The organism is Terriglobia bacterium, from assembly GCA_020073495.1.
In the GTDB taxonomy this organism is placed as follows: Bacteria; Acidobacteriota; Terriglobia; order Terriglobales; family Acidobacteriaceae; genus JAIQFD01.
The window spans coordinates 1-115,343 of the sequence record JAIQFD010000005.1; the positions used below are offsets into that span (position 1 = coordinate 1).

Genomic DNA, 115,343 nt, shown 5'->3' on the forward strand with positions numbered 1-115,343 from the left:
TCGTCGTCGGCACCCGCGCCGGTCACGATGATGCGCAGGTCGGGGCGGATGGCTTTGAGGCTGGCCATCGTGTCGAACAGGTTATGCCCGGCACGGCTTCCCAGCAGGACCAGGTCGATGTTCTCGCGTCCGGTCAGCTCAGCGATGGAGGCCGACACCAGCTCGAATTCCGGCTCGGAATCGAACAGGGCGCGGAAGCCGACGAAGCGCAACGGATCACTTTCCACGACGGCGATGCGGATGGCGGGGTTCTTTGCAGTAGCCGGGTTCATAAGCACGTCCTGAGATTTGCGCGTACCATATCGTTCTTTCGACCCCGCGCCAAGTGGCCAATCGCGTTATTGTCTCTCGTCAGCGTAAGTGGGACAGTTTGAGACTCCGGTGCTCTCGGCACCAGGTTTGTCTAGTTACATACAGATTTGCTCTCGCAAGTTGACTCGAAGTGCTCGCAGGTTATCGAGAAAACGGGGACTTGTATTGCTGACACAAGCGCCAAGCCTTAAGCGAAGAAGCTGCTTCGATGGTCTTCCTTACAGACCGTGAGTGACCACCTACCTCGTAAGGTCACCGATTCACTATGGACCTGGACGTAAGCCTTGTGTGCGATCGACTACGCACCCGTTGCCAGGAAACCGCCAGTATTGGGCGGACCTCGGTTTCGTTACCAGATTCGCGCTGCCCGTTTTGATGCTGTTTCAGCGCTGCAGTGCCCGTCGGCGCTTGGCGGTGGGGTTGTGGGAACAGGCCCGTTGCTTTTGCGGGAGCTCAGTGCCTGGAAGAAACCGTCGCATCACAGGGATGCGAATGTCATCAGTTCACGCCTTGGTGGATCGTTCAGGAAGGCCATCTTGTGGCTCGAGTGAGGTGTTACTCGGCTGGCGGCGGTTGCGTTGATGCCGAGTTGTCCGGCACCACCGGGTGCTTGTAGCGGCACGATTTCCAAAGCACTGTAGCACCGCGAGTATGGGAATCGTTCCGACGTACGAGACCGCAGCTTTTGATGATGCCCAGATCCCGGGCTTCGACCATGATCGGGCCGATAGCGCGGAGGTCGTGGGTCTTCGTCCGGGGGTACCTAGCGAGCTTTTGCAGCACGGTCCCAGTGGTGAAATGTTTTTGGTGCCGAGCGAGTCTCTTGACTACGGCAAGTGCAAGTTTCTTCCAGCGAGGGTTAGCATTGGCGCTAACGCGGTTAAGGTGAGGGGAGGCAAGACTTGCTGTGGACATGTTAGATGGTCTCCTGTACGCAATCGAAGATTGCGGTGATCGAGGCAGCTTTTGGCCTCTCCCCCTTTCTAGTATAGGAATTCTCGACATCACAGGTGCCCGGCAGGTGAGATTCATACTGGCCACCCGTGAAACCCAACCCTCTTCGCAGTGTCCCGAAAGGTGCGGGTTCTTAGGCCCGAGTACCGCCACGCCGCCCGCTGTCATGATCGCCCGGTAACAGTTACTGGTGAGAAGAGGATTTGTCGCCAGTTATCGGCGAACATCGATTGCCGAATTATGCGACCTAGGGTTTCCTCAAGCGCAGCAGTTTCTCGCTGACATGCCCCGGCTGGTGTGTTAGAAGGGCACCGACCCCAAGAGCAATCTCGCGTGGCAAGGAGCTGTGTATGCGGAGAATCGCGTGCGGCGTCGCTTTGCTGTTCACATTCGTTGCATCAGTTTGTGCCCAGGACAAGCCTCGCGTGTTCATAACCGACAGCCAATCTTGGGAAATGTCCGGGCACGCCGGTGGATCTGGAGGTGCCTTCGGTGCTGAGACGCATGGCGGAGCCAGGCCACAAACAGCCGAGATCATCAAGACGTTTGGAGAGCGCTGCCCACAGGTCACGATTAACAACATCCAAGCGAAGGTGGATTACATCGTCCTCCTCGATCACGAAGGTGGCAAAGGGCTGCTGAGGCACAAGAACAAGGTCGCTGTCTTTGCAAAGCAAAGTGGCGACTCGGTCATGAGCAAATCGACAGTGTCCCTTGGCGGATCTGTCCAGGAAGCGTGCGGAGCAATTCAAAAGCACTGGAATGAAAACGGTGCCGCAATGCGGGCCGCTGCGGCTGCGGAGGTCGCGCCGCAGCCGAAACCAACTCCTTCCGTCGCGCCGGAACTCGCCAAGTCCGCTTCCCCAAAATTGTTTCTAGCATCGACGCCGGAAGGCGCCGATATCGAGATCGACGGAAACTTCATGGGTAGCACGCCTTCCGCGATTGAACTCGCTTCCGGTGACCACCTGATCTCCATCAAGAAATCTGGCTACAAAACGTGGGAACGGAAGTTGAAGCTAACGGGCGGCGAAATCAAGGTCAACGCCGAACTAGAAAAGAGCGCAGATACTCCCAAAGCCCCGTAGAACTGTTCCGTCGGGCGGGCGCGGGGCGTGCTCGAAAGGCGAATAAAAAGCGCACACTTGTGCTAAGGCGATTTCTCAACAACCATGGGGCGCGTTCGGCGACATGCCAGGACGCGGTCGTGGAACTTGGCGCCCGAGGCTGTGGGGCGTGGTTGCGTCGATCGGGATTTCGCGCTCGGCAGGCAGGTATTCAACGGTACGGTGGCGCTGAGAGATGTCTGGGCGATGGCTGAGAACGGCCGTAAGGCCCGCTAGCAAACGCTCTCGGGGAAAAAACTAGGCCCGAGCCTGAGACTCGGGCCTGTTCCCGCGGAACGAAATGATTAAGCTTTGCGGCGGATCTTGCGCGCGATCCCCAGCAGGCCGGTGCCCAGCAGAACCATCGAAGCCGGTTCCGGAACGCCAGGAGTCGGAGTCTCGGAGCCCAAGGTGATGTTGTCGAAGCCGATCTGGTTGGCCGTGCCAGTGAATATCACGGACTGCGCTGTGCCGGCAAAGGTCACACCCACCGGGAACCAGGGGCAGAACGCGCCGTAGGTGCATTCCGGGGCGCCGCCCGAGGGGGTCACCGGCAGGAACAGCGAGGCCAGCAGAGAGCCGGTGCCATCCGGGCCCGACCACACCTCCACGGTGCCCGCATTGTTGACCGCCGAGTAGAAGAACGAGAAACCGGTGGTAAAACCGGCTGCCACGTTCATGACGTCGCCCGGGCCGGTGAGGAAGAACGCGATGGTGGGCATCGTCGGAGAGCCGGAGAAGTTCCCATTGCCCCCGTTCGCGCCGGAGATGAGCGACAACGCGTCGGGACCAAAGGAGATCCCGAAGTTCGGGCCCGGCCCACTACCCAAATCACCCGTGCCACCGTTGTAAAAGTTGAGGATGTGCTCGCTATCCTTCAGCCCTTCGAAGGTCAGCGTGATGACATTGGCCGATGCCATCGCGCACAGAAGCAGAACAACAAGGGACGCTGTTAACAGTCGACGCATACACACTCCCCACGGTTCAAAGTTGAACACGATGTTGTGTGCACGCAAACGGCCAAAGTGCATCTCATTGAAAAACAATGACTTCCTACCGGTAGCTCGATTGAAAAGCTGCAACTTCTTGCACATTGGCAGAAGAGAATGTGCACTTCTTTTTCGGCGGCGGTTGGTCCGGACCAACCGAGGTGGCTTGCCCAGACGACCCGTGCTCGCCTGGCATGGTCCTAAGCTGCGTTCCACAAGAACATTCTGAAATCGTCCTCTAGGCCCGCCTGTCCGGACGATAACTGTTGATAACAGACCTTAGCACACGATTATTTACTTGACTCAAGATTCGCCTTCTGGTACATTCTCCTCATGGTTGGCTACCGTACTGGTTTCCGCCGTTCCTTTTCAGCGTTGAGCGTCGCGAGATGCTTCTTCGCGTGCTTCAGCACCTTGGGATGGAACACGTGCACCGCTAGTTCTTCGGTAGTCATCTTGCTCGGGTGTTTCTTCTTCTTCGCCATGAGGTAATCCTATGCAGCCGACCAATCTTGTATCCGTAGTGGAGCAATACGCAACTGACGACCGCTGCCGTGAGACGTTGACTCATCTGCGCTGGCCCAAGGGCGTTGAATGTCCACGCTGCCACAACAAGGGCATCTCTCGCGCTTATGACCGCAATGTGTTCGACTGCAATTCATGCCGCCACCAGTTCTCCGTGACGGCTGGCACGATGTTCCACGACTCGCACCTTCCGCTCACGAAATGGTTTCTGGTTACGTATCTGATGTGCGAATCGCGCAAGGGAATTAGCGCGAATCAGATCAAGAGAATGCTTGGTATTTCGTACAAGACTGCATGGTATCTCTGCCACAGAATCCGCGCAGCGATGGCTGCTGTGCCGCCCCAACCGCTGCTGCATGGCACCGTAGAAGTGGGTGAGACTTACGTTGGTGGCCGTGAGCGCGGCATGGGCAGCAAACGGAACAAGGAAATCGTAATCGGAATCCGTCAGCGCGGCGGAGAGTTGCGTTTCTTCCATGCCGAGGATGCCAAGAGCGGCACCCTGGCGAAGTACATCAGAGAGAACATCAGCACTGACGCGGTTGACGTGGTTATGACCGATGAGCTTCCCGCATATCCCAAGGCGATGATTGCCGCTGGAGTTCACGGCGATAAGCACAAGACGATCCGCCACAGAGACAGGGTGTACGTTCGCGGCGACATTCACACGAACACCGTGGAATCCGCGTTCTCGCTTCTCAAGCGCGGCATCATGGGAACGTGGCATCGTGTTAGCGCGAAGCATCTTGAAGCCTACCTAAACGAGATGTGCTTCCGGTTCAACAATCGCAAGAACCCGTTCCTGTTTCGTGACACTCTCAAGCGGATGCTCAATTCCGAGAACCTCGAATTCAAGGAACTCATTGCGGCTTAGAACCCCATTTTCTTTTCTAGCCCCGCAAATAGGCCGGTAGTCCACGCCACATATTCATCGGGGTCAAAATCATCAGTTTTGGTGCGAGTTATCTCGGCATTCATCGTCACCACGATTGTATAACTCTGAACCGTGGCGCCAGTCTGCGTCTGGAACTTCGCGGGCGGCATTCCGCGCCCAGATGCCCCGGATGGCTGGATTGACAGCTCCAAGGTGTAATGCGACGGGCTCTCCAGCCTCACGATGCAGGTAAACAACTTGCCCTCTTTGGGGTCCGCTCCTATTTCAAGCAAACTTATGGTCGTGCCCACAGGTACGGTAAAAGGAGTACGCTCGAACATCGATCTGGCACTCGGCGTCAAGAATTCATTGCCAGCCAACATCTCAAGCAACTTTCGAGGAGGATAGTTAGTGCTATCGGGAGGGGGGATTGCTTTCCTATTGAGCGGGGTAGCACCCTCTCCAAGCGTCACTTTCATGCCGCCGCTGCTGCCAAGATGTAGTAATTGAATCTGTTGCAAGACATAGAACTGTATCAGCCGCGTCACAAAATTGAAGCGTTCACCCTCTGTACCGATTTTTCGTGGCTCGTGAACGGGCCACTTCGCCTCAACAGCATTGTCTGGAACACCCGAAATGCCTATCAGGTCAAAATAAAAATCCCGATGGGGATCGTCAAAGTTCTCATCCTGTGGCACCGGCATTTTAGGCGCTGCGGTATTAATCGGAACTAGAGTAGTGAAGGTGTCGGTTTTCTTAATGGCACGAATAACATTCACTTCCACTTTGGCCCGAGTGGGGATGTTTTCCTGGCGCTCCTTCTCAACATCCTTTGACCGTGGAAGGTGCTTTGCTAATTCTTCTGCAATCTCTGAAGCCGTCGGTTGGTGTGGTTGTGTGGTGGTCGTGGCCGACTCTGCTGGGGCTTCTCTTGGTCTTGGCGCGGAGCCTTTCTTTATAAGTAATAGCCACAGAGCAAGACCAACTATGGCAGGTATCAAGACAAAGGCGGCTACAGACATCTTGAGGTTCCCCCTCGCCCACGTCCCTAGCGTGTCCCAATTGTGGAGAACGGCTAGCAACAGGCCGCCGAATACAAATGTGAAGACCGCAGCCTCAAAGCTAAAAATGTGTTCCAGAATGATAGCGAGGGCGGTCAAGACGACACCCTCGACAAGCCAGCGCACGAACTTCTCGGCGGCTGCCATTCCTCACTTATACTATACCTTGTGTGAAGGTAACAATCCTGCCTTAGCACGGTAATTATCCCTTGTGAACAAGTATAGAATAGAGAGGCCGTGACAGGGATGTGCGGTGACTCGGAAAAAGCGCAAGATATTGTGGTAGGCGAAACCTTTCGCCACAATTACGACCCCCATTTGCGCTTGTGTTCTCAGCGAGAATCGGTTATGTAGAAAGAGTGAAGCCCGCTCTGGTAAAGCGGGCTTCGGGACTTCGATCTTTTGACGGGTTGTGCGGTTTGGGAACCTACTCAGTCCCCATCCTAAGCACTTCTGAATTTCCCGTCAACTGAAAAGTCGAGGGAGATTCCTGTCTCCAATGGGAGGCGGGTCGTTTCTCCCGGCCTCGGTCTGATACACCGTGGCCGGGAGGTCACCATCAACCTTTCACTCTAGCCGGAAAGGAGGCACCGTAGGTGGCGAAAAAAGTTATATACCGCCGCTCGGATACCGGTCAAATTACGACCGAACGATATGCGGACAAACACCCAAAGACAACGGAACGCGAAGTAGTCTACGTTCCCAACAAAAACAAATAACCGTACCCTCCCCCGCCGCACAGAACATCGTGCGGCGGGATCTAAGTCAGGCAAAGGAACACTTATGAAGACATGCTGCTTTTGCCAGCGGCCAGCCGATTCCAAGGAACACATTTGGAGTAACTGGATTCTTAAGCTGCTGCCAGATGCCCAAGATGGCGTATTCACTAAGAGGTTTGCTGACGGAACCTCAAAGTCTTGGCACAAGAAGAAACCAGAATTGAAGGCCGGTGTCGTTTGCGAACGAGCCTGTAATAACGGATGGATGAGCACGCGGCTCGAACAGCCTATGAAGGCAGCTACCGAAGACATCATTCTGAATAACAAACAGAAGACATTTTTCCCGGAAGATTGCGCTGTAATTGCGGCGTGGGCATTCAAGACAACCGTGCTCGCCAATCATATTGAACTTAAGGGGGAACCATACTTTCCAGTAAATCAGCGTCATGCGTTTGCCCACCACCTAACGATTCCGCCAGGTACACAGGTATGGATTGGGCGACGTAATGCCGGCCACCTGACAGCAAATTGGCGGTCAATTCACCGCATACAGCAACCACCAACGCCGCTCAATCCCCACCTAGTTAAAGTCCCGGTGTCACCGTACCGCTTCGAGCATTACACGTGTACGTTTACCATCGGTTATCTTCTTTTGCAGGTCGTGACCGCACGCTGGACAGAACGGAAGGTCCGCGAGCGTCTCGACTTTCCGCCCATCCTTCAGGCGGAGGTCATCGACGACTACGCTATTCCGATATGGCCCAAGAGGGTCTCGTTTGGCTGGCCCCCTCCTGCCGCTGTCGGAAACGCGATGTTCGACCGCTTTTGGGATAGATTTGACACGATTAACCTTCCCGGTTGGATGCGGTGAGGTTTGACGTTGCAATTTTGCGCGTGGCACGGCATTATCCCTTCTAGAAGGAATGTGCCGAATCGCCCCGGTCAGTCCGCCAAGAGTGTCGAGGGGATCGGAAGGAACTAAATGTCTAGGCCCATGAGCAAAGCCAGCAGCGAGATTTCAAAGCCGATTACGAGGTCGGCATTTCACTCGCTGCTGCGGAAGGCAGCGTCACCCCAAAAGCCTGTGTCGCGTCTTCCGATGAAATCTGCCTCAAAAGAGAAGTAAACATCGGCTGATCGTTTTCCCGCCTGTTGTACCTGAAAGCGTATTCGTCCAAGTAGCTCTGCAAATACTTTTGGCTCACTTGATGATACACGCCTCCAATCCCTCTCTTTACGAGGCTCCAGAATCCTTCAATCGTATTCGTGTGCACGTTGCCGCGAACATACACGCCAGCGGAGTGTTTGATTCTCCGATGCTTGTACCCGCGCTCCGTGATGCTGCGGATGCCTTCGTATGCTGTCAATTCGTCAGTGAAAATCACGGACGCTGGCAGCACATACTTACGGATGTTCGCCAGTAGCGTATTGCCGCGAGTATCGGGCACCGCGAGAGCAACAATCTTCCCGCCGCGCTGGACAATTCCTTGTACTGGCGTTTTCTTCTTATCTCCGCGCATCGGGCGACCACGCCCATACTTGCGACTACCGCCCATGAAGGTTTCGTCGGATTCCACTGAGGAGCCCTCCAATCTGGTTCCAGGCTCACTCATTAGCTGGCGAATCTGTTTGAACATCCGCCATGCCGTTTTGTAGGTCACGCCGACTTCGCGCTGTACCTGTTTCGCGGAAATGCCGCAGCGAGTGGAGCTAATCAGGAACATGGCGTGGAACCAGAGCCGAAGCGGAGTAGTGCTTTTCTCGAAGATCGTATCGGCCAGCGGGTAGATGTGCTTGCCGCAGTAATCGCAAGCCACAGCAGTGCGGCCAGTAACGCGGTGATGTTTCCGCATCTTCCGCTTGCACTCATCGCTATCGCACCGCGCCATTCCCTTAGGCCAACGCTGCTCAAACACAAATTCAAAGCACGCATCGTCATCCGGGAATTCGCGGTCGAAATCAATCTTCGTGTATTTCCGTTCCGGCGGGATTGCTTGGTTGTATTTCTTCGGTTTCATGGCGCTACCTCAGCAAGAAATAGATCGCAAGACCAAGAGCCACGGCTATCAGAAGCCACCCAATGATTACCCGCGCCTTGTTCTCAGCCTTAAATAGCTCGTCCGACCACTTCATGCTCAAATCTTCGCATAAGGCTTACTTGTTGTCAAGGGATAATTACCCTTAGCACAAGTGTGCGCTTTTCCTTCGCCTCGTCGACCCCAAAGGTCGTGCCGAAAACCTTTGATTTGGACTCGGGAAGACTGTGGGGACTTTTGTGGGGACCCCGCGTACATTTCAGATCATCTAGCTACATCAGGGGAGAACTTGGCACAGGTCGCCAACTGACGGTGCAGAAAGGGGTTGCAGGGTTTTCTGCCGTCGATCCATACACTTCCAGAACTCTTCCGAAAAGGCTTGCTAAACCGTTGTACGGGCTAACACCTGTACCGGGGGTTCGAATCCCCCTCTCTCCGCCAGAGTTCTAGTCAGCATCCAATTCCAATGAGAGTGATGTCGGAGAAGGAAGGGCGGAGCCAGAGGTGTGGGCAACGCGGACAAAATAGGAAGGGCTGCGACATTGGTTATGCTCTAGCCGCCGACTCTTGCGAGAGAGCCAACAGCGTGGAGGCATGTACCATCGCAGCCCCTGATGTGATTGCCGCTTTCGCGGTCTCGAACCCCAGCGGCCCCTCGCGAGGACTGCCGGATTTTTCGGGTCCGATCACCGAACGGGTCGCCCCGCCCGGCGAATCACTCGGTTTACTTCGGACTGACCAAGTTTCCCTGACCAACCCTTTCAACCGTCGACGCACACGAATGTAGATGCTTTGCGAATGCGAGTCAATGCCCGATTGTGGTGCAATGAAGTGGAAAACGACTCTCTAAAGTGGAAAAGCCGGTGATTCTTGCACGCGAAGAACCGCGGCGAAGGCATGCACGCTGTCCAGTGCAATCCGCGACAATGCCCTCCCAATGCGGGTTTCAAGGGAAAATTGTTGGGTTCCACGGGCCGATTTCCACGTCCGGGTGGAAAACAGCGCGTGCGACCAAATCAACCGAGCGGGCGACTTGGAAGTGAGATACGCCCGCGCGCGATAGACTACTGTGAGATGGAGCGGGACTGCGGTGTCCGCGAGGTGAAGACGCGTTGAGCGAAAAGGGCGGCCAAGGCGTGAACTGGATGGACGTGGTCTGGCTGCTGTTCCTGGCCGGTCTCGCGGCCCTGCCGCCGGTGTCGGAGATCCACAAGCAGCTCACGCTGGTGGCCATCGGCGTAGTGCAGTTGGTGGAGAGCCGGGTGATCGTCCGGCTCCCGCGCAAGGGGCGCCACTACGTCGTACTCCTGAAAATTCTCCTGGCAACGCTGCTGATCGCCCACACCGGCGGGCCAGAGATCAACAGCAGCTACTACCCGATCTACTACCTGCCCATCGTCACCGCTGCCGTGTACTTCGGCCCCCGCTTAACGCTTTTCTGGACGTCTGTGGCATCCGCGATGTACTGCTCGTTCCTGTATCCGGCGCTCGAAGAATATGAGCTGACGCCGGACGGCATCGCGGAACTCGCCATCCGCATCCTGTTCTTCTTCCTGGCGGCGCTGGTCGTGAACCGCTTTGTCATGGAAAACCGCCGGCAGACGGAGCAGCTGGCGGAGACGAATCGCCGGCTCCAACTGGCCCAGGCCGAGGCACAGCGCGCGGAGCGGCTGGCCGCGCTGGGCCAGCTTTCCGCCGGGCTGGCCCACGAAATCCGCAACCCGCTGGGCGTCATCAAGGGATCGGCGGAGATGTTGAACCAGAAGCTGCAAAGCTCGAACCCGCTGGCCAGCGAGCTGGCGGGTTACATTTCCATCGAGGTGAACCGCCTGAGCGTGCTGGTGAGCCGGTTTCTGGATTTCGCGCGGCCGCTGCGCACCGAGACCCGGCCGCAGGCGATCCCGGAACTCCTCGATCGTGCGCTGAAGTCGGTGGCGGAGCAGTGGCGGGGCGGCGCAGTGAAAGTGGTGAGCGCCTACCAACACGACCTTCCTCTCGTACCCGTGGACGGAGACCTGTGTGAGCAGGCCTTCGTGAATCTCGTACAGAACTCCTACGAGGCGATGGGCAGCGAGGGTGGGACGCTGCGAGTGGAGGCATCGAGGGCGTTTTCGAATGGCCGCGGCGGAGTCGAGATCCGGCTCAAGGACACGGGCCCCGGAATCCCGCCGGAGCTCCGCGAACAGGTCTTCAATCCTTTCGTGACCACGAAGAAAACCGGGGTTGGGCTGGGGCTCTCGATCGTCTCCAATATCGTGGACGAGCACCGCGGTTCGCTTCGACTGGAGAGCGCAGCGGATGAAGGCGCTTGTTTCGTGGTCTTTCTTCCCATGGAAGAAGGAGCCGTGCAGCAGGAAGGAGCGCCGGCCTCGGGATGACCGCCAAAGCGAACATTTTGATCGTCGAGGACGAAGCGAAGATGCGGCGTCTGCTGGAGCTGAGCCTCGGGGAGGATGGGTTCGGGACGATGTCCGCTGCCGACGCCGAAGCTGGCTTGAAGCTGCTGAAGAGTGCGCCCGTGGACCTGGTGGTCACGGACGTCAAGCTGCCCGGCATGGACGGGATGGAATTCCTGCAGGCGGTCAAGCGCTTCAGTGCCGCCCTGCCAGTGGTGGTCATGACCGCGTTCGGCACGGTGGAAACGGCCGTGGAGGCGATGAAAGCCGGAGCCAGCAACTACCTGCTCAAGCCGTTCTCGCTCGACGAGATGCGCATGGTGGTGCGCAAAGAGCTGGACGTCCGCCGTCTGCGGGACGAGAACGTTTCGCTGCGGGAGGCGTTACACAAACGCTTCGAGCACCCCAACATCGTGGCGCGCAGCGCCAGGATGCAGGAGGTGCTGGCCACGGTCGAGCGTGTCGCGCCCACGAACTCCACCGTCCTGCTGGGAGGCGAGAGCGGTGTGGGCAAAGACCTGATCGCGCGCGCCATCCACGAGAAGTCGCGGCGCGCGTCGGGGCCGTTCGTCAAGATCAACAGCACCGCGATTCCGGAAAACCTGCTGGAGAGCGAGCTGTTCGGCTACGAAAAAGGAGCGTTCACCGGCGCGGTGGCCAGCAAGCCAGGCAAGTTCGAACTGGCGGACAAGGGGACGCTTTTCCTCGACGAGATCGGCGACGTGCCAGCCGCGACACAGGTGAAACTTTTGCGCGTGCTTCAGGAACGCGAGTTCGAGCGCCTGGGCGGAACGCGCACGCTGAAGGTGGACGTCAGGCTGGTGGCGGCGACCAATCGCGACCTGCGCGCGGCGCTCGAGCAAGGCACCTTCCGCGAAGATCTCTACTACCGCCTGAATGTCGTGCCCCTCGACATCCCGCCGCTGCGGGAGCACAAAGAAGATATCCCAGAGTTGGTGAACCTGTTCCTGGCGCGCGGGTCGGCGGAATCGGGGAAGGAGTTCACCGGCGTCAGCCCGGATGCGCTGAAGCTTCTTATGAGTCACCATTGGCCGGGGAATATCCGAGAGCTTCAGAACATCATGGAGCGCGCGTCGGCCCTGGCGAAGGGACCGGTGCTGGAAGCGTCCGATATCCAATTCGATGTCCAGCGCGGGAGGCCGGCGAATTCCGGAGCGGCAGTCCTGCCCGAGGGCATGACGCTCGAGCAGTGGGAAGACGAGATGATCCGCGAGGCACTGCGGCGGGCCAATGGCAACAAGAGCCAGGCAGCGCGGATGCTGGGTCTATCGCGCAACGCGCTGCGCTATCGCCTCTCGAAGATCGGGATCGAAGACGAGGAAAAAGAAAGTTAGGCCACGTGGCTGAAAACCACCGCCCCTGGTCGAGGCCAGCCACTAACAGATCCTGCCTGCACTTCATCGGCCGGGGGGCCACCGGCGCCGCAAAGCGGGACGTTACCCCCGGGCATGGTCTTCCGGCATTTTGAGAAGTGCACCAATCTGGTGCATCCTTCACTTCCTAGTCTGAACTGGAGGGCGCCAGCCGTGGCCTCGGTTCCTCAATCCGACCCGGCCAAAAAGACGTACGTGAAGCGCTTCCCCAAGCGCTCGGCGGACCTGCGGTTTGCCGTCCTGCGGGGCAATACCCGGGTGGCTCGAGGGCGCTGCACCAGCCTGAACGATACCGGGTTCGGCGCGGTGATCGCGGGCGCACTGCCGCTGGGGGAAACGCTCTCCATCGAGTTCATCCTGACCCCGACCAACACCCCGGTGCGCCTGATGGCCAGCGTGCGGCACCGCCAGGGCTTCCTGCACACCTTCGATTTCGTCGCACCCGGCGAAGCCCAGCGTCGCATGATCGCCGACTTCTGGTGTGAGCAGCTCGGCCAAAAGCTCTAGGCCCGACTCCACCAATCCGGAATCCCAGCACTAAGGTTGGCAGCGTCGCAGCACCTCGTCCGGCGAAAGCCCCAAAGCGCGAAGCGCGCGCAGGCTGAGCGGGTCGTGGCGCTTGGCCAGACGGACACCCCGCTCGTCCTTGACCAGGTCACAGTGGTAGTAGGCGGGAACGGTTAGCTCAAGCGCACGGGCAAGAAGGAGCTGGCGGGCCGTGGACTTCAGCAGGTCGGCGCCGCGAACCACTTCGGTGATGCGCATGGCGTCGTCGTCCGCCACGACCGCGAGCTGGTACGCGGGGACGTCGTCACGACGCCAGACCACGAAGTCTCCAAAATCCTTTCCGGCGACGAATCGCTGCGGGCCCTGGCGCAGGTCGGAGAACGAGACCGCTTCGCCGTCTGGGACCCGGAAGCGCCAGTTCACGCCCGTAGGCGAGGAGTGATTTTTCGCCTCGGGCGCGTGCTGGCGGCAGCGCCCCGGGTACAAAGGTTCGTCATCGTCGTGGTGCGGTGCGCTGGCGGCCTGGGCCAGGTCCTTGCGCGAGCAGCTACAGGGATAGATGAAGCCGTGGTCGCGCAGCCTGCGCCACGCCGCCAGATGGTGATCGCGGCGTTGACTCTGCACGTAGGGCGCAAAAGGGCCGCCGGCGTCCGGGCCTTCCTGCCATTCGATCCCCAGCCAGCGGAGGTCTTCCACCATCGCACGGACGAATTCCGGCTTGCAGCGCTGCGGGTCGAGGTCCTCGTTCCGGAACACCAGCGTGCCGTGGAGCTGGCGCGCTCGCTGGAAAGCCGTCCAGAAGGTGCAGGCGTGGCCGATGTGCAGTAACCCGGTGGGCGAAGGAGCGATGCGTCCGCGATAGGGCATCGAAGAGATGGATTTAACCACAGACGAGCGGCCGGATTTGCGATTTGTGATTGCTCGGAAGCCCGTCAGCCACCGGATTGCTTATTACCTGCGAAATCACAAATCGCCAATCACAAATCCGCGTTCTGTGATGGCAGTCACAATACGCCGTGCAATGGTCACACCCCGAATTGCGGTGGTTTGGTAGAGTAAGACCCGAATGTCCGCGCCCAACTCACGCTTCGTCCGGGCCTGCAAGCGGCAGCCGGTGGACGTCACCCCGCAGTGGTTCATGCGCCAGGCGGGGCGCTACATGGCCGAGTACCGCGCCATCCGCAAGCACCACTCGCTGGTCGAGATCTGCAAGCAGCCGGAGCTGGCCGCCCAGGTCACCATCGAGGCCGCCGAGATCCTGGGCGTGGACGCCGCTATCATGTTCGCAGACCTCCTGTTGCCGCTCGAGGTGATGGGCCTGCCGTTCCATTTCGCCGCCGGCGAAGGTCCCGTGATCGAGAAGCCCGTGCGCCAGGCCGCCGACGTGCGCGCGCTGCGCACCGACCGCTGGCAGGAACTAGGCTACGTGGCGGAGGGCATCAAGTCCGTGGTCAAGCATTTCGGCGAAAAGCTGCCGCTGATCGGCTTCTGCGGCGCCCCCTTCACCCTGGCCAGTTACATGATCGAGGGCGGCGGCTCGCGCAACTACGTGCACACAAAAAAGATGATGTACACCCAGCCGCGCGCCTGGGCCGAGCTGATGGAGAAGCTGGTCGCCGTGCTCGGCGCCTATTCCAAGGAGCAGGTGAAGGCCGGCGCCGACGCCTTCCAGGTGTTCGACTCATGGGTCGGGTGCCTGAGCGTCGAAGACTACCGCGAATACGTGCTGCCTTACGCCAGCCACCTGGTTCGGGAGCTGAAGACCACGGGTGCGCCCATCATCTATTTCGGCACCGACAGCGCAACGTTGCTGCCAGCCATGGCGGAAACCGGCGCCGAGGTCATCGGTGTGGACTGGCGCATCCCGCTGGACGAGGCCTGGAAGAGCATCGAGTACAAGGCGGCGGTGCAGGGAAACCTCGACCCGGTGCTGCTTTTCGCCGACCAGAAAACCCTCCGCCGCCGTGCCCACGAGGTGCTGCGGCGCGCCGGCGGGCGTCCGGGACACATCTTCAACCTGGGGCACGGCATCCTGCAGGAGACGCCGGTGGAAAACGTGAAGGCGCTGGTGGAGTTCGTGCGCGAGTTTTCCATGACGGAAGTAGTCCACTAGGGATCGTCGACATCGCCGGGAACGCCAGGACTGGCAAAGTGAATTGAACAATAAATCCAAACTCGCAATCCTGCTGCTGGCGCACGGCAGCCCCGAATCGCCGGAGGACGTTCCCGAATTCCTCAAGCGGATCACCGGCGGGCGGCCCATGCCGGACAACGTCGTCACCGAGGTCAAGCACCGCTACGGCCTCATCGGACGCTCGCCTCTGACCGAGATCACCTTGCGGCAGGGCGAGGCAGTGCAGAAGCTCACGGGGCTTCCTACGTACGTCGGCATGCGCAACTGGAAGCCGTTCGTCGGGGACGTGGTGGCGGAGATGGCGCGTGCGGGTGTGGGAAAGGCAATCACCATTTGCCTGGCGCCGCAGAACTCGCGCACCAGCGTGGGGCTTTACCGGCAGTCGCTGGGCGCGCCGCCCTTCGCGGTGGATTTCGTCGAGAACTGGCACGACCACCCGCTGCTGATCCAGGCCTTCGCGGAGAAGCTGGAGGCGGGCTGGAAGAAGGCCTGCGCCGAGGCAGGAGCGCGCGTGCCCATCATCTTTACGGCGCACTCGGTGCCAGTCCGCACGATCGAAGAGGGCGACCCCTACGAGGCGCAGGCGAAGGAGACGGCGGCGATGGTCGCCATGCAGGCGCCGTCCATCCGCATCGACGACTGGCGCTTCGCCTTCCAAAGCCAGGGCATGAGCGGAGGCGAATGGCTCGGCCCGACGGTCGAGAGCACCATCGACAAACTGCACGACGAAGGGCACCGCGCAGTTTTCCTCCAGCCCATCGGCTTTGTCTGCGACCACGTCGAAGTGCTGTACGACATCGACATCGCGTTCCGGGATCACGCAGCGAAGAGAGGCATGCGCCTGTGGCGGGCGGAATCGCTGAACGATTCGCCGACCTTCGCCGCGGCGGTCGCCGACGTGGTGCGGTCGCGGATGGCGAACGAAGAGCCGAAGCACGGGCCGCTGGTGCAGTTGCAGTGAGTCCATGAAACGCGTTGCCATCGTCGGCGGTGGGATCAGCGGGCTGGCGGCGGCGTTCTACCTGGAGCGCGAGCGGCGGCGCGGCGCCGAGGTCGAGTACACGCTCTTCGAGAGCGCTCCACGGCTGGGCGGCGTCATGTGGTCGGACCGCGTCGAGGGCTGCCTGATCGAGGCCGGGCCCGATTCCTTCCTCACCGAGAAACCGTGGGCGAACACGCTCTGCCGCGACCTCGGCATCGAGGACCAGCTGGTTGGCTCCAACGACGACGCGCGCAAGACCTTCATCCTGCTGAAGGGCCGGCTGGTGCAGATGCCCGACGGCCTGATGTTCATGGTCCCCACCAAGCTCCTGCCCACGCTGTTCACGCCGCTCTTCTCCTGGGCCGCCAAAATGCGCATGGCCGGCGAACTGCTTACCCGCCCGCGCGCCATGGAGGGCGACGAGTCGGCGGCCGATTTCGTGGCGCGCCACTTTGGCGAAGAAGTTGTGGACCGGCTCGCGGACCCGCTGTTGTCGGGCGTCTATGGCGGCGACGCTGGATCCCTCAGCGTGAAGGCCGTGCTGCCCCGCTTCGTCGAGATGGAAGCCAAGTACGGCAGCCTGAGCCGCGGCATGTTGAAGGCGCGCAGCCGGATGAAAGCCGCGATGGCGCAGGCGCCGCCCTCCGAGCGCCGCGGCAAACCGCTGTTCACCTCCATGAAAGACGGCATGCAGCAGCTCGTGGATGCCGTCGTAGCGCAGCTCGATCCGCGGGCGCTGCGCCTCTCCACCGCGGTGCGCGGACTGCAATTTCGCGACGACCAGTGGCTGGTGCTGAACCAGGGCAGCGGCCCGGAGCCATTCGACCATGTCATCGTGGCCACGCCCGGGTACGCCGCAGGCGCTCTGTTACAGGAGGTCAGCCCCCGCCTGGCAAACGTCCTCAACGAGATCCCGTACAGCTCTTCGGTCACAGTGGCACTGGGCTACAACGCCAACCAGTTCAAGCGCGAGCCCGAGGGCTTTGGCTTCCTGGTCCCCTGGAGCGAGAAGAAGCGCATGCGCGCCTGTACCTACGTCCACAACAAATTCCCACACCGCGCACCGCCGGAGAAGCGTCTGCTGCGCGTCTTCCTGGGCGGGACCCGCGACAAGGAAGTGCTCGCGCTGAGCGACCTGGAGATTCTCAGCACTGTCCGCCGCGAGCTGAAAGAGATCACGGGCCTCGATGCCGAGCCGCGCTTCACTCGCGTCTATCGTTGGAACCGCGCCATGGCGCAGTATTCGGTCGGACACTTGGAACGAGTGGCGGAGATCGAACGCCTGCGCCGCGAGCTGCGTGGCCTAAGCCTGGCGGGAAACGCCTTCAAGGGCATCGGCGTGCCCGATTGCGTCCGCACCGGCATGGACGCCGCGGGCGAAGCTCTGGGCGTTTCCCTGACTGCAGAGGCTCCCGCTTCCCGCTAGGAGCCTGATTCTGCGTGCCAGTCCAGCAGCTGCATCAGGTATAGTGGGCGGCGCCAGACCGCGTGAGGACTTTATGAAAAGAACTTTACCTTGTTTTCTCGCTTGTCTAGTCGTCATCGTCTTGTCCCTGCCCGCCTGGGGCGGCGACAAGGAGAAGGACGATGAGACCATCAAGAACGCCACTGCGGTGTTGCAGGAAATGCTCAACAGCAATGCCGTGCCCGCGAGCTTGCTGGCGAAGGCCGACTGCGTCATCGTTCTGCCCAACGTCAAGAAGTTCGGGATCGGCATCGGCGGCAGCGGCGGACGCGGCCCGATGAGCTGCCGCACGGGAAAGAAGTTCGACGGCAAGTGGTCGGCCCCGGCGATGTTCAAGATCGGGGGCGTCAGCGCGGGACTCCAACTGGGCGGCTCGTCCAGCGATTTCGTTCTCTTAGTGATGTCGGAGAAGGGCGTGAACGCCATCCTGGATCACAAGACCAAGCTGGGCAGCGACGCCACCGCCGCGGCCGGACCCAGCGGCGCCACCGCATCGTCTGTGGCAAATGCCGATGTGCTGACCTACGGACGAGCTAAAGGGCTGTTCGCCGGCGTGTCGTTGGGCGGCGCCTCGTTGGAGGCGGACAACGACGCCAACAAGCGGATGTACGGGAAACAGCTGGGCGCGCGCGACATCGTGCTCGGCAACGCCGTTCAAACGCCGGCTGCCGATCAGGGATTGATCACGCTGCTCGACAGCAAGGCCGGAAAGCGCAGTAACTGAGAAGCCGCACCGCGAACCCGGGCCCAGCCGTGGCTGTGACGGCGCAGGTCCGCAACGTGTGCCTCTGGAAGGCCGGGACCGCCCGCACCTGGGGTGGAGCGGCTTTGCGGGCGGGAGCCTGCCGACGAGACCCTGACGCTGAACTTAGAGCAGCGGAAAGATCTCAGAGGACAGGCCGTTCCTGACCTGAACCGCAAGCGCAATCGTACTTACTCTGCCTTAGTCGTCAGCGGCTTGCCCTTCTCGGCAACGAATACGACTGCCAGCTTCGCCGTGACGTTGCCCTTGTTGATCGCCTGATGGACTTGGCCGGGAGCGACATAGAAAATGTCACCGGCCTTCAGAGTCGCATCGGGCTTGCCCGCGAGCTCGAGCAGGATCGTGCCTTCCTGCACGAATACGTACACTTCCGCCGGGTGAGTATGTTTCCCCTCGGCAGAGCCAGGGGGCAGTTCGACCGAAGCCATGACCGCCTCGTACCCCGGGGTCTTCATGTCCTGCTTCAATAGAATATTTCTCTTCACGGTGGGAGCTTGTGGCGCGTTCTGGGCCTGGATCGCGAATGTTCCCACCAGGACCGCGACGACAAATGCTGCGGCGAATGCTGCTCTCGGCTTTCTCATGGTTGCTTCCTTGTCTGGATGATCGTGATGCGGAGTCAGGAACGATATGCTCTGGTTCTGTGACTGTCAATGATTTCGCCGCGGCAGCGGAAGGCTGACCCGAATACTGTCGGGAAGGCTGGATCGGAACTTGGGCTGCTTTGCGGACGTCAAGAGCGATGGAGAAGGGCTTGAAAAAAAGCTGGTCGGCCCTAGAGGACGATTTTCGAACTTGGGTAGCTGACGCGGCCTAAAGTCAGCAACGGTGGGTGTCCTGGCCTATTGCATGTGCTTACCCAGTGCTTCGGTGTCAGGTACAATCCGGCATGGATTTGCGAACGCGATGCCTAATGAGTGTCAAGCCCTCTTTTCGTGCCATGCGGACCGCTTGGATCGTGGTCGTCGCTCTCGCGTTTGGTGTCGGCCGCGCGGACGCCACGCTTCAACTCGACACTAAGCACATCCAACGTGCCGTCGGTTTCTTCTATGGGTCGGACGCAAGCGGCCACCCCAACCCTACGGCTGAACTGGGAACGGGTTTTCTCCTGCACATACCTAGTGCTCAAAAAATGGGTGCATTTCATGTGGTTTTGGTGACTGCCCGACATGTTGTCGATCCTGTTTGGGCCTGCGATGGACCTGTAAATCCCGATTTTCTGTTTTTTAGAGTGAACCGGCGAGTTCCGGTTAATGGGATTTCGGTTGAATACATTAAGATTCAACTCACAAATGAAGGACGTCGACTGTGGTCGCATCATTCCGACGATGCGGTAGACGTGGCAGTGATACAGGTGACGACCGAGCAGTTTCAACCACAGACAAACGACGTCGAACCGATAAGATTTCGAGATTTGGCGACACAAGAAGAGCTGGATTCACTGGAAATTGGGGACGCTGTCGTCTCCGCCGGTCTAGTCCCGCAACTATTTGCTAGATCCGCAAAGAACGTAGCCTTTTTCAAGTTTGGGAACATTTCAGCGATTGGAGAAGAGGAGGTGCAGCGTCCGTGCCGATTGGGCCGGGGCAGTCGACAGGCGCGCTTGTGGTTCCTTTCAGGTATCTTCATACCTGGCAATAGCGGTTCTCCCATATTCCTCAACCCGGGACTGGCTGGCGTCTCATTTTCTAATGCTAGACCAATGGTAATCGGACTTATTTCCGGATCTGTCGAGGGGGCTGCAATCGGAGCCGTCACCTCGTCACAAAGAATATTTGAAGCAGTCGAGTCTGCGCATGTCTCTGATGTGGATTTGTCGCGTGGCCGATGACACGTTTCCGAATCATGAATGCAGGTAAGTGGTCGGCCCTAGAGGACGATTTTAGAACTTTCTTCGGTGCGGCAGCTTAGACCCGTTCCCAGACGAGCAACAAGGAATGGCGTGATCATCGATGGTTTGGGTAAGAAAACTCTAACAGGTGATCCGGGGAAGTATGGAACAGTTCCCGATCAAGGATCGATCCACTTTGTTACAAGGAACGCTCACTCGGTCCCGTGCGCCCCCGACGCGATTTCCACATCCCAATAGCCACCGCGACAAAAGTGAGGAGCAAACATATGATCCATGCGCTTCCAATGCCGTACCTATCCAGCATTGGTCTGACGCTGAAGTCGTAAAGATATAGCGTGATTAGTAGCAAAGTGTAGGCTACAGCAACTAGAACACCGTTCCTGCTTTCGTGCGTTCTCCTGCTTGGCGGAATCCACCGCGTGAAAAGATAGGAACCGCTCACTAACGCAAAGAGAATCAGCCACCACAGCCAAGTCTTTCCCACCAGGACCAACTTTGGACCAAGATAGTCGGCAAGGAGGAAGTATGCTGCTATGAACACAAAATCCACGAGTGCAATTAGGAACTTCATTCGGGAACTCCCGGAACAAGATTCTGCATCACGCACTGTTGAACATCCTGCATGTACTGTGGGCGGGTGGCCCAGACAACGCCAGAATGTTACACCTCTCCATGATGGGGGTGCCCCACCCAACGCGGTGTTCGTTGGGTGGGCGTGATTGTACCTTTGCGCGACCGCGGTTGATTTACAAAGAAATGAATGGTCGGGACGGCCGGATTTGAACCGGCGACCCCCTGCACCCCAAGCAGGTGCGCTACCAGGCTGCGCTACGTCCCGACAGAAGAGGGAGGAAAGACCGCCGGTGTTGCGGTCTGGGGTAACTCTTATTCTACCAGCTACAACGCGGCTCCGCCGGGGGAGCGGAAGCCCTCGATGGCCTCGTCGTCGATGCCGAGCTTCTTGCGGCCTTCGGCGCTGATGCGGCTGGGATGCCAGGGCGGGTCCCACACCACGCGCACGTCGGCCTTCTCCACGCCGGGCATATTGAGCAGGCTCGTGCGCACGTCGCGGCTGATCTCGGAATGCGAGGGGCAGCCCTGCGCGGTCAGAGTCATTTCCACCGTGACCTCGCGGCCCTCGAAGACCTCGACGTTGTACACCAGGCCGAGGTCCACGATGTTCAGCGGGATCTCCGGGTCGTAGCAGAAGCGGAGCCGCTCCATGACGTCTTCTTTGGTCGGCATAGACGTACGATTTTACAACGCATGGGGTGGAAGAGCAGCCCTCCGGGTCCGCGGGCGATGACCTTCCTGCAGGAGTGGGGTGCTATCGCGGCGCGGGAAGCAAACTCAAGTGACGTTACGCCGGCGCGGGCATCGCCGAATTTCGGATTTGACCTTTTCCACGGGATAGTGAAAACTGCCCGTGGTTTGCCCCCGCGACACCAACGACATCCATGACGCCACCCGTTGCTCCCAAATCCAAGCCCGTCCCCAAAGTGGCGCTGATCGGGATCGAGCGACCGGCGGCAGAATTGCTGCGTTCCACCTTCCTACAGTTCAAGATCGAATCGCACGTGCTTACGACCGATCCCGCCGAAGCCATGCACAAGAAGAAATATGAGGGCTGCGTGGTGCGTCTGGATGACCAAGCGGGGCCGGTGCTGGAGGCGGTGCGGACTTCGGCGCGCAATCGCCAGATCACCATCCTGGGCCTCTGCCACAACCACGAGGAAGCGATCCGCTATTCGAAGTTCGGCATCAACGCCGTGCTCAAGCTCCCCCTCGACCGCCAGGAAACCATGAAGGCGGTCCGTTCCACGCACCTGCTGATCCTGCACGAACTGCGGCGGTACGTGCGCCTGCCCATCGTGCTCGAGGTCGTGATGGAAACCTCGACCGGGGTGAAGATCAATGGCATGACGCGGGACATCAGCTACGGCGGCATGTCGGTGAAGGTGCCGACCAAGGTCGGCCCCGACACCGCGATGGAGATCAGGTTCACGCTGCCCAGCGGCGACGCCGTGAAGATGCCCGCCAACGTGCTGTGGTTCCATCCCCCGGAACTGGTCGGCCTCCGCTTCGAGTCCACCGACGAGCCGCGCCAGATGGTGCGCCGCTGGATCGACGCATACCTGGAAATCGCCTGAACAAAGCAGTTAGCATGCAGCGCCCAGCCGCATGCGTTGTCTGGCTGACTGCTGAGTGCTTCTTCAGTGCCTCGCCGACAGGATGCCGAGGATCTCCTTGAGCCCGGCGCGCAGTTGCTTGAGCGAGCCGTGATCGGAGGGGAGGAGAAAGGGGAGCGCGGCCTGCGGTTTGGGCGAGCGCGATTCCCGGGTCATGAACTGCCGCGCGCCTGCGATGGTGAATCCCTGGTCGTAGAGGAGCTGCTTGATGCGCAGCACGCTCTCCACGTCGCGGCGCCGGTACATGCGCTGCCCGGTGCTCGACTTGGTGGGCTTCAGTTGCGGGAACTCCGTCTCCCAGAAGCGCAGCACGTACGCCGGGAGCCGGCTCAGACGCGCCACCTCGCCGATCCGGAAATAGAGCTTGTCGGGGATGACGACTTCGGCGGCTTTCTTCTTTGCGCGGGACTTGGTAGCGGTTGCCATACGAAAGCGACGACGAGGCGTAGCGGGATAGTAGTGCCAGACGCGCGCACGCGCAAGAGAGAAGTCACGGCGAAGGTCGGAGGAGACAAGGGAAAAAGTCGGATGTCGGTAAAGTGAATGAGGGAAAGCGGGATCGGTCAGCGAGTTCCCGCGCGGGGAGCGGATCCTCGTAGCTTCAATAAACCCGCTGAGTACTGAGTACCGAGTGCTGAGTACTGCAATGAAAACGGCCGCCTGGTCGGCGGCCGCGTGGAATTCTCAACAGGCTCCCTGGAACCGCGAGGTCTCGCCTCGCGTCAGTGTTTCTTTTTCTTTGCTTTCTTCTTTTTCACCATTCTCGGCATTCCTCCGTTGGGACGATCTCCCTGGATTTTCCTGCGGGGCCGCGCCTCGATACCCAATATCTAGTAGGTACGAGGACTTCTATCCAAGATATTGCGGCGCAATTGCAATCGTGTCAACAGAAAACTTCGCCCCCGCGTTGTGGGAGACGAGTCGGGTAGACTCACGTTCGTGACAGACGACATCGGAGCACGCTACCTAGACGAAGCGCGGCGCAGCCTGCGCGGAAACAAGCGCCTGGCGGAGGGCGCGCTGGCGCAGATCAGCGATGAAGAGTTCTTCCGCGCGCCGGACCAGGAGTCGAACAGCATCGCGGTGATCGTGAAGCATATCGCCGGGAATGCGCGCGCGCGCTTCACCGATTTCCTGAGCACGGACGGCGAAAAGCCGTGGCGACACCGCGACACCGAGTTCGAGATCGACAAGGACGATACCCGCGCCAGCCTGATGGAGTTCTGGGAGGCGGGCTACAAGATCGCCTTCGACACCATCGCCTCGCTCAAGCCCGAGGACCTGAAACGTACGGTGACCATCCGCGGCGCCGAACATTCGGTCCTCCAGGCCATCCACCGCGCGACGGCGCACTACGCCTACCACATCGGGCAGATCGTCTTTCTGGCCAAGCACTGGCGTGGCAGGGAGTGGAAGACGCTCAGCATCCCGCGCGGTAAGTCGGACGAGGCGGGGCAGGAGATGGAGCAAAAGCTGCGCGAGCGGGCCAAGTGAGGCAAGGCTTGTGGCGAGTGCTAAAATCAGGAGTTTGGCACTCATAACGCGCACTTATAGGTGACCGATGGCTGGAACGATGATGGCGGTGGTGAAGCCGAAGCCCGCCCCGGGGACAGAGATCCGCGAGGTCAAGATCCCGAAATTCGGCCGCACCGACGTGCTGGTGAAGGTGAAAGTAGCGTCCGTCTGCGGCACCGACCTCCACATCTATAACTGGGACCGCTGGGCGCAGCACCGCATCCATCCGCCGCTCATCCCCGGCCACGAGTTCTGTGGCGAAGTGTTTGCCTACGGCGACGAGGTCACGGCCGTGAAGGAAGGCGACTTCGTCTCGGCCGAGATGCACGTGGCCTGCGGCAAGTGCTTGCAGTGCCGCACTGGCGAGGCGCACATCTGCCAGCACGTGAAGATCATCGGCGTCGACGCCGACGGCGCGTTCGCCGAGTACGTCTGCATCCCCGAATCGAACATCTGGAAGCTCGGTCCCGAGATTCCGCAGGAGTACGCTTCGATCCTCGACCCGCTGGGCAACGCGGTGCACACCGTGCTAGCGGGCGAGATCGCGGCCAAGACGGTGGCCATCACCGGCTGCGGGCCGATCGGGCTGTTCGCCATCGCGGTGGCGCGTGCCTGCGGCGCAACGAAAGTATTCGCCATCGAGGTCAACGAGTACCGCCGCAAGGTGGCGAAGAAGATGCACGCCGACTTCGTGCTCGATCCATCCTCTCAGGACGTGCGCAAGATCGTGCACGATGAGACCGACGGCGTGGGCGTGGACGTGGTTTGCGAGATGGCCGGGCACCCGGACGCGATCCGAACAGGATTCGACATCGTGCGTCGCGGCGGTCGTATTTCCCTCCTGGGCCTGACCTCCAAGCCGATCTCGCTGAACTTTTCCGAAGACATCATCTTCAAGGGCATCACCATCCAGGGCATCAACGGCCGGCGCATGTATCAGACGTGGTACCAGATGACCGCGCTACTCAAGGCCGGCAAGCTCGACCTGCATCCGGTCATCACCGACCGCCTCGCCATGAAGGATTTCTCCAAGGGCATGGACCGGCTGAAGACCGGCGAGGCCAGCAAGATCCTGCTGTACCCGAACGGCGTGAAGAGCTGACGAGAAAAAATCAGGCCCGCCGCTGGGCGGGCCTGTCGTTTGTTGGGCAGGTTCATGCCGCGAACTTCGCCATCAGTTCTTTCTTCCCCATTCCCAGGATCCCGTACTTGTTCCCGACCTTCTTGAACGCCTCGATGGCAGCGTCGAGGTGATGCCTCTCGTGCGCGGCGGAGAGTTGGGTGCGGATGCGCGCCTGTTCCCTGGGCACGACCGGGAAGAAGAACCCGACCGCGTAGATCCCCTCGGCAAACAGGTCGCGGGCGAAGTCCTGGGCCAGCTTGGCGTCGTAGAGCATGACGGGCACGATCGGGCTTTCGCCTAGCTTGATGTCGAAGCCCGCATCCTTGAGCAGGCCGCGCCAGTACTTGGCGTTCCACTCCAGCTTGTCGCGCCGCTCGGTGTTGCGGCTGATCAGCTCCATGACTTTCAGCGCCCCCGCCACGATCACCGGCGCGACGGCATTGGAGAAAAGGTAGGGACGCGCGCGCTGGCGGCACATCTCGACCAGCTCGCGTCGCCCGCTGACCACGCCGCCGGAGGCGCCGCCCAGCGCCTTGCCCAGCGTGGTGGTGATGACGTCGATCTTCCCGAAAACGCCGCAGTGCTCGTGCGTTCCCCGCCCGGTCTTGCCGATGAATCCGGTGGCGTGAGAGTCATCCACGAACACCATGGCGCTGTATTTCTCAGCCAGCGCGACCATCTGGTCGAGCTTGGCCAGATCGCCGTCCATGGAGAAGACACCGTCGGTGACGATCATGCGGAAGCGCTTGTCCTGGTGCTCCTGAAGCTTTTCCTCCAGGTGGCCCATATCCGAATGCTTGTACGTGTCCTGGGTCGCCTTGCAGAGGCGCATGCCGTCCACCACGGAGGCGTGCACCAGCCGGTCGGCGATCATGACGTCCTGCTCCCCCAGGCAGGCCTCGAAGAAGCCGGCGTTCGCGTCCATGCAGGAGGGGAACAGGAGGGTGTCTTCGGTGCCAAGAAATTCCGTCAAGCGCTTCTCCAGTTCGCGATGGATGTCCTGCGTGCCGCAGATGAAGCGCACCGACGACATGCCATAGCCGCGAGAATCCAGCCCAGCATGCGCCGCGGCGATGACCTCGGGATGGCTGGACAGGCCCAGGTAGTTGTTGGCGCAGATGTTGATCACCTTCTTGGTCTGCGCGCCGACGGGGAATTCCACCTCGATCTCCGACGACTGAGGCGAGTGGATGAAGCGTTCTTCTTTGAAAAGACCGGCGGTTCTGATCCCGCTGATCTCGGATAAGTATGAATTGCGGACTACGTCGCTATATGCCATGACTCCCCCCGACTATGAATTTGTTATCAAATGGGGCGCCCTCGATCGTAGGCGTGCCGCGCTGTCTCATGCGGCGGCGCCCTTTGCCTTTTGAAACCGTTGCACCAGAGCGACGATGCTGCGCACCGTGTCGAAGGCTTGCGGCGTGGCATCGGCGTCCGGGATCTGGATCGCGCACTTCTTTTCCAGGAAACGCTTGAGCGAGACCATGGAGAAGGAATCCACGATCCCGCCGGAGATCAGCGGCGTGGTCTCGGTGATCTGCCGGTCGTCGCCTTCCTCCAGGTATTCCCGGATCACGTAATTGCGAACCATCTCACTGAGTTCGTCCATTGGCGGCCTCGTTGTTCAATCGTTCATGATGGTAGAAAGATCTCCTACCGGCTCGTTGAATTCCTTGCAGCGCAGGATGCGGCGCACGATCTTGCCGCTGCGGGTCTTGGGCAGGGAGTCCACGAACTCGATCTCCTGCGGCATGGCCAGCGGCGACAGCCGCTTGCGGATGTGGTTCATGATCTCGAGCTCGAGGTCGTCCGAGGGTTCGTAGCCCTTCTTCAGCGCGACGAAGGCCTTCACCACTTCCATGTTCACCGGGTCGGGTTTGGCGACCGCCGCGGATTCCGCCACGGCCGGGCATTCCAGCAGGGCCGACTCGATCTCGAACGGCCCGACCAGGTGTCCGCCGGTGTTGATGACGTCGTCGTCGCGCCCCATGAACCAGAAGTAGCCATCGGAGTCGATCGAGGCGCGGTCGCCGCACAGATACCAGCCGTTCTTGAACTTGGCCTGGTAGCCCGCCTCGTTGTTCCGGTAACCGCGGATCTGAGACGGCCAGCCCGGCCGGAGCGCGATCACGCCCGCGATCCTGGGTTGATTGATGGGCTCGTGGGTCGTCGTGTTCAGCACCGTGGCGGTGATCCCAGGGAAAGGCTTGCCCATGGAGCCCGGCTTGATCGGCATCCCGGGAAAATTGGTGATGACGATGCATCCGGTCTCGGTCTGCCAGAAGCTGTCGTGGAAGGGCTTGCCGAAGACCTCCTGCGACCAGGTCACCGCCTCCGGGTTGAGCGGCTCGCCCACGCTGGCCAGATGACGCAAGCTGGACAAGTCGTGCCGCCGCGGGAGTTCCTTGCCTTCCTTCATGAGCAGGCGGATGGCGGTGGGCGCCGAATACCACACGGTCACACGATGCCGGGCGAGGAACGCGTACCAGGCCTCTGGGCTGAAGCCGGAGTCCAGCACGACCTGGGTCGTCCCGTTCGCCCACGGCCCGATGATGCCGTACGAAGTTCCCGTCACCCAACCCGGATCGGCGTTGCACCAGTAGATGTCGTTGGGACGAAGATCGAGCACCCACTTGGCGGTCAGGTACTGCGAGATGATCGAATAGTGGACGTGCTGCGCGCCCTTGGGCTGCCCCGTCGTTCCCGAGGTGTAATGCAGGATGGAAGGCGACTCCGCCGTCGTCGGATAGACGTCGAACTGCTCGACGCGCGGCGCCTGCTCCATGTGGAAGGCGATCTCGCGCTCCTGCAGCGGCGATTCCCCTGCATCCACCACGATGATGTGACGCAACTGCGGAAGCTTGTCGCGGATCTTGCGCACCTTGGGGACGTGCTTCCTCTGCGTGATGATCGCCGAAGTCTGGGCGTCGGAGAGCCGGACGAACAGCGATTCGTCACCGAAGGCGGAGAACAGAGGCTGCGCTACCGCCCCCGTCTTCAGGATGCCGAGCAGCCCGATGTACAACTCGGGCACCCGGTCCATGAACAGGCAGACCCGTTCTTCCGGCTGGATCCCCAGCTCGCGCAGGAAATGCGCAATGGTGTTGGACAGGATGCGAACGTCGTCGTAGGTGAACCGCTTCTGGTGGCCCTGGAAGTCTTCCCAGATCAGCGCCAGCTTGTTTCCTAGGCCCACGTGGCAGATGCGATCACTGCACATCCATCCGATATTGATCGGCTCGCCCGGCGTATAGCCCAGTTCCCGCTCGGCGATCGACCAATCGAAGTTCGCAGTCAGTTCCTCGTAGCTGAGGTCCCGACAGGCAAGAGCGCTGCTCATAAGGCTCGTCCGATCCTGGTGCGGTGCGTCTTCAGGTTTCCAGGATGACCATCGCACCCGTAAGGTCTCTGCTGACCGTGGTTGACAGCCTGATGCGCCTCACCCCCAGTTGTTCGGATTGGTTTTTGAGCCGGCTGTGGAGAGCGATGCTGCTGGACTCGAGCCCGACTTCCACTTCCCGGAATACGGCCAGGTCCCTGGCCGGGACGCCCAGGGCCTTCAGGGTCGCCTCTTTGGCGGCGAAGCAGGCGGCGTAACGCAGCGCGGGCTTGCGCGTGGAGGTGCAATAGCGGATCTCCTCCGGGCTGAACACGCCGTCGCCCATCCGCCACTCGCCGCGCGCCAGTTCCCGCTCTACGCGGCGGTTTTCCACCAGATCGATCCCGATACCGAGAATCACGGCAATGCCTGTACCGCCAACTGGACACAAGCGTGCGCCTGAGAAGGAGAAGAGTGCGGTGACGCGGGTCACAGCACCGGATGACGTGGAGAGCTTAGGGTAAGCGGATGGCGAAAACCGACCGCTACGTTCACCCCCGCCTGCGCAATGCAAAAAACCGGGGTGTATGGGCAGAATCTGCTTTCATGACCAAAGCCCTGGGCCTGGGGCTTACGGTTTGCAAGCCCGTGGGTGACAACGATCCCTTTGACTTCGTGGTTTTCAACATGCGGCGGGCGGTCAATCGGGTTCAGGTGAAGTCGGTGTGGGCCCATTGGGGCCGGAGGTACTTTGCGGGAGGGACGCGAGGACGCGTTTACAAGCCGTCCGAGGTCGATTTCCTAGTGGTGGTGATCCCGCGAGTGGACGCTTGGTACATCATTCCAATCGATGCTATCAAGAACGTGAGACTCCCGTCCTTCTCACCGCATATTCCCAACAGCAAGGGCCGTTTCGAGAAGTACCGCGATGCCTGGCACCTGCTGACCGGCGACGAGCCGGGCGCGTGGGCAAGGTACCAGCGCTTCACCATCCACGCGGAGGCCGAGTAACCTGCATCTACTCACCGTTTGCCGCCCAAAGGCGGCGCGGCAAAGACGGGGGCCACGGCCCATTGACATTGGCCGTCAGGCCGACCTTTTGTTAAATCGCAATTCGTGACAGAATTGCTTGTCACTGAAATCCAAATGGCTACTTCCGAACAAAGGCTCCGGACTAAAATTCCGCCCGAGATTTCCCGACTCCAGTCAGCAAAACTGATCCCATTCGGATGGTATGGCGGAAAGTTTTCACTCCTTGAATGGCTGCTTCCGCTTTTGCCAGAGTGCCACCATTACTGCGAACCCTTTGCCGGGTCAGGCGTGATTCTGTTGAACCGGCAACCATCGCCAATCGAGACTTATAACGACCTCGACGGTGAGGTCTGCAATTTCTTTCGAGTTCTTCGGGATCAACGGGAAGCGTTGGTCCAAGCCATTGGTCTAACGCCATTTTCTCGTGAGGAGTTTGCGTTAGCCTGTAAACTCGAACCGACCGCCAGTGAATTGGAACGCGCCCGGCGCTTCTATGTCCGGGCACGTCAGGTTAGAACTGGGCTTGCTCAGACTGCTTCTCTCGGTAGATGGGCCAATTGTAAGAATACAAGTCGAGCTGGAATGAGCGGAGTCATAAGTAGGTGGCTCGGAGCAGTTGATGCCTTGCCACAGATCGCCGAGCGGCTAATCCGAGTACAAATTGAGAATCGCCCAGCAGTTGACGTCATTCGCCTATACGACTCAAGAGAAACCCTCTTCTACTGCGATCCCCCGTACATCCATGAAACACGCGGTGATTCCAAAGCTTACTCGAACGAGATGACTGATGAACAGCACGAAGAGTTGGCTGACGTGTTGAACCGGGTGAAAGGCCAAGTCGCTCTCAGCAACTACGATTGCGGCTTAATGAACCGCCTATACCCATCGAAGAGGTGGATAAAGACTGTTAGCTCCTTGCGTACAATTCATTCTACGAAAGACAAACGAAGGGAAGTTCTCTGGACAAATTACGACCCGCACCAACAGAAGCACACAACGGCTAACCTATTTTGACTGAATGTTGTTCCACAGTTGTGCAGCTTCATCAGCGCAGTTGAATTCCCTCATTTTTCGGAGTAACTCAACCACACATTGACCGAGCTTTTGCCGGCGGTGTGGGCCGATTAGCTTAAGAATTGGTACAAAGTCCCTGCTCGCATCCACCAGGGAGACATCGGCCAGTTCCGATGCCGCTGCGATGCGTTTTCTGATTGCTTCCTCTTGGCCGGTCTGTAGTCCAGCTGCAACGACAAAAATGTACTCTGCCCCAAGAGTATTCTTGTGCAACCCGTGCTCGACGTCATCCAGATTAAGTGGCCGGTGCTTACACTCAGATGCCGAGATCACGGAATCCGCGACATGAACCTCGACATCGCCTAGTGTCCCCGAATACTCATCGGATTGATTTGGGTTGTAAACCTTTACTTCAGCTTCCTCATTGCTAAGTGTCAGCAGCGCACCCCATACCGCCACAAGCCGCGCGCCACCGTCTGCTTTCAGCAAGAATCGTGTGACAAACTCGATGCTGAGTCCCAGCGTTCGTTCTCCACCTACAATCGCCGACTTGGTTGCATCCGCACGCACCTTGCCCATTCGCAAAATCTGAACAAGCGTCGCGTACACTTCTGATTCTGGCGCTTGCCGGACCAGTTCCAAGGCCTCATGAAGATCTCGCGCGGCCTTTTTGTTTCTTAGTTGAGGATTGTTCTTGTCGTGTTCGGGGTGTCGGAGTGGTTTGCTCAAGAAGGGTTCGTTGGACAGACCAAACAAATTCCCCTTCGTTTTTTCGAAGCCTACGACAACTTTGTGACATAGGCTTCTTGCATCATAGGCACCCGGCAAATCACTGCCAGCTTGGATCGCTCTCGGATGAGCATCTGGATCCACACAGCGAGCTAGAGTCCCGGTCACCAACAGGTATCGGAAGCCTTTCGCCCCCTCCGCCTGCATGACCCTGTCAATCAAAGCTTTAATCTTCGGAGGTGCTGCGATCCGCCCGTTTGCGACGTCACCCCAAGCGCGCTCTAAGATCGCTTTAGCATCCTCATGGTCCACCAACGCGTCACTCCCCGCACTGCCTAAAGCCCCTTAAGCAAACGATCGATCGGCACATCAAACGCCTTAGAAATTCGCAACAGCGTTCTAAGAGTGATCGGACGGCCTCTCTCAATCTGCTGCCAATGCCGTGCGGAGAACCCAAACGAAATCATGTCCTCTTGGCTATAGCCGCGCTGCTGCCTGAGAGCTCGAATGCGTCTGCCGAGTGCTGTGAAAAAACGTTGTTCGCTTTTCACTGGGAACGTTTCTAGAGGCCCACAAGCAAAAACACCACGAGCAGATTAGCTTGGTTGCCAATAAAATCCGAACCCGCAGGGACGACCGAACTACTTCAACCGAAGCGACGTCTCCGCCGAGGGCTCAAGCTTCCCCAGGGCAATTGACGGAAGCGACTGCAAACTCGCATCATAGCCGGTACGGCTGTGGGGGATTCTTGCCGCTGATGTGCCCCCCACCCGACTGCCCCGGCTTCCCGAGGAAGGTCCGTTGATGACCACGACTGCGCGCACCAATCCGCTTTCCTACCTCACCGAGACGCTGAACGAGCTCAAGCAGAAGGGCACGCACTTCAAGCTGCGGGTGCTCGACGACGAGCAGGCCCCGGTGTGCACCTTCGACGGCAAGAAGGTCATCAACCTGGCGTCGAACAATTACCTGGGGCTGACCACGCACCCCAAGCTGCGCGAGGCGGCGCTGGCGGCGACCAGGAAGTACGGCGTGGGCTCGGGCGCGGTGCGCACCATCGCCGGCACCATGAAGATCCACATGGAGCTGGAAGAGAAGATCGCGCGCTTCAAGAACGTGGAGGCGTGCGTGGTCTTCCAGTCGGGCTTCGCGGCCAATGCGGGGACGGTCTCGGCGGTGCTGGGCAAGGGAGACTTCATCATCTCCGACCAGCTCAATCACGCCAGCATCATCGACGGCGCGCGCCTCTCGCGGGCCAACATCAAGGTTTTTCGCCACAAGGACATGGCCGAAGCCGAGGAGCTGCTCAAGGAAATCGAGGGCGAGCCCGGGCGCAAGCTGCTGATCACCGACGGCGTCTTCTCCATGGACGGCGACATCGGGCCGCTGCCCGCGCTGTGCGCCCTGGCGGAAAAGTACGGCGCCATCATGATGGTGGACGACGCGCACGCCTCGGGCGTCCTGGGGCGCAACGGCCGCGGCACCGTGGACCACTTCAACGTCCACGGGCGCGTGGACATCCAGGTAGGCACGCTCTCCAAAGCGATCGGCGCGCTGGGCGGATACGTGTGCGGCACCCGCGACCTGATCGACTTCCTCTTCCACCGCGCGCGGCCCTTCCTGTTCTCCACTTCGCACCCGCCGTCGGTCGCCGCCACCTGCATCGCCGCCTTCGACGTGCTGGAGCAGGAGCCGGAGCGCATGGAAAAGCTGTGGGAGAACACGCGTTACTGGAAGAAGGAGCTGGGCAACCTGGGCTTCGACATCGGCGGCAAGACCACACCGGCCAGCGAGACCCCCATCACCCCCATCATCATCGGCGACGGCAAGCTGACGATGGACTTCTCCCGCGAGCTGTTCAAGGAAGGCGTCTTCGGCACCGGCATCACCTATCCCACTGTGCCCGAGGGCAAGGCCCGCATCCGCACCATCATGACCGCTACCCACACCCGCGACGAACTCGATCGCGCGCTGGACGTGCTGAAGCGCGTCGGGAAGCGGATGGGGATCCTCTCCTGATTTTTCTGGGCGTGCCATGTGCTACGATGCCGCTCCATCGCTGATCTTGGGGGAAGAGATGGATCGTTCTGCAGGCATTTCCCGCCGCCGCTTTCTTGCCGCCACGTCGTGTTTCGGGGCGGCTTACGCTGTCGCCCGACTGATCCCGTTGCCCGCGCTTGCGCAAACTGTCGCGCAAGATTCCCGCGTTGCGGCGGCGCCGCTGGCTGACAAAGGTTTTGCTTCGGTCCGCAGGATCGGCAACGGCGTGTACGCCAACGTCGCCGATACTTCGAAAGGGCTGCAGAGCATGTGTAACGCCGGGTTCCTCGTCGGACGCGACGCCGCCTTCCTGATCGAGGGATTTTGCACGCCCACCGGCGCCATGTTCCAGATGGACACCCTGCGCATGGTCAGCCCGGTCCCGGTGCGCGCCGCACTCGACACCCACTACCACTTCGATCACTCGATGGGGAACGCGGTTTACGGCGCTCACGAGATTTCCCTGTGGGGCCACGCGAAAGTCGCGTCGCGCATGATGGAAAGCTACGGCTCTTTGCAGGGGACCGATCGCGCTGCGTTCGTGGCCGACTTCGAGAAGCGTGTGCGCGACGCCCGCACCGACACCGAGCGCCAGCACGCGGAATCCGACCTGGGCGCCGCGGGCCTGATCTTCGACACCGCCAACTCGACTGTACTGGCTCTGCCCAACCATCCGCTTGATCCGGCGAAGCTGCCCCTGACGGTCGATCTTGGCGGCCTCTCCGCCGTGCTGGAGAGCTATCCCGGCCATTCCGGGACCGACCTCATCGTGCGCGTCCCCGAGCAGAACATCGTTTTCACCGGCGACCTGCTGTTCAACGCCTTCTACCCCGTCACCTTCGACGCCTCGATCTCCGCCTGGCGCAAGACGCTGGCGCACTTCGCCTCCCTCGGCAAGGACACGCTCTTCGTCCCCGGCCATGGACAGATCTGCGGCCAGGAAGGCGTCTCGCTTTTTGCCTCGACCTTCGACGACCTCGCCGAATATGCCGAGAAGACTTACAAGGCCGGCGTGCCCGCCGCCGAGAGCATCGCGCGCTACACGGTCCCCGAGAAGTTCAAGAACCTGATCGTGTTCGCCTGGAGTTTGACCGTCGGCTCGACCATCACCAAACTCTACGAGGAGTGGAGCGGCAGGTAGGCGCCGGGCATTTCCTTAGCCGTTGCGGTGGACGAAGTGGCCACTGACGATGGTGGCCACGACCTTGCCCACGAGCTGCCAGCCGTCGAAGGGCGTGTTCCGCGATTTGGACAGCGACTTCGAGGCTTCAAAGGTCCAGCGCTTGGCGGGATCGAAGATGGTGACGTCGGCGTAGGAGCCTTTCACCAGCGATCCGCGCCCGCGAAGGTTGTAGATGCGCGCCGGATTCGTCGCCAGCAGCTGCACGATGCGCGCCAGCGCCATCCTGCGCTCGCGGTGCAGCTTGGTGATGGCCAGCGCCAGCGCGGTCTCCAAGCCGGTGATGCCGAAGGGCGCGCGGTCGAACTCCACGTTCTTCTCGTGCGCGGCGTGGGGCGCGTGATCGCTCGCGATGGCATCGATGGAGCCATCGTCAAGCGCGGCCAGCACGGCCTCGCGGTCGGCGGCCGAGCGCAGCGGCGGGTTCATCTTGCAGTTCGTGTTGTAATCTCCGACGTGTTCGTCCACCAGGGTGAAATGGTGCGGGGTGACCTCGCAGGTGACGCGGGCGCGGCCTTTCTTGCCGCGCCGGATGGCTTTCAAGGCCGCCGCGGTCGAGATGTGGGCCACGTGCAGGTGTCCGTTCGTGTTCTTCGCGAAGTTGACGTCACGATCGACGATGTTGGCCTCGGCGTCGGCGCTCATGCCGCGCAGCCCGAGGCGGAACGCGGTCGGCCCGTCGTGCATCGAGCAATGAAAGGTGAAGCGCGTGTCTTCGGCGTGCTGCACGACGGGCATGCCCAGCGCGCCCGCCAGGCGCAGGGCGTCGCGCATGTTGGTATCGTCCAGGATGGGTTTCCCATCGTCGGTGACGGCAACAGCGCCGGCCTTCTGGAGCGCGGCGTAATCGCTCAGCAGTTTGCCCTCGCTGCCCAGCGTCGCCGCGGCGACCGGGAAGACGTTCACCACGGCGCCGCGCGCGGGATCGAGTATCCACGAGGTGATCCTGGCGGAATCGTTCACCGGCGCGGTGTTGGGCATGCAGCAGACGGAGGTGAACCCGCCGGCGGCAGCGGCGCGCGTGCCGGTGGCGATGGTCTCCTTGTGCGACTGGCCGGGCTCGCGCAGGTGGACGTGCAGATCGATGAAGCCGGGCGCGACGATGAGTCCGCGCGCGTCGAAGGTCTCCTCCGCCGAGCCGCGGGTCTTGCCCTTGGGGGCAAGTTCGGCAACGAAGGCGTCGCGCAACAGAACGTCCATCTCGGCGTCGATGTTCTGCGCCGGGTCGATGACGCGCCCGCCCTTCAGAAGGATCGAGCCGTTCTTACGCACCGCGGTCATCATGCCACCCCCGCGGTGGTGGCCAGGATGGCCATGCGGACCGGGACGCCGTTGGCGACCTGCTCGCGGATGACCGACTGCGGCCCGTCCGCGACCTCGTCGGTCAGCTCCAGGCCGCGGACGAGGGGGCCGGGATGCATGACGATGGCGTCGCGCTTGGCGATCTTGAGGCGCTCGCTGGTGAGCTGGTAGGCGGCGGCGTAGTCCTCGAGGTTCATGTGGCGGTGCACCAGGCGCTCTTTCTGGATGCGCAGCATCATGACCACGTCGGCGCCGCGGATGGCCTCGTCCAAGTGGCGGGTGATGTGCACGCCCCTGGCCAGCGTGGTGGCGATCTCGGGCAGCAACTCGGGGGGGCCGCAGAGCGTGACCTGCGCTCCAAGCTTGGTCAGCAGGAAGACGTTGGAGCGGGCCACGCGCGAGTGGTAGATATCGCCCACGATGGCGACCTTCAGCCCGCGCAGGGTCTTCTTGTGGCGCAGGATGGTGAAGGCGTCGAGGAGAGCCTGGGAAGGGTGCTCGTGCATGCCGTCACCGGCGTTGACCACGGGGATGTCGAGAAAACGCGCGAGGGTGCTGGGCGCACCCGCAGACGAATGCCGCAAGATGATCAGGCTGGCACCGAGAGCCTGAAGGGTGTAGCCGGTATCCACCAGCGATTCGCCCTTTTCGATGCTGGAAGAGGCGGAGCTGATAAGGGCCGTCTGCGCGCCCAGAGCCTTGGCAGCATATTCAAATGAGGTACGCGTGCGGGTGGACGATTCATAAAAGAGCAGCGCGATCCGCTTGTTGCGCAGCAGGGGACGTGGACGTCCCGCCTGCATGCGCCTGGCCAGCCGGAGGAGGGACGTGATCTCGTCCGGCTGCAGGTGTTCGATGCCCAATAGGGATTGCGGGCGTTTCGCCATCGGCTAGACGTTCCTCTCGACCAGCATGACCTGTTCCGTCTGATCGGTCTCTTTGAGCCTGACTTCGATGCTCTGGTCGCGCGTGGTCTGGAAGCTGCGGCCGACGAAAGAGGCTTCGATGGGCAGCTCGCGGTGACCGCGATCCACCAGGACGCAGAGCTGCACGCGGCGCGGGCGGCCGTGATCCATGAGCGCATCGAGAGCGGCGCGGGTCGTGCGCCCCGTGTAAAGGACGTCGTCCACCAGAATCACCTTCTTGTCGACGATGGGGCACCCGATGGCGCTCTTCTGCACCACCGGCTTGGGCCCCACGGTGGAAAGATCGTCGCGGTAGAGGGCGATGTCGAGGGTGCCGATGGAGACGGCCTTCTTCTCGATTTTGGCGATCAGGGCGGCGAGGCGCTGCGCCAGGGGAACACCACGGCGGCGGATCCCGATGAGCGCCACGTCCTCCACGCCGTTGCTCTTCTCGATGATCTCGTGGGCGAGGCGGACGAGGGTGCGCTCGATCTCGGAAGCCGACATCAACTGCTTTTCGCGCGGATTCGCCGTGCGGCTCATGGGCTGCGAACTCATGGAAAACCTGCTTCAGGAACTCGGCATGATACTTGGCGGCCCGTGCAGCGGCAAGGACTAGCGGGGTTCCTTGCTGAATACGGCCCCAGCCACGGCTCCTCCGAGGAGGCCGCAAGCTACAGAAAAGACGAGGAAAAGGACCACCGTGAGGGTGACAAAAAGGGCGAATCCGGCGGGCGAACTGATGAACTCGATGACCTGCGCCGACTGCGGGGTGGGGTAGCGGGTGGCGGCTTCCTGCATGGACTTGAGTACGAACTCACGGAGCTGCGGGCCTTGTCTCAAGCCCACGATGGCGATGACAAACAGCGCCGCCCAGGTGACGAAGCTTGCCAGCCCGGTGGCAGCCCCAAGACGGGCGCCTTGCGCCCAGTTCAGGCGCACCGCCGGCCGGCGCGAGTAGATGCGTACGACCACGAAGGTCGCGATGAATGTCCAGAGCAGGGCACCGATGCCGCCCAGCGGCGCGACAATGGCGGCGAATCCGGCGAGGGTGCCGGCCACGACGATGCTGGCGCGAGCCGCCCGCCAATCGATCCCCGCTGGGAGCGAAGCAGCGTATGACACGGGCTGAGCCGGGGGTTGGATCTCGTCCGGAGTTCCCGGAGGCATGGGGGCGGTGGCGGAGTGGGATACCGGGACGCTGACGCGTATCTGCGGAGCGCCGCACTGGGAGCAGAAAAGCGCGCCTTCGGTGACCTGCGCGCCGCAACGATGACAGGGATGTTCCACCGCGATTCAAGGTACAGCAGGGATCAGGAAGCGCGCAACCGCGCTACATCGTCTGCTGGTTCTTGCCACGGGTCTGAAGGTAAATGAGACCAAACTGTGTGCCCTTGCCCTTGGGCCTGACGGAAACCATGTGCTGGGCAGACTCGTCGCCCGCGCCAAGTTCAGTCTTGTCCTGGTCGCTGCTGGATGACGAGCAACCGATCTTTTTTCCGTCCTTGCCGACGTGGAGGTCGATATTCCCCCTGCACTCGGTCACCGCACCATACTTCGTTAGCGCCTTGCGGTAGAACTCGATGAGCTTTTCGGGGGCGTCATCGGACTCGTACTTGGCGGCGACCACTTTCAGGCCGAAGCCCGCGAACCCCATGCTGATGTTCGCACTCTGGCTGTCATGCTCGGCGTCCGGCGGGGCGGGGCGCGCGCCAGGATAGACGGGCAACCCCGTGTCATGCACTTTCACGTGCTCGTCGGTCTCAACGTGGAGCGAGCCGAGAGGCGATTGGATGTCTACCTTCTTGCCGGTCTTTTCGTCGCTGTTCGTATTCCGAATGTTGCAGCCGGGGAGGAACAACGAGGCAAACAGCACCGGAATGGCGAAGAGGAGCGAACGCTTAGTAACGGTTTTCATGATGACGCAACCCTCCATTCAGGCCGACGAGCGCGGGGCGGTCGAGGCCGGCGCCACGCGCGGCGATACTGGGGATGGTGACGGGAAGACGGCCGTGGATAGGGATCTCGCCGAAAAGCGCCTTGACCGCCGCGGCCTCCGAAACCGTCGAACTGGAGAAGGTGCAGAGGTAGTTCTCGACCCCGGTGAGATGCGAAGCCACGTAGGGGCTGCCGAGGGAGACCACGACGGTCTTCTGCGCGGCGCGGTCGAGCAACTGCTGAAGCAGCGCCGCGGTGGCGTCGCTCATGGAGACCGAGTTGGTCAGTTTACCCTGCACCCTGATCATCTTTCCCGCCGTCGGAAAGGAAACGACGCCGACAATCACCGTCCGTGCCTGCTGGGCCCATTCGAGGATGGAGGAAGTCATGCCGGCCGCAGTGCCCGGATCCACATAAACCACGCGGGCGTCGGGCGCGCGGGCCTTCAATTCCGGCTCGAAGCGGCTGTCACTCTGATTGCGCGTGTCGTCGGAAATGACCACGGCAAGTACACGGCTCCCCGCCTCCTCCCCTTGTTGGTACGCGGAGACGGCCTGCCGGGTTCCGCTTTTCTTGAGGGGGAGGATCTGGCCGTTGTCGCGGACCAGAGTGACCGCCTCGTCGGCCACCTGCTGCCCGAAGACAACGTTCTCGTGGCGGGCGACTGCGGTCGCCAGGACGTTGAGGTCGACCAGGCGGTCCTGGTACAAGCCGACCGAGGCTTTTGCGCGCAGGATCTTGAGGACCGAGGCGTCGATCTGCGATTCGGAGATTTCGCCGCTGCGAACGGCAGCGAGCACGGCGTGGTAGCCGGCATCGAGATCGGCGGGGAGCAGCACCATGTCGTTGCCGGCCTTCAGGGCCTCGACCGCGGCGTGGCCGGACCGCGGGCCGGGGAAGGAACGCGTGATGGCGCCCATGTCCATGGCATCGGTGACGACAAGTCCCTGGAAGCCAAGCTGTTCCTTGAGCAGGCCAGTCACGATCGGCCGGGACAGGGTGGCCACGCGATTGGGCTCGGGATCGAGTGCGGGCACGGTGACATGGGCGGTCATGACGGAGTCCACGCCCGCCTCGATCGCGGTGCGGAAGGGCGGGAGTTCGATGCGGTCGAGATGCTCGCGGTCGGCGTCGACCTGGGAGACGCCGAGATGAGTGTCGGTGTTCACGTCGCCGTGCCCGGGAAAATGCTTGGCCGTGCTCAGGATTCCGAACTCGCGCGAGGCGTCGATGTAAGCGGCGACGAAATCACTGACCTGTCCTGGGTCCTCGCCAAAGGCGCGGGTATTGATGATGGGATTCGCGGGCACGGAGTTCACGTCGGCGACGGGGAACAAGTTCCAATGCACCCCGATGGCGCGCGCCTCCTGGGCGATGATGCGGGCCAGACCGCGCACGTACGCCGGCTTGCCGGTGGCGGCAAAGGCCATAGCGTGCGGAAAGACGGTGGTGCCGTAGAAGCGCATGGAAAGGCCGCGCTCGAAATCGGCGGCGACGATCAGCGGCAGCTCGGAGTCGGCCTGGAGTTGGTTGGTGAACATCGCCGCTTCGTACGGCTGGCTCTTGTAAACGACCGGGCCGTCGGAGGGGATGGTCAGCAACACGCCGCCCAGGTGGTAGCGGCGGATCTGGTCGCGGAAGCGGATGTAGTCCGGATTGGTCACGTTGAAGAACTGGGTGAGCACCCGGATCATGAACAACTGGCCGACCTTCTCTTCGAGGGAGAGCTTTTTCAGGGTCTTCTCGGCCCATCTGTTGCCGTCCTGGGTGAGCTGCACCGGGCCGGGCTTCTGGGACTTGTCTTCGGCGGCACAGAAAGAAACCAGGAGCAGCAGGACCGCCGTGAGCCGGAAAAGCATGCGGCGAACATAGCAGAAGGAGTCGCGAGTTGGAAAGGCGAGGTCAGAGCTCCGACTGGACTAAAGCAATGGCCTGTGATTGCGCCGCGGGATCGTCGCCAAAGTTCTTGAGCCAGCGGACGCCGGGCTCACGGCGAAACCAGGTCATCTGGCGCTTGGCGTAGTTGCGGTGCGCCTGCTGTGCGGCCCAGACTGCGAGTTTGCGGTCGATCTCACCGCGCAGGTGCTGGACGGCCTGCTTGTAGCCCAGCGATTGCAGCGGGCGGGCGGTGTCACCGTACTTGTCGAGTATCGCCCGGGTCTCCTCGAGCAATCCTTCCTCGAACATGGTTGCCGCGCGCTGGTTGATGCGGGTGTAGAGCGCGTTGCGGTCGGGATCAAGGCCGAGTCGCAGGACGCGAAAGCCGGTGAGCGGGTCGCGGCCGCGCTTCCAGAGTTCCGACATGCGGGTGCGGGCGAGCAGGCAGACCTCGATGGCGCGGATGAGCTTGGGGTCGTCGTTCCCGTGGATGTTCTCCGCGGCGGCCGGATCGAGGCGGCGCAGGATATTGTGCAGGTGGCTGGAACCGCGCTCGGAGGCACTGGTGCGCAAGCGCTCGCGGAGATCTTCGGAGCGCGGCGGGCCGGAGAAGAGACCTTCGAGCAGCGCCCGGAGATAGAGGCCGGTTCCGCCAACGACGATGGGCAAACAGCCGCGTTTCCGGATGTCGCTCAGGACCTCGCGGGCGGCGCGGGAGTAGTCGCCGGCGGTGAAAACGTCGGTGGGGCCGAGGATATCGAGCAAGTGATGCGGCGCACGCGCGCGCGCTTCACGCGAGGGTTTCGCGGTGCCGATCTCGAATTCGCGGTAAAGGGCGACGGAATCGCAATTGACGATCTCGCCGCCGAATCGCCCGGCGAGGGCAAGGGAGAGGGCGGTCTTGCCGCTGGCGGTCGGGCCCACGACAGCCACCAGCAGGGGATCCCGGGACATCAGCGGGGGCTCCAATGCAGGAACCGGCCGTAGCGGACTACGACCAGGACGAGAATGAGGAGCGCGATGAGAAGCGCCCCGAGGATCTGTTGGCGTGGCGCGCGCACGGCCATCATTGTATCGGCAAGGCCGGTGATAAACTCGCGATCCATGGCGGAACCGAGCCGAAAACCGATCCGCTTCGGCTTGTACGAAGTGGATGTCGCCAGCGGAGAGCTGCGCAAGAGCGGGGTTAAGGTCCGCTTGCAGGAACAGCCGTTTCAGGTGCTGGTGGCCCTGCTGGAGCGTCCGGGCGAGGTGGTGACGCGGGAAGACCTGCGGCAGCGCCTCTGGCCGGCGGACACTTTCGTGGATTTCGATCACAGCCTGAACACCGCCATCAACAAGCTGCGCGACGCGCTGGGAGACACAGCCAGCAACGCGCGGTTCATCGAGACCCTGGCGCGTCGTGGATACCGCTTCATTGCGCCCGTGCAGAGCGGGATCGGGGAAGCAGCGGCGAGTGCGCCGGTCGCCGAAACTCCTGCGAGTGCCGAGCTCCCGGCGGACGAGCTGCCGCGGCCGCATCGCGGGATGGTGCGCACACTGTTCCTGCTGATCCAGGTCATGTACCTGGTGTTCTACATTGTGGCGCTGGCCCGGCTCGAGCGCGTTTATGAGATCGCGGCACTGGAGATGGGAAACGGAACGGTCGTGGTGGTGGTGGCGGTGATCTCGGCGGTAATCGCCATCCCCATGCGGCTCTACCTGTGGACCGCGGTGGCATTCGACTACCGGCTGCTGGGAGAGAAGTTCCGCCGGTTGTTTCCGGTGGTCTTCGTCGTGGACGAGATCTGGGCGCTTTCGCCCTTGCTCATCGGGCACAAGATCGGGCTGGGGCTGGCGCTGGCCGCCTGCGCCGCCTTGCTCTACCTCCCGTTTTCGCAACGGACGCTGATGAGGATGGGATATCCAGTCGCCCGTCGCCAGCCGGCAGTCGTCAGCCAGGTTTAGCGCAGTTCGCCGCGCTCCGGGTTGTAGTAGAAGCGGCAGCGGATGGCCAGGTACTGGCCGGGGAATTCCGATGGAAGAGGCGGGAACGGATTGGACCCGGTGATGCCGCCCCAGGCGGCACGGTCGAGGGAAACATCTCCCGAAGGCCCGTAAAGCTTCATGCCGGCGACGCTGCCGTCCTTCAGGATCGCGAAATCGATGGCGACCTTGCCATGTTTCCGCAAGGGCGGATAGGCGCCTTCCGGGATCAGATTGTTCCAGTTTGTTTGAATGATGTGTTGGATACGCTTCAGATAGGGTGCGAAGTCGACCCCCATCGTGTCACTGAGGATGTCAACACCCCCGCCGAGGCTCGCGCCGCTCTTGCCTAAGCCAAGGCCGTAGTCGCCGGCATCGCCCGCGGCGCCACCGCCTGAGGAGCGGGCGGCCGCCGCAGCACGAGCCGCCTGATCGATGGCCGAACCAGCCGAGCCTGAACCAGTGGAGAAATTCGGGGTGGTCGGCCGGGGACGTCCGATCGGCGGCGCCTCCAGATGGGCAAGTTGGTTCGCCGGAGAGCTCTGCTGTGGCTGCTGTTGCGGAGGTTGTCCCTGCATCGGTGGGGCGGCGGGAGCGTCTGATCCTGGAGCTCCAGGCCGGCGGCTATCCCTGAGCTCGTCGAGCGTTTTGCGGTCGATGGTGGGCCGCCGCGACATGGCGACGCGGTCCTTGTCGGAGATGACGTTGGTCTGGGGCGGCTTGGCGGGCTTCTGGGTGTCGTGGGGCAGGTCGAGGAAGGTGAGCTGGCGGTCGCGCATCATGTCTGCAGCCGTGGCCAGCAGGATGGGATGCAGCTTCGGCAACCACTTGGGGGAGAGCAGCAGGACGATGAAAACCACCAAATGGAAGATGACGGAGAGGAAGGCCGCTTCGCGCAGGCGGGAGCGCGAGCGTTCGTCGTCGAACTCGACCACGAACACCGGCACCACGTGGAGCTCGGGCGCGCTCTGTTCTGCGCGCGGTACTTCGCTGGTTGCCATCCGTACTCGTTCCGCCCGCGCCGGGAAACACTTCTGCCCGGGCAGATGCGGTAAGCGGAATTCTGGTTACTATTTTCTCACTAAACGCAGAATCGCGCCGGAAGTTGCGTCATTTTCGCGGCACCTGCGGGGAGAGGACGTCAAGACGCAGGCGGCGGCTGTGCTCGCGGATGGCGGCAAGCACGTCGAGAGCCACGGCCAAGGCGCGGCGGCCATCTTCGAGCGCGACCAGGGGGCGGGAGCGCGTCCGCACCGCGTCAAGGAAGGAGCGCAGCTCCGCCCTCAGCGGCTCCTCGGAGGTCACCGGCGGCTTCTGCATGCCGATGCCGGGATTGGCCGAGGGGAGCAGTTCTCCGGGGACCTCCGCAGCCTTGGCCGGATCCACGCTGAACACCATCAGATCCTGTCGCGTGTAATCGATGGAAATGTACTGGTGCGGCTGGAAGAAGCGCAGCTTGCGCACGCGCTCGGTGGAGACGCGGCTGGCGGTGAAGTTGGCCACGCAGCCGGAGTCGAATTCCATGCGCACGTTGGCGATGTCCACCTTGTCGGAGAGGATGGGCAGGCCGACGGCGCGGATCTCCTTGACCGGCGAATCCACGAAGGAGAGCACCACGTCGAGGTCGTGGATCATGAGGTCGAGCACCACGTCCACGTCGAGTGAGCGCGGGGTGAAGACGCTGAGACGGTGCACCTCGAAGAACAGCGGCCGCGTGAGAAGCGGTACGGTGGCGCGGACGGCCGGGTTGAAGCGCTCGAGATGGCCGACCTGGACGATGCGGCCGGTGCGCTGCGCCAGGCGGATGAGCTCGTCGGCCTCCGCCAGCGAGGAGGCGAGAGGCTTCTCGATGAGCACGTCGATGCCGGCTTCCATCAGCTCGCGGGCGACGGCGAGATGCTCGACCGTGGGAACGGCGATGGAGACGGCATCCACGCTGCCCTTCAGCGCGGCGAGCGAAGAGACGACGGGCGCGTCGAACTGCTTGCCGGCGGCCGCGGCGGCGGCGGGATCGGCGTCCACGACTGCGGCGAGCTGCACGCCGCCCTGCTGCGCCAGCTCGCGGTAGACCCGGGCATGGTTGCGTCCGAAGGCGCCCACCCCGACCACGCCCACGCGGATTGTTCCCGATTCCGGCAAAGGAGGATTCTACCAGCCGATTTGTACAATCCGGGGTCCGGGCGGGCGCATCTAAGAGACGTAGCCCCATACGAAGAGCAGCAACGCGCATCGCGCATGCTATGTAAGTCGCCTCACGATATAATTACCAGCCGCACCACAAGGAGGAATCCATGGCGCACACATTGCCTGAACTACCCTATGCATTTTCGGCTCTCGAGCCCCATATCGATGCCAAGACGATGGAGATCCATCACGACAAGCACCACGCGGCGTACGTAAACAATCTGAACGCCGCCCTCGAAAAACATCCCGAGCTGCAGAAGGAGACGGTCGAAGAACTGCTGCGCAACCTCAACAGCGTCCCCGAGGATATCCGCACCGCCGTGCGAAATAACGCCGGTGGTCACTCCAACCATTCGATGTTCTGGACCATCATGGCGCCCCAGGCGGGCGGCCCGGCCAGCGGTAGGGTCGCGGACGCAGTCAAGGAGACCTTCGGCGAGTTCGGCCAATTCCAGGAAAAATTCAACGATGCCGGCGCCAAACGCTTCGGCAGCGGCTGGGTATGGCTGGTGGGCAACAAGAGCGGGAAGATCGAGATCATCTCCACCGCCAACCAGGACAGCCCGCTCATGGATGGCCTGTTCCCGATTATGGGCAACGACGTCTGGGAGCACGCTTACTACCTCAAGTACCAGAACCGGCGTCCCGACTACCTGAAAGCGTGGTGGAGCGTTGTGAACTGGGAGGCGGTGAACAAGCGCTTCGAGGAGTTCCTGCGGCAGGCGAAGCAAGCTGCGGCGTAAGGCCTGCCATCACACCACGGATTCGCACGGACGACACGCATCAGAAGACAGGGATGCGTGAAGAGCCCTGCGAACCCGTGGTTTTTTTTCACTCAGCGACTATGGAGATGCCGGCGTCATTGGCGGCGCGGAGCATCGCGTCTCCGTCGAGCAGGAGGCACTGGCCGGCATCAAGGGCGAGGCAGGTGGCGCCGGAGTCGCGCATGACCCCGATGGTGGGCAGGCCGACCACGGGCACATCGAAGCGCATATCCTGGTTCGGCTTGGCGACTTTTACCACAGTGAGCTCGCGGGTGAGGGTCGAGGCGGGCTCGCTGAGAGTCTTCATCAATTCGCCGGCGCGGCGGATGGTGTCGTCGGTCCCTTCCATCGCTTCGACGGCGACACAGGCGGATTCGGCAATCACGACGGTCTGGCCGATGTCGTATTGCGCGAGGTGGCGGGCGACGGCACGTCCGTACTCGATGCTCTTGCGCTCCTGCTCCGTGGGCACGCGCTGGGTGAGCACGCCCGGCCTGGCCAGCAGCGGCTCGAGATACGTGGTGGAGCTGAGGAGGGTGATGCCTTCGTCGGCCAGCACCTTGGCGACGCCCCCGATCAGAGAATCGGTATTGCGCGTGCCAAGAGACATCAGCAGCTTGGCCAGGCGCCAGTCCGGCCGGATGGACGAGAAGATCTGCTTGTGCTTCACCTGGCCGGCCATGATGGCCTGGGTCACACCTTCTTTTTTGAATGTGTCGATCAGCTTGGAAAGTTCGCCCAGGGATAGCCAGTAGACGGCCTTGGCGCCACGACGCTCGATCTCAGGCCAGGTCTCTTCCTTGATGGCGGCTACGATGACCTCTGCGCCGCGAGACCTGGCGGCGTCGAGAAGGAGCAGCGGGAAATTGCCGTTGCCCGCGATCAAGCCAAGTTTTTCGGACATAAGTGGCCACTGTCCACTACTTAATCACACCGCGTTCTGAGCTTTCAATGAAACGGATCAGCATATCCACGTCTTCGCCGCGGTCGGCTTCGGACTTCAGTTTCTCCAGCGCCTGCGAGGTGTTCAGTTTCGACGCCAGCAGGAGCTTGTAGGCGTGGTGGATCTTGCGGATGCGCTCCCTGGAGAAGCCGCGGCGCTCCAGTCCGAGGGCGTTGACGCCATAGGCGTGGGTATCCCGGTAGGCGACCGTCTTGGAGAACGGCAGGACGTCCTTGGTGACGGTGGTTCCGCCGCCGATATAGGAATGCGCGCCGATGCGGGTGTACTGGTGCACCGGGCAGAGGGCGCCCACCACGGCCCATTCCTCGACCGTAACGTGGCCGCCGAGGGTAGCGGCGTTGGCCATGATCACGTGGTCCCCGATGTGGCAATCGTGGGCGATGTGGGTGTAGGCCATGATCAGGCAATGGCTGCCCACGCGCGTAAGACCGCCTCCGCCCGCGGTGCCCCGGTTGATGGTGACGTACTCGCGGATGTCGTTGTGGTCGCCGATCTCCAGGCGCGTTGGCTCTCCGGCGTACTTCAGGTCCTGGGGCGCCAGCCCGACGGCGGCGAACGGGAAAAACCTGTTATCCGCGCCGATCTTTGCCGGCCCGCCAATATGCACGTGGGAGACTAGCTCGCAGTGCTCGCCCAGCTCCACGTCCGCATCGATGACACAGAAGGGGCCGATCTGGCAGGAGTCGGGGACGCGGGCGCCTACGTCGACGATCGCCGTGCTGTGGATCATGGGGTGGCGGCGGGCCGGTCGACGAGCTGGCAGGTCACGATCGCCTCGCAGCAGAGCTTGTCGCCGACGAAGGCCTTGCCCTGCATGCGCACGGCGTTCTGGCGCCAGACCAGGACGTCCACCTCGAGGCGGAGCTGGTCGCCGGGAACGACCGGCTTGCGGAACTTGGCGCGCTCGATGCCGGTAAAGAACAGCAGCTTGCCGTCGCGGCCCGCGACTTCGGTCAGCAGCAATGCGCCTCCGGCCTGGGCGAGGGCTTCCACGATGAGTACGCCCGGCATGATGGGATAGCCGGGAAAATGTCCGGCGAAGAACGGCTCGTTGATGGTTACGTTCTTCAGTGCGACAATGCGCTGCTTGCGCCTCAGGTCGATGACGCGGTCGATGAGCAGGAACGGATAGCGGTGGGGCAGGATGCGCTGGATCTCGTTCACGTCCAGCGTCGTCTTGCCCGCCAGTGGCGGTGCGGTCGTTTCAGTACTCATGCGTTTTATGGGCCGCGCCTGCGGGCGCGGCAAGTGCCGGGGAAAGCCGTAATTATAGAGGAAAGATCGCTTGCAGAGGACAAAGCAGGAAAGACGATCGCAGGAGCTGCTGGCGGCGCTGAGGCCGCAGCAGGCGCACATGCTGGAAACGCTGCGCGGCCTGGTGGAGCTGGAGTCGCCGAGCCACGACAAGGCGGCGCTGGAGCGGCTGGCGCAGCGCCTGGCGAGGGAGTTCGCCCACCGTGGCGGCAAGGCCCAGTTCCACGACCGGGACAAGAATGGTCCCCACGTGCAGCTGGATTTCACCGGCGGGAGCGGCAAGCCGGTGCTCTTGCTCGGGCATTACGACACCGTATGGGCGGTCGGGACATTGGGAAAGATGCCGTTCCACGTCGACAAGGTGCGCGCCTGGGGGCCCGGCATCTTCGACATGAAGGCCGGGATCGTGATGATGATGTGCGCGCTGGAGGCACTCGCACACGGCGGCGGTCTGCCCCGTCCGGTGACCGTGTTGCTGGTGAGCGACGAGGAGATCGGGAGCGAGTCCTCGCGCGCGGTGACTGAATCGCTGGCCAGGACGTCGGCGGCTGTCCTGGTGCTGGAGCCGGCGTACGGGCCGAAAGGCGCTTGCAAGACGGCGCGGAAGGGCGTCGGAGACTTCGCCGTAAGGGTCACCGGCGTGGCCGCCCACTCCGGCCTGGATTTCGAGAAGGGGCACAATGCGGTGCTGGAGCTGGCGCGGCAGATCGAGCGCGTGGCCGGGTTCACCGACTTGAAACGAGGGATCACGGTGAGCGCGAACATCGTCCGCGGAGGCGCGCGCCGGAACGTGGTGCCGGCGGAAGCCGAGGCAGAGATCGACGTGCGCATCGCGCACGCAAAAGACGGCGCCACCATCGGGAAGAAGTTCCGTTCGCTGAAGCCTTTCGACCCCAAGTGCAGGATCGAGGTCAGGGGCGGGATCAACCGGCCGCCGTTGGAGCGGACTCGGGAGGTCGCGCGCCTGTACGGGCAGGCCCGAGAGATCGCCCGCGAACTCGGATTCGAACTGAAGGAAGCGGCGGTGGGTGGCGGCTCGGACGGCAATTTCACCGCCGGGCTCGGCATCCCGACGCTGGACGGACTAGGGGCCGTCGGCGACGGCGCTCACGCCACCACGGAGCACGTCCTGATCGCGGAGTTGCCTCGGCGGGCGGCCATGCTGGCGCGGCTGATCGAAACCGTGTAGCCTCGTTTTGCGTTCGCCCGTGCGCTGACCTACAATTGGGGCAGGCGAAGGGTTATCGCACCCTGTGGAGGCCTTATGTTTGGCAAATTAGGGTTGCCGGAGCTGCTCGTCATCATGGCCATCGCTCTGCTCATCTTCGGCCCGGGAAAGCTCGCCGAACTGGGCAAAGGCATGGGCGAAGGCATCAAGGGTTTCAAGGCAGCGATCAAGGACGACAAAGAGCCGGAAAAGAAGCCGTAGTCTGGGTGTCCGCCTAAATAGCTCTTCTCTCCCGCAGCATCCTGTACACCAGCGGCACCGGCAATCCCACGACATTGAAGTAGCAGCCGTCGATGCGCGTTACCCAGCGCGAGGCGATGCCCTGGATGGCGTAGGCGCCAGCCTTGTCCAAGGGCTCGCCGGTAGCGACGTAGGCGCGAATCTCATCTTCTGAAATCACGCTCATGACGACCTCGGTGGTCTCGGTTGCGGTGTCTTCCACGCCGGGGCCGATGAGGCCCACGGCGGTCGTGACCTGGTGGGTGCGTCCGGAGAGCAGGCGAAGCATGCGCGCGGCGTCGGCGGAGTCGGCGGGCTTCTCCAGAACGTGTTCGTCGGCGACGACGATGGTGTCGGCGCCGAGGACGAATGCGCCGGGGTTCTGGGCTGCGACGGCGCGGGCCTTGTCTCGCGCCAGACGGATGGCATACTCGCGCGGCGGCTCCGAGTCCTGGCGCTGCTCGGGGATGTGCGCGGGACGGACCACGAAATCCAGTCCCGCATTGCGCAACAGCTCGGCGCGGCGCGGTGAGGCCGAAGCAAGAATCAGGTTCGAGTTCCGGGGTCCGAGTTTCAAAGTGGAATCATTCTAGCGGACGCACTAGCGTCCCCGGCTGCGCTCCCGGTTCCACGCGCTTCCGGATGCTAGAATCAGAGATCACCCCATCCGAAATGGACCGCGCCTTCATCCGCAATTTCGCGATCATCGCCCACATCGACCATGGGAAGAGCACGCTCTCGGACCGCCTGCTGGAGCTGACGGGAGCGCTGACGGCGCGCGAGATGCAGGAGCAGGTGCTCGACGCCATGGACCTGGAGCGCGAGCGCGGCATCACCATCAAGGCCCACTGCGTCCGCATGAAATACATGGCGCAGGACGGCCAGGAGTACCAGCTCAACCTGATCGATACGCCGGGGCACGTGGATTTCTCGTACGAGGTGTCACGGTCGCTGGCCTCCTGCGAAGGCGCGGTCCTCCTGGTGGACGCCTCCCAGGGCGTCGAAGCGCAGACGCTGGCCAACGCCTACCTGGCCATCAATCACGGCCTGGAGGTCATTCCGGTCATTAACAAGATCGATCTGCCCTCGGCCGACATCCCGCGCGTGAAGGAAATGATCGAGTCGGCGGTCGGCCTGGATGCGAGCGATGCGCTGCTGGTCAGCGCCAAGACCGGCCAGGGCGTGCCCGAAGTGCTGGAGGCGATCGTCAAGAAGGTCCCACCGCCGAAGGGCAAGCCCGAGCATCGGCTCCAGGCGCTGATCTTCGACTCCTGGTTCGATCCCTATCGGGGCGTGATCATCCTGGCGCGCGTCTTCGAGGGCGCCTTGCGCCGGGGCATGAAGATCCGCTTGTGGTCGAACGGCAAGGTGCTGGAGGTCGAAACCCTCGGTGTTCAGGCCCCCAAACCGGTCGAGGTCGAGGAGTTGAGCGCCGGCGAGGTGGGCTTCATCATCGCCAACAACAAGAATGTTGCCGACACCAAGATCGGTGACACCATTACCGACGAGGCGCGCCCGTCCATCGAGGCCCTGCCCGGCTTCGAGGAGATCAAGCCGATGGTGTTTGCCGGGCTCTACACGGTGGACGCGCACGAGCACACGCGCCTGCGCGAAGCGCTGGAGAAACTGCGGCTCAACGATTCGTCGTTCTTTTTCGAGCCGGAGAGCTCGGCCGCGCTGGGCTTCGGCTTCCGCTGCGGGTTCCTGGGGCTGCTGCACATGGAGATCATCCAGGAGCGGCTGGAGCGCGAGTACCAGCTCGCCCTGATCACCACTGCGCCCGGTGTCCGTTACAAGATCACGCTGACCGACGGGCAGGTGATCTTCGTGGACAACCCGTCGAAGTGGCCCGATCCAACGATCATCGAAAAGGTCGAAGAGCCGGTCATCCTGGCCACCATCCTCACCAGCGAGGAATACGTCGGCGGGATCCTGAAACTGGTGGAGGAGAAGCGCGGACGGCAGAAGACCTTCGAATACGTCAGCGCCAACCGCGTGATGCTCAACTACGAGCTCCCGCTGAACGAGATCGTGCTCGACTTCTACGACAAGCTGAAGACGGTATCGCGCGGGTACGCGTCGCTCGACTATCACCTGTCCGGCTGGTGGGACTCGCCGATGGTGAAGCTCGACGTGCTGGTGGCGGGCGAGCCGGTGGACGCGCTCTCGCTCATCGTGCACAAGGAGGGGGCCTATGACCGCGGCCGGGCGCTGGTGTCGAAGATGCGCCAGCTCATCCCGCGCCAGATGTTCGAGGTCCCCATCCAGGCGGCGATCGGGGCGAAGATCATCGCCCGCGAAACCGTGGCCGCCATGCGCAAGAACGTGCTCGCCAAGTGCTACGGCGGCGACATCACACGCAAGCGCAAGCTGCTGGAGAAGCAGAAGGAAGGCAAGAAGCGCATGAAGCGCATCGGCAAAGTGGACATCCCGCAAGAGGCCTTTCTGGCGGTGCTGCGCGTGGGCGAGTAGCGCGCTTGTCGGCGTCGCTCAACCAGCCCGCCAGCCGTTGTTTATCGAATTGCAATATGTGCAAAAGTGCGCTTTGGAGGCTAGTTCTGCCCCAGGCATGTTAAAAGTTTGTACAGACATCCCTAAGCGCCTGAAATGGGAAGAGTTAAGCCTGCTGCGAGAGCTAGGCAAAGAGCGTAAGTCATTGAATCTAAGTAATCTCTGATTAATTCACCCGCGTATTCCACAGGGTTATCCACAGAGCTTTGGAAAAAGGTCGGACCAGGGGCTAGCGGCCCTTGTGATGCCGCTTTTGCGCGCGGCTGGGCGCGGGCTCCACGACCGCGAAGTTGATCTTGTGCTGCACCGGGTCGATGCGATCCACCAGCACGCGCACGCGCTCGCCGAGCGAGTAAGTCTTGCGCGAGCGCTCGCCGATGATCTGCTTGGTGTTCTCGCGGAAGGTGTAGCGGTCGTCGGTGAGGGTCGCGAGCGGCACCAGACCCTCGATGAACATGTCCATCAGCTCGACGAAGAAACCGAACTTGGTGACGCTGATGATCAGGCCGTCGAACTCTTCGCCGACCTTGTCCTGCATGAACTTCACTTTCTTCCATTCCACCAGCTCGCGCTCGGCCTCGTCGGCGCGGCGCTCGGTGTCGCTGGAGGATTCGGCGATCTCGTGCAGTTCGTCGAGGTCGATGGGACCGGAGACGGCCTGACGGCCGTCTCTACCGGATGTCCGAGATCCTTTGGTAGAGACGCCCGTCAGGGCGTCTCTCCGTTTGGACCATGGTGACGACGTCTCCGAATGTGCTGGCACGCCGCGCCCGCTCCCTTCTTCCTCCGCCAGGACCTCTTTCAGGATGCGGTGCACGATCAGGTCGGGGTAGCGCCGGATGGGCGAGGTGAAATGCGTGTACGTGGTCGCCGCCAGCGCGAAGTGTCCCTCGTTTTTCTCGGAATAGCGGGCCTGCTTGAGCGAGCGCAGCATGAGATACGACAGGATGCGCTCCTCCGGCTTGCCTTCGATCTTCTGCACCAGCTTCTGGTACATGCGCGGCGTGATGTGGACGTCTTCGGGGATCTCGATCATGGGCGCGCGGCGGCCGGTGCCGTAGCGCTCGCGGCGGTCGCTCTTCATCTGCACGCGCTTGATGGGAAGCGCCCCCACGCCCAGCGAGTAGCCAAAGCTCGCGGCGATGGTCTCGAAGTCGTAGACCTTCTTCGGGTCCGGCTTCTCGTGGATGCGGTAGAGCGAGGCGACGCCCTTCTGCTCCAGGTACGAGGCCACGCACTCGTTGGCCGAGAGCATGAACTCTTCGATCAGGCGATGCGCCCAGTTACGCTCGGAGCGCGTGATGCCGGTCATCAGGCCTTCCTCGAATTCGATGACCGGCTCGGGCAGATCGAAGTCGATCGAGCCGCGCCGCTGCCGCTTGTGGTTCAGAATGCCGGCCAGCTCGCGCATCAGCTCGAAGGCCGAGACCAGCGGATAGTAGCGCTCGCGCAGGCTGCGGTCGCCCTCGAGCACCGCATTCACCGCCGTGTAGGTCATACGCTCGGCGGAGCGGATCACGCCCGGGTGCAGCTCGTAGGCAACGATCTCGCCCTGGTGGTCGATCTCCATCACGCAGGACATCACCAGCCGGTCCACGCGCGGGCGCAGCGAGCAGATGTCGGTCGAAAGCTCGATCGGCAGCATGGGCACGGCACGGTCGGGGAAATAAACCGATGTGCCACGGAGGCGGGCCTCCTGGTCGAGCGCCGAGCCGTCGCTGACGTAATGCGCGACATCGGCGATGTGCACCTGGAGTTCGTAATTGCCGTTCGAGAGGCGGCGGGCGATGACCGCATCGTCGAAGTCGCGCGCGGTCTCGCCGTCGATGGTGACAATGGGCAGATTGCGGTAATCGCGCCGTCCGTGCACTTCGCGCGCCGTGATGATGGGCTCGATGGACTGGGCCTCCTCGATCACGTCGGCCGGGAACCGGTGCGGCAAGTGGTACTTGCGGATGATGATCTCGACGTCCACGCCGAAATCGTCTTCGTAACCGAGGACCTCGACCACGCGGCCGCGAGGGTTCTGGGTGGGCGTGGGCCAATCGGTGATCTCCAGGTCCACGACCACGCCTTCGAGATCGTCCCATTGGGACGTCCGCTTCGCTTCATCGCCGATCACGCGGTGCTGAGCGTGTTTCTTTGGTCTTGGTCCCTGCGCGTCCCCAGAGTCCTCCGCGGCCGGAATTTCGGCTCCGCGCGGGATGATCACGTCCTGCGTGATCTTCGCGTCGATGGGGGTGACGTAGTTGTAGCGGTCCCCGTAGTGAAAGGTTCCGACCACGGTCTCGTGGGCACGTCCCACCACGCGCAGGATGCGCCCTTCGCCTTTTCCGTCGGAGCGGACGGAGGTGAGCTCGACCAGCACGCGGTCGCCGTGCATGGCGGAGCCGATGGCTTGCGGGTTGATGAAGATGTCGCCGGTCAGGCCGCGCGGCGCTTCAGACTCGGGGGTGACGAAGCCGTAGCCGTCGCGGTGCATGCTGAGGCGTCCGACCACCGCGTTCCGGCTGGCGGCGGACTTGGGGATGGCGTAGCGGTCGCCGGGCATCGCGATCAGTTCGCCCCGTTTGACCAGCTTTTCCAGCCGTTCGCCCAGTTCCCGCCGTTCCTGGCCCCCTCGGACACCCAGTTCGTGCACCAACTGCTTGTACTTGGCGGTGGACTTGGGCTGTTGCCCGATTTTCTTCAGGATGTCGTTGTCGGAGATCATCGCTTGGCGGTCAGGGGCTTGCGGCCCCCCTACGGCTTCTCTTCTTCACGATACTCCGAAGGCAGCGGCGGCAGAGGGCCGCCTCCTCCGTTGTGCCGTTTCCGTTGCAGTACCTGCGGGAGTTCCGACCGGGTCGCCCACAGCCCGAAGGCCACCGCCGCCCCCCACGCCAGCGACACCACGACGACCGCTCCGAGGTCCGCACGCCGGCTGCCGTCCACGAACACGAACTGCACCGCGAAGAAGGTCACCGCCAGGGCGAAGACGCCGGTCAGCAGCGCTTTTCCGAGTTCCAGCCAGCGCATGCTGCCCAGGGGGACGAGTTTCTTCCGATGGAGGAGGATGGCGAGCGCGACCGTGTTGGCGAAGATGCCGATGTCGGAGGCGATGGCCAGTCCGATGACGTGATAGGTGCGAAACAGCCACGAGTACAGAGGCAACGAGGCCACGGTGATGATAGTGCCGGCGACCATGGGAGTGACCGTGTCGCCGGCAGCGTAAAACCCACGCGCATACAGGCCTTGCGCCGCCCAGAAAGCGAGCGACAGGGCGAACCAAAAAAAGTAGAGCGCGGTCTCACGCGAATCGGTGAAGTGGAATCGCCCGCGGCGATAGACCAGGTCCACGAGGGGCAGTGCGGCGGCCATCATCCAGGCGGTGATCAGGAATGCCACCGCGGTGACGCGGTACACGGAGTCGTTCACTGTCCTGGCAAACTCCTCGAGGCGCTTCTCGCCGAAGAGGCGCGCAAAGAACGGGAGCGAGGCTTGACCGGTGGCCTGGCCCAGCACCGCGATCGGCACGGCGAAGAGGCGCTTGGCGTAGTTCAGGCGAGTAATGTCGCCGGCGCCGCCGGAGGCGAAGTAGCGCAGGATCCAGTCGTCGGCCGTGACCAGAGTGACGCCCAGCATGAGCGGGATGGTCAGGGCCACCCACTCGCGGAAGCCGGGATCTCGGTGGTCGAAAGTCAGGCGATAGCCGATGCCGGTCTTCGAAGCTCCGAAGGCATTGACCAGGAACGGTCCGACGAAGCCGCCGGCGACCGCGCCCACCGCCAGCGAGGCGATACCCATGCGCCCGGATAGCACCACGCCGCCCAGAATGATGAAAACGTTGTAGAGGATGGGCCCCAGGGCGGGGAAGAGGAACAAGCGGCGCGAGAGCAGCACCGCCGAGACGATGCCGCCGACATAAAAAAAGATCTGCGCCGGCAGCAGGATGCGCGTCAGATACACGCAGAGCTCGAGTTGCTGAGTCGAGAAATGCGGGAAGATGACGCGCTCGATCTGGGGCGTGAACACTTCCAGCAGGCCGATGCCGATGACCAGCGTCGAGGTCATCAGGGTGATCACGACGGAGAAGGCCTTGCGCGCTTCCACTTCGCGGCCTTCGGAGGTGTAGCGGGTGAAGATGGAGATGAAGGTGATGGAGGCCGTGCCGCCGGCCACGATGTAGTTCAGCCAGTCGGGAAGGGTGAAGGCGGCGACGTAGGCGTCCGTCTGGAGGCCCGCGCCGAAGGCCCAGGCGATGTAGGCCTCCCGCACGTACCCCACGACGCGGGAGAGCATGACGGCGGCCATGAGCAGCACAGTCGCCGAAAGGGCGGAGTGCTGGTGCGACGGGCGGAGAAAACGTCCCAGCCCGCCCTGCGTGGGTGCCTGCTCGCCGGTGCCCATCCGCCGCGATTCTACACGACGCGCGCATCGTGCCGGCCCTTGCGCAGCAGAGAGGCCGGCGCGTACCCGGCGCAAACGCTACCCTGCGAGCAATCCTTGCATCCAGACTGTAAAATCTTCAGGTTCGTGGCTAGGCGGCTCGATTACAAAACTTTACACCGGGTCGGGATGCCGGTTCGTCTAAGCTGAGTTGGTAACATATTTTGCGGGCTCGTGTTTCTGTGGAGTGATGGGTGTGCCGCGCAGACCGGAAACTGCCCACACTCGGCCTTTCATCTGCTCATCAGGGGGACGAAGATTGCGAACACCCATACTAGCTGCATGCGCCGTACTGCTGACGCTTGTCTGCGCCGGCTGTGGGAAGTCGAATCCAAGCCAGGCGAAAGCGGCGCCTGCCCTGCGGGCCACGCCGGTGGGCGTCTCCGAGGTCCGGCAACGGGACGTGCCCATCGTGCTGGAGGGCCTTGGCACGGTGACCGCCTACAACACGGTCACGATTCGCAGCCGCGTGGACGGCGAGATCATGAAGGTCAACTTCCGCGAAGGGCAGGAAGTCCGCGCGGGAGACCTGCTGGCGATCATCGATCCCCGCCCCTTCGACGTGGCCCTGCAGCAGGCGCAGGCGACGCTGGCGCGCGACCAGGGGCAGTACGACACCGCGCGCATCAATGCCCAGCGCGACGAGACCCTGGCCAAAGAGGGCATCGTCGCGCAGCAGCAAGCGGACCAGTCGCGCGCCCTCTACGAACAGTTCCAGGGCGCCGTGCAGATGGACAAGGCGTCCATCGAGAACGCCAAGTTGAATCTGGTGTACACGCGCATCACGGCCCCGGTGAGCGGGCGCATCGGCTTGCGCCTGATCGATGCCGGGAACATCGTGCACGCCAACGATCAGAACGGCATGCTGGTCATCACGCAGATGGAGCCGATCGCGGTGGTGTTCACGCTCCCCGAGGACAACTTGCCCGTGGTGGTCGGCAGGATGAAGACGGGCGTGCTCCCGGTGGACGCCTTCAGCCGCGACGATCGGACGAAGATTGCAAGTGGGAAGCTGGAGACCATCGACAACCAGATCGACACGACTACGGGCACGGTGCGGCTGAAGACCGTCTTCGACAACAAGGACCGCGCGCTGTGGCCGAACCAGTTCGTCAATGTACACCTGCAACTGGAGACGCGTAAGAACGCCATCGTGGCGCCCGCCAGCGCCGTCCAGCGCGGACCGCAGAACAGCACCTTCGCCTATGTGGTAGGCGGCGACAGCACGGTGCAGGTCCGCACCATCCAGGTGGAGCTTACGCAGGGCCACACCGCCCTTATCGCCAGCGGACTTCAGCCCGGCGAGCGGGTGGTGACCGACGGGCAGGAGAAGCTGCAAGCGGGCATGAAGGTCGAGCCGCAAGCCGCGCAGCGCAACGCAGCGCAAGAGGATTCGGTGGGAAAACCTCTTCAGGGAACCCCGCCGAGGGCGGAAAACGCGGCACAAACCCCGGCTGCATCGCGCAGCCAGGGTGGAACACGGGGTGACGGCAGTGGGCCCGGTTCTGCCGGGACACGGCGATGAGCATCTCCCGTCCGTTCATTGAGCGGCCCATCGCCACCTCGTTGCTGATGGTGGGGCTGCTGCTGGTGGGGATGGTGGCGTATCGCGAGCTGCCGATCTCCGCTTTGCCTCAGGTCGATTATCCGACCATCCAGATCATGACGTTTTATCCCGGCGCGGCGCCGGACGTCGTGGGCTCCTCGATCACGGCCCCTCTGGAGCGGCAGTTCGGACAATTACCGGGCCTGAGCCAGATGACCTCCACCAGTTCCTTCGGCAGCTCGGTCATCACGCTTCAATTCACCCTCACCGAGAACATCGACGTCGCAGAGCAGGAGGTACAGGCCGCGATCAACGCCGCGGGCTCCTTCCTGCCGCGCGACCTGCCCAACCCGCCGCTCTACAGCAAAGTGAATCCGGCTGACGCTCCCATCCTGACCTTGGGACTGACGTCCACCACGACGCCGCTGCCGGAGGTGGAAGACCTCGCCGATACCACGCTGGCGCAGAAGATCTCGCAATTGCCGGGCGTGGGGCTGGTGACCATCAGCGGCGGGCAGAAGCCAGCGGTGCGGATCCAAGCCAATCCCGTTGCGCTGGCGTCGTACGGCATGAGCCTGGAGCAGTTGCGCGCCATGGTCGCGCAGGTGAACGTGGACCAGGCAAAGGGCCAGATCGACGGTCCGCGTCAGTCATTCACCATCGGCGCCAACGACCAGATCATGTCCAGCCAGGACTACGCCAACATCGTGGTGGCCTACAAGAGCGGCCACCCGGTCCGGCTGAAAGACGTGGCCACCGTCATTGACGGCGCCGAGAACGCCAACCAGGCGGCGTGGATGGGCAAGGACGGCCAATCCGTGCCGGCCGTGATCGTGAACATCCAGCGACAGCCGGGAGCGAACATCATCGCCGTGGTGGACAGCATCAAGCGGCTGCTGCCGCGGCTGCAGGCCACGCTTCCGGGGTCGGTGAAGGTCAGCATCCTCACCGACCGCACCGAGACCATCCGCGCCTCGGTCAACGACGTGCAGTTCGAGATGGCTCTGACCGTCGCGCTGGTGGTGATGGTCATCTTCCTGTTCCTGCGCAATCTCTCCGCCACCACCATACCCAGCGTCGCCGTGCCGCTCTCGCTGATCGGGACCTTCGGGGTCATGTACCTGCTGGGGTATTCGCTCGACAACCTGTCGCTGATGGCGCTGACCATCTCGACCGGCTTCGTGGTGGACGATGCCATCGTCATGATCGAGAACATCGACCGCTACCTGGAGGCGGGCGACTCGCCCTTCGAGGCTGCGATCAAGGGCGCGGGACAGATCGGCTTCACCATCGTGTCCCTTACGGTTTCGCTGATCGCTGTGCTCATTCCGCTGCTGTTCATGGGCGACATCGTGGGCCGGTTGTTCCGCGAGTTCGCGGTCACGCTGGCTTCGGCCATCATCATGTCCGCGCTGATCTCGCTGACCTTGACCCCGATGATGGCTTCGAAGCTTCTACGGGCCCAGCATGGCCGGAAGCAGTCCAGGCTGTACGAGATCACGGAACGGATCTGGAAACGGACGCTCGACTTTTACGCGCGGACGCTGAAGTTCGTCCTGCAGCACCAGACCACCACGCTGCTGGTCACGCTGGGCACGCTGCTGGCCACGTTCGTGATGTACTACTTCGTCCCCAAGGGCTTTTTCCCGGTGCAGGACACGGGCGTGATCCTGGGGATCGCGGATGCGCCGCAGTCCATCTCCTTCGCGGCCATGGCGCAGCGCCAGCAGCAGCTCGCCTCGGTGATCCTGAAGGACCCGGACGTCGCCAGCCTGTCGTCGTTCATCGGCGTGGACGGCACGAACATGACGCCGAACAGCGGCCGCATCCAGATCAACCTGAAGCCGCGCGACGAGCGCAGCTCCGACGCGACCGAGATCATCAACCGTTTGCAGCAGAACCTTGCGCAGGTATCGGGCATCACGCTCTACATGCAGTCGGTACAGGACTTGACGGTGGAAGACCGCGTCAGCCGCACGCAGTACCAGTATTCCCTGGAGGACGCGGACGTCCGGGAACTCGGTGTGTGGGTCCCGAAGGTGGTGGCAAAACTGCAGACCATCCCCGAACTCAAGGACGTGGCCAGCGACCAGCAGAACAACGGGCTCCAGGCACACCTGGTGATCGACCGGGACACCGCCTCCCGCCTGGGCGTGACCATGCAGGCGATCGACGACACGCTATACGACGCTTTCGGCCAGCGCCAGGTCTCCACCATGTTCACGCAGTTGAACCAGTATCACGTGATCCTGGAGGTGGACCCGCAGTTCCGCACCGACCCTGACGTGCTTAAGAGCATCTACGTGCCGGCGCAGGGCGGAGGAGCGGCCGGTCAGGCGCTGACCTTCCAGGGCAGCGGGATCCCGGTGCAGGGCGCCAGCACGTCCACGCAGGGTGGGACGCAGGTTCCTCTGTCGGCATTCGCACACTTCGAGACCGGGACCGCGTCGCTCGCGCTCACCCACCAGGGACAGTTCCCGGCGGTGACCATCTCGTTCAACCTGGTGCGCGGCGAGTCACTGGGCGCGGCGGTGAAGGCCATCCAGAATGCGGAACAGGAGATCGGGATGCCAGCCAGCGTCCATACCACGTTCCAGGGCACGGTGCGGGCGTTCCAGGCCTCGCTGGCCAACGAAGGCTGGCTGATCCTGGCCGCGATCATCACCGTCTATATCGTGCTCGGGGTGCTGTACGAGAGCTACATCCATCCGGTCACCATTCTCTCGACCCTGCCATCGGCCGGTGTCGGCGCCATTCTCGCCCTCACGATCTTCCGCATGGACTTGGGGGTGATGGCGCTGATCGGCATCATCCTGCTGATCGGCATCGTGAAGAAGAACGCCATCATGATGATCGACTTCGCCCTGGACGCAGAACGCAATGAAGGCAAGAAGCCGCTGGACGCGATCTACGAGGCGTCACTGCTGCGCTTCCGGCCCATCATGATGACCACCTTCGCGGCCCTGTTCGGCGCGGTGCCGCTGGCGTTCGGCAGTGGCGCAGGGTCGGAGTTGCGCCGGCCGCTGGGCGTCACCATCATCGGCGGTTTGATCTTCAGCCAGGTGCTCACGCTTTACACCACGCCCGTCGTCTACCTCTGGTTTGACCGGCTGGGACGGGTCTTGCAGCGCTGGCGCGCGCCCAGCCCGGAACCGGCCGTGGGGGATTAGCGTGAGCGTCTCCACTCCATTCATCCAACGGCCGGTCGCGACCACTCTGCTCACCATCGGCCTGTTGCTCGCCGGCAGCCTCGCTTACAGGCAACTGCCGGTAGCTCCGCTGCCGCGAGTGGATTACCCCGTCATTTCGATCGGGGCCGGACTGCCGGGAGCCAGCGCGGAGACCATGGCGTCGGCGGTGGCAACGCCTCTCGAGCGGCAGTTCGGACGCATTGCCGGCGTGAACCAGATGACGTCGGTGAGCTCGCTCGGTTCCACCAGTGTCACGCTGCAATTCGATCTCAACCGGAACATCGACGCAGCGGCGCGCGACGTGCAGGCGGCCATCAACGCGGCCCGCGGGCAGCTGCCCAGCAACCTGCCCAACAACCCCACCTACCGCAAGGTGAACCCCGCCGATGCCCCTATCCTGATCCTCGCGCTCACCTCCGACACCACGCCCACCCCGCGCGTGTATGACGTGGCCGACTCCATCCTGGCGCAAAAGCTGTCGCAGGTGGAAGGCATCGGGCAGGTGTTCGTGGGCGGCTCCGCTCCTCCCGCCGTGCGCATCGAGGCCAATCCGCTGCAGTTGAATGCGCTGGGCATCGGGCTGGACCAGGTGCGGACCGCGGTCGCGGCGGCCAACGTCAATCGCCCCAAGGGCATGCTGGCGGACAAGGACCAGAGCTTCACGGTGACGGCCAACGACCAGTTGAAGACCGCCAGCGACTATCGGCCCATCATCGTCGCCTATTCCAAGGGTGCGCCGGTCCGCGTGGGCGACGTGGCGACGGTGGAAGACTCGCTGCAGGACATCCGCAACGCGGGCGGGTACAACGGCAAACGCGCGGTGATGATGATCCTGTTCCGGCAGCCCGGCGCGAACATCATCGCCACCGTGGACCGGGTACGCGCCGTGCTGCCCCAGTTGCAGGCCTCGGTCCCTCCCGCAATCAATGTCCAGATCGTCCTGGACCGCACCACCACCATCCGGGCTTCGGTGCAGGACGTGCAGCGCACTCTGATGCTGTCGGTGTGCCTGGTGGTGATGGTGGTATTCCTGTTCCTGCGAAACGTGCGCGCGACGCTGATCCCCGGCCTGGCCGTGCCGCTCGCCATCGTGGGCACGTTCGGCGTCATGTACCTGCTCGACTATTCCATCGACAATCTATCGCTGATGGCGCTGACCATCTCGACCGGCTTCGTGGTGGATGACGCCATCGTCGTCATCGAGAACATCATGCGGCACATCGAAGCCGGTATGAAGCCGTACGAGGCGGCGCTGCTGGGCGCGAAAGAGATCGGCTTCACCGTGGTCTCCATAAGCATCTCTCTGGTGGCGGTTTTCATCCCCATCCTGCTGATGGGCGGGCTGGTCGGGCGGCTGTTCCGCGAATTCGCCGTGACCATCAGCACTGCCATCGTCGTCTCCATGGTCGTTTCGCTGACCACCACTGCGATGATGTGCGCCAAGTTTCTCCAGCCGCTGAAGAAGCAGCCCGGGAAGCTCTATCGCTGGAGTGAGCGGGCCTTCGAATCCATCCATCACACCTACCGGGTCGGCCTGAGCTGGATCCTGAATCACCGCGGGATCGGACTGGCGCTGACTCTCCTGATCATCGCGCTGAACGTCGTGCTCTACATCGTGATGCCGAAAGGGTTCTTCCCGCAGCAGGACACCGGCCGCCTCATGGGCAGCATCCAGGCCGAGCAGGACATCGCCTTCGACACCCTCAATACCAAGGTGCAACAGTTCGCGGCCATCGTGAGAAGCGACCCGGCGGTCGAAGGTGTTGCCGCTTTCGCCGGCGGAGGATTGAACGCCTCGAACTCGGGCCGGATGTTCGTCACGTTGAAGCCATTGCAGGAGAGGAAGGTGTCGTCGGACCAGGTCATCAACCGGCTGCGCCCGAAGCTGGCGCGCATCCCGGGCGCGACCTTGTTCCTCCAGACCGCGCAGGAGCTGAACGTGGGCGGGCGATTCGCCGCCGCGCAGTTCCAGTACACGCTTCAGGGAGAGGACCTGGCGCAGTTGAACGAGTGGGCGCCCCGATTGCTGGAGAAGATGCGAGCCATGCCGGTCCTGCGCGACGTCAACACCGACCAGCAGATCAAAGGCCTGCAGCAGGAAGTCGTCATCGACCGGAGCACCGCGTCGCGGCTGGGCATCACCCCGCTGCTGATCGACAACGCGCTCTACGACGCCTTTGGCCAGCGCCAGATCTCGACCATCTACCAGCAGCTGAACCAGTACCACGTGGTGCTGGAGGCCGATCCCGCGTACCGCAACAGTCCCGATTCCCTCAAGAACATCTACGTGCGCTCCAATGCGGGCCAGGCGGTGCCGCTGGCGAGCTTCGTGCGATTCGGTCCGGCCAACGCTCCGCTGGCTGTAAACCACCAGGGACAGTTCCCATCCATCACCATCTCGTTCAATCTGGCGCCGGGGACCTCGCTGGGCCAGGCGACCCAGGCGATCGAGTCTGCCGAGCGCGACATCGCTTTCCCGGGCACCATCCACGGAAGTTTTCAGGGCACTGCCGCCGCTTTCCAGGAATCCCTGAAAAACGAACCCTACCTGATCCTGGCTGCACTGGTCGCCGTGTACCTCGTCCTGGGCGTGCTCTACGAAAGCTACATCCACCCCATCACGATCCTATCGACGCTGCCGTCGGCGGGCCTGGGGGCGCTGCTGGCGCTGCTCATCACGGGGATTGACCTTAACGTCATCGCGCTGATCGGCATATTCCTGCTCATCGGCATCGTGAAGAAGAACGCCATCATGATGATCGACTTTGCGCTGGAAGCCGAGCGCAAGCACGGCAAGTCGTCGGAGGAGTCGATCTTCGAAGCGGCGCTGCTGCGCTTCCGCCCCATCACTATGACCACCATGGCGGCGTTGCTGGGTGCCACGCCGCTGGCGTTCGGCGGCGGGACCGGCTCGGAACTGCGGCGGCCGCTGGGTGTCGCCATCGTCGGCGGACTGATCGTCAGCCAGATGATCACGCTCTTCACCACACCTGTCATCTACCTGTACATGGATCGCCTGCAGATGTGGTGGCTGCGGCGGAAGACGCACGCACCCGCGGCACGACCGGTACAAGTCCACTAGCGCGCAAGACGGCCCGGGCGGGCATCGTGTAGTCTGTCGCGCATGAGATTCCGCGTCCTCTGCCTCTTTTTGCTGATCGCCGTTTCCGCGGCGGCGCAGCACCTGGTCAAGCAAGACGTCTTTCAGGCTGTCTCGCGGGAATACTCCGGCGAGAACGCGCAAGAGAACATCCGCGCCATCATCGAATACCACCGCATCCAAGGCAGCCCCATGATGGCGGACGTGGCCGGGAAGGTGGTGCTCGCGAAACTGCACAGCTACGGGATCGAAGCCATGATCGAGCAGCTTCCATCCGACGGCGCCAGGAAGTACGCCACTTTCCTATCGCCCATGGGATGGGACATGCGCGGCGGCGAGCTCTGGGTGGAAGCGGCGCCTGGCGCTGACTTCAAGCCCTACCGCCTTTGCCGTTACTCCGACGCGCCCATGTGCGTCGCCACGTATTCCAAGGGGGGCGAGTGGTCGGGAGAGTTGGTGGATGTCGGCGCCGGTACCCGCGACAGCGACTACCAGGGCAATGATCTGAGCGGCAAGGTCGCGCTCGCTTCCGGCTACGCGGGCGACGTGGTGCGGGAGGCGGTGGTCAAGCGTGGTGCTGTCGGTGTTGTCATCTACCCGCGCGCCGACGATCGGCCGGAGCATCCCTTCATGGTCCGCTACAACGGCGTATGGCCGCGCGCCGGAGAAGAGGACAGGACGCGCGGCGGGTTCATGATCTCGGCGGCGCAGTACGGCGAGCTTCAAAAGTTAATGAAGAAGGGGCCGGTGCGCGTGCGCGGGAAGATCGACGCCAGCTACGTCCCCGGCCAGCTCACGCTGGTGCATTCCTGGATCCGCGGCAGCGAGAAGCCGGATGAAGAAGTCCTGATCACCGGGCACCTCGACCATCCCAAGTGGAGCGCCAACGACAATGCCAGTGGCTCGGCGGCCATGATCGAGATGGCGCGCACGCTGAGCGTACTGATCAAGGGAGGGAGAATCCCGGCGCCGCGCCGGACCATCCACTTCATTTGGGTTCCCGAATACTACGGAACCATCGCGTACCTGGCTTCCCATCCCGAAGTGCGCCGCTGCGGCCCGTGGGACGACCCGCGCCCTGCGCCTGCGAAGGTGACGTGCGCCATCGCCGACATCAACATGGACATGGTCGGTGAAGACACGGTCAAGACCAATGGCCGCTTCTATTTCACGCGCACTCCGGATTCGGTGCCGTCATTCCTGGACGCGCTCATGGAAGATGTTCTCCAGCAGACACGCGAGGCCAACCTGTTTGCGCCCACCGGCACGCACAACTACTGGCCGACCGAAGTCGTTCCCTACGTCCAGGGCAGTGACCACGACATGTTCCTCGGCCTCGGCATTCCCTCGACCATGCTCGGGCACGATCCCGACTGGACGCACCATACCAGCGAAGACACGGTGGACAAGACCGACGCCAGCGAGCTGCTGCGCGTGGGCACGATGGCAAGCGCGGCGGCGGAATTTATGGCGAGCGCCGGCTCGGATGAGTGGCTGCGCATGAATAAACGCGCGATCGACGAAGCCTCAGCGAGATGGCAAGTACAGGAGAGAAGGCTGACTGAGTTGAATGTACGGCACGATTACCGAGTCACTGCCTTCCGCAACAAGGATGCGCAAGCGCCACTCACCGCCCCGCTCGATTGGGCCTCGATTGTGGAGCCGATCCATGGCACAGGGCCCCGCCGCCTCACGCTCCCGCCCATCGCGCCGATCGCGCTGGAAGACCTCACCGGCGACGACAAGAACTGGTGGGAGGAGCAGGACGCGAGATTCGCCTCCTTCTTGGAAAGCTTACCGACGAAACCGACCTTTGATCTGCTCGTCTATGAAACGGTGAATTTCATGGACGGCCACCGCTCGACCGCCGACATCGCGGGAATGCTCTCCGCCGAGTACCTGATGCCCTTCGATCAGGCGTGGGTGGATCGGTTGGTGAAGATCCTCGCCGACCGCAAGCTGGTCGCGCTCAAATAAGAAAGGCCGCCGTTCCCGGCGGCCTTTCGGGTCGGAGAACGGTTACTTCTTCGGCGGAGTGGTCGTAGCCGCAGGTGCCTTGGGTGCGGTCGGGCGCGACGTCGAGGTCGGAGCTTTGGGGCTAGCAGGCGGCGCGACGCCGGAGTCGCGGTTGTAGGCGTCCACCACTTCCTTGGTCACGTCCACCTGGGGCACTGCCCACAGCAGGGGGCTCTGCGGATCGCCCGCCGTGTAGTTCAGGATCACGGTGAAGGCGTTGGCCTGCGCGTACTTCTCCAGGGTCTTATAGACCTTGGCGCCGACCTTGCCGAAGAGCTCGTTCTGCTCGCGCTGCGCCTCGGCCTGCGCATCTTCCAGATTGCGTTGCAGGGTCTTTTGCTTGGTATCGATGGACCGGGTCAGACTGGCGCGGGCGTCGTCATTCAGCTTGTCGCCCTGGGTCTGGAGCTGTTTCTTGAGGTTCTCCACCTCGTCGCTCTGGTTCTTCAGCTCCTGCTGCTTGGGGTCGAACTTCTTCTGCAGGGCTTCGAATTCGCGCTGCCCTTCATTGGTCGCGACCACGGCGCGCTGAAAATCGATGATCCCCACCTTGGTCGAGACTGCAGCGGGAGTGGTGGTTGGAGCGGGATTGGCAGCGGCGCTGCCCGTCTGCGCAAAGGCGGCCAGCGAGAGAATGACGGCCGTCACTAGGACTGCGGGAGTGAGCTTGCGTGTCATCGGATGTGCTTTGAGCTCCTTAGGAGAATCTTCGGGAAACCTCGGAAACCTTTCGGGACTACAGCGGCATGGGCTAGCTGCGCGGCCGGATGAGCCGGGGACCCGAAAAAATCTCGCAGATGCTGCGAGTGCACACAATTATAGAGCTACTGCGGAGCCAGCGTCAAACCAGCAAGGCCCCTTAGAACGTCGTGGCTACGCTGAAGCGGAAGGTGTGGCGCGGCTCCACCAATTTGAATCCGGAGGCCTGCTGCTGCAACTGCTGGAAGGTAAAATCCCCGGCTCCGCCCGGCGGAAACATGGCCCGGGTGATGAGGAACGGCGGCGTCGCGATCGAGTTCAGGATGAGCGGGTTCCACGCGTAGTAAACGCGCATCGGTGCATTGACCACCGGCATCAAGACCTGGAATTCCAGGCCCGTGGACATCCGCGGGACGTAATTCGAGCCGCTGACGATCTTGAGGTCAGGTGCGAATGGGCCCAATAGCGTGCCCCCAGCGCAACTGAAGGTGACGTCCAGAGAGGGGCAGCCGAACGCCGTCGTGTTCAGGGCTGTCAGCGTCTGGTCGGAGACGCGCAACTGCGAGTTACGCAGGATCATGTTCATTCCGAAGTCCATGAAGGCGGCGAGCGTCACCGGGCCGGCGATGGGCATACGGTATTCGACGTTCGAGATGACGCTGGTGTCGCCGCCAGGAATCACGATGCTGTAGATGGGTACGGGCACCGTGACCGCACCCAGGCGCGGGTTGCTGGGGTCCCGCAGAACGGCGGTGCCGTCTGGGTTCGTCAGGTTCACGTTGAAATTCTGGACGATGAAGCCGTACGGGCCGACCGTGCGGATGTCGAAACCGCGGAGGTCGTTGTCGCCCCCCAGATACATGCGCTGGAATGGCGGGGCCACAAGGCCGCCGAACCCCGTGATAAACGAGCCTTGGACGCGGAAGCCCAAGGTCTGGTGTCCGTCGGAATTCGGCTTGATCCCCTTCATGGGGGTCCAACGCTTGAATTCGACGACCGGGCGGATGTCGCGCACGTTGCCACCCAGTCCGGCGATCTCGGTCGCCAGGTACACGCTCCGACCCCGGGTGGGGTGCATCGGGCTGTCAATGGTGCTGAAGGAGAACGACGGGATCACCTTGCTGGTGATCACGCCTTCCAGGGCGTTCGGTCCGGAAAAGCCGCGGAAGGCGAGGTTCTCGAACAACTGCTGCGACGCGGTGCTGAACGTGGTCACCGACGTGCGGTCGATCGAGTATGTGATACCTATGCGCTTGAACGACCGCCGGAGCGCGTAGCTGGCGCTGGCGGTGAAGCCGGTGCTGGACTGGCTGTAGTCCTGGAGAGTGTCGAGCACATTCTGGGGCAGGTTGACCTGCTGGCCAGACGCCAGGCTCACCTGCTGTGCCTGGTTGTATTCGTACTTGGTGCTGAACACCGTGAATCCCAGTTGGAGCGGGCGATCGAAGGCGTACGGCTCGGTGAAGCCGAAGGTGAGGTTCCGCTGATAGCTACCAATATTGAAGTCCACGGTCAACGTCTCACCCAGTCCCAGGAAGTTGTTCGTCTGGTAGTTGAGGCCGACGAACGACCCGGCCAGACCGCTGACGCCACCGGTGAGACCGATCGAGTTCTTGCCCTTTTCCTTGACCTTGAGCGTGATATCGACCGTGCTTTCCTGGTTGTTCTGCTTGATGTCGGAATCCTGGTCGGGTTTGAGCGGCTCGAAGTAATTGAGCTGATTGAGGCGGAGGAGGCTCAGCTCCCAGTACTTGCTGTTGTAAACGTTGCCTTCCTCCAGGGCCAATTCGCGGCGGATGACCTTGTCGCGCGTCGTGGTATTGCCCTGGAACTCGATGCGGCGCACGTAGAAAGGCTTGCCCTCATCGACGTCGATGTCCAGCGTGATCAGGTGCTTTTCGTCGTCGATCTTGGTGTCGGGAACAGCCGTGAAGTTGATGTAGCCAAGTTCACCGTAGGCATCGCGCAGGTTTTTCAGGCCCTTGCGCACCATGGTGGTGTTGAATAGTTCTCCGTCCTTCATGGGGAAGAGGCGGCGAAGCAAGGCAACGCTGGTCACCGCCTTGTTGTTCTTGAAGGTGATGGCCGCCAGGCGGAAGCGCGCCCCTTCCTCGACCGGAATCGTGATGTCCACGGCCTTGCCGCCACCTTTGCGAAAAAGCCAGGGGAAGCCGGGAGCGGTGTCGCGGATCTGAGTCTTGGGGTCCTGCACCAGGGCCTTGAAAAAGCCCTTCTGCTGGTAGGCGTCGCGGACACGTTCGGTGTCCTCCTGGAGCTTGGTCGCGTCGTAGGTGCGGGAAAAGACGTTTTCCAGGATGATCGAGTGCGGGATCCCGATCGGCTTCAGGTTCTTCATCGCGTCCCGCAAGTAACGGCCGCTCACCGTGTTGTTGCCTTCGAAGCTGATCTTCCCGACCTTCACCTTGGGGCCTTCGTTGACGATGAAGGTCACGGCCACGGCCGCGGGCGGGATGGGTCTCACTTCCGGTCGGATGGTCGCGAACTGGCGGCCGTGCTCGGACAGGAGCTCTTTGAGCACGACCTCGGCCCTTTTGATCTTGGTGGGATCGTACTGGTTCTCGACCGTCAGCCCGACCTTGCGCTCCTTGAAGCGATCGAGCACGTCGCTCTGCGAGACCGAGTTCAGACCCTGGTAATTGATTTCGCGGATGGTGGGCTTCTCTTTGACGTAGAAGTGGATGATGTAGCCCTTGGCGCTGTCCTCGCGCTCGATCCGCAGGTCCTCGAAGTACCCGGTATTCCACAGGGAGGCGAAATCGCGCTGCAGAGCGGCTTCGTCATAGACGTCGCCTTCGCGGGTGAAAATGCGGGCGCGCATGGTCTCGGCCGGGATGCGCCGGTTGCCGTGGATGCGGATTCCCTCGATGAGCTGTTGCTGGGATACGGAAGTCCCCGTCAGCAGAAACAGGAGGCCGAGCACTGCCAGAAGCAGGGATTTGGTGGCGCCCGTGGGAATCACAGGCACTTCCTGATGAGAACCGAAAATAGGACACCCTCAGTCTGGGATCGAAGAAACGGTGATTATAGAAGAGTCACAGTCGATTGACTAGCGACGCGCTGCCGGGGTTACGCGCTCCACCTCGACCAGCGCAGAGTAAAACACCGGGCCGCCGCCCATGTCGGCCACGCGGTCCGAGGTGAGCACGTTGATGTTCTTCCCCTGGGCCGAGAGTTTGGCCCAGTTCAGCCGGGCGGCAACCACTCCCGCACGCACCGCTCCGTTCACGCGAGCGGTCAGGCGCACCTCGCCGCGGCGGTTGAAAACGCGGACGGGATCGCCGTCGCGGATGCCGCGCACCCCGGCGTCGGCCTGGCTCATCTCCAGGAGTTCGCGTTCCTCCATCGGTTGCAGGGAAGGAAGGTTGCAGAAGGTGGAATTTAGAAAGTTGTCGGCCTTGCGGCCCAGCAGTTCGAGAGGGAAACGCGCGGCTTCGGGCACGTGGCGCGATTCTGGGGACGGTTTGAATGCCGCCACCGGATCCAGGCCGTGCGCGGCAAGGCGCTCGTTGTAGAGTTCGGCTTTCCCGCTCGGTGTGGCGAAGTTGCCGAGGGCAAAGGGGAGGAACGGCCCATCGCCGAGATGCAGGCGCACGTGGCCCTCGCGCTCCAATCGTTGGCGATCGATCCCCTTCACCCAAGCGTGCCCGCTCGAGAGTGTGGCGTCGATGGCCGCGTCCACGCTTTCGCGGAAGCAGTCTTCGGCGAACCCCATGCGCTGCCCAAGTTCGCGGAACAAGTCGAAGTTCGAGCGGCACTCGCCGATCGGGTCTATGGCCGCGTTCGAGATCTGCACGAAGTAATGCCCGTACCCGGTCTGCAGCTCCTTATGTTCGAAGAACGTGGTTGCGGGCAGGACGATGTCGGCGTAATCCGCTGTATCGGTGAAGAACTGCTCGTGCACGACGGTGAACAGGTCTGGGCGCGCGAAACCGCGCACCACCTCGTGGTGGTTGGGCGCGACCGCCACCGGGTTCGAGTTGTAAACGACGACGGCCTTCACCGGCGGATCGGCGACCGTGTTCAGTACCTTGCCGATCTCGATCATGTTGATGACGCGCGCGGGGCGTCCCAGCGCCACATTCATCAGGTCAGGGCGCTCGAGGTGCGCGCGATCGAGGGCGTACGCGCCCCCGGTCGAGAGCTGGAGGCCGCCGCCGACTTCTTTCCACGATCCGGTGATGCAAGGCAGCATAGTGACAGTGCGCACGGCCGTGCCGCCGCTGTCGCACCGCTGAATGCCGTAGTTGAGGCGGATCGCCGCCGGACGTACGGTGGCATACTCGCGCGCCAGCTTTACCACGTCGTCGGCCGCGATGCCCGTCCACTGGGCGACGCGCTGCGGGCTGTACTCCTTCACTCGCTCGCGAAGCTGTTCGAAGCCGACGGTGTATCTGGCCACGTAATCGGCGTCGTACAGGTCCTCGCCGATGATGACGTGCATGAGGCCGAGCGCCAGCGCCACATCCGTCCCGGGATTGATCGGCAGATACCAGTCGGCGCAGGCGGCGGTGCGCGTCTTGTAGGGGTCGATGACCACCAGCTTCGCGCCCTTGCGCCGCGCCTCCTCGATGAACGGCCAGAGGTGGACGTTGTTACCGTGGATGTTCGCGCCCCACGCGATGATGTACTGCGAATGGCGAAATTGCTCTGGCTCGGTGCCCAGCTTCACTCCGAGGACGGACACGATGCCTTCGGTCCCCGCCGAAGAGCAGATGGTGCGGTCCAGTTGCGACGCGCCCAGGCGATGGAAGAAGCGCCGGTCCATGGAGGCGTTGTTGAGCACGCCCACCGTGCCGCCGTAAGAGTAGGGAAGGATGGCCTCGGGTCCGAACTCTGTGGTGATGGCGCGGAAGCGGGTGCAGATCTCGTCGAGCGCGGCGTCCCAGGTGATGCGCTCAAAGTCGGCGGCGCTTTTCGTCCCGCCGCCTTTCTTCCCCTTGCGCCGCATGGGGTAAAGCACGCGATCGGGCGAATAGACGCGGTCCAGGTACTTCGCCACCTTGGCGCAGAGGAAACCGCGCGTGACCGGATGCGCCGGATCGCCCTTGATCTTCGTCGCCCGGCCGTCCTCGACGGTGATGAGCACACCGCAGGCGTCCGGGCAATCGTGCGGGCACGCGCCATGGACGATCCGCTTCATCCTCTCCCCCGAGGGATGATTATACGGATTTCCGCGCCGTTATCGCCCCTCACTGCTCGCACATCGCTGCGTTTAGCTATAATCCAGGGTTTTGAATCTCAGTCGAGGCGGCTACTGAAATGGCCCAGGCAACCATGGCGTCGATCCCCGCTCTCAAAGAAGCGTTCCTCCAACTTCGCACCCGCATGGACAAGGCGGTGGAAGACTTCCGTAAGGAGCTGGCGGCGACCCGCACCGGCCGCGCGTCGGTGCACATGCTGGACGGCGTCCGCGTGGAGTACTACGGCTCGGAGTTGCCGCTGAACCAGGTGTCGCAGGTACACGCTCCCGAAGCGCAGTTACTCACCGTGACTCCGTTCGACCCTTCCGCCCTGGTGGCCATCGAGAAGGCCATCCGCACCGCCGACCTCGGACTCAACCCGATGAACGACGGCAAGATCATCCGCGTGCCCGTGCCCGCGCTCACCGAGGAACGCCGCAAGGAGATGGTCAAGCACCTGCACAAGGCCCTGGAAGAACACCGCACCGCAGTGCGCAACATCCGCCGTGACGGCAACGAGAGCATCAAAAAGGCGCTCAAGGACAAGAAGATCACCGAGGACGAGGACCGCCGCTCCCACGATGAGCTCCAGAAGCTCACCGACGACGAGATCAAGAAGATGGAAGAGCTAAGCAAGGCGAAAGAGAAGGAAGTGATGCAGGTGTGACCTGCATTCTCTCTGCAGGACAGAAAGCTCGCCCTCGGGCGAGCCTTCTTCCTGGCAGGTGGAACCTAAGCGTTGATCAGCGACCCGACCTTCTCGCCTGTCACGACGCGCTTGATGTTGCCGCGCTTGTTGAGGTTGAAGATGACGATGGGGATATTGTTTTCCTGGCACATGGTGATGGCGGTCAGGTCCATCACCTTCAAACCCTTCTTCACTACGTCCATGTAGCTGATGTGGTCGAACATTTTGGCGTCTTTCACGCGGACGGGGTCGGCGTCGTAGATGCCTTCGACCTTCGTGGCCTTCATGATCACGTCGGCCTTGATCTCGTTGGCGCGCAGGGCGGCGGCGGAGTCGGTGGAGAAGTAAGGGTTGCCGGTGCCGGCGGCAAAGATCACGATGCGTCCTTTCTCCAGGTGGCGGAGGGCGCGGCGGCGGATGAAGGGCTCGCAGATCTCGTTCATCTCGATGGCCGACTGCACGCGGGTGAAGGCGCCGACTTTTTCCAGCGCGTCCTGAAGCGCGAGTGCGTTGATGACAGTGGCCAACATACCCATCTGGTCGGCGGAGACGCGGTCCATGTCTTTGGCTTGCTCGGCCACGCCGCGGAAGAAGTTGCCGCCGCCGACGACGATCGCGATCTCCACCCCCAGGTCGCGCACTTCTCTTAGCTCGGCCGCGATCTCGGCAATTCGCTGGGAGTCGATGCCGAACCCCTTCTCGGCGGCCAGCGCCTCGCCAGAGAGCTTCAGCAGGATGCGTTTGAATGCCAGTGCCATCGCGTTAAGTATAAACCCCGAAGGAAGGGGCTGGAGCGCGCACAAAGAGAAAGGCCGTGCCCTGCGGCACGGCCCTGATTCCATGGCCCAGTCTACTTCTACTAGGGCTTTTGCTCGCCAGCGGGCTTGCTGAAGGCGATCGTGGCGGCGGGCTCGCCCACCTTGAAGCGGGCGAAGCGCCGGACCGAGATATTCTCGCCCAGCTTGCCGATCTTGCTGGCGATGAGCTGCGACACCGAGATGGTCTGCTCCTTGATGAAGGGCTGGTCGTACAGGCAGACTTCCTCATAGAACTTGCTCATCTTGCCCTCGACGATCTTTTCCACCACGTTGGCCGGCTTTCCGGTGGAGGCCGCCTGGGAGCGGTAGATGTCCTTCTCGCGCTCATAATCCTCGGGCGTGACATCCTCCTTGCGGACGTACTTCGGGTCGCTGGCGGCGATGTGCATGGCCAGGTCGTGCAGCAGCGCCTGGAAGTCGTCGGTGCGGGCGACGAAGTCGCTCTCGCAGTTGACCTCGACCAGCACGCCGATCTTGCCTCCGGCGTGGATGTAGCTGGCGACCGAGCCCTCGCTGGTGGCGCGCGAGGACTTCTTGGCAGCGGTCGCTACGCCCTTCTTGCGCAGCACGACGATAGCCTGCTCGATGTCGCCCTTGGCTTCGGTCAGGGCGTGCTTGCAGTCCATCATGGGAGCGCCGGTCTTGTCGCGGAGCTCCTTTACCTGTGCGGCGGAGATGTTCATAGCTGTCGTACCCATGATTGCCTAACAACCTTTCGCTTCAGATTAGATTCGTGGGCGCGGCGTCACGACGCACACGCCCCGACATGAATTGACCCGCGTCGGCTTGCCAGGCGCGGGTCGGAACATCTGGAAAACCGATACAGCGCCGATCAGTGCGTTTCCGCGTGGCGGGCTTCCGGTTCCTCGGACTCGGCGGCCGTCGCGGGGCTCTTGCGGACCGAGCCTCCCAGCACTTCCGCCATGTCCACATTCTCTCCCACGGCAGCCACGGCGCCTTCCGCCGGAGCCTCGCCTTCGCTGGCGGCGGGCGCCTCCGAGGGGGCGACCTCGGCGCCGGGAACGCCCTGTTTGTCCGTCGCGGCCTGCGAGCCCTCGATGATGGACTCAGCAACCTTGCTGGCGAACAGCCGGATGGCGCGCAGCGCGTCGTCGTTGCCGGGGATCACGTAATCCACTTCGCTGGGGTCGCAGTTGGTGTCCACCACGGCCACCACCGGGATGCCCAGCTTGCGCGCCTCGCGCACCGCGATCTGCTCCTTGTTGGAGTCGATGACGAAGATCGCGTCGGGCAGCTTGTTCATGTTCTTGATGCCAGCCAAGTTGGCCTGCAGATGCTTGCGCTCGCGCTCCAGCTTGATGACTTCTTTCTTGGGCAGCAGCTCGTAGCGGCCGTCGGTGGCCATGTCATCTAGCTCCTTGAGCCGCTTGACCGATTTCTGGACCGTGACCCAGTTGGTCAGCAGCCCGCCCAGCCAGCGCTGATTGATGAAGAACATGCCGCAGCGCGTCGCCTCTTCGGCGATCGCGTCCTGCGCCTGCCGCTTGGTGCCCACGAACAGGACCACTTTGCCTTCGGCGGCCAGGTCCTGGACGTACTTGCTGGCGTCCTTGAACATCTTCAGGGTCTTCTGAAGATCGATGATGTAGATCCCGTTGCGCTCGCCGAAGATGAAATCCTTCATCTTGGGGTTCCAGCGCTTGGTCTGGTGCCCGAAGTGGACGCCCGCTTCGAGCAGCTCCTTCATGGTGATGTTCGCCAATCAACCTCCTTATTCGGATTGCATCCTTCGCGGCGGCACGGCCCGCTCGGGATTCATTCCCGTCGCCCGCACGCCCTGTGGGCGGCAGGAAAATTTGGTCCCAGGTTGAACCGCAACTACCATCGCCTCCGGGACCAGCGGCGAGGGCAGCAAACTTTAGCGCTTGCTGAACTGGAAGCGCTTGCGGGCGCCCTTCTGCCCGTACTTCTTGCGCTCCTTGCCGCGCGAGTCGCGGGACAATAAGCCCTCGGCCTTGAGCTTCTTGCGCAGCTCGCCGTTGAATACCAGCAAGGCCCGCGCCACGCCCAGCTTAACCGCTCCGGCCTGCCCGTTCACGCCGCCGCCGGAAACATTGGCGACCACGTTGAACGTGCCCGCGGTCTCGCTCAGGACCAGCGGCTGCTTGGCTTCGTTGCGCTGCGCATCGGTGACAAAGTATTCGTTAAAGGCACGGCCATTCACCGTGACTTGGCCGTCGCCGGGTCGCAGATACACGCGAGCCACGCTCGACTTCCGACGTCCCGTTCCGTAGTACTGAACCTGATCTGCCATTTGGCTTCTAGCTGCTAGCGACTGGCTGCTAGCTAAGACCTTTCCATAAGATCGAACTTCAAGAACCCTATGCCCGCTTGCGATCCAGCGCCAGAGCCTCGGGCTTCTGCGCCGCGTGCGGATGCTGGTCGCCGCGATAGACTTTCAACTTCTTGGCCATCGCGCGGCCGAGCTTGGTGTGCGGCAGCATGCCGACGATGGCATCCTGCACGACGCCCTCGGGCTTGCGCGCAAAGCGCTTCTTGTACTCCTCGGTGCGCAGGCCGCCCGGGAAGCCGGTGTAGTGGTGATAGACCTTGTTCTCGGCCTTCATGCCGGTGAGGCGAACCTTGTCCGCGTTGATCACGACCACGTGATCGCCGGCGTCGATGAAAGGCGTGTACTTGGTGCTTTCTTTACCAGCGAGGATGCTTGCGACACGCGTCGCCAGGCGGCCGAGCGTCTGCCCGGTGCCATCTACGACGTACCACTTGCGCGCAATTTCCCCCTCTTTGGGGAAATAGGTTGACATGCGAAAGACTCTCCCAGAAATAACGCTTAAGAAGACCGCTGGGGACGACCTCTCACGGTGCGCGAGAGGGCCCAAGGCGGGCAACTAGCGGGGCAACAAGGTCTTAAGGATACCGGACGCCACCGCGGACTGTCAACGCGCGGACCCGGTTTGCGTACTCGCAATGACAAGTTCGCGGGTCCTCAAATCGTTTCCAAAGCGGTTCCCGGAACGGGGGCCCGGCCCCGAGGTAGCGCCCGTCGAAGATGTGACCGCCGAGACCGCCCAGAAAATCTCAAGGGAACCTATTCATAAGCGAGAGCGTCGATCGGGTCTTTTTGCGCCGCTTTAAAGGCCGGATAGATGGCGCCCAGCACCGCGCCAACGATGGCGATCAGGGTCGCGCGCAGGATCCAGTGTCTGGGCACGGCCATCCGCAAAGTGGGGAAGTGCTCCACGATCGCGGCCCGGGCGGTGTAGCTGACTAGGATGCCGAGGATGATCCCAAAGATCGCCAGCAGCACCGTCTCCCGCAACACCACGTTGACGATGTAGAACTTCGAAGCGCCCAGCGATTTCAGGATACCGATCTCGCGCGTGCGCTCCATCACCGCGGTGTACATCGCCTGGAAGATAACGATGAATCCGATGATCACGGCCACGCCGATGACCACGTCAATGAAAATGGAGAGCCCGGGAATATGCCCCATGGTCATGAGCGAGAGATACTCGCGCAGCGAGCGGATGACGTATTTCTCCATGCCGGGGATCTGTTTGATCTGGGCGGCGACGGCGTCCGCGTTATTGGGATCGTCGAGCTTGACGTAGAAGATCGAGGCCTTTCCCTGCGCTCCGACCAGGTCCTGGAGGGCGCCGATGGGCAGGAACTTGCGCGCGCCCTTGCCGTGTTCGACGATTCCGGTAACAGTGAACTCGTGGTTGAGCACCTCGATCCGGTCGCCCACCTTCACGTGTTTCGATTGGGCGAAAAAGTCGTCCACGATGATCGAGTCGGGACCGGTGAATGGCCCGCCGGCGAGATAGCGGAAGGATCCCCCCAGCGACTGGAAGGAATCGAGATCGATGCCATAGATGACCTCGACGGTGCCCGCAGTGCTGAGCTGGGTGATGACCGGTGAAACCACCTCCACGTGCGGCACCTTGTGCAGGACCTTGGCCACCTTGGTCGAGACGGGCGCGCCGGTGATGCCGCTCAGAAACGAGGACCCGGGCGGCTGAACCATCACGTCGGCGCCGATGCCCTTCTGCCGCTCCTTGGCGTCGTCCAGCAGGCCGAGCGCCAACCCCACCATCAGCAGGATGAGAGTGACCTCGACCGCGACCGCGACGATCGAGATCACCGAGCGGAGGGGCCGGTGCACAAGATTGGCCACTACCATCTTATTCATGGTCTTTCAGGATACAGGGAGGACGAAATAGGCGGTAGCGGGTAGGCGGCCGGAGCGTGTCGTTCATCCTGTACCGGCCACTGCCGCCTGCCACACCTCGCTTCCGAGCAATCATTTCGGTGGCTGTAGCGGTGGAGGTTTCTTCATCCCATTGCCATCGGAGGCCCGGTCGGAGGCCGGCACATCCAGCCGCACGACCTGCGCTCCCGCCGGTTGCGGCAGGTCGAACTGGTCGTCAGTGAGCGGTTCGTTGAGCTTCAGCTTGACCACCGACAGGGTGATCGAGTACTCCTCCTGCGGCCGGTTGATGATGATCTGCGCCGGGAAGTAGGAGCCGTCAAATTCCCGGTAGTCCTCGTAGCGCGCGTCGGTGGCGACGTTTCCCAGCTTGTCATACACGATCTGCCGGTTGGGCTGGAGATCGACACGGCGGAGCACGATCTTGCGCGACAGGAACCACCCGGCTTCGTCGCGGGCCACGACCACCACGGTGTAGTTGGGTTGGTCCACCAGTTTCCGCGTCTTAGGATCGCGTAGCGTTTCCGTGGTCGATTCCACGACCGCCACCTCGTTCCGGGGGTCGATGGCCTGCACCAGCAAGGCGTCCATGATGTGCTGCGGACGCAGGTTCTCGAGCGGCTGCTTCGAAGGATGGACCACGTCGTTGCGCCCCACGTAAAACTTGTTCTTGGCAGGAATGGAGAGGCGGAAGGTCTGGCCGTCGCTCACCATGTCGAACGCGCGGTTGCGCACGATGGGGAATAGCCCGATCATGCGCAGCATTGCCGGCTTGCGTACCAGCACGAAGCCGCGGATTTCCTGGTATTCGGTGACCTTGCCCTTCCTTGCGCCGCCCACGTCGGTGTCGATGTCCACCGTAGCGTTCAATGTCTTGATGCGTTCTGCCGAGCGGTTGATCTTGTCAATCAGGTCGGCCTGTGTGGCCTCCTGGACGATCGCGGTCGAAACCTGGTGCTCCACTCGGCGGGTGCGGAACAAGCACCCGGTCAGCGGCAGCACACCCGCCAGCACCACCACGAGCCGAAAACCTGAGAGGTTGGATTGCCTGACCATTGGAAGCAAAACAGAGAGTATACAGACGCCAGTCGGCAGACGTCAGTCTGCAGCGCACGATTCCAGGAACTCGAGCCGGTTCCCGAAGTGGTCGTTGACGGGGATGGTGTGTTCCATCAGCGCGCTCCCTGGCCCCGCCGGTACGAGGCCACGTTGCGAGAGTGCTCATCCAGCGTCCTGGCGAAGCGGTGGCGCCCCTGGTTGTCGCTGACGAAGTACAGGTAGTCGGTGTCGGCGGGATGCAAGGCCGCAAGCAGGGCCGTGCGGCCGGGATTCGCAATCGGGCCCGGCGGCAGGCCGGCGTACTTGTAGGTGTTGTACTGCGAGTCGAGCTGGAGATCGGAGGCGTGAATCACCCCCGTGTAGCGGCCGGCGAGCAGCGAGGCATAGGCCACGCTGGGATCGGCGTCGAGGCCCATGCGGCGCGCGATGCGGTTGAAGTACACGCCGGCAACCAGAGGCCGCTCCTCCGGCGCCGCCGTTTCCTTTTCCACGATCGAGGCCATGGTCACCACGCGGTGGAGGTCACCGGTCAGGTCGATGGACTTGGCCTCCTGGCGGAAGCGCCGAGTCATGGCGGTCGCGATGTCGCGCAGCGACTGAGTGCGCGTGAATTCGTAGGTGTCGGGGAAGAGGAACCCCTCGAGCGAAGGCGCCAGCGGGTCGAGGTCGCGGATCATGGTTGGATCAAGCGCGATCTTCAGGAAGTCCTGCTTCGAGCCCAAGCCCGCCAGTTCGATGGCGTTGGCGATATCGAAGATGTTGTAGCCCTCGGGAACGACCACCGTGCGCACGTGGATGTCGCCCCGAGCCAGGCGATCGTAGGTCTCGAGCGCCGTGGCGGGATGATCGAAGCGGTACTCCCCCGCCTTGAGCGAGCGGCGCCGGACTGCGTGCAGGAGCAAGAACGCCGGGGCGTTGCGGATGACCCCCTCGTCTACGAGCTTGTGCGCGATGGAGCGCCCGCTCGCGCCCGGGCGCAGCATCACAAACTTCTCCGCCGAAGGACCGGTAGGGAGCAGGAGGCCGTAGGCGAGCCACGCCCCAATCAGGAGCACGATCAGGAGAAAGAGTTTGAAAAGGACGCGCACCAGGGGACCAGTTTACCGGACTACTCGCCCAGCCACGTGCCGTACGGACGCATACTCTCCACGTGGTCGAAGATGATCTTCATGGCTGCGGTGATGGGAACGGCGAGGATGAGCCCCATCGCTCCCCAGATCCATCCCCAGATGAGCAGCGACATCGTGACCACCAGAGGATTGAGCTGGAGGCGGCGCCCGATCAGCTTGGGATACAGCACATTGATGGCGAACAGGTGCAGCGCGAGCACGGTCAGCACGATGGCCACGATGCCGGCGCCGCTCAGTTGTCCCAGCCCCGCGACGATGGGTGGCACGATCGCGAGCGGCACCCCAAGGTACGGGACCAGGCTCAGGAAGCCGCTGATCACGCCCAAAAAGTAAAAGTACGGCAGCCCCACGACGGCGAAGACGAAGAGGCTCAAGACCGACATGAACAGGCCGATCACCAGATTGCCCACGATAAAGGCGCGGATCATCTTGGAGATGCGCCCCAGCGTCACATAGGCGGTGTTACGGTTCTCCATCTTAAAAAGCATGACGGTGGCGGCGCGCGCATGCTCCTGCCAGGTCAGCATGAAATAGGTGAGGAAGGGGATGAAGGAGACGGTCAGGAGGGCTTCCCAGACCGCGCCAGCGCCGCGGGTCAAGGTGTCGGTCCAGTTGGTCTGCTGCGTCACCCTGACCGTGGCCTTCTCCTCCGGGGTCTCGGGCAGTACCTCCTCGGTGGTTTTCTGGATCTCGTGCGCCTGCTGCTGGAACTTCATCACGTGTCCCCGGATCTTGGCCGAGTACCGGGGCAACTCGCGCAGGAAATCGACGGCCTTGGCGTAGGACAAGTAGGTCAGGCCGTACACCACCGCCAGAACGAGAATTACGGCGAGCAACGCACCCACCGCATGCGGGACACGGAAGCGCTCGAAGAACTCCACGACGGGGACGAGCACGAATGCCAGCAGGAGAGACAGGAATATGGTGATCAGCACCAACTTCGCGATGTAGCAGATGGTGAGCACCACGGCGATGGCGATGATGACCAGGGCGGCGGTCTGGGCCTGGACAGGCTCCGGAGGTGGCGCAGGCCCCTCCACCATGGGAGTCCGCCGTACGGGCGCTCCCATCAACTGCTGTCCGGCGTGTTCAACGGGATCGGGCATCAGGCGTCTAATCCTACAATGAAGTGAGATGTCCCCGGACTATACTTTCCAGGTGCCATCGGAGCTTTCCAGCCGCATCCTGGCGCTGGACGTCGGAACCCGGAGGATCGGGCTCGCGGTTTCCGACCCCCTGGGCATCACCGCCCAAGGTCTGGAGACTCTCCAGCGCAAGAACAAGCGCACCGACCTGGAGAGGCTGGAAAGGATCATCCGCCAGTATGACGTCCGCGAGCTGGTGGTGGGGCTGCCCCTGCGGATGAGCGGGGCTGAAGGGGTCCAATCGGAGAAGATGTCCGCTTTCGCCGATGAACTCCGCCGCCGGTTCGGCCTACCCGTCCACCTCTGGGACGAGCGGCTGACCTCGGCGGAAGCCAACCGGGTCCTGCGTGAGGCAGAACTCAGCATCCAGAAGCGTGCCCAGGCGGTGGACCGAATGGCCGCCGTGCTGATCCTGCAGAACTTCCTCGAATCCCGCGCTTCGCGAAAAAGATAGGGCCGGACCTCTCGGCCCGGCCTGAGAATTCGGGAAAACCGGCTTATGCCTCCGCGGTGACTTCGGGGAACTTCAGCTTGCACTTGGCCAGAGTCTTGGACAGCAGGTCTTCCACGTCCGGCTCGACTACGTTTCTGGCCAGGGCCAGCTCGCTCACCAGCAAATAGCGGGCCCGTTCCAGCATCTTCTTTTCACGGAACGAGAGCGGCTTGGTCTGGTTCAGCAGGAGCAGGCTCTTCAGGACTTCCGCGACATCCATCAGCGACCCGGTGCGCATCTTCTCGGAGTTCTCCTTGAAGCGGTACTTCCAGTCGCTGTGGTTGTCGCATTTGCCGGTGATGAGGTACTCAAGGATCTTCTGCACGTCGCCGTTCTTGACCACGCGGCGCAGGCCGACGCTGGCTACATTCTGGAACGGCACCATGACTTTCAGGCTGCTGGACTTGATGTTAAGGAGGTAGTACTTCTCGACCGTGGCTCCGAACGTCCTGCTGCTGATCTGCTCAATCACCCCTACGCCGTGATTGGGGTAAACGACTTTGTCACCTACGCGGAAACTTAAATCACCATTCATGCGGGGCACCCGTAATGAGGGAAAACACGGGAGAACGTCTGAATACCGATTTTGATTATAGGACACTCAGACCCATCCGTCAAATGAGGTGCCACGAACAAGTTACTGAAATTCATAGAGTTAGCTGATTTTTGCACAGCAGGAAAGGCACCCTGGGCCCGGCCAGCGGCGACGGGCGCTATAATCCTAGGATGCTGTCAGGGGGGCGGGTGCCCCCGTACATTCTTGGTCACCGCCTTCCGGGGTCTGCGAACCCAGTTTTTCAGCACCCGAACCGGGCGGACAGGGTTGTATGCCGGAACATATCAAGAAGAAACTGGAAGAAGAGATCCAGACGCTCGAGTACGAACTGAACCACGAGCTTCCCAAGGAATTGAAGAAGGCTGTCGCCATGGGCGACTTGAGCGAGAACGCCGAGTACCACATGGCCAAGCAGAGGCAGGAGTACGTCCGCGCCCGCCTGGGCCAGCTCAAGAAGCGGATGGCCGAGCTGTCCCTGGTCAACCTGTCCAACATCCCCAGGGACAAGGTGGCCTTCGGTTCGACCGTTGTGGTCTACGATTCCTCCAAGGAGGAGAAGATCGAGTACAAGCTGGTTACCAGCGAGGAATCCGACGTGACCAAGGGCCTCATCTCGACCACGTCCCCCATCGGGCGGGCCCTGATGGGAAAGAAAGAAGGCGACACCGCTGTCGTGGTCACCCCCAACGGAAAACGCGAACTCGAGGTTTTGAAGTTGAGCACCATCCACGACGAGGCCTGATGAGCTGGACGGGAGCATTCGGACGGGCATGCCGCGTATTGCTGTACAAGATCGTGCACGGGCTTGCCCTCACCCGCATCAATCCGAACATCCTGACCTTCCTGGGGCTGGTCATCAACATCATCGCCGCGGTGTTGTTCGGCTACGCCACCGGCGAGAACACGCAGCGCTTGTTCCTCTACGCCGGGCTGGTGATCATCGGCGCCGGCATCTTCGACATGGTGGACGGGCGGGTCGCCCGCGCCACCGGGCAAGTGACCGCCTTTGGCGGCTTCTTCGACTCGATCATCGACCGCTACAGTGACGTGGCGCTGTTCTTCGGCCTGCTGGTTTACTACGCCCGCGCCAACCGTTTCTTCTACGTGGTGCTGGTGGCGTTCGTGATGACCAGTTCGGTGATGGTGAGCTACGCGCGCGCCCGCGCCGAGTCGCTGATCGGGAGCTGCAAGGTCGGGTTCATGGAGCGGCCGGAGCGCATCGTGCTGGTGCTCATCGGCGCGCTCTTCAACCGCATGGCCCCAGTGCTGTGGGTGATCGCCGTGCTCTCGACCTTCACCGTGATCCACCGCATCAGCTACACCTACAAGCAGAGCCAGTTGCTAAAGCAGGCGCAGACCACGCTGCCCACGCCGGAACCCAACCCGGCGCTCACCGAGCAATAAAGAAGGCCGCGCGACGCGCGGCCCGTATCCCACAAACCAAGCTACTCCAGCACGAAGATGTTCTTCTTCGCGCACATGTCTTTGAGGATCCTCGGCCACACCGTGACCGTGACCTCGCCGAGATGTGCTTTGCGGAGCAGGAGCATCAGGGTGCGCGCCTGACCGATGCCGCCGCCGATGGAGAGCGGGATCTCCATCTTCGTGATCGCCTGGTGGTAGGGAAACTTCAGCATGTCGAGCTGCTTGGTCAGCTCGAGCTGCCGGCGCAGGGTCTCCGGGTTGACCCGGATGCCCATCGAGGTCAGCTCGTGGCGCCGCTTGGTCACGGGGTTCCACACCAGGATGTCGCCGTTCAAGCCGTGCATGGGCCTGCCGTCTTCCGTACGGGTCTCGGTGACCCAGTCGTCGTAGTCGGCGGCGCGCATTTCGTGCGGGTAGCCGTCCTTCAGCGTCCATCCGATCCCGATGATGAAGATCGCGGGGTACTTCTGTAGCACCGCGGTCTCGCGCTGCTTGCGCGGCAGGTCGGGGTACATGTCAAGGATCTCCTCGGCGTGAAGGAACTTCAGCTCGCCCGGCAGGTCGGGGTACTTGCTGGTCTTGAGTTGGGGAAAGAGTTCCTGCGCGAAGGTCTCGGCGCCCTTGAGCACCTTCCAGATCTTGCGCACGATGTCCTTCAGGAAGGCGAGATTGCGCTGCTCCGGCGCGATGACTCGCTCCCAATCCCACTGGTCCACGTAGCAGGAGTGGTCGTGATCGAGGAAATAGTCCTTGCGCACGGCGCGCATGTCGGTGCACAGGCCTTCGCCCACCTGCATGCCGAACTGCTTCAGCGCGACGCGCTTCCACTTGGTCGCCGCCTGCACCACCTGGGCGTCGATGGGGTGCTTGTTGTAATCGTTGGAGATGTGGAACTGGATGGGGGTGCGCGAGCCGTCGCGGTCCAGCAGGTCGTTGACCCCGCTCTCGGTGTCCACGATCAGCGGCACCGTGACCATCATGAGGTTCAGTTCCTTGCAGAGGTTCTCTTCTATGTAGTTCTTGACGGCGAAGATGGCCTTCTGCGTCTCTTTGGGGGTGAGGAGCGAGCGGTAATCGGTAGGAAGAATGCGTTCGACTTCTTCATAAGTGCCGATACCCGGGCCAGCCAGGTCGGCGACCTTCGTTGCGGTAGCCATAAGGACCTTTCCTCCGGTTGAGCGTTGATCTCGCAGCCCCCCAACGCGGGCTTCCGCCCGCGATGCGGTGCCAGGTACCGGCCGGTCGGCCGGCGAGGAAACTCGGGGGTCTGTAACAGACTAGTGGACGCCGCGGCCGGTCGGCCCGCAGTGACGGGAGTCACCGCGGTATGTAACAGCGGTGCCCGTTTGTGGTTCCCCTCCCTTCGCGCCGTGGCTTATCATCCAAGGTTGCGAGTCACGCCAAGGAAACACGATTGACCACGGATCCGGTTCTTCTTGTCCACGGTGGGGCATGGGCTATCCCCGACAACATGGTAGAGGCGCACCTGAAGGGGGTGCGTCACGCACTGGCTACGGGATGGTCGGTGCTGGCGCGTGGGGGCTCGGCGCTGGACGCCGTCGAGACGGCCATCGTCGTCATGGAAGACGACGAGACCTTTGACGCAGGGCGCGGATCGTTCCTCACCAGCGAAGGCCATGTCCAACTCGACGCCATGATCATGGACGGATTTACCCTGCGTGCCGGGGGCGTGGGCTGTGTGGAGCGGATCCGCAATCCCATCCACGCCGCGCGCAAGGTGCTGGACGAAAGCCCGCACGTGTACCTGGTCGGCGCCGGAGCGGAGAAGTTCGCCGCGCAGCACGGCATCCCGCTGGTGGACAACCGCGAGCTCATCATCCCGCGCGAGGTCGAGCGGCTGAAAGCGGCACAGATCATGGCCTCGGCGGGCAAGCCGCCGGAGTTCTTTGCCGAGCACGACACTGTGGGCGCCGTTGCGCTGGACCGCGACGGGCGCATCGCCGCCGCCACTTCTACCGGCGGCACCATGAACAAGACGCCCGGACGGGTGGGCGATTCTTCACTGATCGGCTGCGGTTGCTACGCGGACAACGAGAGCGCTGCGGTCTCCACTACCGGCTGGGGCGAGCCCATGATGAAACTCGTTCTCGGCAAGTGGGCCTGCGACTGCGTCGCCGAGGGCAAGTCGCCGCAGGTCGCGGCCGGTATGTCCATCGATGTCCTCGTGCGCCGTCTCAACGGCCACGGTGGGCTCATCCTGCTGGATCCCCAGGGCCGCTACGGCATCGCACACAACACACCGCGCATGGCCTGGGCGGTGAAGAGCGTGCAAGAGGAGCAGGCGGGGATCACCCGCGGATAGCCTTCGCGCCCCTGCTATCTGGATGCGGGTCGCTTTCCGGGGTGCTGGGAAAAACACCCTCCATTTACTTGCGTCGCGAGTAACTCCTGTTATACAACCGTGCGGCATTTCCACTGCTGCATGAGGCCGTACTTCGTCAGGAGCCGGGAAAGGTGGAGCCATGAAGCGATTCATCGTTATCGCGTGCCTGTGCACGCTGATGTTGTTCGCAATCCATACGCTGGCACAGTCCACGGCAGATCTGCACGTATCCGTGAAGGACCCCAAGGGCGCAGCCGTCACCAACGCCACCGTGACCGTACGCGATCCCGGACGCAACATCGAAAGGACAAGCAAGCAGGGCGACAACGGAGAATATCCCTTCGTCCTTCTGCCTCCCGGCACCTATACGGTGACCGTAGAAGCGCAGGGCTTCGCCAAGACAGTTGCCACGGACGTAAACGTCACCATCGGCCAGGTCGCGCAGCTGTCGGTTGCGCTGAGGATCGCGGAACGAATGGAGGCGGTCGAGGTCAGCGCACAGACGGAGCAGGTGGAGACGCAGCGCACCTCGGTGGCCACCACGATCACCGAGCAGCGCATCGACAACCTGCCTATCAACGGCCGCAATTACATCAATTTCACGCTCACGAACTCGCAGACGGCACGCGACACCGCGCCCAGCATCGGCGCCGCGCCGACTTCCGGGCTCAATATCGGCGGGCAGCGCGCGCGCGCCGATCTGGTCAATGTCGACGGCATGGATTACGTGGACAATTCGACCAACGGCATCCGCTCCACCGTTTCGCAGGACGCCGTGCAAGAGTTCCAGATCATCACCAACGGCTACGCGGCCGAATATGGGCGCGCCTCCGGAGGTGTCGTGAACATCATCACCCGCTCCGGGACCAACGACACCCATGGCTCTCTGTTCGGCTACTTGCGCAACCGCAACATCCAGGCCCCCAATCCGTTCAGCGTGCCCCCAGGCAGTGACCCCGCCTACACGCGCGTGCAGGCAGGCGCCACGTTGGGCGGCGCGCTGAAGAAAGACAAGACTTTTTATTTCCTCTCGTATGAGATTACGAGACGGCAGGAAACGGGTTTCTCCACCATCGGGCAGGACAACTACGGCTTGCAGCCCTTTGACGCCAGCGGCATCTTCGGCGCACCTGCGGGAACCTTCAACATCCAGGCGACGCCGCAGCAGGCTGCGTTCCTGACGGCTTTCCTGCCGGGGCCGGCGCCGCTCGGTGTGCAGGCATATACGTTCCTCGCCGGCGCATCGTCGGGCATCGCGATCAACGGTGCATATCCGGCTTCGTTCGCACTGCTTCCGTTCGCTCCGCCGGTGCCGAACCAGCTCAAGCAATTCCCCACCAGCTGCAACCCGATCTCACCTAATCTTCTCTGCAACGGCCTGCCGGCGTCGTTCTCGCCGCTGTCAAACGAGGCGGGCAACTATCCGGTGCACGAGGGCACCACCGTGGTGAGCGCCCGTCTGGACCACAAGTTCACGAACAACAATTCGTTCATGTTGCGCAGCAACGTGAGCCCCAGCACGGTGAGCGGCATCAACGTCCAGGGTCAGAACCAGAATTTCGGGCAGAACGGCTTCTCCCGCACCTCGCTCCAGCAGTTCCGCGACATGGCCATCACCGCGCAGGATACGGCGACGCTGGGAAGCAACATGATCAACGAATTCCGTTTTCAGTACTCGCGCCGCGGCCTGCTGTTCGATTTCAATGAGGCCTCGCCCACCGGCCCGGGTGTCGCCTCCAACATCGCCGGGTTCGCCTTCGTCGGGCGCGAACCTTACTCCTTCATCCGCCGCACCGAGGAGCGCTTCCAGTCCATGGACAACTTCTCCTGGATCAAGGGGAAGCACACCTTCAAGTTCGGCGCCGACTTCAACCACCTGCCGGTAGTGGCCGATTTCACCGTCAATTTCGGCGGCGAGTACTTCTTCTCCGGACAGACCCTGCCTATCTTCCCGGCCGGGTTCCCGGAATTCAACGCCGTTCAGTCCTACGGTTTGGGTCTGCCCAACGAATTCATCCAGGGCTTGGGCAATCCCCACGCGGAGTTCTCCAATAACACGATCGGGGCGTTCGTGCAGGATTCCTGGCGCATCAAGCCGAACCTGACCCTGAACTATGGGGTCCGGTACGACGTCGAGATGCTGCCGCCGCCGCCGCCTCTCTCGGCCCTCGGGCAAGCTACGTACAACGTCCTCGGGATGACCAACGGCATCCCGCGGGACAGTAATAACATCGCTCCCCGCGTCGGCCTCGCGTGGGATCCTTGGGGAGATGGGAAAACAGTTGTCCGTGCCTCGTACGGCATGTTTTACGATCACCCGCTGCTGGGCCTGCAATTCCTGGCGCAAGCGACCGACGGTTCCGGGACGCCGCAGGTGCTGATCGGACCCGGTGCACCGTGTTCCACGATTCCGCCGCCACCTGGCTCTCTTCCGCCGCTCAATGCGACCAATATGTTCCAGGGCATTCTGCAACTCCCGAGTTGCGTTGGCGCCGTGGACGCAGCCGGCCTTACGTACTTGCCGTCGCAGCAGCGCTTCAACCCAACACCGAACACGCCTTCGCTGTTCATCAACCAGGCCTTCCTGGGGGCGGGGTTCCCGCTGCCATTTCTGCCCTTCGGATATCCGAACAGCGCCGACTTCCAGTACGCGTACAGCCAGCAAGCGAACCTCACGATCGAGCATGACCTGGGCCACAACTTTTCTTTCAGCATCGCCTATAACTTCGTGGGCGGACGTCACATCAATCGCCCCATCAATGCCAATACGCCGCGCGGTGATTTCCTGGTCGCGAATTGGGAGCGCGCCGTGGCTGCGGGTGACCCGGGTTCCCCGCTGAACAACGACCCGAACGGACCATTAGCTGTTTCCGGCTGCGGTGTCGGTCCCCTAGGACCGTACGTGCCCGCCGCACTCGTCAATTTCTTCCGTCCGACAGGGCTGAACCCGTCGCTGGCTTCGATCCCGGCGCTGGCGCCATGCGTGGCGGGTGTCGCGATTCCGCTGCTGGAAAACCTGTTCCCGAACCTGGTGAACGGGGTCCCAGCGGGGGCGCCGAACGGAGTCCCCATGGCCGATGCCGACGTGCAGTACGCTAACGGCAGCTCTGTCTATCACGGCCTGACGGTGAACCTGCGCAAACGCTTCAGCCAGAAGTACGAGTTCCTGGCGTCTTACACCTGGTCGCACGCCATCGACGACTCCACCGACCTGCAGGCGCCGCTCACCCCGCAGGACAGCTACAACCCTTCAGCCGATCGCGCGAACTCCACCTTCGACCAGCGCCACCGCTTCGTTTTCAGCGGCATCTACCAGTCAGGACGGCTGAGCGGCAGCGGCTTCTGGAGCAAGTTCTTCAGCGACTGGACCGTCGCCCCGATCATCGAGGTGGCGTCCGGCCGGCCCTTCAATATTCTGTCTGGCTCGGGGACCAACTACCAGTTCGAGTTCTTCACCGGGCGACCGAACGCGGTGCCCTCGGGCACTCCGACCGACGCTTGCGGCGACCCTGTGGTGGCATCGAGCTTCTCCCCGACCGGGTTCTTCCAGTTGCCGTGCTTCCTCGACGCCGATGCGCAGGCCGCCCTGGCGGCCAGCAATCCTGCGCTGCTCAATGGTACGGGCCCTTCCATTGCGGCGATGGAAGGAAACATCAGGCGCAATCTGGGGTACAGACCCTATAACCTGTTCAGCGATCTGCGGATCGCGCGGCGGCTCCGTTTCAGCGAGCGCGTGGGGCTTGACGCCATGGTGGACATCTTCAACCTGGTCAACAAGTTCAACGTGTCCGACGTGAATCCGCTCTTCAACGCACCGGCCGGCGTGGGCTCGCCCACCGCCGCCTTTGATCCGCGGCAGTTCCAGTTCGGATTACGGCTGACCTTCTAGCGATGGACGGAACACCTTCAGCCCTGGCGAAACCCAGGGCTTTTTCTTTTGCGCAGGAGTGCGCGTGTAAACTACGAGACCATGAAAGAGAGCAAGATCACTGGCGCGCGAAAGCCCGGGCGCGCGGATGCCACCCACTGTGTCCACGCCGGCGAGGAGCGCCACGGACGGCGTGCTTCCCTCACCACCGACATCGCCCAGACCTCGGTCTTCACCTTTCCCAAGCTCGACGACCTGCGCCAGTACTCCATGGGCAAGGTCAAGGGCTTCATGTACACACGCTACGGGAACCCGACGGTCGCTGCGGCAGAGAAGAAGATCGCTGCCCTGGAAGGCGCCGAGAGTTGTGTGGTGACGGCCAGCGGCATGGCCGCCCAAATGATCGTCATGCTGACCCTTCTGCGCGCCGGAGACGAGCTGGTATCCATGCTCGACGTCTATGGCGGCACCATCAAGCTGTTCGAGAACATCCTCGCCCGCTTTAACGTCAAGAGCACCTTCGTGCCCTACCACGATCTCGGTCGCATCGAGCGTTACTTCAGCCGCCGCACCAAGGCCCTGTTCCTGGAGACCCCGACGAACCCAACGCTGCGCTGCGTCGACATCGCCGAACTCGCGCGCAAGGCGCACAAGCGCGGCATCACCGTGGTGGCCGACAACACCTTCGCCACCCCCATCCTGCAGAAACCACTGGAGCTGGGCGCCGACATCGTTCTGCACTCCGCCACCAAGTATCTGGGCGGGCACAGTGACCTGACGGCGGGGGCCATCGCCGGGCCGGCGAAGCTGGTCGAGCCGGCGCGGACCGCCATGCTCCAGTCGGGGGGCAATCTCGACCCGGGCGCTTCTTACCTGCTCATCCGAGGACTGAAGACCTTGCAGATCCGGGTGGAGCGCGCCTGCGCCAACGCCGCACAGGTCGCCGCGGCGCTCTGCGCCCATCCCAAAGTCCTGCGCGTGATGTATCCGGGGCTTCCCGGCAACGAAGGCCACGAGGTCGCCCGCCGCCAGATGTCGGACTACGGCATGATGGTCTCGTTCAACATCAAGGGCGGGGAGCGCGCCGCCGAGCGCTTCATCGACGCCCTCCAGCTCTGGTATCTGGCGCCCAGCCTGGGGGGCGTGGAATCCACGGTTTCGTACCCCGTCCTGTCCTCCCACTACAACATCCCCGCGGCCCGCCTTAAGTTGCTGGATGTGTCGCCGGCGACTATCCGCCTCAGCGTCGGAATCGAAGACCCGGAAGACCTGATTTCCGACCTAAGTCAATCTCTGGCAAGGGCTTAGGAGACGGTAATCAAGATAACTAATTAGTGAACAGACGTTCGTAATGATTGACCCGTCGAATACGAGCGTAGTAGCATGCAGCGACTTTTTCGGATAACGGAGTCGGCTTCGTTTTCTTCGTTGTTGCATCGCCATATGGGATTTCGCAAAGCGCATTTGTGGCTGCCGATTCTGACCGCCCTTTTCCTCTCCACCATCGCCTGTGACGAGGCGGGGAAGAAGCGCGCCACGGTAGCGCCTCCCATGGCGGCCACCGCCCCGACAGTAACCCCAGCGCCGCCTCCGCCGCCACTCAAGATCGTAGACAAGCCGGTCCCCACGGTCGATCCCGTCCAGGACATGCTCGACCGCGCCGAGCGCGAGTACCAGGCGGGGCAGGCGAATTACTCCGCCGGACATCTGGAAGCCGCCAAGGAAAATTTCGATCGCGCCGTGACCGTGCTCCTGCAGGGGCCGGTGGACGTCAAGGCCGACGAGCGTCTGCAACGTGAATTCGACAAGATCATCGAGGGGGTCAACACCCTCGAGATGCGGGCCCTCAAGGAAGGGGACGGCTTCACCGAGCAGAAGGCCGAACCGGCGCCCATCGACGAAGCCAACGAGGTCACCTTCCCGGTCGATCCGAACCTCAAGGCCAAGGCCGAGGAAGAACTCAAGCAGACCCACTCCGACCTGCCGCTGGTGCTGAACGACGCCGTCGCGGGCTACATCAACTTCTATTCCAGCCGCGGCCGCGGCACCCTGGAGCGCGCGCTGGTCCGCTCCGGACGCTACCGCGACATGATCTCCCGCATCCTCAAGGAAGAAGGCGTGCCGCAGGATCTGATCTACCTGGCGCAGGCCGAATCGGGTTTCCACCCCCTAGCGCTGTCGCGCGCCGGAGCCCGCGGTATGTGGCAATTCATGTCCAGCCGCGCCACCGGCTACGGACTGACTCGCAACTGGTGGGTGGATGACCGCCAGGAGCCCGAGAAGGCCACACGTGCCGCTGCCCGCCACTTGAAGGACCTCTACAACCAGTTTGGCGACTGGTATCTGGCTATGGCTGCCTACAACTCGGGCCCCGGCACGGTGCAGGCGGCGGTGCAACGCACCGGGTACGCCGACTTCTGGGAGCTGTACCGGCGTGGCGTGTTGCCCAAGGAAACCAAGAACTACGTCCCCATCATCGTGGCCGTGACCATCATGGCCAAGAACCCAGCGCAGTACGGGCTGGAGGCGCTCAGCCCCGATCCTCCGCTCAGGCCTGACGTGGTCCTCGTGGATTACCCGGTGGACCTGCGGCTGGTGGCCGAGTGCGTGGATGCCGGCGTAGACACGCTTCAGGACCTCAATCCCAGCCTGCTGCGCATGACCACGCCAAAGGACGCGAGCTTTGAGCTTCGTCTGCCCGCCGGCACCAGGGAGAAGTATCAGCAATCCATCGCCGCCATCCCGGTGGACAAGCGGGTCTGGTGGCGCTACCACAAAGTGACGTCGGGTGAGACCTTGGCCGCGGTGGCGAAGAAATACCACACCACCTCGACCGCCATCGCCGAGGTCAACAACCTTCCTGATGGCGAACTGCCCGCCGACAGCAAGCTCATCATTCCGGTGACGGGACGGAAGGCCGATCCCGCCGCAGTCACGTACTCCAAGCGTGCCACGCACTATCGCGTGCGCAAGCGTGACACCGTGCTCTCCGTCGCCGACGATTTCGGCGTGCCGCCGGAAAAACTGCGCAAGTGGAACCGCCTGAAGGGCAACACGCTGCGCCCGGGGCAGGTGCTGGCCATCTACAAACCGCTCTCTGGGGACACTGTCGAGCACGCCCCCGGCGCCTCCAAGGGCACGTCGCGGACCGCTTCCAAGTCCAGCAAATCAAAGCAGTTGCAGGCGTCGGCGAAAGGAGGCCGGGTGCACACCGTCAAGCCCGGCGAGACCCTGTCCAGCATCGCCAGCCGATACAACACCACGGTCGCGGCGCTCAAGCGCGATAACCCGCGCCTCTCCGCCACGCTGCATCCCGGCGACACTGTCGTCATCGCCGCCAGCCGCTGAAACGCTCGTCCCTCGCGGCACGGCGCGCGCGCTGCGGCACGTCCCTGTACTGTTGACAGCCCCCGACTCACTGCTATAATCCGCGCCGGTCTTAACTCAGTCATCATGGACGCGGAGTTCGGCCAAAGACAGGAGGAGACATGACGCTCGACGACAAAACCCTCTACGGTCGTAACGATGATGATGCCGACGAGTTTGGCGACACCGGCGCCTACGGCGATCTGGAAGAGGATTACGAGGAAGAGGAAGAAGAGGAAGCCGAAGAGCCCATGACGGTTGGCGAGCCCGGCGGCACCATGGGCGGCGGTGTTGGCATGCCCGCGGCCGAACCGGTTCCCGCTCCTGCGCCCCGCCCCGCCGGTAGTGGTGGAGGCGGACGTCGTGGCGGCGCCAAGAAGAAGGCCGCCAAGAAGGCCGGCAAGAAAAAGAAAAAGGCTGCCAAGAAGGCCGACAAGAAGAGAGCCCGGAAACCCGCCAGGAAGAAGGCGAGGAAGGGCGGCAAGAAAAAGGGCGGCAAGAAGAAAGCAAGGAAGGGCGGAAAGAAGAAGCGCGGAAAGAAGAAGGGCGGAAAGAAGAAATCCGCGCGTCGCCGTCGCCGCTAAACGTTTTGATTCCCAGGGCCGCAGTCATCCGACTGCGGCTTTTCTTTTTTGATGTTGTACACTCGAATCCTCGTGACCACCCAGACCCAATCGGCCGTCGTGATGTACGGCAAGCCCGTTGCCGCGGAGATTGAGTCGCGCGTACAGGCGGGGGCGACGGAGTTCGTCTCCCAGCACAAGATCGTGCCCGCGCTGGCCATCGTGCAGGTGGGCGCGAACGCGGCGTCCGAGCGTTACATCAAGAAGAAGATCGAGGCTTGCGCGCGCTTGGGCATGAAGGCCGAGCTGCGCACCTTCGCGGCGGACATCGCGGCCGACGCCCTACGCGAAGAAGTCGACCGCCTGAGCCGCTCCTCGGTTTTCCACGGCATCCTGGTGCAGCTCCCGCTGCCGCGCCACATCGAGGAGCCGTCCTCGGGCGCCAATAAGTTCGACGTCTTCGATGCGGTCGCGCCGGAGAAGGACGTGGACGGCACCGCGCGCGGATCCATCGCCGAGCTCTATCGCGCGCAGCAGTCGCGCCTGCGCTTCCTGCCCTGCACTGCGCTGGCCGTGCGCCGCATGCTGAGCTATTACCGGGTGCCGACGGAAGGGAAGCAGGCGGTCGTGGTCGGGCGCAACGACATCACCGCCAAGCCGCTCGTCCTGGTGCTGGGCGGGCGCATGTGCAATGCTGCCGCCGTCTGGATCCACCGCTACGTCCCCAAACAGGACCAGGAGCGGCTCCTGCGCGAGGCCGACATCATCGTGACCTCGGTGGGCGCCGCGCACTTCCGCATCACTGCCGGGATGCTCAAGCCCGGCGTCGCCGTCTTCGACATCGCCACCCGCGTCGACGAGCACGGCAAGATGCACGGCGACGTGGACTTCGAAACCGCGCGCCAGGTCGCTTCCTGCATCACGCCCGTTCCCGGAGGCGTGGGGCCGGTCACCGTCGCCGCGTTGACAGAGAATTTGCTGCGCGCCGCCCAGTTCTCCCTCGGCCTCGACGCCTTCGGCTACACCTTCTAAAGAACTTCTCACCGCAGAGACACAAAGAACACTGAGAAGAACATCCACGGGTGTCATCCTGAGCGGAGCGAGGCGCAGCCGAGCGCAGTCGAAGGACCCCTACAATCGTCGAGCTCTCACCTGTGTATCAGAGGTCCACATCGCCGCCGATGATCCCGGCGATGATCATCTCTTCGGGAGTCAGATCGTCGGATTGGCGCCCGGGATGCTGGGCGCGCACGTGCTCGCACAGACTCTCGCCGGAGTCGAACTCCTCGCCGCACACGGGACACTCGTTCATCGCGTCCTCTTCTGGCTGACGACTGCCGACCGACGACTATTTCTTCCCCTGCACCGCATTCAGACATCGGCCGTAGAGCTCGAGCAGGTGCCCGGCGTAGTCCTCGGCCTTATTCATCTGGCCGCCCTGGAAGCCGGTAGCAGCCGTGCCGGCGCGGCCGTAGCCGGTGGTCAGGGCGATGAACTTCATCATGTCCAGCGCAATGTCTTCATTGCGCCGCGGGCCGAACGTCATGGCGGGGACCTCGTCCATCAGAGCCCTCCGAGGCGATCCATCAAAGCTGACAGTATATCGCTAGGTCTCGATGGCCACGTGGCAGACCCGCCCCACGATGTAGTCGGCGTAGGTCTTGCCGTGCTCCACGGTGATCACGTCCACCGGGTAGTTCTGGTTATGCGGGCGCAGCACCAGGTTCTTGCCGGCGCGCTCCACGTACTTGATGGTGCACGTCCCGTCTTTCTTCACCGCGTACATGTTCTGCTCGTGCCTGCGATAGGGCTTGAGCGAGTTGTAATGGCGGTCGATGAGTACGGTGGCCCCGGGCAGCAGGCGCGGGTACATGCTCATGCCGTCGCGCCCGTCCACCTTGATGAGCACAAAGCGCCGCCATTGTTCGCGGGCCGCCGTCGTGTCCGATTTTAGCCGTTTGAGGAAATTCTTCTTGAACTTGAGGATGTCCTTGACGTCCTGCGCCTCCACCAGCGGCTCCTTGGCGGCGACGTCGCCGTCCACCAGCAGGACGTTCTCGAACTCATCCTCCGAGGGAGCGACGATGGAGGCCCGCTTGTTCACCTCATCCGGGTCCAGCAGGTCGAGCACCGAAAGCTTCTGCACCGACAGCACCTTGTCCATCCCCTCGAGGCTCAAAGACCTCTTGCGATTCAAGAAGTTAGAGATATGTGCCTGTTTGAATCCGGTCTGCTTGGCTAGCTTCAGGCCGGTCAGCTTGCGCTCATCGATCCGCTTCCACATCGCCTTGCGAAGGTTTTCCTGCAATGCCTTGAATTTCATAAAGTGCGCTCCGTATGTTCATCTCCAAGTGCTGAAAGTATAGCAATGAGAAATAGAGTCTGCAAGTGACATAACGAAAAGGAGTTAAAATGCTTGACCCGGCGTGTGCAGCGATTGTACGGTGGCAGCGAGCAGAAAAAGATGAGTCCCCCGGCTCCTCACTGTTGAGGTTTTCAACATGCCTGATATCCCCCAGAGTGAAACTTCCTTCCTCGAGTTCCGCCGCAAGGTGCGCGAAGCCGAGGTCCTTTCCGCGGCTATGGAGCGCCTGCTGGTATCGCTGCGTTTCACCGGCCGCCTCAGCGTCATCGTACAGAACGGAAGGGTGCTGAAGTCGGGCTACGAAGAAGGCTACTTCTGCCACCGCCATGAGGCGCACTCTCCCGGATAGCGTCCCCAGGCGCTTTCCGCTTCGCAACTAAATAGAACCAGCAGGTCGTCGTAACAGAAACGAGCCCTGTTCCGGACAGCCAGCCTGTCCGGGCGGGGCTTTTTGTTTTTTGCCGAGGAGCCTCATGGAAAACGAAGTCAACATCACCGTTCTAGAGCCCAAATATTGCGGACTGTGCGGCGGGCTGTGGCTGCGGCGCGCCGGCGCCGGCTCCGACTGCTGCCCCAACTGCCGTGCTCTCGACTCCGAACTTGCCCTCGCCCGCCGTGCGCGGGAGGAAGCGAGGCCCGCATGATCCCCACCCGCCCGCTTCCCCCGCGCGAGGAACTGCGCGCCTACCGCGACCGCACTACCGCGCTCCTTCGCCGTTACTTCATGCTGTCCATCGAGACCGGGCGGCTTCCGTCCATCCTCGGCCGGGAGTTCTTCCGGGCCAAGTGCAGCTCCTACCGGCTGGTCACGTTCGAGGACGCGGTCATCTTCGTCCACGACATCGAGCACTGCCTTGACCGCCTGGATTACTTTGAACGCCAGATCCTGGCGCGCATCGTTCTGCAAGGCCATGACGAAGGGCAGACTGCCTGGTTCCTGCATACGGATCGCCGCACCATCGAGCGCCGTTACCCGGAAGCCCTCGACAACCTAAGTGAAGTCTTCCTGAGGGTCGGAATGATGTCGCTGCTTCCGATGCACGAGCCAGACTGGAAATCTCCCAGCGCTTGTCAAGGGGGTCAAAATCTGGATTTCTCCGCAAGTGCTTAATATCACGGCAAATATAAAATTGTGGAAAATGTCGGATTCACCCCCTCCGATTTGCTATTCTGGAATTAGAGAGTGAGAAAAACACCGGCGCGAGCAGATCGCGCCGGTTTTCTTTTATGCCAGTTGCCAAGAAGGGGAAATCGAAGTCTTCGCGCGCGGCGGCCATCCCCGCAAAGAAGCCGGCGACAGCGCGCGACCTGGGCGCGGAGTTGGGGGATGCCATCCGCAGCGCCGCGCCCGACATCGTCAACGCACTCATCGACCAGGCCAAGCACGGCAACTGCACCCCCGCCAAGTTTCTGTTCGACTTCGCCGGGCTCGGCTCGGCGAGCGCCGCCGATGCGGCCGTCGAGGAGAGCCTGGCGGCCTTGTTGCTGAAGGAACTCGCGCGCCACCAGGACTCCGGGGACGAAGCGCGAGGTACGGTACAATGAATTTCCTTCGGCAGACTGCGTGGACCTGACCTGGCTCACACCCCGGATCGCGGTTGGCGGCGGCATCTGGAACGATGCCAACATGATCGAGGTCGTCCGCGCGGGCGTGACCCACATCATCGACATGCAGATCGAGTTCGATGACACGTCCCTGGCGGACCCCTACGGGATCGACGTCCTGTGGAACCCGACGGACGACGATTTCCAGTCCAAGCCCGCCAAGGTCTTCGAGGTCGGCGTGGAGTTCGCGCTTGCGGCGCTGGACCAGCCGGAGACCAAGCTGTTCGTCCACTGCGCCGCGGGCGTGCACCGCGCGCCCATGATGTCGCTGGCGCTGCTGCGCGTGCTCGGCTGGAGCCTGGACGACGCCCGCCGTCTCATCGAGGAGCGGCGCCCGGTCGTGGATTTCGCCGACGTGTACCTCAAAAGTGTCGAAAATTTCGTTCGCAACTACAAAGCCCCTACCAAGCCCTTGCGGCGGTAGGGCAAAAAATCCTCGCCACGGAATCTGAGTCACCATACGATACGCCCTATGAATCGCATACTGGACGCACGCCGCCCGCTGGGGCGGTTTTTTTGTTGCCTGATCTCGCTGCTAGTGGCCCTCGTGGCCGCGGACGCGAGCGGTCCCGCCACCACCTCCGTCACAGACACGGTGTACCGCGCCGACGGCACCCCCGCCGGGGGCACGCTGGTGATCGCATGGCAGGCCTTCACGAGTTCAGAGGGAAAGGCAGTGGCTGCCGGCGTCAAGACGGTGAAGATCGGCCCTGCCGGCGCGGTCACGATTCCACTCGTGCCCAACTTCGGAGCTACACCCGCCGGCGGGTACTACAAGGTGACCTACAAGCTCGACGATGGCTCGACCAGTGAGGAATTCTGGTCCGTGCCGGCGGCTCCGGCGGCCACTATCTCCGCCATCCGCTCCAAGCTGGTGCCCGCCAACGTGGCCGTGCAATATGCCACGCGGCAATACGTGGACAGCATGCTGGCCAACATGGGGGGCGGCGGCTCCGGCAACGCGGTGAAGATCCAGGGCAAAGACGTGGAAGCGGTGGAGCCGGCGCGCGGGCAATCGCTGACGTTCGACGGGACCAAGTACAAGCCGCAGAGCCATGCGGTCGTCGATGTCGTGCGTGACTGCGGCGCGGTCGGCGATGGTGTCACCAACGACGCTCCCGCCATCCAGGCCTGCATCAACGCCAACCCGGGCAAGACCATCCACTTTCCCAAGACCCGTTCCTGGGGGCAGGCCGACTATTACCTCGCGGCCACCCTGGTGGTCCCCATTCACAACACCGTCCTTGAAGGCGAGGGAGGAGGCCTGAACGACGGCACCGTGCTCCAGTTCGCGAGCAACACTTCAGGTCTCCGCCTGAATGGCCAGGGCGACGTGGTGCGCGACCTCTCCGTGCGCGGCGGAGATCCCTGGAACACCTGGGACTTTGCCACCTATACCTTCAGCGGCACCGCCGACGGCATCCAACTGGCCAGCGGCCAGGCCGTGCTCGACCACGTGTACGTGTACGGCTTCAACCGCCACGGAGTGAACGCGGACTCGGCCGCCTTCGCCGGCAACTCCAACCTGTGGAAGCTGACCAACGTCACCTCGGAGAGCAACCGCGGCGACGGCTTCCACTTCCACGGCATGGACGCCAACGCCGGCCGCTGCGACATGTGTAACGCCCGTCTGAACCAGGGCTGGGGCTTTTTCGACGACGCGTTGCTGCCCAACACCTACATCGCGCCGCATACCGAAGCCAATCACGACGACGTGCAGAATCCGGCCAGCACCGTCGCGCTCACGTCGCTGGTGCGCGCCAACCACGTCGTGACCGCAACCACGGCGTCGGCGCACAACCTCATGAACGGCGACACGCTGGTCGTCGCCGGGGCCACCAACGCCACCTTCAATGGCAAGCGGGTCAACGGCGTCACCGTGACCGATCCGACCCATTTCACCTTCGTCGATCCGCAGTCCGACGCGAGCTGCTCGGGCGCATGCGCGGCCGCGGCTACCGTCGGCTATCAGGCGGGGAACCGCATCTGGGTGCAGAATGCGAAGAGTGGCGGCCCCTACTACATGCCCAAGAACAACACGCTGATCGGCGCCTACGCCGAAGGGAACCAGCCCTGGTCGTCGTTCTACAGCAACACCCTGATCCTGGGGTTCAACGATGGAGCCGGCCAGGACTGGACCAAAATCCCCAACCTGCAATGGAACGGCCACTCGACCCCGCTGACCTTCTCCCGCATCCTGCGCGGCGGCGGGTACGCGCGCACTCGCTTCACCGCGGGCGTGAAGCTGACCTCGCAGGCCGATCCTTACACCGACGCAGCGGAGGGAGCGTTCGGCGTGAGCAACGAAGACGCCGACAACGGCGCCATCTACAGCCGCCTCTCCTTCCAACGCACGGCGCTGGGCAATACTCCGGGCTGGTGGTGCTTCACCGCCGATTTTGCCGGCACCGAAGGCACGAGCCGCAACGCCTCGCCACTCTGCATGGCCGACCTGCTGACCAACTCGCCCGCCGGCCTCGTTACCCTGTTTCCCACCGGCTTCGGGTATGGCGATCCCGCAGCCCCGCGCTTCCAGATGGTGGGTGCATTGTCCGCACCCGCCGACGCGTCCGGAGGTGTGGGCGACGTCAGCCTCACCTCCCAGCCGCTCTGGTACGGCCGCAGCTTCTGGGGTTGGCTCAAGGGGCAGGACGCCAAGTATTACCCCTTCGCTCCGATGAGCGGCTGCCAGGGGTCATGGTTCTGCTTCTTCGCGCCCTACAAAAACTCCGACGGCCTGCCTGCGTTCACGCTCAACACCAGCGGCACGCATTATGGCGCGCTCTACGATCCGGGAGATGCAGGAGGCGGCGCGGTGGCGCTCGGATTCGCCACCAGCATGACCTCGCTGCCGGCATCTCCGACCTGGAAGTGCGCCCAGACCGGCGTTTGCACTTTTGCCGGACAGATCGTCTCCACAGTGGCCACGGGCTCGGCGCCGCTCAGCGTCACCAGCACCACGCCGGTGGCGAACCTTACCCTGGCGTCCGATGCGCAACTGCCTACCATCACCGCCGCGGGCAAAGTGGCAGCGACCGCCTTGCCGGACGCACAGCGAAAGCGCATTTGCGAGGTCCACATCGGGAGCGCCGGCGGTTCGGCGCTGACCGACGGCGATGACGAACCGGCCTCCTGCTTGAACGACTACGGCGCATCGCTGACCATCAGCGGCGTGCGCTGCTACGCCGACGCGGGCTCACCCACGGTGCAGCTCGCGCGCAACGACTCGACCAACATCCTCAGCGGTAACCTGGCGTGCGGAACGGCGTCTTGGGCGCCGGCCGACGGGCAGTCGGGCAGGCCCTCGATCTCCGCGAACAGTCTGGCCAACGGACAGTGGCTCGACGTCAACATCGTCAGCGCTGGTGGCACGGCGAAGTTCCTCCGCGTCGTCGTCACCATGGTGCAGTGAGGGCAACATGACCCAAAGAATTCAGGCGCTTGTCCTCGTGCTCCTGGTGTCGTGTGTGGCGGCGTTTCCGGCAAGCTATACCAGCTCGCAGAGCGGCAACTGGAACCAGGCGTCCACCTGGGGGGGCGCGGGCGTGCCCGGCGCCGGCGACACCTGCACCATCTCCAACGTGACAGTGACGCTCAGCGATTCGCGCACGGTCGGCACGGACGTAGGCGGCTCCACCGCTTGCAGCGTCACCGGCACGGGCGCGCTCACCATCGCCAGCGGAGGCAACCTGTCGCTTCACGGCGACTTGAGCCTGGACCGCGCCACCACGTTTGCCATCCAGGCAGGCGGGTCACTGACCTTCGACCCGGCTGCTGGAAACATCCACAAGGTCGTGTGGACGAATACCGGGTCGGCGGTGATGCCTGTCTTCAACATCAGCGGCAACGGCTGGGGCGCGGGGCAGTTTGCCGCCATCACCACCAGCGCGCGCGGCGGCGCGAACGGCTGGTTCGACGGCAACACCAGTTGCCGCACGCCTTCGCTGAACTGGGCGTTTGCTAAGTTCACCAACGTCGGCGGACCGACGCAGATCGCGGGCAATTTCGGCTGCCTCTCCAACGTGGACGTGCAAATCTCAAACGTCATCTGGGTCGGCGACCATCTCTACCTGAACTGGACGGCGGACGATGGCACTCACTTGCTGGCCGTTGACAGGCTGGACCTGCGCACGCCCGCGACCACCACAACCGCCACCATGCTGACCATCCAGAACGACCGGGCGCTCGGCAGTGGGACGCGGACCCTCAGGAACGCCACGCTCTACAACCGGGCGGCGTCCGTCAAGAGCATCGTGGTGGGCGTGCGGGCGCTTACGGTCGGGGTGCTGACCTCCGGCTCGTGCACCACGGCGGGCATCTACAGCTACAACGTCAACTGGTCGGAGTCCGCGGCCAACAATCACAACGTCCGCTGCGTGTTTATGACCGGCGATGTTGCCTTATCGCAGTTCGTCACTCCGAGCGCGAACGCGGCGGCGACGTGGGAACAGTTCGCCTTCTATTCTCACTTCGACAATCCGCATTATCTGGCCGAAGCGGGCAACAAGTCGCTGACCGCGAACGTCTACAAGAACGGGGTCTGCGACGGCGACAACTTCTTTGCCACCGACGGGGGAGATTTCGTGATCCCCACACAGGCCGCAACGGTCACGAACAACATTCTCATCAATGCCTGCGGCACGCTGGCCACGATGCTCGGCAGCAACGGCGTCCTGACCGCCCGGAACAACACGATCCATGGATACCGATCCCAGGCGCGCTACGGCGCAGCGCTCGGAGAGACGACGGGCGCGGCTACGCAACTCAGCGTTCTTCGCAACAACCTGATCGTCAACACATGGGACGGCCTCCACGAAGATGCCGGAACGAATTTCGTGCGCCAGAGCGGCGCGAGCGTGGACTACAACGGCTTCTGGCAGATGCCAGGCTCGAGCGACCCGGGGGCGCCGGCCGGCATCGCTCCGCTGAACCTGCGGCACCCCCTGCTGAACGCGATCAGCTACGTCTCCCCGCCGCTGTCCGGCGTCAGTGGGTTGACGAACAAGAGTGCGACCGCGGGCTCCGATGCGACCCATGTCGCCTGCACCTCGTGCGATTTTGTGACCGGGTCGCCGGTGATCGTCGGCGACTTCGTACAAGCGGGAACCAGCCAGGCCGTGGTCGGCGCGATCACCGATGCCACCCACCTTGTTCTCTCCTCGCCGGGCATCAGCGGGTTCACCAGTGGCAGCATGTTCAGCGTGAAGAAGTGGCTGTGGAATTCGACCTCCGCCTATGGCGACGACGACAAAGGCCAGCACGATCTTCACGCCGATCCCATGTTCCAGGCTGCTACGCGCACGCTGGCGTCGTGGGACTCGGCCAATGGCGGAAATGGCACGGTCGCCAGCGTTGGCGCCGAGATCGTGAAGCTCAACGGCTTCGACAAGGACGGGAACGTCGCAACCTTTAACACCAACTACACGGTCGCGAGCGCGCTGGACTTCATCCGCACAGGATTCACGCCGACGAACCCGGCGTTCAAGAACGCGGGCGATCCGCGAGACGGCAACCCCGACATCGGCGCGGTCCCGGTGTCGGCGGGATCGCGCCGGCGCGCCTCCGTGCTCTGGCGGTAGCATCACTTTCCCATGAATGACCTGGACTTACTGATCGCGCTGGGCGCGCGGCTGGACGACCCTGCGCCGGGTGGCCGTATCCGCGACTTTTTGACGCGCTCGCTGCTGAAGATCCGCGATCGCGAAGGCAATCTGGTGCGGCTCGCGCCGAACCGGGCGCAGCGCCGATTCGCCGAGTGCTGCGGGCGGCGCAATATCGTGCTCAAGGCGCGCCAACTGGGTGTCACGACTTGGGTCGCGGCCCGATTCTTCGTCTCGACCATCACCCGGCCGGGGACGCTGAGCGTGCAGGTGGCGCACGACCGGGAGTCGGCTGAAGAGATATTTCGCATCGTGCACCGCTTCCTGGAGAACCTGCCGGAGCGGATGCGAACGGGGGCGCTGGCGACGTCGCGCGACAACGTGGGGCAGATCGTGTTTCCGCACCTCGATAGCGAGTACCGCGTCGAGTCGGCCGCCGACGGGAATGCTGGGCGGGGCCTGACCATCCACAACCTGCATTGCTCGGAGGTGGCGCGCTGGCCGCGCGACGCCGCCGCGACCCTGGCCTCGCTGCGCGCCGCCGTGCCGCGCGAGGGCGAGATCGTGCTCGAATCCACGCCTGCCGGCGCGGGCGGGGTTTTTTATGACGAGTGGCAACGCGCTGCGGAGTCTGGATACGTAAAGCACTTCTTCCCCTGGTGGTTCGAGGAGTCGTATCGAAAAGAGAAGATACAGGCTGAAGACCTGACCGCCGAAGAGCGCGAGCTGATGCTCCGGGAAGGAATTGACCTCGCGCAGATCTCGTACCGCCGCTGGCTGACATCCGAGTTCCGCGGCTTGGCGCCGCAGGAGTATGCCGAAGACGACACTCACTGCTTCCTGGCCAGCGGCGACTGTGTCTTCGATTTGGAGAAGATCGAGCAGCGCCTGGCGGAGTGTGGCGAGCCGCCCGAGACGCGCGACAACGCCCGGCTGAGGATCTGGCTGCCGTCCAGCCCACGGCGCGAGTACATCGTGGGCGTGGACCCGGCGGGCGGCGGCAGCGAAGGCGACTACGCCTGTGCCGAGGTCATGGAAAAAGAAACCGCCATGCAGTGCGCCGAGCTGCGCGGGCACTTTTCGCCGCAGGAGCTGGCCGCTCGCGTGGCCGCGCTGGCGCGCGAGTACAACCAGGCGCTGGTGGCGGTGGAACGCAACAATCACGGCCATGCCGTGCTGGCGCACCTCGCCCGTGGCGACAAGTACGAGCGGCTCTACGAGCACGGCGGACAACTGGGATGGCTGACCTCGGCGGTCACCCGTCCTTCCATGCTGGCAAACTTTGCCGCCGTGCTGGCGAACGCACCCCAGCTCTTCTCCAGCCGTACCCTGCTGGAGGAGTGCCGCACGTTCGTGCGATATCCCGACGGAGCTTCGGCGGCGGCCGCCGGAGCCCACGACGATTGCGTGATCGCCACCGCCATCGCGCTGGCCGTCCGGCAGGAGATGGTGGACGACCGCCCGGCCCTGGAGCTGGCCACCCTGTCTTTGCGATGAACAACGCAGCTGTGATTGCGGACACAGACGTGCGTATCGACGAGTTTTAGCATCTTCGCTTGGTCCACGCGGTCCAGCACGTCCGCCGCATGCGGGGCGGTGCGCAAGGCCACCTGATGCGCTCCGACGACGGGAATTATTACGTCGTCAAGTTTCAGAACAACCCGCAGCACGTGCGAGTTCTGGCCAACGAGTTGCTTGCTACACGGTTGGCGGAGCGCGTCGGGCTACCGGTCCCGGTTCCGGAAGTCGTCGATGTCGCTGCGTGGCTGATCGACAACACATCGGAGCTGCGGATCGAACTGGCCGGCCAGTCGGTCAAGTGCACGCCGGGATTGCAGTTCGGGTCGCGCTATTTGGTGGATCCGCTCGAGGGGCAGGTCTTCGACTACATCCCGGACCCACTGCTCGAGCGAGTGAAGAACCTGGGCGCCTTCGCCGGCGTCCTGGCGCTCGACAAGTGGACGTGCAACGCCAACGGGCGCCAGGCGGCGTTCTGGCGCAAGTCGCGCGAGCGCCGGTATTCCGCGGCCTTCATCGACCAGGGATACTGCTTCAACGCCGGCGAGTGGACGTTCCCGGACTCTCCGCTACGCGGCGTGTACATGCGCAATGCAGTGTACGCCGGGGTGACTGGATGGTCGTTGTTCGAGCCCTGGCTGGAGCGCATCGAGAGCTTTGACGAGAGCGTGCTGTGGCAGTGCGCGGAGGCGGTGCCGCCAGGATGGTACGGTTCAGACTGGGACGAACTGGAGCGCCTGTGCGAGATTCTGCTCAAGCGGCGCTCGCGCGTGCGCGAATTGATTGAATCATTCCGGGATAGTTCCCGCGCGCCCTTCCCAAACTGGGGAGGGAGCCGTCAGCCGGTAGCTGTTGAACCGGAGGCGAAACGGAACAAGGCGTACGTGAACTGATGACCGAGCGCAAACAGTGCGAGTTCTTCCTCATCCGGTACGTGCCGGATGCGGTGAAAGACGAGTTCGTGAATATCGGCGCTGTGCTGCTCAACGGCAGCGGCGCCCAGGTGCGCTTTACTCACGATTGGCGGCGGGTGCGCTGCCTCGATCCCGCGGCCGACGTCGAGATGCTCGAAGCGCTCGAAGGAGATTTGCGCTCGTTACTAGGAGATCCTGACCGCGAACGGTTGCTGAAAAAGCTCCAGGACTCGTTTTCCAACGCCATCCAGCTCTCGCCCACCAAGGCCTTGCTGGCCGAAGACCCGGCGGCGGAAATCGAGCGGCTGGTGCAGATGTACCTGGAGGTGAAGCGTCCGGCAGGGAAGGGCAAGCTCTCGGCGCGGCAAGCGATCTTCGCCCGCATGCGCGACACCTTCGTGCAGGCGGGCGTGTGGAAGCTCATGCGCCATCGCATCGCCGTCGCGCAGTACACGCACAAGGGAGACCCGCTGAAGATCGACTGCGGCTACCGTCCCAACGGCGAGGTCAAGATGTTCCACGCCGTCTCGCTCGCGACCGAACCCGAAACGGCCAAGATCCTGGCCTTCTCCTTCCCCCAGATCGAGGCCGGGATTCTGAAGCACGAGCAGGCCAAGGCCTCGCTCACCGCCATCGTCGAAGACGACCTCGACCGCGGCGACGACGCGGTGGCGTTCGCTCTGGAGACACTGGATAATGCGCAAATCGCAGTCACCAATGCGGGTGAGCTTGCGGCAATAGCGAACCGGGTGCGTGGCGACCTGAAGGTCTGATGGACTCTCTGTTGTGGTTGATTCCAGTGCTTGGAATCGGTGGATTCGTCCACACGATCGCGTACGTCGTGCAATCTAAGCCTGATGAGCGACGCCGAATGCCGACAATCGTCGCGGCGTATCTCATCATTGCAAGCGCACTGTGGTGGCTAGTGACGATGGGCGTCGCCGTCCACTGGAACTTGGGTACGAGCAGTCGCCCTGTGCATATGCTCGTTCGCGTCGGAGTCTTTACAGCGCTTGCGGCAGGGCTTGTGGGAACCTTCGGAAAGCTCCGGTACATTGCGTCGATCTGGTTGGCTGTTGTAACCACCTGGTGGTTCTGGTGGGGTACGACACTGCCCTAACGAATTCGTTGTTCGCGGCGAAGCCGCGGTTCTAGAAAAATCATGACAATCAAAGAGACGTTCCTCAGCGCCCTTCGGCGCCTGGGCGGGAGTGTGTCCGACAAGCGGCGCACGCTCGCGCTGCCCAGCATCCTGAACACCTACGCGCCGCGCGGGACCAACGGCGCACTGCCCAAGTGCACGCCGTATAACCTACGCCGGTTCGCGGAGACACCCATTGCGCGCAAGGCGATCAACACCATCAAGGACCGCGTCGCTGGGATGCGCTGGCGGGTGCAGCCAAAGAACGGCCGCGCGCTCGAGGAGCTTTCCGAGGGCGTGGAGCGCATCCGCGTGCTTACCGACAACCTCGACGCGCCCAATTCCGACGACAGCTTCCGCTCGCTCGCCGAGCAGGTCTTGGAGGACGTGATCGTCGGCGGCTTCGGCGCCATCGAGGTGCAGCGAACGGAGGAGCCTACGCGCCCGCTGGTGCTGTGGCCGGTGGACGGCTCCACCATCCGCATGCGCGCGGATTGGGACGGCCGTCCCGACTCGCCGCGCTACGTGCAGGACACCGGCCGCTTCGGGCCCGAGTCGCGCATCGCACTCAACGACAACGAACTCATCTACATCCGCCTGAACCCGCGCACCCACACGCCCTTCGGCCTGGGGCGACTGGAGGTGGCGTTCGAGACCATCAACGCCTTCCTGGGCGCGCACCGCTACGCCGCGCGGCTGGCGTCGAACTCGGTGGTGCAGTACGCGCTCTGGCTCCAGGACCTGACGCCGGCGCACCACGAGCGGCTCATCCGCTGGTGGCAGGACGAGATCGAGGGTACGGGCCGCGTGCCCATCCTCTCCGTCGAGCACAAGCCGGAGGTGCTGCGCTTCGGCGGCGGCACTGACGCCGACCTGCGCCTCTCCTGGCAGGAGTTCCTGCTGCGCGTGGTGGCCGACGCCTTCGACCTGCCGCCGCTCTTCCTCGGCCTGGAGCACGACGTCAACCGCTCCACCGCCGGCGAGCTCAGCGACCTGGCCTTCCGCCAGGCCATCGTGCCCACGGCGCGCCTGCTGGCCGAGCACCTGACGCGCGACGCCATCGGTAAGAAGCTCGGCTGGCACGATCTGGAATTCGTCTTCACCGACACCGATGTGCGCAACGAGCGCGAAGAGGCGGAGATCCAAGAGATCCTGCTGCGCAGCGGGGTGATGACCGTCAATGAAGTCCGCAGGCTTCGCGGATTGCCCGAGCTCTCAATTTAACCGCCGAGATCGCAGAGAACGCCGAGGCAACAGATTCCTCTCTGCGGTCTCGGCGTTCTCGGCGGTGAAATCCAAGAAAACTTATGACCCTTGAACTCGAATCCATGGCGATCGAGATGCCGCCGGTGTCTCGACACCCCAATCGTCTGCCCTTCCGCGGCGTGCTGACGCTGGTGGACACGCCCAGCGACCGCCCGCCGTCGGGCGCGCGTGACCATCGTGTGCTGCTCACCCGACAGGCCGCCGAACGCGCCCTGGCATCGCTGCTGGGCATGGCCCTCGACTACACCCCGGCACTCGACGCGCATGACGCGAAGCGAAAAGTAGGCATCATCACTTCGGCGGAGGTCATTGAGTTGTCAGTTGCCAGTTGCCAGTTGGCAGGCAGGCGATCTGACAACCGACAACTGACAACCGGCAACTGCATTGCCGTCTCCGGCTACATCTTCGCCAAAGATTTTCCCGAAGTGGTCCGCGAGCTGCGCTGGAACCCGGCGCGGCTGGGAATGTCGTATGAACTCTCCGACGCCACCGTGCAGGACGTGAACGCCCGCATCTGGACGCTCACCGACGTCACCTTCACCGGGGCGGCGATCCTCCGCCGCGACAAAGCCGCGTACTCGCAGACCTGGATCGAACTCGAATCCAGCGTGGGCGCGGGTCTTCGATCCGCGCACAGCGACCCTGCACGTCGCCTGGACTGGTCAGGGACCCGTCCTCATGTTTAACAGCAAAACCTAGCAGCTAGGAGCTAATGCATGAACGAACACCAACTCACCGAACTCATCGACCGCCTGGCGGTGGCCGCGGAGGCGATGGAACGCACCTTCGCCGCCGTCCACGCCCAGCATGACGAGTTGTCGGTCAAGATCGACCGCATCGTCGCCTGCGTGGACGAGGCCGCCGAGCGCACCCAACTCGAGGCTCGCATCGCCGACCTGGAGCGCGCCAACACCGAATTGAAGGCGCAGCTCGAACGCAAGCCGGTCGAGCGCAAGACCCTGCCGCCTCTGGTCACCGCGCTGCTCTCCAAGAACGGCATCGAGGACGTGCACGCCAGGATCGACAGCGCGCTGCTCGACAAGGCGCTGGCCTCGCTTGCCGTGGATCAGCGCATCGCCGTCAAGGCGCAGATGGCGGAGGCAGGGCTGATCGAGTAGCCGTCCGTCGCCTCTCGGCAGTCGTCAGCGAGCGATTAGCGATTAGCGATTGGCGTTTAGCACCTGAACTGGACGGCTAAACGCTAACGGCTAATCGCTAATTGCTTTTGGCTAGCGCGCAGCAGTTCACACCCAACACATCTCTGAAAGGACACACATGACCGCACAATTCCTCGACATCCACGCGGCCGCGGACTATCTCGGCCCCGGCGCGGTGGAGATCAATCGGTACCAATCCGAGATCACCGACATCGTGAAGCGGCGCGGCGTATTCGGGCAGCGCATCCGGCAGGTGCCGGCGACCGGACATCCGTCGCGCTTCTTCGAACAGACCGCGATCACCTCGCCGACGGCGGCGCAAGCCTTCACCGACCCGCGCAACATCGTGGCCGTGGTCGGCTCGCCGACACGCGTCGAGCGCAGCGTGCCGCTCAAGGCGCTGGTCTCGCAGCTCAACTACAACCTCTTCGACACCGAGGTGGGCGCGCAGCAATCGCAGTTCGCCTTCCTCCAGGCCAAGGACCTGGCCGACGCGGTCGAGGGCCTGCTGCGCACCCACGACGTCGCGCTGTGGAACGGCAACGACACGTCGCTGGCCACGCCGACCACGCCGCAATACTTCGGCGTGACCGGGCAGATCGCGGCCGGCGGCAACACCGACACCATCGGCGTCGCCGAGTCGATCGTGGATGGGCTGAAGGAGATCGTCGCACTGATGGTCGCCAATAGCTCCTACGAGGTGCGCCCCACCGCCATCTACTCCAACCCCGTGCTGCTCGATCTGATCGACCGCGAGATGAAGGACCAGTTCAACGTGGTGCTGTCTTCCACCGAGGTCGCGGGCGGGCTGCGCGTGAAGACGCTCTCCACGCAGGCGGGCGAGCTGCCGCTGATCCCCGAGTGGGCGCTGAGTTACACCGGCACGCCCGGCTCCGGCTCGGCGCAACTGCCCTGCTACATCGTGAGCGAGCCCATGATCGAGTACCACTGGCTCACCGACCCCAACCCGCGCGTCTTCAAGCTGGGCACGACCGCAGCTCTGGGACAGCAGATGGTGATCGTGAAGTTTGGCGCCGTGGTGGTCAAGGGCGCCGGCTACGCGCACTACAAGGTGACCGTCACCCGGTAAAGACAAATCCACCACGGAGGCACGGAGACACGGAGAACGCGGAAGTAAGAACAAAGAATGCAGAAGTGAGATCCGCGTTACTTCTGCATTCTGACTTCTGCGTTCTGACCTTCTCTGTGCCTCCGTGTCTCCGTGGTAGGTGCTCGCATGAATTACCTGGATCCATCCGAATACGAGACTTACGGCCTGGAAAAGACCGTTCCAGCGGCGTATGTGGCCGCGGCGTCTTCACTCATCGACGCGCACTGCCGTCGGGAGACGCTGGCGGTGGCGCAGTACGTGGAACGACTGCGCCTGGGCGGGCGCGGCACGGTTCGCCTCAGCTTCCTCCCTCTGGCGACCGTCGCGCCCGCCACGAGCCCGTTGGTTTCCGCCCGCGCGCGTTACGGCCTGCCGCGCGATCACGACGAACTCGCGGTGGAAGCGGCGCAGGTCTTCGGTCTGCCGGGTTCGTGGACGTCGCTCGACCCGCCGCAGATCGACTTCTGCGCTGCAACGGGCGAACTCACCTTCCCGCAGAACGCGCTGGGCCTGGCCTACAACGAGGTCGAGGTCACGTACACCGCGGGCCTCGATCCGATCTCCGAACCGGTGAAGCACGCCTGCGCGCAGATCGTTCGCAATGCGCTGGCCACGCCCGCGCTCAACGTGCGCGGCGGGTCCATCGACCGCATGCGCCTCGATTACTTCGCCGACACGCTGCTCGACGATACGGTACGCGCAGCCCTGGCGCCGTACGTCGCGCAGAAACTCTGAATCGGGCCCTGAGCACTGGGCCTTGAGCGTTCTGCTCAGGGCTCACGGCCCAAGGCCCAAGGCCGAGGAGGTCGCATGACTTATGAATCCCCAGCCGCTGCGCGCGGCCTGGCCATCGCCCGCGCCACCGACGCCATGCTGCGCTCGCTGGGCGGCGGCGAGATCACGCTGCTGCTGCCCCTCAAGCTCGATGCAGGCGATGCCAGCGGCTCGCTGGAAGAGGTCCCTGTCTCGCCCGCCGTCCTGAGGCCCGCGGGCGAGCGCCGCTTCGACTTGCTGCTGGGCGCCAAGACCGCCGCATACATCGCAGAGGCGCGCGGCTTCGACTCCGCCGAGGCGTTTTTCGAAGCCATCGTCGGCTTCGAGCGCGGCCAGTCGCTTCTGCGCATCGCAAGTGTCAGCGTGGACACCTTCGCGGGCGAGCCCTACCTTTACCGCCTCAATCTGGTCGAGTGACATGACAACGAGAGTGAGAAAAGAGATGGCGCCGGTGGCGCGGCGCGTGCGCGCGTACTTCGCACCCGTGGACCGCGCCAGCGGCACGCCCACGGTGTTCGATCCCGCGCGCCCGTTCGATCTCGGCGCTCCGCCCGCGCCCTGGATCGAGCTGGGGGCGATCGAGAACTTCCGCCGCACGCCGGCGACGCGCGTCGAGCCAGTGCGCGTGGGAACAAAGGGAGTAACGACGGCGCAGTTCCGCGGCCGGCTCGAGGCGCGCGTCGAGTTCGACTTCCGCGAATGGGGCAAGCTGCAGATGGCGCTGGCCGCGGGCTCACAGCACATGAACGTCCTGGCGGAGGATCCCGCCGCCAGCGCGCGCGCATCGGGCGGCACACCTGTCGCCGCCGTCGCGCTGGCATCGGGATCGACCGCGAGCGAGTTGTCGTTTGCCTCCGCCCCGCCCTTCGAGACCGGTGACTTGCTGGCTGTGGATGTCGATTACGCCGGCGAGATCGGCTATATCGGCACCGGAGTCGCTGCCGCCTACGTTCGCGATCCCGCCGACGTCCAGCACTATGCGGACTCCGTCCGCCGGGTCACATTTAACGTCGCGCGAATCGGCACCATCTCCGGTACGACCGTCACGCTGGAGCAGCCGCTCATCGGCGGCGCGCCGTCCGCGGGTGCGGCAGCGCAGAAAGTGGTCGCGTTCGTGGACCGCGAGGGCGGAAGTTTTTTTCAGGAATGGTCGGCGCTGTTCGTCCTGCCGGAAGAAGCCGGCGGACGCGTCTGTTTCCACTACCCGCGATTGCAGTCGGCCGCGCCGGCGCAGGAAACCGCTATCGAGCTCGCGGACCAGCTGCGCGCCTACGCGCTGCACGCCGCCTGGATCGCGCTGCCGGTCACCGACGCCAATGACGGCGAGCAGGTCGTCTGTTTCCGCAGCTATTTTCCGGCGCGCGTGGCGGGACTGATTTAGGCCAAATCCTCCAGAATCCCATCGTTTACGGACGATCTAACGGAAAGCCCCGTCCTGAGCGGCTTTCGGAACGCGGAAAGCGAGCGCAGTGTAGCACCGCCCGCGCCCCTGGACGCCTAGGGTGGTGGCTCCGCACCTGCTGTTCTCGGTTCAACCTTTATGAAGCTTCTCATCGACAATCTCGACGGCGAAGGCGCACTGGACTTCGCAGCCAACATCGATGTCGAGAAACCGCCCCGAATCCTGCGCCGGCTGAACACTTCCGCGGAGATGGATCTGGCGGTCGTCGGCGACAGTTGCGCATTCCTCGTGCCGGTCGCCGGAGCCCGCGTGGTGCTCGCGCGACGCGACGGCAAGGCGCTCTTTACGGGTTATCTCGAGGCCGCTCCGGACCCGGAGTACCTGGGCTGGGCGGAAAGCTGCCCGGTCTTCCGCTACCACCTGCATGCCGTCGGCGATGATTTTCTGCTCGATCGCAAACAGCTCCCGGCTCGTGCCCCACTCGTCAACCGCACTGCGGGTGCGACGCTGAAGGAGTTGGCGAATGACTTGGTCGCCGGCGAGTTTGACCTCTCCGGCGTGCAGGACCTGGACCTGCTGACTTCGGTCAACGGCGATGCGCAGCAGGCGTGGTCGAAGCACGCCGCCGAGATCGCGCTGCGGGCGCGCGGCTGCTATCGCGTCCACGACGGCCGCATCGTGCTGGAGCCGGCCGGGTCGCGCAGCCACATGCTCTCGGAGACCTCAGCGAGCTTCGACCCCGCGGGCCTGAAACTGCGCTCGACCGGAGTGCGCCTGAACGACATCACGGTCACCGGGCGGATGGAGCCGAGGTGCTACGTCCACGACTACTTTTTGGCCGACGGCCTGACGCTGTATTTCAGCCTCTCGCACGCGCCATTCACCACCTACGGCGCCATCCTGCTGGACGAGGAGTACGAGGCCGCGCTGTCGCCGGCGGCCTGGGCCGTGGCCGATTCGACGAGCGTGGTCAGCGTCAGCGGCGGCAAGCTCAATGTGAACGGCGGCCGCGGCGACGGGCTGACCACGGTCAGCTTCGTCGAGAAGATCGAGCTGGGCGGGGGGACCGTGCTGCAGCACGGCGATGCTACTTTCAGCGCCGCGTCGGACGGCGTGATCGGCGGGCTCTATGCCGGCGCGATCAGCGTTTCCGGATGTCTCGCCGGTTTCCGCATCTCGCCTTCAGGCTCGCAGTCCGCGATCCGTGCGCTGGTGAGTGGAGCGGCGACCGGTCCGACCATCACCACCGCTGCCGGGCATCGCTACGCGCTGACTACGCGTCTCTACTCTGCCGAGATCTTCCGCAGCCGCGAGATCTTCCACTCGTCATTGCATCCCGCAGGCAGCGGACGCGGCGGCGGCGCGGTCGCTGCGGACGTGCGCATCGTGCTCGAGGTGCACCACGTCGACCCCTCGGACCCGGCGACGTTGGCCGCGCCGTCCACGGTCCTGTACGACGGCGTGATCACGAACGCCCCGGCGTGGTGCACGTATGCCCCGGTGAATTCGATCGACCTGCGGTGCGCGCTGTCGTTCACGCGGGTGCGGCACATCAGCGACGCGGAGATCCGCAGCATGCCGCCGGCCGGCAGCTATCGCACGCGCTTGGTAGGCGACTTCGCCGACGGAGCCGAATGCACGATCAGCAGTAGCCCCGCGATCGGCTTCTATCCTGAGTATCTGCCCGTGCCTAACGAGAAGATCGTGGTTCGGTATCGCTCGCGCGGGCGGGCCATGGTGCGCATCCAGGACGCAGCCAGCATCGCGGCGCTGGCGCGCGGCAACGACGATGGCGTGCGCGCCTCTATGCGGGCGGTCGCGCAGCCCGGGCCGCGCACCGCCGTCGACTGCGGGAACGCCGCCCTGGCGATGCTGGATGACGGCGCCGAAGCGTGGTCGGGCGAGTATGCCTGCTGGAGCGATGTGCTGCCCGGCGTCGAAGACGACATCTTTCCTGGCGATGCGCTGGCGGTCAGCCTTCCCTCGCGGTCGGCGAGCTTCAGCGCCGTCGTCCGGGAGGTCGAGATCGAAGCGGCGGACCTTGAGGGCGACCGCAGCCGCTACCGGCTGGCCTTCGCCAACGATGCCGCCGAGCCCCTGGCAGTCGCGTCCGATGCGGCACACCTCTCCCAGCCGCCGGACGTCACTGCAACGACGGTGACAGCGGGAAATACCTTCATCGCCGACCTGTCCGCGGCCGAGGTGACCGCCATCACCTCCACTTCCGTCACCATCGACGCGGGCGCGAACCCTCCCGCGGGCGGCGGCTTCGAGGTCCGGCGCAGCGACAGCGGCTGGGGCGATACCTGCGACCGCAACTTGGTAGGACGCTTTGCCACGCGAACCTTTGCGGTCACCCGCATCACGCGCGTGGTGGACTTCTACGTGCGCCAGTACGACGCTTCGTCGCCCCGTAAATACTCGCGCTACTCCACCGCGCTGCATGTGGACTACCCGCTATGACGAACATCAACGAATTCGAGCAGAAGGTTCTAGCCGACCTTTCGGAACTCAAGGCACACATGCGCTGGCTGGTCGGCAACGGCACACCGGGACTCATTCAGCAACTGGAGCGCCGCGTCGAGGAGCACGAGAAATTCGTCCAGCGCGCCGGAGGGATCGGCGCCGCCGTGGGCGTGATCCTCACGCTGATCCACCTCACCATCGACTACCTGCGCGCCACGCACCGCTGATTATCTTCCATGACGAAGGATGAATTCATTCGCCTCGCCACCGAGGCGGCGCGGGAATGCTTGCGCCAGAGCGGGTTCCCGCCGGGGATCACCGTCGCGCAGGCGGCGCTGGAGAGCGATTGGGGCGATTCGCTGCTCTCACGCGAGGCGCACAACTATTTCGGCATCAAGGCACACGGCGGCGGGCCGTTCGTCGAGCTATCCACGACCGAGGTCCGTGATGGCCAGGCGGTGCGCTGCACGGCTCGCTTCGTCCGCTACGGATCCATGCAGGCGTGCTTCGCCGATCGCGACCGCATCATCACGGACCTTGCCTGCTACGAGGAAGCCCGTGCCTGTACTGCGGATCCCGAGGCATTCATCCGGGCTCTCGCGAAACACTGGGCGACCGACCCGTGCTACGCCGAGAAGGTCCTCGCGCTCTATCGCCGGCACCACTTCGCTCAGCTTGATAACGAATAGCGCTCAGCCTTCAGCAGCCAGTACTCAGCGGTTTCACTGAGTACTGAGTGCCGAGTACTGAGTACTCGAAGGAGCGACTATGAACTTTCTCGCAAAGTTGTTACGTGGCATCGCCTTCATCCCCGCCGTAGTGACCGGAATCGAGGGGCTGTTCGGATCGAAGAGCGGCGCCGAGAAGAAGG

The 115,343-nt window shown here is 62.9% G+C and carries 106 protein-coding genes and 1 tRNA gene (1 of these 107 running past the window's edge); 58 read left to right on the top strand and 49 right to left on the bottom strand.

Annotation, left to right across the window (positions count from 1 at the left end):
- On the bottom strand, positions 1-272 hold a 272-nt coding region (locus tag LAN37_13475), incomplete at its 3' end, for a hypothetical protein (protein ID MBZ5648219.1).
- A 1,344-nt stretch (positions 273-1,616) separates the two neighbouring features.
- On the opposite strand from LAN37_13475, the gene LAN37_13480 reads away from it, so the two are divergent.
- On the top strand, positions 1,617-2,354 hold the full coding sequence (locus LAN37_13480) for a PEGA domain-containing protein (GenBank protein ID MBZ5648220.1): 738 nt from the start codon (positions 1,617-1,619) through the stop codon (positions 2,352-2,354).
- A gap of 323 nt (positions 2,355-2,677) precedes the next feature.
- Here the strand turns inward: LAN37_13480 and LAN37_13485 are convergent, their stop codons facing one another.
- Entirely contained in the window at positions 2,678-3,340 is a 663-nt protein-coding gene (locus LAN37_13485; GenBank protein MBZ5648221.1) for a PEP-CTERM sorting domain-containing protein, read from the bottom strand.
- Between the two features lie 362 nt (positions 3,341-3,702).
- Positions 3,703-3,846 carry a hypothetical protein gene (locus LAN37_13490; GenBank protein MBZ5648222.1) on the bottom strand — a complete coding sequence of 48 codons (144 nt, stop codon included), beginning with the start codon at positions 3,844-3,846 and terminating at the stop codon, positions 3,703-3,705.
- Positions 3,847-3,857: 11 nt separating this feature from the next.
- On the opposite strand from LAN37_13490, the gene LAN37_13495 reads away from it, so the two are divergent.
- On the top strand, positions 3,858-4,760 hold the full coding sequence (locus LAN37_13495; GenBank protein ID MBZ5648223.1) for an IS1595 family transposase: 903 nt from the start codon (positions 3,858-3,860) through the stop codon (positions 4,758-4,760).
- On the opposite strand, the gene LAN37_13500 is transcribed toward LAN37_13495, so the two are convergent.
- Positions 4,757-5,968, bottom strand: coding sequence for a hypothetical protein (locus LAN37_13500; protein ID MBZ5648224.1), 1,212 nt, complete (start codon positions 5,966-5,968; stop codon positions 4,757-4,759). The genes LAN37_13495 and LAN37_13500 overlap by 4 nt on opposite strands.
- Positions 5,969-6,805: 837 nt before the next feature.
- On the opposite strand from LAN37_13500, the gene LAN37_13505 reads away from it, so the two are divergent.
- Complete coding sequence (locus LAN37_13505) at positions 6,806-7,411, top strand: hypothetical protein (GenBank protein MBZ5648225.1); 606 nt, start codon at positions 6,806-6,808, stop codon at positions 7,409-7,411.
- 157 nt (positions 7,412-7,568) lie between these two features.
- Here the strand turns inward: LAN37_13505 and LAN37_13510 are convergent, their stop codons facing one another.
- On the bottom strand, positions 7,569-8,558 hold the full coding sequence (locus LAN37_13510; GenBank protein MBZ5648226.1) for an IS1595 family transposase: 990 nt from the start codon (positions 8,556-8,558) through the stop codon (positions 7,569-7,571).
- A 1,130-nt stretch (positions 8,559-9,688) separates the two neighbouring features.
- Here LAN37_13510 and LAN37_13515 point away from each other — a divergent pair.
- The 3 genes from LAN37_13515 to LAN37_13525 all read left to right on the top strand — a co-directional run bounded on the left by LAN37_13515 (position 9,689) and on the right by LAN37_13525 (position 12,873).
- Positions 9,689-10,954: a hypothetical protein gene (locus LAN37_13515; GenBank protein ID MBZ5648227.1), complete on the top strand. Its 1,266-nt coding sequence runs from the start codon at positions 9,689-9,691 to the stop codon at positions 10,952-10,954.
- Positions 10,951-12,327, top strand: a complete 1,377-nt coding sequence (locus tag LAN37_13520; GenBank protein ID MBZ5648228.1) for a sigma-54 dependent transcriptional regulator — start codon at positions 10,951-10,953, stop codon at positions 12,325-12,327. Before LAN37_13515 ends, LAN37_13520 begins: the two co-directional genes overlap by 4 nt.
- 192 nt (positions 12,328-12,519) lie before the next feature.
- Positions 12,520-12,873, top strand: a complete 354-nt coding sequence (locus LAN37_13525) for a hypothetical protein (protein MBZ5648229.1) — start codon at positions 12,520-12,522, stop codon at positions 12,871-12,873.
- A 30-nt stretch (positions 12,874-12,903) separates the two neighbouring features.
- Here the strand turns inward: LAN37_13525 and gluQRS are convergent, their stop codons facing one another.
- Positions 12,904-13,740: a tRNA glutamyl-Q(34) synthetase GluQRS gene (gluQRS, locus tag LAN37_13530; protein ID MBZ5648230.1), complete on the bottom strand. Its 837-nt coding sequence runs from the start codon at positions 13,738-13,740 to the stop codon at positions 12,904-12,906.
- 199 nt (positions 13,741-13,939) lie between these two features.
- Between gluQRS and hemE the strand changes: the two genes are divergently transcribed.
- The 4 genes from hemE to LAN37_13550 all read left to right on the top strand — a co-directional run bounded on the left by hemE (position 13,940) and on the right by LAN37_13550 (position 18,178).
- Positions 13,940-14,986, top strand: a complete 1,047-nt coding sequence (gene hemE, locus LAN37_13535; GenBank protein MBZ5648231.1) for a uroporphyrinogen decarboxylase — start codon at positions 13,940-13,942, stop codon at positions 14,984-14,986.
- 43 nt (positions 14,987-15,029) lie between these two features.
- Positions 15,030-15,968 (top strand): ferrochelatase, encoded by a 939-nt coding sequence (gene hemH / locus LAN37_13540; protein MBZ5648232.1) that lies wholly within the window; start codon positions 15,030-15,032, stop codon positions 15,966-15,968.
- 4 nt (positions 15,969-15,972) lie between these two features.
- Positions 15,973-17,415: a protoporphyrinogen oxidase gene (gene hemG / locus LAN37_13545; GenBank protein ID MBZ5648233.1), complete on the top strand. Its 1,443-nt coding sequence runs from the start codon at positions 15,973-15,975 to the stop codon at positions 17,413-17,415.
- Positions 17,416-17,488: 73 nt separating this feature from the next.
- Complete coding sequence (locus LAN37_13550; GenBank protein ID MBZ5648234.1) at positions 17,489-18,178, top strand: lipid-binding SYLF domain-containing protein; 690 nt, start codon at positions 17,489-17,491, stop codon at positions 18,176-18,178.
- Positions 18,179-18,387: 209 nt separating this feature from the next.
- Here the strand turns inward: LAN37_13550 and LAN37_13555 are convergent, their stop codons facing one another.
- Positions 18,388-18,801 carry a cupin domain-containing protein gene (locus LAN37_13555; GenBank protein MBZ5648235.1) on the bottom strand — a complete coding sequence of 138 codons (414 nt, stop codon included), beginning with the start codon at positions 18,799-18,801 and terminating at the stop codon, positions 18,388-18,390.
- A 329-nt stretch (positions 18,802-19,130) separates the two neighbouring features.
- Here LAN37_13555 and LAN37_13560 point away from each other — a divergent pair, with 329 nt between their 5' ends.
- Positions 19,131-20,048, top strand: a complete 918-nt coding sequence (locus LAN37_13560) for a serine protease (protein MBZ5648236.1) — start codon at positions 19,131-19,133, stop codon at positions 20,046-20,048.
- 782 nt (positions 20,049-20,830) lie between these two features.
- On the opposite strand, the gene LAN37_13565 is transcribed toward LAN37_13560, so the two are convergent.
- Both LAN37_13565 and LAN37_13570 read right to left on the bottom strand, forming a co-directional pair.
- Positions 20,831-20,907: transfer RNA gene (locus LAN37_13565), tRNA-Pro, on the bottom strand.
- A gap of 59 nt (positions 20,908-20,966) precedes the next feature.
- On the bottom strand, positions 20,967-21,314 hold the full coding sequence (locus LAN37_13570; GenBank protein MBZ5648237.1) for a metal-sulfur cluster assembly factor: 348 nt from the start codon (positions 21,312-21,314) through the stop codon (positions 20,967-20,969).
- Between the two features lie 212 nt (positions 21,315-21,526).
- On the opposite strand from LAN37_13570, the gene LAN37_13575 reads away from it, so the two are divergent.
- A complete protein-coding gene (locus LAN37_13575; GenBank protein MBZ5648238.1) occupies positions 21,527-22,219 on the top strand; it encodes a PilZ domain-containing protein in 693 nt (230 codons plus the stop codon).
- Between the two features lie 63 nt (positions 22,220-22,282).
- Here LAN37_13575 and LAN37_13580 read toward each other — a convergent pair whose 3' ends face one another.
- Complete coding sequence (locus LAN37_13580) at positions 22,283-22,684, bottom strand: MerR family transcriptional regulator (GenBank protein ID MBZ5648239.1); 402 nt, start codon at positions 22,682-22,684, stop codon at positions 22,283-22,285.
- Positions 22,685-23,197: 513 nt separating this feature from the next.
- Here LAN37_13580 and LAN37_13585 point away from each other — a divergent pair.
- Positions 23,198-23,752 (top strand): DUF1572 domain-containing protein, encoded by a 555-nt coding sequence (locus LAN37_13585; GenBank protein ID MBZ5648240.1) that lies wholly within the window; start codon positions 23,198-23,200, stop codon positions 23,750-23,752.
- A gap of 67 nt (positions 23,753-23,819) precedes the next feature.
- Complete coding sequence (tdh, locus tag LAN37_13590) at positions 23,820-24,875, top strand: L-threonine 3-dehydrogenase (GenBank protein ID MBZ5648241.1); 1,056 nt, start codon at positions 23,820-23,822, stop codon at positions 24,873-24,875.
- 52 nt (positions 24,876-24,927) lie between these two features.
- Here tdh and kbl read toward each other — a convergent pair whose 3' ends face one another.
- From kbl to LAN37_13610, 4 genes are all read right to left on the bottom strand, one after another.
- Complete coding sequence (gene kbl, locus LAN37_13595) at positions 24,928-26,175, bottom strand: glycine C-acetyltransferase (GenBank protein MBZ5648242.1); 1,248 nt, start codon at positions 26,173-26,175, stop codon at positions 24,928-24,930.
- Positions 26,176-26,241: 66 nt separating this feature from the next.
- Positions 26,242-26,508 (bottom strand): acyl carrier protein, encoded by a 267-nt coding sequence (locus LAN37_13600; protein ID MBZ5648243.1) that lies wholly within the window; start codon positions 26,506-26,508, stop codon positions 26,242-26,244.
- A gap of 15 nt (positions 26,509-26,523) precedes the next feature.
- On the bottom strand, positions 26,524-28,239 hold the full coding sequence (acsA, locus tag LAN37_13605) for an acetate--CoA ligase (protein MBZ5648244.1): 1,716 nt from the start codon (positions 28,237-28,239) through the stop codon (positions 26,524-26,526).
- Between the two features lie 31 nt (positions 28,240-28,270).
- Positions 28,271-28,639, bottom strand: coding sequence for a holo-ACP synthase (locus tag LAN37_13610; GenBank protein ID MBZ5648245.1), 369 nt, complete (start codon positions 28,637-28,639; stop codon positions 28,271-28,273).
- A 185-nt stretch (positions 28,640-28,824) separates the two neighbouring features.
- On the opposite strand from LAN37_13610, the gene LAN37_13615 reads away from it, so the two are divergent.
- Both LAN37_13615 and LAN37_13620 read left to right on the top strand, forming a co-directional pair.
- Positions 28,825-29,229, top strand: a complete 405-nt coding sequence (locus LAN37_13615) for a hypothetical protein (protein ID MBZ5648246.1) — start codon at positions 28,825-28,827, stop codon at positions 29,227-29,229.
- Positions 29,230-29,364: 135 nt separating this feature from the next.
- Positions 29,365-30,264, top strand: a complete 900-nt coding sequence (locus LAN37_13620; protein ID MBZ5648247.1) for a DNA adenine methylase — start codon at positions 29,365-29,367, stop codon at positions 30,262-30,264.
- Here the strand turns inward: LAN37_13620 and LAN37_13625 are convergent.
- Together LAN37_13625 and LAN37_13630 are read right to left on the bottom strand one after the other, a co-directional pair.
- On the bottom strand, positions 30,256-31,308 hold the full coding sequence (locus tag LAN37_13625; GenBank protein ID MBZ5648248.1) for a restriction endonuclease, SacI family: 1,053 nt from the start codon (positions 31,306-31,308) through the stop codon (positions 30,256-30,258). The genes LAN37_13620 and LAN37_13625 overlap by 9 nt on opposite strands.
- A 20-nt stretch (positions 31,309-31,328) precedes the next feature.
- Complete coding sequence (locus LAN37_13630; protein MBZ5648249.1) at positions 31,329-31,544, bottom strand: helix-turn-helix domain-containing protein; 216 nt, start codon at positions 31,542-31,544, stop codon at positions 31,329-31,331.
- A gap of 253 nt (positions 31,545-31,797) precedes the next feature.
- On the opposite strand from LAN37_13630, the gene LAN37_13635 reads away from it, so the two are divergent.
- Positions 31,798-33,012, top strand: a complete 1,215-nt coding sequence (locus LAN37_13635; GenBank protein MBZ5648250.1) for a glycine C-acetyltransferase — start codon at positions 31,798-31,800, stop codon at positions 33,010-33,012.
- Positions 33,013-33,070: 58 nt separating this feature from the next.
- Complete coding sequence (locus tag LAN37_13640) at positions 33,071-34,174, top strand: MBL fold metallo-hydrolase (protein ID MBZ5648251.1); 1,104 nt, start codon at positions 33,071-33,073, stop codon at positions 34,172-34,174.
- Between the two features lie 15 nt (positions 34,175-34,189).
- On the opposite strand, the gene LAN37_13645 is transcribed toward LAN37_13640, so the two are convergent.
- The 8 genes from LAN37_13645 to LAN37_13680 all read right to left on the bottom strand — a co-directional run bounded on the left by LAN37_13645 (position 34,190) and on the right by LAN37_13680 (position 41,342).
- Entirely contained in the window at positions 34,190-35,494 is a 1,305-nt protein-coding gene (locus LAN37_13645) for a dihydroorotase (protein MBZ5648252.1), read from the bottom strand.
- The gene (locus LAN37_13650) at positions 35,494-36,402 is read right to left on the bottom strand and encodes an aspartate carbamoyltransferase catalytic subunit (GenBank protein ID MBZ5648253.1); all 909 of its coding nucleotides are present in this window, start codon (positions 36,400-36,402) and stop codon (positions 35,494-35,496) included. The genes LAN37_13645 and LAN37_13650 overlap by 1 nt, the downstream gene beginning before the upstream one ends.
- A 3-nt stretch (positions 36,403-36,405) precedes the next feature.
- Positions 36,406-36,927, bottom strand: a complete 522-nt coding sequence (gene pyrR / locus LAN37_13655; GenBank protein MBZ5648254.1) for a bifunctional pyr operon transcriptional regulator/uracil phosphoribosyltransferase PyrR — start codon at positions 36,925-36,927, stop codon at positions 36,406-36,408.
- A gap of 108 nt (positions 36,928-37,035) precedes the next feature.
- Positions 37,036-37,710, bottom strand: a complete 675-nt coding sequence (locus tag LAN37_13660) for a zinc-ribbon domain-containing protein (protein MBZ5648255.1) — start codon at positions 37,708-37,710, stop codon at positions 37,036-37,038.
- Positions 37,711-37,753: 43 nt separating this feature from the next.
- Positions 37,754-38,338, bottom strand: a complete 585-nt coding sequence (locus LAN37_13665) for a hypothetical protein (protein MBZ5648256.1) — start codon at positions 38,336-38,338, stop codon at positions 37,754-37,756.
- On the bottom strand, positions 38,322-40,217 hold the full coding sequence (locus LAN37_13670; GenBank protein MBZ5648257.1) for a glycoside hydrolase family 3 C-terminal domain-containing protein: 1,896 nt from the start codon (positions 40,215-40,217) through the stop codon (positions 38,322-38,324). Before LAN37_13670 ends, LAN37_13665 begins: the two co-directional genes overlap by 17 nt.
- A 43-nt stretch (positions 40,218-40,260) precedes the next feature.
- Positions 40,261-41,190 carry a tRNA (adenosine(37)-N6)-dimethylallyltransferase MiaA gene (gene miaA, locus LAN37_13675; GenBank protein ID MBZ5648258.1) on the bottom strand — a complete coding sequence of 310 codons (930 nt, stop codon included), beginning with the start codon at positions 41,188-41,190 and terminating at the stop codon, positions 40,261-40,263.
- The gene (locus tag LAN37_13680) at positions 41,190-41,342 is read right to left on the bottom strand and encodes a hypothetical protein (GenBank protein MBZ5648259.1); all 153 of its coding nucleotides are present in this window, start codon (positions 41,340-41,342) and stop codon (positions 41,190-41,192) included. Before LAN37_13680 ends, miaA begins: the two co-directional genes overlap by 1 nt.
- Between LAN37_13680 and LAN37_13685 the strand changes: the two genes are divergently transcribed.
- Entirely contained in the window at positions 41,341-42,183 is an 843-nt protein-coding gene (locus LAN37_13685) for a winged helix-turn-helix domain-containing protein (protein MBZ5648260.1), read from the top strand. The genes LAN37_13680 and LAN37_13685 overlap by 2 nt on opposite strands.
- On the opposite strand, the gene LAN37_13690 is transcribed toward LAN37_13685, so the two are convergent.
- Positions 42,180-43,202, bottom strand: coding sequence for a TonB C-terminal domain-containing protein (locus tag LAN37_13690; GenBank protein MBZ5648261.1), 1,023 nt, complete (start codon positions 43,200-43,202; stop codon positions 42,180-42,182). The two genes, LAN37_13685 and LAN37_13690, sit on opposite strands and share 4 nt — an antisense overlap.
- 109 nt (positions 43,203-43,311) lie before the next feature.
- Positions 43,312-44,340, bottom strand: coding sequence for a Gfo/Idh/MocA family oxidoreductase (locus LAN37_13695; protein MBZ5648262.1), 1,029 nt, complete (start codon positions 44,338-44,340; stop codon positions 43,312-43,314).
- Positions 44,341-44,492: 152 nt separating this feature from the next.
- Between LAN37_13695 and LAN37_13700 the strand changes: the two genes are divergently transcribed.
- Positions 44,493-45,128 carry a superoxide dismutase gene (locus LAN37_13700; protein ID MBZ5648263.1) on the top strand — a complete coding sequence of 212 codons (636 nt, stop codon included), beginning with the start codon at positions 44,493-44,495 and terminating at the stop codon, positions 45,126-45,128.
- 88 nt (positions 45,129-45,216) lie between these two features.
- Here the strand turns inward: LAN37_13700 and lpxI are convergent, their stop codons facing one another.
- Genes lpxI through fabZ form a run of 3 tightly spaced genes read right to left on the bottom strand, consistent with a single transcriptional unit; the run spans position 45,217 to position 47,328 of the window.
- The gene (gene lpxI, locus LAN37_13705; protein MBZ5648264.1) at positions 45,217-46,053 is read right to left on the bottom strand and encodes a UDP-2,3-diacylglucosamine diphosphatase LpxI; all 837 of its coding nucleotides are present in this window, start codon (positions 46,051-46,053) and stop codon (positions 45,217-45,219) included.
- Positions 46,054-46,069: 16 nt separating this feature from the next.
- Positions 46,070-46,843, bottom strand: a complete 774-nt coding sequence (gene lpxA / locus LAN37_13710) for an acyl-ACP--UDP-N-acetylglucosamine O-acyltransferase (GenBank protein ID MBZ5648265.1) — start codon at positions 46,841-46,843, stop codon at positions 46,070-46,072.
- Positions 46,840-47,328 carry a 3-hydroxyacyl-ACP dehydratase FabZ gene (fabZ, locus tag LAN37_13715; protein MBZ5648266.1) on the bottom strand — a complete coding sequence of 163 codons (489 nt, stop codon included), beginning with the start codon at positions 47,326-47,328 and terminating at the stop codon, positions 46,840-46,842. Before fabZ ends, lpxA begins: the two co-directional genes overlap by 4 nt.
- A 139-nt stretch (positions 47,329-47,467) precedes the next feature.
- On the opposite strand from fabZ, the gene LAN37_13720 reads away from it, so the two are divergent.
- Together LAN37_13720 and tatA are read left to right on the top strand one after the other, a co-directional pair.
- Complete coding sequence (locus tag LAN37_13720) at positions 47,468-48,556, top strand: M20 family metallopeptidase (GenBank protein MBZ5648267.1); 1,089 nt, start codon at positions 47,468-47,470, stop codon at positions 48,554-48,556.
- A 75-nt stretch (positions 48,557-48,631) separates the two neighbouring features.
- Positions 48,632-48,796 (top strand): twin-arginine translocase TatA/TatE family subunit, encoded by a 165-nt coding sequence (gene tatA / locus LAN37_13725; GenBank protein ID MBZ5648268.1) that lies wholly within the window; start codon positions 48,632-48,634, stop codon positions 48,794-48,796.
- 13 nt (positions 48,797-48,809) lie between these two features.
- On the opposite strand, the gene LAN37_13730 is transcribed toward tatA, so the two are convergent.
- A complete protein-coding gene (locus LAN37_13730) occupies positions 48,810-49,364 on the bottom strand; it encodes a Maf family protein (GenBank protein MBZ5648269.1) in 555 nt (184 codons plus the stop codon).
- A 122-nt stretch (positions 49,365-49,486) separates the two neighbouring features.
- Here LAN37_13730 and lepA point away from each other — a divergent pair, with 122 nt between their 5' ends.
- Entirely contained in the window at positions 49,487-51,286 is a 1,800-nt protein-coding gene (gene lepA, locus LAN37_13735; GenBank protein ID MBZ5648270.1) for a translation elongation factor 4, read from the top strand.
- Between the two features lie 268 nt (positions 51,287-51,554).
- Here the strand turns inward: lepA and LAN37_13740 are convergent, their stop codons facing one another.
- Together LAN37_13740 and murJ are read right to left on the bottom strand one after the other, a co-directional pair.
- Positions 51,555-54,038, bottom strand: a complete 2,484-nt coding sequence (locus LAN37_13740) for an RNB domain-containing ribonuclease (protein ID MBZ5648271.1) — start codon at positions 54,036-54,038, stop codon at positions 51,555-51,557.
- A 29-nt stretch (positions 54,039-54,067) separates the two neighbouring features.
- The gene (gene murJ / locus LAN37_13745; GenBank protein MBZ5648272.1) at positions 54,068-55,714 is read right to left on the bottom strand and encodes a murein biosynthesis integral membrane protein MurJ; all 1,647 of its coding nucleotides are present in this window, start codon (positions 55,712-55,714) and stop codon (positions 54,068-54,070) included.
- Between the two features lie 229 nt (positions 55,715-55,943).
- Here murJ and LAN37_13750 point away from each other — a divergent pair, with 229 nt between their 5' ends.
- The 4 genes from LAN37_13750 to LAN37_13765 are packed head-to-tail and all read left to right on the top strand — an operon-like array spanning position 55,944 to position 65,567.
- Positions 55,944-57,278, top strand: coding sequence for an efflux RND transporter periplasmic adaptor subunit (locus LAN37_13750; GenBank protein ID MBZ5648273.1), 1,335 nt, complete (start codon positions 55,944-55,946; stop codon positions 57,276-57,278).
- Positions 57,275-60,469, top strand: a complete 3,195-nt coding sequence (locus tag LAN37_13755) for an efflux RND transporter permease subunit (protein MBZ5648274.1) — start codon at positions 57,275-57,277, stop codon at positions 60,467-60,469. The genes LAN37_13750 and LAN37_13755 overlap by 4 nt, the downstream gene beginning before the upstream one ends.
- 1 nt (position 60,470) lies before the next feature.
- Positions 60,471-63,572 (top strand): multidrug efflux RND transporter permease subunit, encoded by a 3,102-nt coding sequence (locus LAN37_13760; protein MBZ5648275.1) that lies wholly within the window; start codon positions 60,471-60,473, stop codon positions 63,570-63,572.
- Positions 63,573-63,614: 42 nt separating this feature from the next.
- A complete protein-coding gene (locus LAN37_13765) occupies positions 63,615-65,567 on the top strand; it encodes a DUF4910 domain-containing protein (protein MBZ5648276.1) in 1,953 nt (650 codons plus the stop codon).
- A gap of 42 nt (positions 65,568-65,609) precedes the next feature.
- Here the strand turns inward: LAN37_13765 and LAN37_13770 are convergent, their stop codons facing one another.
- The 3 genes from LAN37_13770 to LAN37_13780 all read right to left on the bottom strand — a co-directional run bounded on the left by LAN37_13770 (position 65,610) and on the right by LAN37_13780 (position 71,466).
- Positions 65,610-66,284, bottom strand: coding sequence for an OmpH family outer membrane protein (locus LAN37_13770; protein MBZ5648277.1), 675 nt, complete (start codon positions 66,282-66,284; stop codon positions 65,610-65,612).
- Positions 66,285-66,465: 181 nt separating this feature from the next.
- Entirely contained in the window at positions 66,466-69,246 is a 2,781-nt protein-coding gene (gene bamA, locus LAN37_13775; protein ID MBZ5648278.1) for an outer membrane protein assembly factor BamA, read from the bottom strand.
- A 126-nt stretch (positions 69,247-69,372) separates the two neighbouring features.
- A complete protein-coding gene (locus LAN37_13780) occupies positions 69,373-71,466 on the bottom strand; it encodes a molybdopterin-dependent oxidoreductase (GenBank protein ID MBZ5648279.1) in 2,094 nt (697 codons plus the stop codon).
- 119 nt (positions 71,467-71,585) lie between these two features.
- Between LAN37_13780 and frr the strand changes: the two genes are divergently transcribed.
- A complete protein-coding gene (gene frr / locus LAN37_13785) occupies positions 71,586-72,173 on the top strand; it encodes a ribosome recycling factor (protein MBZ5648280.1) in 588 nt (195 codons plus the stop codon).
- Between the two features lie 65 nt (positions 72,174-72,238).
- Here the strand turns inward: frr and pyrH are convergent, their stop codons facing one another.
- The 9 genes from pyrH to LAN37_13830 all read right to left on the bottom strand — a co-directional run bounded on the left by pyrH (position 72,239) and on the right by LAN37_13830 (position 80,499).
- Complete coding sequence (pyrH, locus tag LAN37_13790; protein MBZ5648281.1) at positions 72,239-72,952, bottom strand: UMP kinase; 714 nt, start codon at positions 72,950-72,952, stop codon at positions 72,239-72,241.
- Between the two features lie 101 nt (positions 72,953-73,053).
- Positions 73,054-73,695: a translation elongation factor Ts gene (tsf, locus tag LAN37_13795; GenBank protein MBZ5648282.1), complete on the bottom strand. Its 642-nt coding sequence runs from the start codon at positions 73,693-73,695 to the stop codon at positions 73,054-73,056.
- 149 nt (positions 73,696-73,844) lie between these two features.
- Positions 73,845-74,735 (bottom strand): 30S ribosomal protein S2, encoded by an 891-nt coding sequence (rpsB, locus tag LAN37_13800; GenBank protein MBZ5648283.1) that lies wholly within the window; start codon positions 74,733-74,735, stop codon positions 73,845-73,847.
- A 156-nt stretch (positions 74,736-74,891) separates the two neighbouring features.
- Complete coding sequence (gene rpsI, locus LAN37_13805; protein MBZ5648284.1) at positions 74,892-75,287, bottom strand: 30S ribosomal protein S9; 396 nt, start codon at positions 75,285-75,287, stop codon at positions 74,892-74,894.
- Positions 75,288-75,354: 67 nt separating this feature from the next.
- A complete protein-coding gene (gene rplM, locus LAN37_13810; GenBank protein MBZ5648285.1) occupies positions 75,355-75,798 on the bottom strand; it encodes a 50S ribosomal protein L13 in 444 nt (147 codons plus the stop codon).
- Positions 75,799-76,082: 284 nt separating this feature from the next.
- Entirely contained in the window at positions 76,083-77,186 is a 1,104-nt protein-coding gene (locus LAN37_13815) for an ABC transporter permease (GenBank protein MBZ5648286.1), read from the bottom strand.
- Positions 77,187-77,297: 111 nt separating this feature from the next.
- Complete coding sequence (locus LAN37_13820) at positions 77,298-78,260, bottom strand: DUF4292 domain-containing protein (GenBank protein MBZ5648287.1); 963 nt, start codon at positions 78,258-78,260, stop codon at positions 77,298-77,300.
- A gap of 116 nt (positions 78,261-78,376) precedes the next feature.
- Positions 78,377-79,351, bottom strand: coding sequence for an endolytic transglycosylase MltG (gene mltG / locus LAN37_13825; protein ID MBZ5648288.1), 975 nt, complete (start codon positions 79,349-79,351; stop codon positions 78,377-78,379).
- Positions 79,352-79,371: 20 nt separating this feature from the next.
- Entirely contained in the window at positions 79,372-80,499 is a 1,128-nt protein-coding gene (locus tag LAN37_13830; protein ID MBZ5648289.1) for an AI-2E family transporter, read from the bottom strand.
- 28 nt (positions 80,500-80,527) lie between these two features.
- Here LAN37_13830 and ruvX point away from each other — a divergent pair, with 28 nt between their 5' ends.
- Positions 80,528-80,992, top strand: a complete 465-nt coding sequence (gene ruvX / locus LAN37_13835) for a Holliday junction resolvase RuvX (protein ID MBZ5648290.1) — start codon at positions 80,528-80,530, stop codon at positions 80,990-80,992.
- Positions 80,993-81,035: 43 nt separating this feature from the next.
- Here ruvX and LAN37_13840 read toward each other — a convergent pair whose 3' ends face one another.
- Complete coding sequence (locus LAN37_13840; GenBank protein ID MBZ5648291.1) at positions 81,036-81,566, bottom strand: CarD family transcriptional regulator; 531 nt, start codon at positions 81,564-81,566, stop codon at positions 81,036-81,038.
- Between the two features lie 292 nt (positions 81,567-81,858).
- Here LAN37_13840 and LAN37_13845 point away from each other — a divergent pair, with 292 nt between their 5' ends.
- Together LAN37_13845 and LAN37_13850 are read left to right on the top strand one after the other, a co-directional pair.
- Positions 81,859-82,329 (top strand): transcription elongation factor GreA, encoded by a 471-nt coding sequence (locus LAN37_13845; GenBank protein MBZ5648292.1) that lies wholly within the window; start codon positions 81,859-81,861, stop codon positions 82,327-82,329.
- Positions 82,329-82,991, top strand: coding sequence for a CDP-alcohol phosphatidyltransferase family protein (locus LAN37_13850; protein ID MBZ5648293.1), 663 nt, complete (start codon positions 82,329-82,331; stop codon positions 82,989-82,991). Before LAN37_13845 ends, LAN37_13850 begins: the two co-directional genes overlap by 1 nt.
- Before the next feature lie 41 nt (positions 82,992-83,032).
- On the opposite strand, the gene asnA is transcribed toward LAN37_13850, so the two are convergent.
- Positions 83,033-84,169, bottom strand: coding sequence for an aspartate--ammonia ligase (asnA, locus tag LAN37_13855; protein MBZ5648294.1), 1,137 nt, complete (start codon positions 84,167-84,169; stop codon positions 83,033-83,035).
- Between the two features lie 257 nt (positions 84,170-84,426).
- On the opposite strand from asnA, the gene LAN37_13860 reads away from it, so the two are divergent.
- From LAN37_13860 to LAN37_13885, 6 genes are all read left to right on the top strand, one after another.
- Complete coding sequence (locus tag LAN37_13860; protein MBZ5648295.1) at positions 84,427-85,335, top strand: isoaspartyl peptidase/L-asparaginase; 909 nt, start codon at positions 84,427-84,429, stop codon at positions 85,333-85,335.
- 160 nt (positions 85,336-85,495) lie between these two features.
- Entirely contained in the window at positions 85,496-89,245 is a 3,750-nt protein-coding gene (locus LAN37_13865) for a TonB-dependent receptor (GenBank protein ID MBZ5648296.1), read from the top strand.
- 81 nt (positions 89,246-89,326) lie between these two features.
- Entirely contained in the window at positions 89,327-90,532 is a 1,206-nt protein-coding gene (locus tag LAN37_13870; protein ID MBZ5648297.1) for an aminotransferase class I/II-fold pyridoxal phosphate-dependent enzyme, read from the top strand.
- Positions 90,533-90,667: 135 nt separating this feature from the next.
- Entirely contained in the window at positions 90,668-92,572 is a 1,905-nt protein-coding gene (locus LAN37_13875) for a LysM peptidoglycan-binding domain-containing protein (protein MBZ5648298.1), read from the top strand.
- Between the two features lie 140 nt (positions 92,573-92,712).
- The gene (locus LAN37_13880) at positions 92,713-93,174 is read left to right on the top strand and encodes a hypothetical protein (protein ID MBZ5648299.1); all 462 of its coding nucleotides are present in this window, start codon (positions 92,713-92,715) and stop codon (positions 93,172-93,174) included.
- A gap of 72 nt (positions 93,175-93,246) precedes the next feature.
- Positions 93,247-94,185: a bifunctional 5,10-methylenetetrahydrofolate dehydrogenase/5,10-methenyltetrahydrofolate cyclohydrolase gene (locus LAN37_13885; GenBank protein MBZ5648300.1), complete on the top strand. Its 939-nt coding sequence runs from the start codon at positions 93,247-93,249 to the stop codon at positions 94,183-94,185.
- Positions 94,186-94,312: 127 nt separating this feature from the next.
- On the opposite strand, the gene LAN37_13890 is transcribed toward LAN37_13885, so the two are convergent.
- The 3 genes from LAN37_13890 to LAN37_13900 are packed head-to-tail and all read right to left on the bottom strand — an operon-like array spanning position 94,313 to position 95,476.
- On the bottom strand, positions 94,313-94,465 hold the full coding sequence (locus LAN37_13890; GenBank protein MBZ5648301.1) for a hypothetical protein: 153 nt from the start codon (positions 94,463-94,465) through the stop codon (positions 94,313-94,315).
- 36 nt (positions 94,466-94,501) lie between these two features.
- Positions 94,502-94,717, bottom strand: coding sequence for a hypothetical protein (locus LAN37_13895; GenBank protein MBZ5648302.1), 216 nt, complete (start codon positions 94,715-94,717; stop codon positions 94,502-94,504).
- 42 nt (positions 94,718-94,759) lie between these two features.
- A complete protein-coding gene (locus tag LAN37_13900) occupies positions 94,760-95,476 on the bottom strand; it encodes an XRE family transcriptional regulator (protein MBZ5648303.1) in 717 nt (238 codons plus the stop codon).
- Positions 95,477-95,654: 178 nt separating this feature from the next.
- Between LAN37_13900 and LAN37_13905 the strand changes: the two genes are divergently transcribed.
- The 21 genes from LAN37_13905 to LAN37_14005 form a co-directional block, all read left to right on the top strand.
- The gene (locus tag LAN37_13905; protein MBZ5648304.1) at positions 95,655-95,867 is read left to right on the top strand and encodes a hypothetical protein; all 213 of its coding nucleotides are present in this window, start codon (positions 95,655-95,657) and stop codon (positions 95,865-95,867) included.
- A 124-nt stretch (positions 95,868-95,991) separates the two neighbouring features.
- Positions 95,992-96,162 (top strand): hypothetical protein, encoded by a 171-nt coding sequence (locus tag LAN37_13910; GenBank protein MBZ5648305.1) that lies wholly within the window; start codon positions 95,992-95,994, stop codon positions 96,160-96,162.
- On the top strand, positions 96,159-96,629 hold the full coding sequence (locus LAN37_13915) for a hypothetical protein (GenBank protein MBZ5648306.1): 471 nt from the start codon (positions 96,159-96,161) through the stop codon (positions 96,627-96,629). Before LAN37_13910 ends, LAN37_13915 begins: the two co-directional genes overlap by 4 nt.
- Before the next feature lie 116 nt (positions 96,630-96,745).
- On the top strand, positions 96,746-97,063 hold the full coding sequence (locus LAN37_13920; GenBank protein MBZ5648307.1) for a hypothetical protein: 318 nt from the start codon (positions 96,746-96,748) through the stop codon (positions 97,061-97,063).
- Between the two features lie 19 nt (positions 97,064-97,082).
- Entirely contained in the window at positions 97,083-97,547 is a 465-nt protein-coding gene (locus LAN37_13925) for a dual specificity protein phosphatase family protein (GenBank protein ID MBZ5648308.1), read from the top strand.
- Positions 97,548-97,595: 48 nt separating this feature from the next.
- Positions 97,596-100,535 (top strand): glycoside hydrolase family 55 protein, encoded by a 2,940-nt coding sequence (locus tag LAN37_13930; protein MBZ5648309.1) that lies wholly within the window; start codon positions 97,596-97,598, stop codon positions 100,533-100,535.
- A 7-nt stretch (positions 100,536-100,542) separates the two neighbouring features.
- Positions 100,543-102,702: a hypothetical protein gene (locus tag LAN37_13935; GenBank protein ID MBZ5648310.1), complete on the top strand. Its 2,160-nt coding sequence runs from the start codon at positions 100,543-100,545 to the stop codon at positions 102,700-102,702.
- Positions 102,703-102,714: 12 nt separating this feature from the next.
- The gene (locus LAN37_13940) at positions 102,715-104,220 is read left to right on the top strand and encodes a terminase (protein MBZ5648311.1); all 1,506 of its coding nucleotides are present in this window, start codon (positions 102,715-102,717) and stop codon (positions 104,218-104,220) included.
- A gap of 89 nt (positions 104,221-104,309) precedes the next feature.
- Entirely contained in the window at positions 104,310-105,134 is an 825-nt protein-coding gene (locus LAN37_13945) for a phosphatidylinositol kinase (protein MBZ5648312.1), read from the top strand.
- Positions 105,134-105,928 carry a DUF3037 domain-containing protein gene (locus LAN37_13950; protein MBZ5648313.1) on the top strand — a complete coding sequence of 265 codons (795 nt, stop codon included), beginning with the start codon at positions 105,134-105,136 and terminating at the stop codon, positions 105,926-105,928. Before LAN37_13945 ends, LAN37_13950 begins: the two co-directional genes overlap by 1 nt.
- A gap of 389 nt (positions 105,929-106,317) precedes the next feature.
- Positions 106,318-107,520, top strand: a complete 1,203-nt coding sequence (locus tag LAN37_13955; GenBank protein ID MBZ5648314.1) for a phage portal protein — start codon at positions 106,318-106,320, stop codon at positions 107,518-107,520.
- A gap of 83 nt (positions 107,521-107,603) precedes the next feature.
- Entirely contained in the window at positions 107,604-108,248 is a 645-nt protein-coding gene (locus LAN37_13960) for a hypothetical protein (GenBank protein ID MBZ5648315.1), read from the top strand.
- Positions 108,249-108,278: 30 nt separating this feature from the next.
- Positions 108,279-108,680 (top strand): hypothetical protein, encoded by a 402-nt coding sequence (locus LAN37_13965; GenBank protein ID MBZ5648316.1) that lies wholly within the window; start codon positions 108,279-108,281, stop codon positions 108,678-108,680.
- Positions 108,681-108,837: 157 nt separating this feature from the next.
- Positions 108,838-109,809 carry a hypothetical protein gene (locus tag LAN37_13970; protein ID MBZ5648317.1) on the top strand — a complete coding sequence of 324 codons (972 nt, stop codon included), beginning with the start codon at positions 108,838-108,840 and terminating at the stop codon, positions 109,807-109,809.
- 147 nt (positions 109,810-109,956) lie between these two features.
- Positions 109,957-110,565, top strand: coding sequence for a hypothetical protein (locus tag LAN37_13975; protein MBZ5648318.1), 609 nt, complete (start codon positions 109,957-109,959; stop codon positions 110,563-110,565).
- A 75-nt stretch (positions 110,566-110,640) separates the two neighbouring features.
- A complete protein-coding gene (locus LAN37_13980) occupies positions 110,641-111,021 on the top strand; it encodes a hypothetical protein (GenBank protein MBZ5648319.1) in 381 nt (126 codons plus the stop codon).
- 1 nt (position 111,022) lies between these two features.
- Entirely contained in the window at positions 111,023-111,985 is a 963-nt protein-coding gene (locus LAN37_13985) for a hypothetical protein (GenBank protein ID MBZ5648320.1), read from the top strand.
- Between the two features lie 159 nt (positions 111,986-112,144).
- On the top strand, positions 112,145-114,469 hold the full coding sequence (locus LAN37_13990; protein MBZ5648321.1) for a hypothetical protein: 2,325 nt from the start codon (positions 112,145-112,147) through the stop codon (positions 114,467-114,469).
- A 5-nt stretch (positions 114,470-114,474) separates the two neighbouring features.
- Positions 114,475-114,699 (top strand): hypothetical protein, encoded by a 225-nt coding sequence (locus LAN37_13995; GenBank protein ID MBZ5648322.1) that lies wholly within the window; start codon positions 114,475-114,477, stop codon positions 114,697-114,699.
- 9 nt (positions 114,700-114,708) lie between these two features.
- On the top strand, positions 114,709-115,161 hold the full coding sequence (locus tag LAN37_14000; GenBank protein ID MBZ5648323.1) for a glucosaminidase domain-containing protein: 453 nt from the start codon (positions 114,709-114,711) through the stop codon (positions 115,159-115,161).
- A 79-nt stretch (positions 115,162-115,240) separates the two neighbouring features.
- Positions 115,241-115,343, top strand: partial view of a hypothetical protein gene (locus tag LAN37_14005; GenBank protein ID MBZ5648324.1) — the 5' end (the start) only. The gene runs 155 nt beyond the window's last position; only the first 103 of its 258 coding nucleotides appear in the window; its start codon is at positions 115,241-115,243; the stop codon falls past the right edge of the window.

Bases quoted from the DNA above. Each gene is read 5' to 3' on its own strand.
- LAN37_13700 (MBZ5648263.1), top strand. From the start codon at position 44,493: ATGGCGCACACATTGCCTGAACTACCCTATGCATTTTCGGCTCTCGAG.
- tdh (MBZ5648241.1), top strand. From the start codon at position 23,820: ATGGCTGGAACGATGATGGCGGTGGTGAAGCCGAAGCCCGCCCCGGGG.
- asnA (MBZ5648294.1), bottom strand. From the start codon at position 84,169: ATGGCTACCGCAACGAAGGTCGCCGACCTGGCTGGCCCGGGTATCGGC.
- frr (MBZ5648280.1), top strand. From the start codon at position 71,586: ATGGCCCAGGCAACCATGGCGTCGATCCCCGCTCTCAAAGAAGCGTTC.
- tatA (MBZ5648268.1), top strand. From the start codon at position 48,632: ATGTTTGGCAAATTAGGGTTGCCGGAGCTGCTCGTCATCATGGCCATC.
- LAN37_13960 (MBZ5648315.1), top strand. From the start codon at position 107,604: ATGACCCTTGAACTCGAATCCATGGCGATCGAGATGCCGCCGGTGTCT.
- LAN37_13770 (MBZ5648277.1), bottom strand. From the start codon at position 66,284: ATGACACGCAAGCTCACTCCCGCAGTCCTAGTGACGGCCGTCATTCTC.
- ruvX (MBZ5648290.1), top strand. From the start codon at position 80,528: ATGTCCCCGGACTATACTTTCCAGGTGCCATCGGAGCTTTCCAGCCGC.
- fabZ (MBZ5648266.1), bottom strand. From the start codon at position 47,328: ATGAGTACTGAAACGACCGCACCGCCACTGGCGGGCAAGACGACGCTG.
- LAN37_13670 (MBZ5648257.1), bottom strand. From the start codon at position 40,217: ATGCTTTTCCGGCTCACGGCGGTCCTGCTGCTCCTGGTTTCTTTCTGT.
- LAN37_13990 (MBZ5648321.1), top strand. From the start codon at position 112,145: ATGAAGCTTCTCATCGACAATCTCGACGGCGAAGGCGCACTGGACTTC.
- LAN37_13510 (MBZ5648226.1), bottom strand. From the start codon at position 8,558: ATGAAACCGAAGAAATACAACCAAGCAATCCCGCCGGAACGGAAATAC.
- LAN37_13895 (MBZ5648302.1), bottom strand. From the start codon at position 94,717: ATGGACGAGGTCCCCGCCATGACGTTCGGCCCGCGGCGCAATGAAGAC.
- LAN37_13845 (MBZ5648292.1), top strand. From the start codon at position 81,859: ATGCCGGAACATATCAAGAAGAAACTGGAAGAAGAGATCCAGACGCTC.
- LAN37_13915 (MBZ5648306.1), top strand. From the start codon at position 96,159: ATGATCCCCACCCGCCCGCTTCCCCCGCGCGAGGAACTGCGCGCCTAC.
- LAN37_13985 (MBZ5648320.1), top strand. From the start codon at position 111,023: ATGACAACGAGAGTGAGAAAAGAGATGGCGCCGGTGGCGCGGCGCGTG.
- murJ (MBZ5648272.1), bottom strand. From the start codon at position 55,714: ATGGGCACCGGCGAGCAGGCACCCACGCAGGGCGGGCTGGGACGTTTT.
- LAN37_13890 (MBZ5648301.1), bottom strand. From the start codon at position 94,465: ATGAACGAGTGTCCCGTGTGCGGCGAGGAGTTCGACTCCGGCGAGAGT.
- LAN37_13650 (MBZ5648253.1), bottom strand. From the start codon at position 36,402: ATGGCGAAACGCCCGCAATCCCTATTGGGCATCGAACACCTGCAGCCG.
- LAN37_13520 (MBZ5648228.1), top strand. From the start codon at position 10,951: ATGACCGCCAAAGCGAACATTTTGATCGTCGAGGACGAAGCGAAGATG.
- LAN37_13930 (MBZ5648309.1), top strand. From the start codon at position 97,596: ATGAATCGCATACTGGACGCACGCCGCCCGCTGGGGCGGTTTTTTTGT.
- LAN37_13980 (MBZ5648319.1), top strand. From the start codon at position 110,641: ATGACTTATGAATCCCCAGCCGCTGCGCGCGGCCTGGCCATCGCCCGC.
- LAN37_13975 (MBZ5648318.1), top strand. From the start codon at position 109,957: ATGAATTACCTGGATCCATCCGAATACGAGACTTACGGCCTGGAAAAG.
- LAN37_13820 (MBZ5648287.1), bottom strand. From the start codon at position 78,260: ATGGTCAGGCAATCCAACCTCTCAGGTTTTCGGCTCGTGGTGGTGCTG.
- LAN37_13575 (MBZ5648238.1), top strand. From the start codon at position 21,527: ATGACGCCACCCGTTGCTCCCAAATCCAAGCCCGTCCCCAAAGTGGCG.
- LAN37_13940 (MBZ5648311.1), top strand. From the start codon at position 102,715: ATGAATGACCTGGACTTACTGATCGCGCTGGGCGCGCGGCTGGACGAC.
- LAN37_13880 (MBZ5648299.1), top strand. From the start codon at position 92,713: ATGACGCTCGACGACAAAACCCTCTACGGTCGTAACGATGATGATGCC.
- LAN37_13665 (MBZ5648256.1), bottom strand. From the start codon at position 38,338: ATGAAAACCGTTACTAAGCGTTCGCTCCTCTTCGCCATTCCGGTGCTG.
- LAN37_13905 (MBZ5648304.1), top strand. From the start codon at position 95,655: ATGCCTGATATCCCCCAGAGTGAAACTTCCTTCCTCGAGTTCCGCCGC.
- miaA (MBZ5648258.1), bottom strand. From the start codon at position 41,190: ATGTCCCGGGATCCCCTGCTGGTGGCTGTCGTGGGCCCGACCGCCAGC.
- LAN37_13840 (MBZ5648291.1), bottom strand. From the start codon at position 81,566: ATGAATGGTGATTTAAGTTTCCGCGTAGGTGACAAAGTCGTTTACCCC.
- LAN37_13870 (MBZ5648297.1), top strand. From the start codon at position 89,327: ATGAAAGAGAGCAAGATCACTGGCGCGCGAAAGCCCGGGCGCGCGGAT.
- LAN37_13560 (MBZ5648236.1), top strand. From the start codon at position 19,131: ATGAGTGTCAAGCCCTCTTTTCGTGCCATGCGGACCGCTTGGATCGTG.
- lpxI (MBZ5648264.1), bottom strand. From the start codon at position 46,053: ATGTCCGAAAAACTTGGCTTGATCGCGGGCAACGGCAATTTCCCGCTG.
- LAN37_13480 (MBZ5648220.1), top strand. From the start codon at position 1,617: ATGCGGAGAATCGCGTGCGGCGTCGCTTTGCTGTTCACATTCGTTGCA.
- LAN37_13690 (MBZ5648261.1), bottom strand. From the start codon at position 43,202: ATGGCAACCAGCGAAGTACCGCGCGCAGAACAGAGCGCGCCCGAGCTC.
- LAN37_13865 (MBZ5648296.1), top strand. From the start codon at position 85,496: ATGAAGCGATTCATCGTTATCGCGTGCCTGTGCACGCTGATGTTGTTC.
- rpsI (MBZ5648284.1), bottom strand. From the start codon at position 75,287: ATGGCAGATCAGGTTCAGTACTACGGAACGGGACGTCGGAAGTCGAGC.
- LAN37_13900 (MBZ5648303.1), bottom strand. From the start codon at position 95,476: ATGAAATTCAAGGCATTGCAGGAAAACCTTCGCAAGGCGATGTGGAAG.
- kbl (MBZ5648242.1), bottom strand. From the start codon at position 26,175: ATGGCATATAGCGACGTAGTCCGCAATTCATACTTATCCGAGATCAGC.
- pyrH (MBZ5648281.1), bottom strand. From the start codon at position 72,952: ATGGCACTGGCATTCAAACGCATCCTGCTGAAGCTCTCTGGCGAGGCG.
- LAN37_13505 (MBZ5648225.1), top strand. From the start codon at position 6,806: ATGAGCACGCGGCTCGAACAGCCTATGAAGGCAGCTACCGAAGACATC.
- hemG (MBZ5648233.1), top strand. From the start codon at position 15,973: ATGAAACGCGTTGCCATCGTCGGCGGTGGGATCAGCGGGCTGGCGGCG.
- LAN37_13750 (MBZ5648273.1), top strand. From the start codon at position 55,944: ATGGGTGTGCCGCGCAGACCGGAAACTGCCCACACTCGGCCTTTCATC.
- LAN37_13500 (MBZ5648224.1), bottom strand. From the start codon at position 5,968: ATGGCAGCCGCCGAGAAGTTCGTGCGCTGGCTTGTCGAGGGTGTCGTC.
- lpxA (MBZ5648265.1), bottom strand. From the start codon at position 46,843: ATGATCCACAGCACGGCGATCGTCGACGTAGGCGCCCGCGTCCCCGAC.
- LAN37_13830 (MBZ5648289.1), bottom strand. From the start codon at position 80,499: ATGCCCGATCCCGTTGAACACGCCGGACAGCAGTTGATGGGAGCGCCC.
- LAN37_13955 (MBZ5648314.1), top strand. From the start codon at position 106,318: ATGACAATCAAAGAGACGTTCCTCAGCGCCCTTCGGCGCCTGGGCGGG.
- acsA (MBZ5648244.1), bottom strand. From the start codon at position 28,239: ATGAGCAGCGCTCTTGCCTGTCGGGACCTCAGCTACGAGGAACTGACT.
- LAN37_13950 (MBZ5648313.1), top strand. From the start codon at position 105,134: ATGACCGAGCGCAAACAGTGCGAGTTCTTCCTCATCCGGTACGTGCCG.
- LAN37_13555 (MBZ5648235.1), bottom strand. From the start codon at position 18,801: ATGAGAAAGCCGAGAGCAGCATTCGCCGCAGCATTTGTCGTCGCGGTC.
- LAN37_13935 (MBZ5648310.1), top strand. From the start codon at position 100,543: ATGACCCAAAGAATTCAGGCGCTTGTCCTCGTGCTCCTGGTGTCGTGT.
- LAN37_13970 (MBZ5648317.1), top strand. From the start codon at position 108,838: ATGACCGCACAATTCCTCGACATCCACGCGGCCGCGGACTATCTCGGC.
- rplM (MBZ5648285.1), bottom strand. From the start codon at position 75,798: ATGTCAACCTATTTCCCCAAAGAGGGGGAAATTGCGCGCAAGTGGTAC.
- LAN37_13720 (MBZ5648267.1), top strand. From the start codon at position 47,468: ATGCTGGAAACGCTGCGCGGCCTGGTGGAGCTGGAGTCGCCGAGCCAC.
- hemE (MBZ5648231.1), top strand. From the start codon at position 13,940: ATGTCCGCGCCCAACTCACGCTTCGTCCGGGCCTGCAAGCGGCAGCCG.
- tsf (MBZ5648282.1), bottom strand. From the start codon at position 73,695: ATGAACATCTCCGCCGCACAGGTAAAGGAGCTCCGCGACAAGACCGGC.
- LAN37_13780 (MBZ5648279.1), bottom strand. From the start codon at position 71,466: ATGAAGCGGATCGTCCATGGCGCGTGCCCGCACGATTGCCCGGACGCC.
- LAN37_13550 (MBZ5648234.1), top strand. From the start codon at position 17,489: ATGAAAAGAACTTTACCTTGTTTTCTCGCTTGTCTAGTCGTCATCGTC.
- lepA (MBZ5648270.1), top strand. From the start codon at position 49,487: ATGGACCGCGCCTTCATCCGCAATTTCGCGATCATCGCCCACATCGAC.
- LAN37_13765 (MBZ5648276.1), top strand. From the start codon at position 63,615: ATGAGATTCCGCGTCCTCTGCCTCTTTTTGCTGATCGCCGTTTCCGCG.
- LAN37_13635 (MBZ5648250.1), top strand. From the start codon at position 31,798: ATGACCACGACTGCGCGCACCAATCCGCTTTCCTACCTCACCGAGACG.
- LAN37_13495 (MBZ5648223.1), top strand. From the start codon at position 3,858: ATGCAGCCGACCAATCTTGTATCCGTAGTGGAGCAATACGCAACTGAC.
- LAN37_13580 (MBZ5648239.1), bottom strand. From the start codon at position 22,684: ATGGCAACCGCTACCAAGTCCCGCGCAAAGAAGAAAGCCGCCGAAGTC.
- pyrR (MBZ5648254.1), bottom strand. From the start codon at position 36,927: ATGTCGGCTTCCGAGATCGAGCGCACCCTCGTCCGCCTCGCCCACGAG.
- LAN37_13965 (MBZ5648316.1), top strand. From the start codon at position 108,279: ATGAACGAACACCAACTCACCGAACTCATCGACCGCCTGGCGGTGGCC.
- LAN37_13600 (MBZ5648243.1), bottom strand. From the start codon at position 26,508: ATGGACGAACTCAGTGAGATGGTTCGCAATTACGTGATCCGGGAATAC.
- LAN37_14000 (MBZ5648323.1), top strand. From the start codon at position 114,709: ATGACGAAGGATGAATTCATTCGCCTCGCCACCGAGGCGGCGCGGGAA.
- gluQRS (MBZ5648230.1), bottom strand. From the start codon at position 13,740: ATGCCCTATCGCGGACGCATCGCTCCTTCGCCCACCGGGTTACTGCAC.
- LAN37_13875 (MBZ5648298.1), top strand. From the start codon at position 90,668: ATGGGATTTCGCAAAGCGCATTTGTGGCTGCCGATTCTGACCGCCCTT.
- LAN37_13485 (MBZ5648221.1), bottom strand. From the start codon at position 3,340: ATGCGTCGACTGTTAACAGCGTCCCTTGTTGTTCTGCTTCTGTGCGCG.
- LAN37_13645 (MBZ5648252.1), bottom strand. From the start codon at position 35,494: ATGACCGCGGTGCGTAAGAACGGCTCGATCCTTCTGAAGGGCGGGCGC.
- LAN37_13615 (MBZ5648246.1), top strand. From the start codon at position 28,825: ATGACCAAAGCCCTGGGCCTGGGGCTTACGGTTTGCAAGCCCGTGGGT.
- LAN37_13920 (MBZ5648307.1), top strand. From the start codon at position 96,746: ATGCCAGTTGCCAAGAAGGGGAAATCGAAGTCTTCGCGCGCGGCGGCC.
- LAN37_13910 (MBZ5648305.1), top strand. From the start codon at position 95,992: ATGGAAAACGAAGTCAACATCACCGTTCTAGAGCCCAAATATTGCGGA.
- LAN37_13945 (MBZ5648312.1), top strand. From the start codon at position 104,310: ATGCGGGGCGGTGCGCAAGGCCACCTGATGCGCTCCGACGACGGGAAT.
- LAN37_13570 (MBZ5648237.1), bottom strand. From the start codon at position 21,314: ATGCCGACCAAAGAAGACGTCATGGAGCGGCTCCGCTTCTGCTACGAC.
- LAN37_13685 (MBZ5648260.1), top strand. From the start codon at position 41,341: ATGGCGGAACCGAGCCGAAAACCGATCCGCTTCGGCTTGTACGAAGTG.
- LAN37_13740 (MBZ5648271.1), bottom strand. From the start codon at position 54,038: ATGATCTCCGACAACGACATCCTGAAGAAAATCGGGCAACAGCCCAAG.
- LAN37_13850 (MBZ5648293.1), top strand. From the start codon at position 82,329: ATGAGCTGGACGGGAGCATTCGGACGGGCATGCCGCGTATTGCTGTAC.
- LAN37_13620 (MBZ5648247.1), top strand. From the start codon at position 29,365: ATGGCTACTTCCGAACAAAGGCTCCGGACTAAAATTCCGCCCGAGATT.
- LAN37_13490 (MBZ5648222.1), bottom strand. From the start codon at position 3,846: ATGGCGAAGAAGAAGAAACACCCGAGCAAGATGACTACCGAAGAACTA.
- LAN37_13640 (MBZ5648251.1), top strand. From the start codon at position 33,071: ATGGATCGTTCTGCAGGCATTTCCCGCCGCCGCTTTCTTGCCGCCACG.
- LAN37_13755 (MBZ5648274.1), top strand. From the start codon at position 57,275: ATGAGCATCTCCCGTCCGTTCATTGAGCGGCCCATCGCCACCTCGTTG.
- LAN37_13680 (MBZ5648259.1), bottom strand. From the start codon at position 41,342: ATGGATCGCGAGTTTATCACCGGCCTTGCCGATACAATGATGGCCGTG.
- LAN37_13815 (MBZ5648286.1), bottom strand. From the start codon at position 77,186: ATGAATAAGATGGTAGTGGCCAATCTTGTGCACCGGCCCCTCCGCTCG.